The sequence below is a fragment of the Providencia sp. PROV116 genome, from assembly GCF_028482485.1.
Classification (GTDB): Bacteria; Pseudomonadota; Gammaproteobacteria; order Enterobacterales; family Enterobacteriaceae; genus Providencia; species Providencia rettgeri.
Map to the genome: position 1 here is coordinate 115,343 of NZ_JAMPQO010000015.1, position 108,064 is coordinate 223,406.

At 40.3% G+C, this 108,064-nt stretch carries 99 protein-coding genes and 3 pseudogenes; 51 read left to right on the top strand and 51 right to left on the bottom strand.

What is annotated here, in order from left to right; translation table 11 throughout:
• Positions 1 to 30: 30 nt before the first annotated feature.
• The 4 genes from pstS to greB form a co-directional block, all read right to left on the bottom strand.
• A complete protein-coding gene (gene pstS, locus PSE72_RS11500) occupies positions 31 to 1,074 on the bottom strand; it encodes a phosphate ABC transporter substrate-binding protein PstS (RefSeq protein WP_004266120.1) in 1,044 nt (347 codons plus the stop codon).
• A 410-nt stretch (positions 1,075 to 1,484) separates the two neighbouring features.
• Positions 1,485 to 2,816 (bottom strand): two-component system sensor histidine kinase EnvZ, encoded by a 1,332-nt coding sequence (gene envZ / locus PSE72_RS11505; RefSeq protein ID WP_198641929.1) that lies wholly within the window; start codon positions 2,814 to 2,816, stop codon positions 1,485 to 1,487.
• A complete protein-coding gene (gene ompR / locus PSE72_RS11510; RefSeq protein ID WP_004266122.1) occupies positions 2,813 to 3,532 on the bottom strand; it encodes an osmolarity response regulator transcription factor OmpR in 720 nt (239 codons plus the stop codon). Before ompR ends, envZ begins: the two co-directional genes overlap by 4 nt.
• A 116-nt stretch (positions 3,533 to 3,648) precedes the next feature.
• On the bottom strand, positions 3,649 to 4,134 hold the full coding sequence (greB, locus tag PSE72_RS11515) for a transcription elongation factor GreB (RefSeq protein WP_109912392.1): 486 nt from the start codon (positions 4,132 to 4,134) through the stop codon (positions 3,649 to 3,651).
• 168 nt (positions 4,135 to 4,302) lie between these two features.
• Between greB and PSE72_RS11520 the strand changes: the two genes are divergently transcribed.
• The 4 genes from PSE72_RS11520 (at position 4,303) to PSE72_RS11535 (ending at position 9,799) form a co-directional block, all read left to right on the top strand.
• Positions 4,303 to 6,633: a Tex family protein gene (locus tag PSE72_RS11520; protein ID WP_209102359.1), complete on the top strand. Its 2,331-nt coding sequence runs from the start codon at positions 4,303 to 4,305 to the stop codon at positions 6,631 to 6,633.
• A gap of 342 nt (positions 6,634 to 6,975) precedes the next feature.
• Entirely contained in the window at positions 6,976 to 7,206 is a 231-nt protein-coding gene (feoA, locus tag PSE72_RS11525; RefSeq protein ID WP_004266125.1) for a ferrous iron transporter A, read from the top strand.
• Between the two features lie 29 nt (positions 7,207 to 7,235).
• A complete protein-coding gene (gene feoB / locus PSE72_RS11530; RefSeq protein ID WP_272690966.1) occupies positions 7,236 to 9,554 on the top strand; it encodes a Fe(2+) transporter permease subunit FeoB in 2,319 nt (772 codons plus the stop codon).
• An 11-nt stretch (positions 9,555 to 9,565) separates the two neighbouring features.
• Positions 9,566 to 9,799, top strand: a complete 234-nt coding sequence (locus PSE72_RS11535; protein WP_115166378.1) for a FeoC-like transcriptional regulator — start codon at positions 9,566 to 9,568, stop codon at positions 9,797 to 9,799.
• Positions 9,800 to 9,847: 48 nt separating this feature from the next.
• On the opposite strand, the gene bioH is transcribed toward PSE72_RS11535, so the two are convergent.
• A complete protein-coding gene (bioH, locus tag PSE72_RS11540) occupies positions 9,848 to 10,627 on the bottom strand; it encodes a pimeloyl-ACP methyl ester esterase BioH (RefSeq protein WP_004266128.1) in 780 nt (259 codons plus the stop codon).
• A 54-nt stretch (positions 10,628 to 10,681) separates the two neighbouring features.
• Here bioH and PSE72_RS11545 point away from each other — a divergent pair, with 54 nt between their 5' ends.
• The 7 genes from PSE72_RS11545 to PSE72_RS11575 all read left to right on the top strand — a co-directional run bounded on the left by PSE72_RS11545 (position 10,682) and on the right by PSE72_RS11575 (position 17,763).
• Positions 10,682 to 11,365 carry a hypothetical protein gene (locus PSE72_RS11545; RefSeq protein WP_042851463.1) on the top strand — a complete coding sequence of 228 codons (684 nt, stop codon included), beginning with the start codon at positions 10,682 to 10,684 and terminating at the stop codon, positions 11,363 to 11,365.
• A 63-nt stretch (positions 11,366 to 11,428) separates the two neighbouring features.
• Positions 11,429 to 12,007: a Fe-S biogenesis protein NfuA gene (nfuA, locus tag PSE72_RS11550; RefSeq protein WP_004266130.1), complete on the top strand. Its 579-nt coding sequence runs from the start codon at positions 11,429 to 11,431 to the stop codon at positions 12,005 to 12,007.
• 88 nt (positions 12,008 to 12,095) lie between these two features.
• Positions 12,096 to 12,419 (top strand): thiosulfate sulfurtransferase GlpE, encoded by a 324-nt coding sequence (glpE, locus tag PSE72_RS11555; protein ID WP_004266131.1) that lies wholly within the window; start codon positions 12,096 to 12,098, stop codon positions 12,417 to 12,419.
• Positions 12,420 to 12,435: 16 nt separating this feature from the next.
• Positions 12,436 to 13,281, top strand: a complete 846-nt coding sequence (gene glpG, locus PSE72_RS11560; protein ID WP_004266132.1) for a rhomboid family intramembrane serine protease GlpG — start codon at positions 12,436 to 12,438, stop codon at positions 13,279 to 13,281.
• Positions 13,282 to 13,309: 28 nt separating this feature from the next.
• Complete coding sequence (locus tag PSE72_RS11565; RefSeq protein WP_004262881.1) at positions 13,310 to 14,068, top strand: DeoR/GlpR family transcriptional regulator; 759 nt, start codon at positions 13,310 to 13,312, stop codon at positions 14,066 to 14,068.
• Between the two features lie 295 nt (positions 14,069 to 14,363).
• On the top strand, positions 14,364 to 15,854 hold the full coding sequence (glpD, locus tag PSE72_RS11570; RefSeq protein ID WP_198641931.1) for a glycerol-3-phosphate dehydrogenase: 1,491 nt from the start codon (positions 14,364 to 14,366) through the stop codon (positions 15,852 to 15,854).
• 337 nt (positions 15,855 to 16,191) lie between these two features.
• A complete protein-coding gene (locus tag PSE72_RS11575; protein ID WP_117162931.1) occupies positions 16,192 to 17,763 on the top strand; it encodes an ATP-binding cassette domain-containing protein in 1,572 nt (523 codons plus the stop codon).
• 41 nt (positions 17,764 to 17,804) lie between these two features.
• Here the strand turns inward: PSE72_RS11575 and PSE72_RS11580 are convergent, their stop codons facing one another.
• The 3 genes from PSE72_RS11580 to PSE72_RS11590 are packed head-to-tail and all read right to left on the bottom strand — an operon-like array spanning position 17,805 to position 19,252.
• A complete protein-coding gene (locus PSE72_RS11580) occupies positions 17,805 to 18,329 on the bottom strand; it encodes a DUF2569 family protein (protein ID WP_198641933.1) in 525 nt (174 codons plus the stop codon).
• An 11-nt stretch (positions 18,330 to 18,340) separates the two neighbouring features.
• The gene (locus PSE72_RS11585; protein WP_115168235.1) at positions 18,341 to 18,700 is read right to left on the bottom strand and encodes a DUF488 domain-containing protein; all 360 of its coding nucleotides are present in this window, start codon (positions 18,698 to 18,700) and stop codon (positions 18,341 to 18,343) included.
• A gap of 39 nt (positions 18,701 to 18,739) precedes the next feature.
• Entirely contained in the window at positions 18,740 to 19,252 is a 513-nt protein-coding gene (locus PSE72_RS11590; RefSeq protein ID WP_004266137.1) for a DUF2569 domain-containing protein, read from the bottom strand.
• A 151-nt stretch (positions 19,253 to 19,403) separates the two neighbouring features.
• On the opposite strand from PSE72_RS11590, the gene PSE72_RS11595 reads away from it, so the two are divergent.
• Entirely contained in the window at positions 19,404 to 20,303 is a 900-nt protein-coding gene (locus tag PSE72_RS11595; RefSeq protein WP_115166376.1) for a DNA-3-methyladenine glycosylase family protein, read from the top strand.
• Positions 20,304 to 20,360: 57 nt separating this feature from the next.
• Here the strand turns inward: PSE72_RS11595 and poxB are convergent, their stop codons facing one another.
• Entirely contained in the window at positions 20,361 to 22,085 is a 1,725-nt protein-coding gene (gene poxB / locus PSE72_RS11600; RefSeq protein ID WP_115166375.1) for a ubiquinone-dependent pyruvate dehydrogenase, read from the bottom strand.
• A gap of 821 nt (positions 22,086 to 22,906) precedes the next feature.
• Here poxB and proP point away from each other — a divergent pair.
• The 3 genes from proP to PSE72_RS11615 all read left to right on the top strand — a co-directional run bounded on the left by proP (position 22,907) and on the right by PSE72_RS11615 (position 26,412).
• The gene (proP, locus tag PSE72_RS11605; protein ID WP_004262894.1) at positions 22,907 to 24,409 is read left to right on the top strand and encodes a glycine betaine/L-proline transporter ProP; all 1,503 of its coding nucleotides are present in this window, start codon (positions 22,907 to 22,909) and stop codon (positions 24,407 to 24,409) included.
• 169 nt (positions 24,410 to 24,578) lie between these two features.
• A complete protein-coding gene (phrB, locus tag PSE72_RS11610) occupies positions 24,579 to 26,021 on the top strand; it encodes a deoxyribodipyrimidine photo-lyase (protein ID WP_217007858.1) in 1,443 nt (480 codons plus the stop codon).
• A 79-nt stretch (positions 26,022 to 26,100) separates the two neighbouring features.
• Positions 26,101 to 26,412, top strand: a complete 312-nt coding sequence (locus PSE72_RS11615) for a monooxygenase (protein ID WP_115166374.1) — start codon at positions 26,101 to 26,103, stop codon at positions 26,410 to 26,412.
• Between the two features lie 34 nt (positions 26,413 to 26,446).
• Here the strand turns inward: PSE72_RS11615 and PSE72_RS11620 are convergent.
• Positions 26,447 to 27,217: pseudogene (locus PSE72_RS11620) on the bottom strand (class I SAM-dependent methyltransferase); the annotation flags it as partial.
• A gap of 89 nt (positions 27,218 to 27,306) precedes the next feature.
• Entirely contained in the window at positions 27,307 to 29,370 is a 2,064-nt protein-coding gene (paaZ, locus tag PSE72_RS11625) for a phenylacetic acid degradation bifunctional protein PaaZ (protein ID WP_198641936.1), read from the bottom strand.
• Between the two features lie 322 nt (positions 29,371 to 29,692).
• Here paaZ and paaA point away from each other — a divergent pair, with 322 nt between their 5' ends.
• The 13 genes from paaA to paaY all read left to right on the top strand — a co-directional run bounded on the left by paaA (position 29,693) and on the right by paaY (position 41,203).
• Positions 29,693 to 30,631: a 1,2-phenylacetyl-CoA epoxidase subunit PaaA gene (gene paaA / locus PSE72_RS11630; protein WP_115166373.1), complete on the top strand. Its 939-nt coding sequence runs from the start codon at positions 29,693 to 29,695 to the stop codon at positions 30,629 to 30,631.
• Positions 30,632 to 30,662: 31 nt separating this feature from the next.
• Positions 30,663 to 30,950, top strand: coding sequence for a 1,2-phenylacetyl-CoA epoxidase subunit PaaB (paaB, locus tag PSE72_RS11635; protein ID WP_004262911.1), 288 nt, complete (start codon positions 30,663 to 30,665; stop codon positions 30,948 to 30,950).
• A gap of 10 nt (positions 30,951 to 30,960) precedes the next feature.
• Positions 30,961 to 31,719, top strand: coding sequence for a 1,2-phenylacetyl-CoA epoxidase subunit PaaC (gene paaC / locus PSE72_RS11640; RefSeq protein WP_004266145.1), 759 nt, complete (start codon positions 30,961 to 30,963; stop codon positions 31,717 to 31,719).
• Between the two features lie 4 nt (positions 31,720 to 31,723).
• Positions 31,724 to 32,233 carry a 1,2-phenylacetyl-CoA epoxidase subunit PaaD gene (gene paaD, locus PSE72_RS11645; RefSeq protein WP_109912376.1) on the top strand — a complete coding sequence of 170 codons (510 nt, stop codon included), beginning with the start codon at positions 31,724 to 31,726 and terminating at the stop codon, positions 32,231 to 32,233.
• A gap of 10 nt (positions 32,234 to 32,243) precedes the next feature.
• Positions 32,244 to 33,302, top strand: a complete 1,059-nt coding sequence (gene paaE / locus PSE72_RS11650) for a 1,2-phenylacetyl-CoA epoxidase subunit PaaE (RefSeq protein WP_115166372.1) — start codon at positions 32,244 to 32,246, stop codon at positions 33,300 to 33,302.
• An 8-nt stretch (positions 33,303 to 33,310) separates the two neighbouring features.
• Positions 33,311 to 34,084: a 2,3-dehydroadipyl-CoA hydratase PaaF gene (gene paaF, locus PSE72_RS11655; RefSeq protein ID WP_115166371.1), complete on the top strand. Its 774-nt coding sequence runs from the start codon at positions 33,311 to 33,313 to the stop codon at positions 34,082 to 34,084.
• A gap of 2 nt (positions 34,085 to 34,086) precedes the next feature.
• Positions 34,087 to 34,881: a 2-(1,2-epoxy-1,2-dihydrophenyl)acetyl-CoA isomerase PaaG gene (gene paaG, locus PSE72_RS11660; protein WP_115166370.1), complete on the top strand. Its 795-nt coding sequence runs from the start codon at positions 34,087 to 34,089 to the stop codon at positions 34,879 to 34,881.
• 2 nt (positions 34,882 to 34,883) lie between these two features.
• On the top strand, positions 34,884 to 36,434 hold the full coding sequence (locus PSE72_RS11665; protein WP_217007857.1) for a 3-hydroxyacyl-CoA dehydrogenase: 1,551 nt from the start codon (positions 34,884 to 34,886) through the stop codon (positions 36,432 to 36,434).
• A complete protein-coding gene (gene paaI / locus PSE72_RS11670; protein ID WP_004266152.1) occupies positions 36,431 to 36,871 on the top strand; it encodes a hydroxyphenylacetyl-CoA thioesterase PaaI in 441 nt (146 codons plus the stop codon). Before PSE72_RS11665 ends, paaI begins: the two co-directional genes overlap by 4 nt.
• Positions 36,868 to 38,070 carry a 3-oxoadipyl-CoA thiolase gene (gene pcaF, locus PSE72_RS11675; protein ID WP_115166369.1) on the top strand — a complete coding sequence of 401 codons (1,203 nt, stop codon included), beginning with the start codon at positions 36,868 to 36,870 and terminating at the stop codon, positions 38,068 to 38,070. The genes paaI and pcaF overlap by 4 nt, the downstream gene beginning before the upstream one ends.
• A gap of 118 nt (positions 38,071 to 38,188) precedes the next feature.
• Positions 38,189 to 39,499 carry a phenylacetate--CoA ligase PaaK gene (gene paaK / locus PSE72_RS11680; RefSeq protein WP_109912365.1) on the top strand — a complete coding sequence of 437 codons (1,311 nt, stop codon included), beginning with the start codon at positions 38,189 to 38,191 and terminating at the stop codon, positions 39,497 to 39,499.
• A 150-nt stretch (positions 39,500 to 39,649) separates the two neighbouring features.
• Positions 39,650 to 40,588, top strand: coding sequence for a phenylacetic acid degradation operon negative regulatory protein PaaX (gene paaX / locus PSE72_RS11685; protein WP_004266155.1), 939 nt, complete (start codon positions 39,650 to 39,652; stop codon positions 40,586 to 40,588).
• Positions 40,589 to 40,609: 21 nt separating this feature from the next.
• On the top strand, positions 40,610 to 41,203 hold the full coding sequence (gene paaY, locus PSE72_RS11690) for a phenylacetic acid degradation protein PaaY (RefSeq protein ID WP_110731481.1): 594 nt from the start codon (positions 40,610 to 40,612) through the stop codon (positions 41,201 to 41,203).
• A gap of 33 nt (positions 41,204 to 41,236) precedes the next feature.
• Here the strand turns inward: paaY and PSE72_RS11695 are convergent, their stop codons facing one another.
• Positions 41,237 to 42,760, bottom strand: coding sequence for a DHA2 family efflux MFS transporter permease subunit (locus tag PSE72_RS11695; protein ID WP_109912362.1), 1,524 nt, complete (start codon positions 42,758 to 42,760; stop codon positions 41,237 to 41,239).
• A 16-nt stretch (positions 42,761 to 42,776) separates the two neighbouring features.
• A complete protein-coding gene (gene emrA / locus PSE72_RS11700) occupies positions 42,777 to 43,949 on the bottom strand; it encodes a multidrug efflux MFS transporter periplasmic adaptor subunit EmrA (protein ID WP_109912360.1) in 1,173 nt (390 codons plus the stop codon).
• Positions 43,950 to 44,796: 847 nt separating this feature from the next.
• On the opposite strand from emrA, the gene PSE72_RS11705 reads away from it, so the two are divergent.
• A complete protein-coding gene (locus PSE72_RS11705) occupies positions 44,797 to 46,851 on the top strand; it encodes a TonB-dependent receptor domain-containing protein (protein ID WP_004266158.1) in 2,055 nt (684 codons plus the stop codon).
• Between the two features lie 61 nt (positions 46,852 to 46,912).
• Positions 46,913 to 47,770 carry an alpha/beta hydrolase gene (locus PSE72_RS11710; protein ID WP_115166368.1) on the top strand — a complete coding sequence of 286 codons (858 nt, stop codon included), beginning with the start codon at positions 46,913 to 46,915 and terminating at the stop codon, positions 47,768 to 47,770.
• 2 nt (positions 47,771 to 47,772) lie between these two features.
• Here the strand turns inward: PSE72_RS11710 and PSE72_RS11715 are convergent, their stop codons facing one another.
• A complete protein-coding gene (locus tag PSE72_RS11715; RefSeq protein ID WP_115166367.1) occupies positions 47,773 to 48,705 on the bottom strand; it encodes a LysR substrate-binding domain-containing protein in 933 nt (310 codons plus the stop codon).
• A 597-nt stretch (positions 48,706 to 49,302) separates the two neighbouring features.
• Between PSE72_RS11715 and PSE72_RS11720 the strand changes: the two genes are divergently transcribed.
• The 7 genes from PSE72_RS11720 to PSE72_RS11750 all read left to right on the top strand — a co-directional run bounded on the left by PSE72_RS11720 (position 49,303) and on the right by PSE72_RS11750 (position 58,186).
• On the top strand, positions 49,303 to 49,908 hold the full coding sequence (locus PSE72_RS11720; protein WP_115166366.1) for an ankyrin repeat domain-containing protein: 606 nt from the start codon (positions 49,303 to 49,305) through the stop codon (positions 49,906 to 49,908).
• A gap of 35 nt (positions 49,909 to 49,943) precedes the next feature.
• Entirely contained in the window at positions 49,944 to 50,867 is a 924-nt protein-coding gene (locus PSE72_RS11725) for a DUF2877 domain-containing protein (protein ID WP_115166365.1), read from the top strand.
• Complete coding sequence (gene fdrA / locus PSE72_RS11730) at positions 50,857 to 52,407, top strand: acyl-CoA synthetase FdrA (RefSeq protein WP_198641940.1); 1,551 nt, start codon at positions 50,857 to 50,859, stop codon at positions 52,405 to 52,407. The genes PSE72_RS11725 and fdrA overlap by 11 nt, the downstream gene beginning before the upstream one ends.
• Complete coding sequence (locus PSE72_RS11735; protein ID WP_096863517.1) at positions 52,407 to 53,822, top strand: DUF1116 domain-containing protein; 1,416 nt, start codon at positions 52,407 to 52,409, stop codon at positions 53,820 to 53,822. Before fdrA ends, PSE72_RS11735 begins: the two co-directional genes overlap by 1 nt.
• Positions 53,823 to 54,066: 244 nt before the next feature.
• On the top strand, positions 54,067 to 55,629 hold the full coding sequence (locus tag PSE72_RS11740; protein ID WP_004262962.1) for a hypothetical protein: 1,563 nt from the start codon (positions 54,067 to 54,069) through the stop codon (positions 55,627 to 55,629).
• A 76-nt stretch (positions 55,630 to 55,705) separates the two neighbouring features.
• Entirely contained in the window at positions 55,706 to 56,656 is a 951-nt protein-coding gene (locus PSE72_RS11745; RefSeq protein WP_115166363.1) for a carbamate kinase family protein, read from the top strand.
• Positions 56,657 to 56,797: 141 nt separating this feature from the next.
• The gene (locus tag PSE72_RS11750) at positions 56,798 to 58,186 is read left to right on the top strand and encodes an amidohydrolase family protein (protein ID WP_115166362.1); all 1,389 of its coding nucleotides are present in this window, start codon (positions 56,798 to 56,800) and stop codon (positions 58,184 to 58,186) included.
• Positions 58,187 to 58,226: 40 nt separating this feature from the next.
• Here the strand turns inward: PSE72_RS11750 and PSE72_RS11755 are convergent, their stop codons facing one another.
• The 22 genes from PSE72_RS11755 to PSE72_RS11860 form a co-directional block, all read right to left on the bottom strand.
• Positions 58,227 to 59,201: a nucleoside hydrolase gene (locus tag PSE72_RS11755; RefSeq protein ID WP_115166361.1), complete on the bottom strand. Its 975-nt coding sequence runs from the start codon at positions 59,199 to 59,201 to the stop codon at positions 58,227 to 58,229.
• A gap of 24 nt (positions 59,202 to 59,225) precedes the next feature.
• Positions 59,226 to 60,227 (bottom strand): LacI family DNA-binding transcriptional regulator, encoded by a 1,002-nt coding sequence (locus tag PSE72_RS11760; RefSeq protein WP_115166360.1) that lies wholly within the window; start codon positions 60,225 to 60,227, stop codon positions 59,226 to 59,228.
• Positions 60,228 to 60,303: 76 nt separating this feature from the next.
• Positions 60,304 to 61,689, bottom strand: coding sequence for an MFS transporter (locus tag PSE72_RS11765; RefSeq protein WP_217007856.1), 1,386 nt, complete (start codon positions 61,687 to 61,689; stop codon positions 60,304 to 60,306).
• A gap of 243 nt (positions 61,690 to 61,932) precedes the next feature.
• A complete protein-coding gene (locus PSE72_RS11770) occupies positions 61,933 to 62,184 on the bottom strand; it encodes an acyl carrier protein (RefSeq protein WP_198641943.1) in 252 nt (83 codons plus the stop codon).
• 10 nt (positions 62,185 to 62,194) lie between these two features.
• Complete coding sequence (locus tag PSE72_RS11775; RefSeq protein WP_147281925.1) at positions 62,195 to 63,784, bottom strand: hypothetical protein; 1,590 nt, start codon at positions 63,782 to 63,784, stop codon at positions 62,195 to 62,197.
• 44 nt (positions 63,785 to 63,828) lie between these two features.
• A complete protein-coding gene (locus PSE72_RS11780) occupies positions 63,829 to 64,932 on the bottom strand; it encodes an IpaD/SipD/SspD family type III secretion system needle tip protein (RefSeq protein WP_213942383.1) in 1,104 nt (367 codons plus the stop codon).
• A 2-nt stretch (positions 64,933 to 64,934) separates the two neighbouring features.
• Positions 64,935 to 66,095: a hypothetical protein gene (locus tag PSE72_RS11785; protein ID WP_115166354.1), complete on the bottom strand. Its 1,161-nt coding sequence runs from the start codon at positions 66,093 to 66,095 to the stop codon at positions 64,935 to 64,937.
• Between the two features lie 18 nt (positions 66,096 to 66,113).
• On the bottom strand, positions 66,114 to 68,069 hold the full coding sequence (sctE, locus tag PSE72_RS11790) for a type III secretion system translocon subunit SctE (RefSeq protein ID WP_115166353.1): 1,956 nt from the start codon (positions 68,067 to 68,069) through the stop codon (positions 66,114 to 66,116).
• A 12-nt stretch (positions 68,070 to 68,081) separates the two neighbouring features.
• A complete protein-coding gene (gene sicA, locus PSE72_RS11795) occupies positions 68,082 to 68,597 on the bottom strand; it encodes a type III secretion system translocator chaperone SicA (RefSeq protein WP_115166352.1) in 516 nt (171 codons plus the stop codon).
• 115 nt (positions 68,598 to 68,712) lie between these two features.
• On the bottom strand, positions 68,713 to 69,816 hold the full coding sequence (locus tag PSE72_RS11800) for an EscU/YscU/HrcU family type III secretion system export apparatus switch protein (protein WP_115166351.1): 1,104 nt from the start codon (positions 69,814 to 69,816) through the stop codon (positions 68,713 to 68,715).
• A 17-nt stretch (positions 69,817 to 69,833) separates the two neighbouring features.
• Entirely contained in the window at positions 69,834 to 70,628 is a 795-nt protein-coding gene (gene sctT / locus PSE72_RS11805; RefSeq protein WP_272690967.1) for a type III secretion system export apparatus subunit SctT, read from the bottom strand.
• Positions 70,625 to 70,897: a type III secretion system export apparatus subunit SctS gene (sctS, locus tag PSE72_RS11810; RefSeq protein ID WP_004266181.1), complete on the bottom strand. Its 273-nt coding sequence runs from the start codon at positions 70,895 to 70,897 to the stop codon at positions 70,625 to 70,627. Before sctS ends, sctT begins: the two co-directional genes overlap by 4 nt.
• A 13-nt stretch (positions 70,898 to 70,910) precedes the next feature.
• Positions 70,911 to 71,567, bottom strand: a complete 657-nt coding sequence (locus tag PSE72_RS11815; RefSeq protein ID WP_272690970.1) for an EscR/YscR/HrcR family type III secretion system export apparatus protein — start codon at positions 71,565 to 71,567, stop codon at positions 70,911 to 70,913.
• 10 nt (positions 71,568 to 71,577) lie between these two features.
• The gene (locus tag PSE72_RS11820; protein WP_115166350.1) at positions 71,578 to 72,510 is read right to left on the bottom strand and encodes a FliM/FliN family flagellar motor switch protein; all 933 of its coding nucleotides are present in this window, start codon (positions 72,508 to 72,510) and stop codon (positions 71,578 to 71,580) included.
• Between the two features lie 2 nt (positions 72,511 to 72,512).
• On the bottom strand, positions 72,513 to 74,216 hold the full coding sequence (locus tag PSE72_RS11825) for a SpaN/EivJ family type III secretion system needle length determinant (protein WP_272690968.1): 1,704 nt from the start codon (positions 74,214 to 74,216) through the stop codon (positions 72,513 to 72,515).
• On the bottom strand, positions 74,188 to 74,643 hold the full coding sequence (locus PSE72_RS11830) for a hypothetical protein (RefSeq protein WP_115166348.1): 456 nt from the start codon (positions 74,641 to 74,643) through the stop codon (positions 74,188 to 74,190). Before PSE72_RS11830 ends, PSE72_RS11825 begins: the two co-directional genes overlap by 29 nt.
• Positions 74,643 to 75,935, bottom strand: a complete 1,293-nt coding sequence (gene sctN, locus PSE72_RS11835; protein ID WP_115166347.1) for a type III secretion system ATPase SctN — start codon at positions 75,933 to 75,935, stop codon at positions 74,643 to 74,645. Before sctN ends, PSE72_RS11830 begins: the two co-directional genes overlap by 1 nt.
• Positions 75,936 to 75,941: 6 nt before the next feature.
• Positions 75,942 to 76,346 (bottom strand): type III secretion system protein, encoded by a 405-nt coding sequence (locus PSE72_RS11840; protein WP_115166346.1) that lies wholly within the window; start codon positions 76,344 to 76,346, stop codon positions 75,942 to 75,944.
• A gap of 95 nt (positions 76,347 to 76,441) precedes the next feature.
• Positions 76,442 to 78,508 (bottom strand): EscV/YscV/HrcV family type III secretion system export apparatus protein, encoded by a 2,067-nt coding sequence (locus tag PSE72_RS11845; RefSeq protein WP_272673855.1) that lies wholly within the window; start codon positions 78,506 to 78,508, stop codon positions 76,442 to 76,444.
• A 20-nt stretch (positions 78,509 to 78,528) separates the two neighbouring features.
• Positions 78,529 to 79,629 carry a type III secretion system gatekeeper subunit SctW gene (gene sctW, locus PSE72_RS11850; RefSeq protein ID WP_115166344.1) on the bottom strand — a complete coding sequence of 367 codons (1,101 nt, stop codon included), beginning with the start codon at positions 79,627 to 79,629 and terminating at the stop codon, positions 78,529 to 78,531.
• Positions 79,620 to 81,323, bottom strand: coding sequence for a type III secretion system outer membrane ring subunit SctC (sctC, locus tag PSE72_RS11855; RefSeq protein WP_217007854.1), 1,704 nt, complete (start codon positions 81,321 to 81,323; stop codon positions 79,620 to 79,622). Before sctC ends, sctW begins: the two co-directional genes overlap by 10 nt.
• The gene (locus PSE72_RS11860) at positions 81,313 to 82,092 is read right to left on the bottom strand and encodes a helix-turn-helix domain-containing protein (RefSeq protein WP_109912320.1); all 780 of its coding nucleotides are present in this window, start codon (positions 82,090 to 82,092) and stop codon (positions 81,313 to 81,315) included. The genes sctC and PSE72_RS11860 overlap by 11 nt, the downstream gene beginning before the upstream one ends.
• A 228-nt stretch (positions 82,093 to 82,320) precedes the next feature.
• Here PSE72_RS11860 and PSE72_RS11865 point away from each other — a divergent pair, with 228 nt between their 5' ends.
• From PSE72_RS11865 to PSE72_RS11905, 9 genes are all read left to right on the top strand, one after another.
• On the top strand, positions 82,321 to 83,529 hold the full coding sequence (locus PSE72_RS11865) for a PrgH/EprH family type III secretion apparatus protein (protein WP_115166343.1): 1,209 nt from the start codon (positions 82,321 to 82,323) through the stop codon (positions 83,527 to 83,529).
• A 51-nt stretch (positions 83,530 to 83,580) separates the two neighbouring features.
• Entirely contained in the window at positions 83,581 to 83,889 is a 309-nt protein-coding gene (locus tag PSE72_RS11870; RefSeq protein ID WP_004266194.1) for an EscF/YscF/HrpA family type III secretion system needle major subunit, read from the top strand.
• Positions 83,890 to 83,944: 55 nt separating this feature from the next.
• A complete protein-coding gene (gene sctI, locus PSE72_RS11875; protein ID WP_115166342.1) occupies positions 83,945 to 84,241 on the top strand; it encodes a type III secretion system inner rod subunit SctI in 297 nt (98 codons plus the stop codon).
• Positions 84,242 to 84,244: 3 nt separating this feature from the next.
• Positions 84,245 to 84,994, top strand: coding sequence for a type III secretion system inner membrane ring lipoprotein SctJ (sctJ, locus tag PSE72_RS11880; RefSeq protein WP_004266196.1), 750 nt, complete (start codon positions 84,245 to 84,247; stop codon positions 84,992 to 84,994).
• Positions 84,978 to 85,535, top strand: a complete 558-nt coding sequence (locus tag PSE72_RS11885; RefSeq protein WP_198641947.1) for a hypothetical protein — start codon at positions 84,978 to 84,980, stop codon at positions 85,533 to 85,535. Before sctJ ends, PSE72_RS11885 begins: the two co-directional genes overlap by 17 nt.
• Positions 85,507 to 86,169, top strand: a complete 663-nt coding sequence (locus PSE72_RS11890; protein WP_184957488.1) for a hypothetical protein — start codon at positions 85,507 to 85,509, stop codon at positions 86,167 to 86,169. The genes PSE72_RS11885 and PSE72_RS11890 overlap by 29 nt, the downstream gene beginning before the upstream one ends.
• On the top strand, positions 86,147 to 86,605 hold the full coding sequence (locus PSE72_RS11895) for a hypothetical protein (protein ID WP_115166340.1): 459 nt from the start codon (positions 86,147 to 86,149) through the stop codon (positions 86,603 to 86,605). Before PSE72_RS11890 ends, PSE72_RS11895 begins: the two co-directional genes overlap by 23 nt.
• Before the next feature lie 319 nt (positions 86,606 to 86,924).
• Positions 86,925 to 87,344 carry a winged helix-turn-helix domain-containing protein gene (locus PSE72_RS11900; RefSeq protein ID WP_115168233.1) on the top strand — a complete coding sequence of 140 codons (420 nt, stop codon included), beginning with the start codon at positions 86,925 to 86,927 and terminating at the stop codon, positions 87,342 to 87,344.
• Positions 87,345 to 87,475: 131 nt separating this feature from the next.
• Complete coding sequence (locus PSE72_RS11905) at positions 87,476 to 87,826, top strand: YbaY family lipoprotein (protein ID WP_198641948.1); 351 nt, start codon at positions 87,476 to 87,478, stop codon at positions 87,824 to 87,826.
• Between the two features lie 119 nt (positions 87,827 to 87,945).
• Here PSE72_RS11905 and PSE72_RS11910 read toward each other — a convergent pair whose 3' ends face one another.
• On the bottom strand, positions 87,946 to 88,407 hold the full coding sequence (locus tag PSE72_RS11910; RefSeq protein ID WP_115166338.1) for a MarR family winged helix-turn-helix transcriptional regulator: 462 nt from the start codon (positions 88,405 to 88,407) through the stop codon (positions 87,946 to 87,948).
• Positions 88,408 to 88,515: 108 nt separating this feature from the next.
• Between PSE72_RS11910 and PSE72_RS11915 the strand changes: the two genes are divergently transcribed.
• Positions 88,516 to 90,342: an FUSC family protein gene (locus PSE72_RS11915; RefSeq protein ID WP_267689949.1), complete on the top strand. Its 1,827-nt coding sequence runs from the start codon at positions 88,516 to 88,518 to the stop codon at positions 90,340 to 90,342.
• A 36-nt stretch (positions 90,343 to 90,378) separates the two neighbouring features.
• Positions 90,379 to 90,486 (top strand): annotated as a pseudogene (locus PSE72_RS11920) (TetR/AcrR family transcriptional regulator C-terminal domain-containing protein); the annotation flags it as partial.
• Between the two features lie 35 nt (positions 90,487 to 90,521).
• On the opposite strand, the gene norR reads toward PSE72_RS11920, so the two are convergent.
• The gene (gene norR / locus PSE72_RS11925) at positions 90,522 to 92,036 is read right to left on the bottom strand and encodes a nitric oxide reductase transcriptional regulator NorR (RefSeq protein ID WP_198641950.1); all 1,515 of its coding nucleotides are present in this window, start codon (positions 92,034 to 92,036) and stop codon (positions 90,522 to 90,524) included.
• 181 nt (positions 92,037 to 92,217) lie between these two features.
• On the opposite strand from norR, the pseudogene norV reads away from it, so the two are divergent.
• Positions 92,218 to 93,411 (top strand): annotated as a pseudogene (norV, locus tag PSE72_RS11930) (anaerobic nitric oxide reductase flavorubredoxin); the annotation flags it as partial.
• A gap of 62 nt (positions 93,412 to 93,473) precedes the next feature.
• Positions 93,474 to 94,136: an iron-sulfur cluster repair protein YtfE gene (gene ytfE / locus PSE72_RS11935; RefSeq protein WP_115166337.1), complete on the top strand. Its 663-nt coding sequence runs from the start codon at positions 93,474 to 93,476 to the stop codon at positions 94,134 to 94,136.
• Between the two features lie 72 nt (positions 94,137 to 94,208).
• Here ytfE and PSE72_RS11940 read toward each other — a convergent pair whose 3' ends face one another.
• The 4 genes from PSE72_RS11940 to PSE72_RS11955 all read right to left on the bottom strand — a co-directional run bounded on the left by PSE72_RS11940 (position 94,209) and on the right by PSE72_RS11955 (position 98,932).
• Positions 94,209 to 95,579: a class-II fumarase/aspartase family protein gene (locus PSE72_RS11940; protein ID WP_272690969.1), complete on the bottom strand. Its 1,371-nt coding sequence runs from the start codon at positions 95,577 to 95,579 to the stop codon at positions 94,209 to 94,211.
• A 14-nt stretch (positions 95,580 to 95,593) separates the two neighbouring features.
• Positions 95,594 to 97,150, bottom strand: coding sequence for a PTS transporter subunit EIIC (locus PSE72_RS11945; protein ID WP_115166336.1), 1,557 nt, complete (start codon positions 97,148 to 97,150; stop codon positions 95,594 to 95,596).
• Between the two features lie 194 nt (positions 97,151 to 97,344).
• Entirely contained in the window at positions 97,345 to 98,085 is a 741-nt protein-coding gene (locus PSE72_RS11950) for a MurR/RpiR family transcriptional regulator (protein WP_109912305.1), read from the bottom strand.
• A gap of 370 nt (positions 98,086 to 98,455) precedes the next feature.
• Positions 98,456 to 98,932 (bottom strand): cold-shock protein, encoded by a 477-nt coding sequence (locus PSE72_RS11955; protein WP_042851702.1) that lies wholly within the window; start codon positions 98,930 to 98,932, stop codon positions 98,456 to 98,458.
• Between the two features lie 189 nt (positions 98,933 to 99,121).
• On the opposite strand from PSE72_RS11955, the gene PSE72_RS11960 reads away from it, so the two are divergent.
• Positions 99,122 to 99,811, top strand: a complete 690-nt coding sequence (locus tag PSE72_RS11960; protein ID WP_115166335.1) for an RluA family pseudouridine synthase — start codon at positions 99,122 to 99,124, stop codon at positions 99,809 to 99,811.
• A gap of 102 nt (positions 99,812 to 99,913) precedes the next feature.
• Here the strand turns inward: PSE72_RS11960 and PSE72_RS11965 are convergent, their stop codons facing one another.
• The 9 genes from PSE72_RS11965 to PSE72_RS12005 form a co-directional block, all read right to left on the bottom strand.
• Positions 99,914 to 100,453: a DUF2058 domain-containing protein gene (locus tag PSE72_RS11965; RefSeq protein ID WP_115166334.1), complete on the bottom strand. Its 540-nt coding sequence runs from the start codon at positions 100,451 to 100,453 to the stop codon at positions 99,914 to 99,916.
• Positions 100,454 to 100,747: 294 nt separating this feature from the next.
• The gene (locus tag PSE72_RS11970; RefSeq protein WP_004266213.1) at positions 100,748 to 101,749 is read right to left on the bottom strand and encodes a fimbrial protein; all 1,002 of its coding nucleotides are present in this window, start codon (positions 101,747 to 101,749) and stop codon (positions 100,748 to 100,750) included.
• Between the two features lie 13 nt (positions 101,750 to 101,762).
• Positions 101,763 to 102,329 (bottom strand): fimbrial protein, encoded by a 567-nt coding sequence (locus PSE72_RS11975; RefSeq protein ID WP_004266214.1) that lies wholly within the window; start codon positions 102,327 to 102,329, stop codon positions 101,763 to 101,765.
• A gap of 39 nt (positions 102,330 to 102,368) precedes the next feature.
• Positions 102,369 to 102,986: a fimbrial protein gene (locus PSE72_RS11980; RefSeq protein ID WP_115166333.1), complete on the bottom strand. Its 618-nt coding sequence runs from the start codon at positions 102,984 to 102,986 to the stop codon at positions 102,369 to 102,371.
• A gap of 8 nt (positions 102,987 to 102,994) precedes the next feature.
• Positions 102,995 to 103,744: a fimbria/pilus periplasmic chaperone gene (locus tag PSE72_RS11985; RefSeq protein WP_115166332.1), complete on the bottom strand. Its 750-nt coding sequence runs from the start codon at positions 103,742 to 103,744 to the stop codon at positions 102,995 to 102,997.
• A 13-nt stretch (positions 103,745 to 103,757) separates the two neighbouring features.
• Complete coding sequence (locus PSE72_RS11990) at positions 103,758 to 106,289, bottom strand: outer membrane usher protein (protein ID WP_042851471.1); 2,532 nt, start codon at positions 106,287 to 106,289, stop codon at positions 103,758 to 103,760.
• 29 nt (positions 106,290 to 106,318) lie between these two features.
• Entirely contained in the window at positions 106,319 to 106,846 is a 528-nt protein-coding gene (locus PSE72_RS11995) for a fimbrial protein (RefSeq protein ID WP_042851703.1), read from the bottom strand.
• Positions 106,847 to 106,930: 84 nt separating this feature from the next.
• On the bottom strand, positions 106,931 to 107,494 hold the full coding sequence (locus PSE72_RS12000; RefSeq protein WP_004266219.1) for a fimbrial protein: 564 nt from the start codon (positions 107,492 to 107,494) through the stop codon (positions 106,931 to 106,933).
• A gap of 82 nt (positions 107,495 to 107,576) precedes the next feature.
• Positions 107,577 to 107,966: a helix-turn-helix domain-containing protein gene (locus PSE72_RS12005; protein WP_115166331.1), complete on the bottom strand. Its 390-nt coding sequence runs from the start codon at positions 107,964 to 107,966 to the stop codon at positions 107,577 to 107,579.
• Positions 107,967 to 108,064: the final 98 nt, after the last annotated feature.

Sequence of the window (108,064 nt, forward strand, 5' to 3'; positions counted from 1 at the left end):
CCTAAGTGCACTTAGAAAACCTAAGTGCACCTAGAATAATGCTTTACCTTGGCTATCTTTAACTTCTGTTTTCCATGCTGCACGTACTGCGGTCACGACTTCTTGAGGTAAAATTGCGTAATCTAGTGCTTCCGCTTGTTTACCACCTTTATCATAAGCCCAGTTGAAGAAATCAAGAACCGCTTTGCCTTTTTCCGCATTCTCTTGCTGCTTGTGAACTAAGATGAATGTGGTTGAGGTTATCGGCCATGCATTCGCACCATCACGGTTTGTTAAATCTTGAGCAAAAGATTTAGACCAGTCGACTTTCTTCGCGGCTGCGCTGAAGCTTTCACCCGTTGGTGAAACCGCTTCGCCATCAGCGGAGATTAATTTAGTATACGCAAGGTTGTTCTGTTTTGCGTATGCATATTCAACATAACCGATAGAACCTGGTAGACGCTGTACGAAAGCTGCAACGCCATCATTCCCTTTACCACCTACGCTATTTTTCGGCCAGTTAACGGTAGAGCCCGCACCAACGTCTGATTTCCAGCTTGCGCTTACTTTAGCAAGGTAGCTCGTGAATACGAACGTAGTACCCGAACCGTCAGAACGTCTAACGACTGCGATAGCTTGGTCTGGTAAACTCACATTTGGATTCAATTTAGCGATTGCTGGATCATTCCATTTAGTGATTTTACCTAAATAGATATCACCTAATGTGTTGCCATCTAAAGTCAGTTGTCCTGACTCAATACCTTTTACATTTACAGCCAGTACCACACCACCGATAACAGTAGGGAACTGGAACAGGCCATCTTCTTTGAGTTTTTCATCAGTTAATGGGGCGTCAGAAGCTCCGAAATCAACTGTTTTTGCATTAATTTGTTTGACACCACCAGAAGAACCAATCCCCTGATAGTTTACTTTATTACCTGTTTCTTTCTGATAAGAGTCTGCCCACTTCGCATAAACAGGAGCAGGAAAGGTCGCGCCAGCTCCGGTCAGGCTGGTAGCAGCAAAAGAAGACATCGCAGTCAGAGATAAAGTTGCTGCCATTACGCTTGCTAAGGTGGTACGCGTCATTTTCATAATCCCTCCGGGGATGTATAGAAACAATCAAGTATAAAATTGTTGGGTGTATGTCACGGTAGGAAAAATAGGACAATTTAGTTACGACAATATGTCGTTTTTATGACAGTTTTATGACAATTGCTGATTTTTTCATTGGGGAGAAAGCAAAAATGAAGAAAAATATAATTTTAAATCTTAAACTTCAAACAGTTAAAAATTTACAGTTCCAAAACTGACGTCAAAAAGAAAAATGACAGACTGTCATAAAAGCGAAAAATATTTTTATCCTGCAACTATAAAGTCATACTCAAAACAATTTGTGTTGCAGCTAGGCGACCAGAGAGGATAGCTCGGGGAGCATACACAAGTATATAACCCGAGTAGCCGAACGCAGCCAACAACGCTGCGGCGTAAAGTGTGAAGAGTATTTAGTATTCTTTCTCTTTAAGAGGAAGCAACGCCCTAATCGCAAACCCGCCACGCTCACTTTTATGAATCTCGATGCTCCCTTCGTGAGCATCGACAATTCGGCGAATAATCGCCAGGCCTAGGCCTGTTCCTGTATTACTACGCGCTTTCTCACCTTGTACAAATGGCTGGAACAGGCGATGAATGTCTTCTTCTTTGATACCTGCGCCATCGTCTTCAACTTGAAACCAAACAAAATCTTCCGTTTTACCGCTACTGACCTTAATCCAGCCATTACCATAGCGGTATGCATTGACTATCATATTCGTAATAGCGCGTTTGATCGCCAATGGATTACCATTAACAATCATTGAGCCGGGCTCAAGTGCTGTTTCAATTTCACCGATGACATTGCTTTCTGAGTTCACCGCGTCCATTAAAATAGCGTTAAGATCACAGAATTCCATATCCATTTCTTGACCTGTTTTCAGGTAGGACATGAATTGACCGATAATCGCATCACACTCTTCAATATCTTTATTAATTGATTCCGCCAGATAGCTATCTTCTGGGCTCATCATTTCTGTTGCTAAACGAATACGGGTTAAAGGTGTTCTTAGGTCATGGCTTACCCCTGCCATTAAGACAGTTCGATCGTTTTCTAAGGTTTTAATCCCTGCTGCCATGTGATTAAAAGAACGGATGGCGGCCCTAACCTCTGTGGCGCCTTTTTCTTGCATTGGGGGTAAAATTACCCCTTTACCAACTTCACCTGCATGATACTCCAATTCAAGTAACGGCTTGTTTTGATAGCGTATATACAACCATACCCCGGCAAAAATGGTGAGAAAAATCGTTAAGGTATAGCGAAAAACCAGGGAGAACTGATTTTGACCAATTTCAGTCAGAGGAACTCGCACCCAGATATCAGGTGCGAGATAAGACGTTAGCCATAGAATGGGATACTCTCGGCCTAGTTCAAGATGAACACTCGCCTTACCACCAATATATTCGGACATATGTTCGCTTAGAAAATCATACTCTTTTGCCCAGTTCAGCCCTTCTTCCATTGCCGCTGAATGTGCATAAAAGGTAATCCCTAATTCATTGTAGATTTTCTTACGCAACGCGGGAGATACCCGCACTGAGGTTCCATCTTGTAGAACCATTTTCTCTGTCATTAATGTTCTTACTTCGTATGCCAATACCTTATTGAATTGTTGTAAGCTAGGCATCACAACAAAATTCAACACGACCATATAACTGGTTACGAGGCTCGCAAACAGTAAGGCTACAAATAAAAATAACGAGCGAGAAAATGTACTACGCCTTGAGAACCTCAGTCGCTTCATGCTTTACTTCCATCCGGAACAAACACATAGCCCAATCCCCAAACCGTCTGAATATAACGAGGATGTGCTGGGTCTTCTTCAACCATGCGACGCAAACGTGAGATTTGAACATCAATAGAACGTTCCATCGCACTGTATTCACGGCCTCGCGCTAAACTCATTAGCTTATCACGAGACAACGGTTCCCTTGGATAAGAAACCAACACTTTTAACACCGCGAATTCGCCGCTGGTTAATGGCATATTTTCATCACCTTGGAACATTTCTCGTGTTCCAAGATTTAATTTAAATTTACCAAAAGTAATTATCGCATCATCTTGAGATGGCGCACCCGGTAATTCATTAGCTTGACGGCGTAATACCGCACGAATACGAGCTAGCAATTCCCGTGGATTAAAAGGTTTTGGAATATAGTCATCTGCACCGATTTCTAAGCCAACGATACGATCAACTTCTTCACCTTTCGCTGTCACCATAATAATAGGAATTGGGTTATTTTGACTACGTAAGCGACGGCAAATCGATAGACCATCTTCACCCGGTAGCATTAAATCTAAGACGATCAAATGAATAGATTCCCTTGTCAGGATTCGGTCCATCTGTTCAGCGTTTGCGGCACTCCTTACCTGAAAACCCTGCTCAGTGAGATAACGTTCCAGCAGTGCACGTAAACGCATATCATCATCGACGACAAGCACCTTATAACTTTCCTGCATTTTGTAGCCCTCAAGATGTGCATCTTTCAAATTATTTTTTTAATGAATGTAAATAAAACAATATTAATGCTCACTAATTTACCACTAACGTAGGATTTAATGAATCATTTTACTCTTCAGGTAGTTAGTGGGTGGTAGCTTATTTCTAACACAAAATAAGTCACCTGCCCTCCTGGCGTATTTACTGTTATTTCATCATCAACCTGTTTGCCTATCAAGGCTCGTGCTACCGGAGAGTCTATTGAAATCCATTGTTTTGTAGGGTTGAACTCATCAGCACCGACGATACGGAATATTCTGATATTTTCATTTTCATCTTCTAGTTTAACCCATGCGCCAAAAAAGACCCGGCCTTCTTGGCGGGGATCAGGCTCGATAATCCTTAATTGATCCAATCTTTTGGATAAAAAACGGATGCGCCTATCAATCTCACGCAACCTTTTTTTACCATAAATATATTCTGCATTTTCTGAGCGATCCCCTTGAGCAGCGGCCTCTGAAACAGATTGAGTAACCCGAGGGCGTTCTTCCTTCCACAGGTACTTCAACTCTTTATCTAATGCATCCCAACCTTCACGTGTAATTAAAAGACTTTTAGTCATAACCTTCAGATTTTAGCCAGTGGAGCCATAATTATAATATTTTATAGAACATAATCTGAGACTTTCCTACCAATAGGCTCAAATTCAGTCTGGAAATTCTCTTTCTCACCAAGTATAACAGTGCAGTAAATTTTTTAACTGTTCTTTCAGTAGGTATTTAAATTCGACATGAATGAAACTCTAAGCCAAATTATTGCAGCGGAACTGCAAGCCCAGCCGAAACAGGTTTTTTCTGCCATCACACTGTTAGATGAAGGAAATACTGTCCCGTTTATTGCGCGTTACCGTAAAGAAGTTACCGGTGGGTTGGACGATACTCAGCTTCGCCAGCTAGAAAGCCGTTTAGGGTACTTGCGCGAATTAAATGACCGTAAACAGACCATTCTTAAGTCGATAGAAGAGCAAGGTAAATTGACACCTGAGCTTGCCTCCGCTATTGACACTACGCTCAATAAAACCGAACTTGAAGACTTGTATCTTCCGTATAAACCGAAACGTCGCACCCGTGGGCAAATTGCCATTGAAGCAGGACTTGAGCCTTTAGCGGACACCCTGTGGAATGACCCTAACCAGTCACCTGATGAACTCGCAAAAACCTATATCGATGCAGACAAAGGTGTTGCTGATGTCAAAGCTGCTTTAGATGGCGCTCGCTATATCCTTATGGAACGCTTCGCCGAAGATGCGGCTCTTTTAGCGAAAGTTCGCGACTATATTTGGAAAAATGCCCACCTTGTTTCTGTTGTTGCAGAAGGTAAGCAAGAAGAAGGGGTGAAATTTAGCGACTACTTTGAACATCACGAACCTGTTGCTCAGGTTCCTTCTCACCGAGCTCTTGCGATGTTCCGTGGCCGTAACGAAGGAATTTTACAGCTTTCATTAAACTGTGATCCTCAGTTCGATGAACCACCAAAAGAAAGTTACTGCGAAGAAATTATCACCCGCCACTTAGATATTCGTTTAAACAATGCTCCGGCTGACCAATGGCGTAAAGCGGTGATCAGTTGGACATGGCGTGTCAAAGTATTACTGCACTTGGAAACAGAAGTGATGAGCTCACTGCGTGAAAAGGCCGAAGAAGAAGCCATTAACGTATTTGCTCGTAACCTCAGTGATTTACTGATGGCAGCACCTGCAGGAATGCGTGCCACCATGGGCTTAGACCCAGGCCTGCGGACTGGCGTGAAAGTCGCTGTCGTGGATGCGACAGGAAAATTAATTGCGACCGATACGATTTATCCGCATACCGGGCAAGCTGCCAAAGCGGCAACCATCGTCGCAGCACTTTGCCAAAAACACAATGTCGAATTAGTAGCGATAGGTAACGGGACCGCTTCTCGCGAAACGGAACGTTTCTTTGCTGAAGTACAAAAACAGTACCCAGAAGTAACGGCACAGAAAGTGATTGTCAGCGAAGCTGGCGCTTCTGTTTATTCCGCTTCTGAACTTGCAGCGCTGGAATTTCCAAGCTTAGATGTGTCTTTACGTGGTGCTGTATCAATTGCCCGCCGCCTACAAGACCCGCTGGCTGAATTGGTGAAAATTGACCCTAAATCCATTGGGGTTGGCCAATATCAGCATGATGTCAGCCAGACGCAATTAGCGCGTAAGCTCGATGCGGTCGTCGAAGACTGTGTAAACTCCGTTGGTGTTGACTTAAATACCGCTTCTGTTGCCTTACTGACTCGGGTTGCTGGTTTAAGCAAAATGATTGCGCAAAACGTGGTGGACTGGCGCGACCAAAATGGCCAGTTTAGCGATAGAAAACAGTTACTCAAAGTTGCGCGTCTTGGGCCAAAAGCTTTTGAACAATGTGCAGGCTTCTTACGTATCACCAATGGTGAAAACCCATTAGATGCCTCTACTGTTCACCCTGAAGCTTATCCAATTGTCGAAAAAATTCTTGAGTCTGTCCGCCAGCCGCTCAAAGAAATTATGGGTAATTCACAGGTACTTAATGCCTTGAGCCCACGCGACTTCACCACGGAACAATTTGGGGTTCCAACCGTCACTGACATCATTAAAGAGCTGGAAAAACCGGGCCGTGACCCACGTCCTGAGTTTAAAACAGCGACCTTCGCGGAAGGCGTAGAAACCATGAAGGACCTGACTCCTGGCATGATTTTAGAAGGTGCGGTTACCAATGTGACTAACTTCGGTGCCTTTGTAGATATTGGTGTTCACCAAGACGGTTTAGTTCATATTTCTTCACTTTCAAATAGTTATGTCGAAGACCCACACAAAGTGGTAAAAGCCGGTGACATTGTAAAAGTCAAAGTGTTAGATGTGGATATTGCGCGCAAACGTATTGCGTTAACGATGCGTTTAGATGAGCAAGCCGGTGATTCTAACAGTGCACCTCGCCGTGCTGCCCCAGAACAGGACAAAAATACACGTAAGGCTCCTCAATCAAGAGGTAATTCACGCCAAAACAACGCATCTTCTGGTAATAGTGCCATGAGTGATGCCCTTGCTGCTGCATTTGGCAAGAAGCGCTAACTTTTTAATAGGCATCGCAATGTACTTATTGTGATGCCTATATCAAAAAATAATCGCTGTAATTAATTATCCCAACCAATATATTGAACATTATTCCACCCTCTCCCCCCGCGTTTACTCCGCCATTACTTTTGCTAACGAAACACCGCAAACTCAATGCTTCGTTGATCCACATCAAGTCAAACTGACGAAAAAAGAGGCTAAATATAACAAAAGGTGGATGATTATGATTCTCATTGTTAATTAGATTTATTTTTGTTTGGCAGTCTTATTACCTGAGCAATTGTAATCTTTAACAATTGTCATCGATATCATTATGAATTAAATGATTAGGAAGACACTATGGCAATACTTCCTCAATGCAGTTACAAAATACTTGGTTTCTCTCCAGAAATCAGTCCTGCATACCGACAAAAACTACTCTCACTCGGTTTACTTCCGGGTTCTGTCTTTAAAGTGGTGCGCTTGGCGCCTTTTGGTGATCCTGTACAAATAGAAACTCACCGTGTCAGCTTAGTGCTGCGTAAAAAGGATCTTGCCCTACTCAATCTAGATGAAGCGACCACCGTTTAAGTATTTCTTTTTTATTATTGGCAAACACTATGAAACGATTAACTATCGGCTTAATTGGTAACCCCAATGCAGGCAAAACGACCCTATTTAACCAACTTACAGGGTCAAGGCAGCGGGTCGGTAACTGGGCAGGGGTCACTGTTGAACGAAAAGTGGGTCGCTTCCATACCGATGACCATAAAATCGAGCTTGTTGACCTACCCGGCACTTACTCTTTGACCACCATTTCTGAACAAACCTCTCTCGACGAACAAATCGCCTGCTACTTTATTTTAAGTGGTGAGGCCGACATGCTCATTAATGTTGTCGATGCATCCAATTTAGAGCGTAACCTCTATCTGACATTACAATTAGTTGAGTTAGGCGTTCCATGTATTGTTGCCTTGAATATGTTGGATATCGCTCAAAGCCAACATATTGATATTAATATTGCTGAATTAGAAAAACAGCTCGGTTGCCCTGTGATCCCAATGGTTTCAACTCGAGCAACTGGTATCGATAAACTGAAAAAAGCCATTGATACACATCCACAAAATAGCCAACAAGCCCTTGTGGAATATCCACCCCAGTTATTGCAGGCAGTGGATTCGTTATCTAAACAAATTTCAACACAACAATTTAGCCATCAGCAACGCCGCTGGTTAGCATTACAAATTCTCGAAGGAGATATTTATAGCCGCCAACGCGCAGAAATATCTGAAGGGCAATTACTGGCGATACGCCAAACACTGAAAGAAGGCTTAAACGAAGAGCCTGAACTACTCATCGCTGACGCACGTTATCAATCTATTGCCACAATTTGTCATGCCGCGATTAACAATAGCGCCGCTGAACCAAATCGACTAACACAATCACTGGATAGATTTATTCTGAGCCGTTGGCTCGGTGTACCTATTTTCTTATTTGTGATGTACCTGATGTTTGTCTTAGCCATTAACATTGGTGGGGCATTGCAGCCTTTCTTTGAAGGTGCTTCTGAGGCGATATTTATTCATGGTATTCAGTGGGTTGGTGCCTATTTCAGCTTCCCTGATTGGCTCACTATTTTCCTTGCCCAAGGTGTCGGCGGTGGTATTAATACAGTATTACCGTTAGTACCACAAATCGGGATGATGTACCTGTTTCTTTCAATACTGGAAGACTCGGGTTATATGGCACGAGCCGCTTTCGTGATGGACCGCATCATGCAGGCGCTAGGTTTACCAGGTAAATCCTTCGTACCGTTGATTGTCGGCTTTGGCTGTAACGTACCATCAATTATGGGTGCACGCACGCTAGATGCACCACGTGAAAGGCTCATTACGGTACTAATGGCACCGTTTATGTCTTGTGGTGCAAGGCTTGCCATTTTCGCTGTTTTTGCTGCCGCTTTCTTTGGCAAAAATGGGGCTAGTGTGGTCTTTTCTCTCTATATTTTAGGGATTGTTGTCGCCATTTTGACAGGGTTATTACTAAAACATACCCTTATGCGTGGCGAGGCCTCTCCGTTTATTATGGAGCTTCCGGTTTACCATGTACCGCACATCAAAACATTGCTGATTCAAACATGGCAACGCCTAAAAGGCTTTGTGGTACGAGCGGGTAAAGTTATCGTCGTTGCCAGTATCTTTATTGGTGCATTAAATAGTTTCTCTTTCTCTGGTAAGCCTGTTGATAATATTAATGACTCTGCACTCGCTTCTGTCAGTAAAGTCATTACCCCTGCGTTACAGCCGATTGGTGTGCATGCAGATAATTGGCAAGCGACCGTGGGGTTAATTACCGGGGCGATGGCTAAAGAAGTCGTCGTGGGAACTTTAAATACTCTGTATACCGCTGAAGCCATTACTTCTGAGCCATTCGATGCAGAATCATTCAATTTATGGGAAGAACTGGGAGATGCGGTTTCTGAAACTTGGGACAGCTTAAAAGAAACCTTTACCTTAAGTGCGCTATCAAACCCTATCGAAGCCAGTAAAGGTGATGGAGAGATGGAGTCCGGTTCAATGGGCACTATGGCAGCGAAATTTGGTTCAGGCATTGCTGCCTATAGCTACCTAATCTTCGTCTTACTGTATGTGCCTTGCGTCTCGGTGATGGGTGCTATCGCACGTGAAACCAATAAAAGTTGGATGAGTTTCTCCATTCTGTGGGGCTTGAATGTGGCTTATAGCCTCGCGGCTCTGTTTTACCAAGTTGCCACATTCAGCGAGCACCCACAAAGCAGTTTGATTACCATTGCTGCGGTTGTCCTATTCAACCTTGCCTTGTTCATATTCTTACGCCGCATGCGTAGCCGCGTAACCCTGAACATCAAAAGCAAAACTGCAGAGCAATGTTCTGGCTGTTCAAGTGATGCTTGCCACTAAGGAATAAAACGATGACTAGCTTGCTGCAAATAAGAGATTTAATCGCCTTATATGGGCAAGCTGACATCTCGCTACTCAGTGAGCAGCTAAATACACCGGTTCCATTAATTCAAGCGATGGTTGAGAAACTCGTCAGCTTAGAAAAAATTGAACAAGTCGATATCAATGCTTGTTTAACGGGCAGTAGTTGTAAAGGCTGCCCAGAAAGCACTGATTGCGCTCATTTTGTGTATAAAATCAAATAATAGGTACACCACAAAAAAATCAGCCATGAGTTAGGCTGATTTTTTTATTTATTCCTCGATACGACTTTGAAAATCCAACAGGTATTCGCAAAACTCATCAGGATGGGAAATAAAGGGTGCATGGGCACTATTGCGCATAATGACAGATGGGGAATTAGGGTAAAGCTCATCTAAAATGGGCACTATTTTGCGCGGTACCAAGCCATCGAGATAACCATAAATGCGCAAGAAAGGAATGGGTAACTGTTTTAATTCATCGCGCAAATCTTCGGTACGCAATGATTCAAGCCCGGCATTTAACGTTTCAACCGTTGGGATAGGTTGTTCAAGTACCACGGACTTCAAGGTTCTAGCATCATTTCTTGCGCTTTCTGTCCCTAATGTCTGCAATGCTAAAAAACGCTCAACGGTACGATGAAAATCAGCCGAAAGTTGCTGTTCGAAACCTAATAAAACTTCCGGTCGGATCCCCGCCCAACCGTTTTCTTCTGCTTTAAAGCATGGAGAAGAAGCAACGGTAATTAACCCTTTGACTTCATAAGGATGGTCAAGCGCAACACGACTTGCAACTAGCCCACCAAGTGACCAACCGAGCCAAATCGCGTTTTTAGGCGCTTGTTCCCACAAAATATTTGCCATTGATTGAATATTCATAGGAAGGAAACCTTGGCTACGCCCATAACCTGGCAGGTCAACTAAATGAACCCGAAAGTGCGAAGCGATTCGCGGAATAATTGTTTGCCAGACTTGTGCGTTCAGTCCCCATCCGTGCAGCAACACAAGATCTTGTTTACCTTCACCAACGGTCTGCCAATATAACTTTGCCATCGTTACACTCTCTTCATTCATTTATTTGTCAATTCGTTTTAACGGGACGCTACTATGCTAACAATGGAGGGGGGCTGCTGGCTATGTCACCAATCACTAAAATTAACTCATCAGGGTGTTTGTCATTTTTGCCTCAAAGGACTACCTAAAATGCCAACCTGCTGTTTACGCTGCGCTTTACCCTGTGAGCAGCCTACCATGGAGTGCGGACGTTGCCTAAAAAACCCTCCCGCATGGCAGAGAATTATCACAGTAACCCCGTACCAAGGCGCTTTACGCTTGTTAATCCATCGTTTTAAATTTCAAAAACAATCTCAACTTGCTTTTACTCTAGCACGAATTTTTGCGTTATTTTGGCTCACGGGTTACCGCCAACAAAAATGGCAAAAACCGGACTTAATCATCACCATTCCACTGCATCGCCGCCGTCTGTGGTGGAGAGGATTTGACCATATGGCATTAATAGGCGAAAATTTATCCAGATGGTTAAATATCCCCTATTCGCAAAATTCATTATCACGTAGTCGTGCTACACTGGCACAGATTACACTAAAACGTGAGTATCGCCGAAATAACCTAAAGGGAGCATTTACCTTAAACAACTCGGTTTCAAACCTACATGTTGCTGTTCTTGATGATGTTATTACAACAGGTTCCACCATGAATACCGCAGCACAATTGTTGATTTGTGCGGGTGTACATACTGTTGATGCATGGTCACTGTGTCGCACCTTGTAGGAAAGGGGTAAATGGGCGTATTATAACCAACTAAAGCAGTCAACTATTATTGAGCAAATGATTATGATTAATATTACTGAAGCAGCACAGGCTCATTTTGCCAAATTGTTGGAAAATCAAGAGCCAGGAACTCAAATCCGTGTTTTTGTTATCAACCCAGGCACACCAACCGCAGAGTGCGGTGTGTCATACTGCCCTCCGGGTGCCGTTGAAGCAACAGATAAAGAACTAAAGTTCGAGAAATTATCTGCTTATGTTGATGAAATTAGCGCGCCATTCTTAGATGATGCCGAGATTGACTTCGTTACCGACCAACTGGGCTCACAACTGACGTTAAAAGCACCAAACGCCAAAATGCGTAAGGTCTCTGATGACGCACCATTAATTGAACGTGTTGAGTATGTTTTACAGTCACAAATTAACCCTCAACTTGCCAGCCACGGTGGCCGTGTTTCCCTGATGGAAATCACCGATGAAGGCTTTGCAATTCTGCAATTTGGTGGCGGCTGTAACGGTTGTTCAATGGTTGATGTCACTCTTAAAGAAGGTATCGAAAAAGAACTTCTCAAAATGTTTGAAGGTGAGCTAAAAGGCGTTAAAGACCTGACTGAACACCAACGTGGCGAGCACTCTTTCTACTAATCAATACCACGAGTATTTGGCACTTGGTTTTTTACGGGTGCCTCTCATTAACCTTTTATCGGTTGTTACCTACTGTATTTGGTATTTTATGGACCATTTTGAAACACTAACACCAGAGCAAGCTTACCAACATTGGGTGGACGGTACTGCCATATTGGTAGATGTACGAGACCCACAAAGTTTCCGCGCAGGCCATGCTAGTGGGGCCTATCACCTCACCAATGAGTCACTAAGCCAATTTCTAGAACAAACGGATTACGAACAACCAGTTATGGTGATGTGTTACCATGGGCACAGTAGCCAAGGCGCTGCACAATATCTGATCAACATTGGCTTTGAATCTGTATACAGCATCAATGGTGGATTTGAAGCATGGTTAAGGGAATATCCACAAGCCGTTACGGCTCTCTAGATGAGAAAACGCATTCATGATCCACATCACCTCTTTTGCTAATCCTAGAATGGCACAAGCCTTTGTTGACTATATGGCTAGCAAAAATATCCACTTAATAATAAAGCCATCACAGGAACAAGCCGTCTTTGAGCTTTGGCTAGAAGATGAGCAATTTCAATCTCAAACCCAGAAAGAATTAGATATTTTTTTACAAGATCCAAATCACCCCCGCTATCTAGAAGCCAGTTGGCACACGGGAAGCGCAGATACCCAGTTTCAATATCGTAACTACCTGACCTGGGGCTACCTTAAAGAACAATCTGGCCCTTTAACTATCGCTGTTATTTTATTGTCGATTGTTGTATATCTTTGGGTAGAAATGACCGATGCCCGAGAAGTTCTACGCTATTTAGCATGGCCTATTGGCGACCAACAAACGGAACTTTGGCGTTGGTTTAGCCCTGCATTGGTGCACTTTTCGCTATCACATATTGGTTTCAACCTTGCGCTATGGTGGTTTCTGGCTGGGCAAGTTGAGCGAAAGCTGGGAACGGGTAAATTATTCACTATCTTACTAGTCTCTGCACTGTTTAGTAACTGGGGGCAGTCGCTGTTTAGTGAAAACAACTTTGGCGGCTTATCTGGTGTCGTCTATGCCCTTGTCAGCTATGTGTGGTTAACGGGTGAACGTCGGCCTGAAAGTGGCATCAGCGTCCCTCGAGGGTTAATGATATTCTCTATTATCTGGCTTTTTTTCGGTTACTTCGATGTTTTAGGTATGCATATTGCGAATGCCGCACATACTTCAGGGTTAATTATCGGCTTATTGATGGGAGTATGGGATAATAGGCACAGTTTTAAACACCAGAGCTCCAGATAAAACATTTTAATAATTAGAGGCTAACGCTGTGAAACAAACCCAGAGACATGATGCAATAGTTGAGCTTGTGCGTCTTCAGGGATATGTCAGTACTGAAGAACTCGTCGAACACTTTGAGGTAAGCCCTCAAACAATCCGTCGAGACCTCAATGACCTCGCTGAACAAAATAAAATTCAGCGGCACCACGGTGGTGCAGCACTGCCTTCAAGTTCCGTGAATGCGGCTTATAATGACCGTAAAATCATGTGGTCAGATGAAAAAGCGCGTATCGCACAACATGTTGCGAGCCAAATTCCTGACGGTGCAACATTGTTTATAGATATTGGTACCACTCCCGAAGCCGTTGCTCACGCATTGGTTAATCACAAAAACCTACGCGTGGTGACCAATAACCTTAATGTCGCCACATTACTGATGCCAAAAGAAGACTTCCGCCTAATTTTAGCGGGGGGTGAAGTTCGCTCAAGAGATGGCGGTATTGTCGGTGAAGCGACCCTCGATTTTATTTCTCAATTTAGGTTAGATTACGGTATTTTGGGTATCAGTGGTATTGATATGGATGGCTCATTACTTGAGTTCGATTACCATGAAGTTCGTACCAAACGCGCGATTATTGAAAACTCACGCTGTGTCATGCTCGTCACCGACCATTCTAAATTTGGTCGTAACGCGATGGTTAATTTGGGCAATATGAACCTGATTGACTACTTATTTACGGATAAACAGCCACCTGACAGCATTCTCAAAGTCATTGAGCAACATAATGTTCAATTAGAGCTTTGTTAATCAAATAATTATCTTAATGATGGTAGCGCCCGCTGCCATCATACTTCTTAGTATCCTTCCCTATTTTAGTCTCCCCCGCCTTGCCATTGTTTTTTTCTTTTTCGCGCGAAACTCTCTTTTTTTCATTGTAAATAACAATATTTTATTTGTGGGTATTGAAAAAAAATTGTTACCAATATCACGCAGTTGTTATTTTTTTCATTAATAATAGTTGGCATCACTATCTATTTTGACTACAATCAAATGAGCGAAAACGAACATTATTGAAAGTGTTTCGAACATCTCAGGGGGATGCATGGAAACTAAAGACTTGATTGTCATCGGCGGCGGGATCAACGGCGCTGGTATTGCAGCAGATGCTGCAGGTCGTGGATTATCGGTATTACTGCTCGAAGCTCAAGACTTGGCAAGTGCGACTTCATCTGCGAGTTCTAAACTCATTCACGGTGGCTTACGTTATTTAGAGCATTATGAATTTAGATTAGTGAGCGAAGCATTGGCTGAACGTGAAGTGCTATTACGATTAGCACCACATATAGCCTTCCCAATGCGCTTCCGCTTACCTCATCAGCCTCATTTACGTCCAGCTTGGATGATCCGCATTGGCCTATTCTTATATGACCATTTAGGCAAACGTGTCAGCTTACCAAGCAGTAAAGGTCTGAAATTCAACCAACACTCTGTACTCAAACCTGAATTAACGAAAGGTTTTGAATATTCCGATTGTTGGGTTGATGATGCGCGTTTAGTTGTGTTAAACGCTCAAGAAGTGGTACGTAAGAATGGTGAGGTTCGTACTCGCACAAAAGTGACTCGCGCCTACCGTGAAAACGGTTTATGGGTTGTTGAAGCTCAAGACTTACGTACGGGTGAAACTCATACATGGAAAGCGAAAGGGCTGGTTAATGCCACAGGGCCTTGGGTAAAAGAGTTCTTTGATGATGGACTGAAATTAAAATCACCTTATGGTATTCGCCTAATCAAAGGTAGCCACATTGTCGTTCCACGCGCACATGATGAACCACAAGCGTACATCTTACAAAATGAAGATAACCGTATTGTATTTGTTATCCCGTGGATGGATGAGTTTTCTATCATCGGTACGACTGACGTAGAATATAAAGGCGACCCGAAAGACGTCAAAATTGATGAAAACGAAGTTAACTATTTACTGAAAGTGTATAACGACCACTTCAAAAAGCAGTTAACCGTGAGTGATATTGTTTGGGATTATTCAGGTGTTCGCCCTCTGTGCGACGATGAATCAGACTCACCACAAGCCATTACTCGTGATTACACATTGGATATTCACGATGAACAAGGCCAAGCGCCATTGTTGTCTGTATTTGGTGGTAAATTAACGACTTATCGTAAGTTAGCGGAAGCCGCTGTGAATAAATTAGCGACTTACTATCCAAATGCAGGTAGCCCATGGACCAAAAATGGCCAATTACCGGGTGGTGATATCGAAGGTTGTGACCGTGATGGTTATGCACGCGTGTTGCGTCAACATTATCAATGGCTTCCTGAAGGCTTAGCGCTACGTTTTGCCAGAACCTACGGTAGCAACAGTAAATTAATCCTTGAAGGCGCGAATTCACTCAGCGACCTCGGTGAAGCATTCTCTGCGAATGTCTACGAAGCGGAATTACGTTACTTAGTCAAACATGAATGGGTAACAGAGTTGGATGATGCTATTTGGCGTCGCACTAAATTGGGTATGTGGCTGAATGAAGAAGAAAAGCAGCGCATTGCTCAATGGTTGTCAGAGAATACCTCTGCATAATCGTAAAAATCTCGTTGTTATAAAATCTCGTTGTTAATGGAAAAAGCCAGTCGCTATTATTGACTGGTTTTTTCTATTATTAAATCGTTAGCACGACTTTCAGAAAAAACCCAATCACGATAAGTTGCATAAATCAATTTAACCTGTTTATAATGTGTGCGAATTTATCGCTCACCCAACTTCGCAGGTACGCCTCACGATGAACTAAGCACTGCCAGAAAATATTTTCCAATACCCTTTTGGTATTCATTTTTCTGTTCCTGGCAGGCAACCGCTTTCATCGACGCTTCTTGATAAGTCAACGACGTTGTCTGTCCTCATTATTTTGGAGGTGCATATGACGATTGCTTGTCACTTTTCACAGCTCAATATTGAATTTAACCAAACCGCCCTTTTTCCTCCGTTAAGCGGGACGCTGTCATGCCAAAAAAATGCCCTAATTGGTCATAATGGCAAAGGAAAATCTGTCTTGATGCGTATTCTTGCTGACCAATTATCCCCTACGCAAGGGAATGTACATTGGAACCTTCCCTTTATCTATGTCGAGCAATTAACGCGACTAACTGGCGAAACACTCGTCGATGCCTTAGGCATGAATGAACTTTATCACGCATTTTCACGCATTGAGGCAGGGAATGGTTCTTTGGCAGATTTTGAACTAACGGAAGATAAATGGCATTTACCTTCCCAATGGCAAAGTTTATTGGATTCATCAGGACTCGCTATCTCAATGGAAGCCCCCATTGCCCATTTAAGTGGGGGGGAACGTACTCGCCTAGCCCTTTGTCGTGCATTTCTTCATCAAAACCACTTTTTGCTACTTGATGAACCAGATAACCATTTAGATACACAAAGTCGGCAATGGCTCAATCAAAAGCTTACTGAGCATCGAGCTGGTTGTCTCATTATTTCTCACAACAGAACCCTATTAGAAGAAATGGATACCATTTTTGAGTTAACGGAAAAAGGCTTACATGAATATGGGGGAAATTATACGTTATACGATACCCAAAAAAACTTGGAAATCGCTGCAATTGACGCACAAGGTGAACGCTTAGAAAAACGCATTCACCAAGAGAAAAAACAACAGCAAGCCACATTACAAAAAGCCGCTCAACGCAAAAAACAAGGTGAAAAAATTCGCTATGGTGGGTCGCAATCCTTACTGCTGCTTGATATGCAGAAAAATCGTGCGGAGAAAAAGCAATCAAATGTCGCAGAGCGGCACCAACGAGTGATGGATAATCTACAAAACCAGCAACAGGAAAACCAAGAAAGAGCTCGCCATATCAAGCCGCAAAAAATGACGATTAACTATCAAAATGAAGGAAATAAAGTCACAATTTTTGCTTCTGACTTGCGTTTGCTTTACGGTTATTCGTCACCACTCTCATTCACTGTATACAGTGGAGAGCACTGGCATATTCAAGGAGTTAATGGTTGCGGTAAATCAACGCTACTTAAAGTGCTTGCAGGCCTGTTGCCATCATCTTCAGGAGAGTACCGCCTAAGCGGTGAGTTTTGCTATTTAGATCAACACCTCAATTTACTCGATAAAACATTGCCTGTCGCTGAAGCGCTTTATCAATACCAACCTGTATTTACTGTAGAACAGTGGCGCACGCAATTAGGCATGTTGCGGATACGAGGAGATAAGTCATTGTTACCACTACAGCAGCTCAGTGGTGGTGAGCAGCTAAAAGCAACGCTATTGGCACTCACACATAGCCCGAGTCCACCCGCTATTTTATTACTCGACGAGCCCGATAATCATTTAGACTTAGATTCAAAACAACTACTTGAAGCGCTATTGCAGGACTACCAAGGAACACTATTACTGGTTTCCCACGATGACGCGTTTATTGCAAACTGCAATATAACCCACACTCTAAATCTTTCTGATAAATAACCGTATGTTAGGCCACTACTAATATGGAGTGGCCAGATACTTTAATGGATAAACGTATTTTTGACGCGATGTGAAACTAAAAAGTAGGGGATCCATAACACACAATAGAAGCTGCCATTTATGGCTGTAATAATATTTGAGTGATTAATTTCCAATCCAAATATATATGGGAATACAAAACGGGCAACCAATACCATTAAAGTAAATAACACCATAGTGATGATAAATAGCCACTTCGCTTGTTTTTTCCATTTAACTGCGGCGATAAATGTCCAAAGAAACAGTGCAATCAAAACACCATAACCTAGTTGCAAGAGATAGAAACCTGTCGCAAAACCTGGAATATAAAAATCAGAATCCGCTTGAGTTGCCAATGGCCATGCGGTTTGAACTTGTGAAATTTCTTGCAATAACATCATGACTGTTTTGTACAGCATATAAAACAGTCCGATAATTGGTAAAATTAACCAGCCACTAATCCCCTGTAACGGCTTTTTAACCGTTGGTTGAGCCACCGATGATATTATTGCTGGCTCTGTTTGTGTGGTTGATTGCTGAATATCCATTCCGATAACCTTTATTTACTTTTACTTTGCATTTTATCTTCAAGAAATGCTTTGAGTACAATTGCTTGATTATATTCTGTATTTTTAGCACTGTATAACAGTGTTAAATCACCTTGTTTTGCCTGAGAAACCAACGCCTGCCAAGCCGTTGTGTTATTAAGTTCCTGCTGATATCGTTCGATAAACTGTGCAAACTGATCTGTGTTCTGATGAAACCATTTACGCAGTTCATTAGAAGGTGCAACGTCTTTATTCCAAGAGTCGTGTTGTAAATCTGTTTTTTTTATTCCTCTTGGCCACAGTCTATCAATAAGCACACGGTAGCCATCGTTATCGTCAACAGGGTCATAAACTCGTTTGCATTTAATCATCATTTACCTACCCAATAAAAAATCACAAAATTTTATTTGTTAATTTACAAAGGTATTTTTAACTCGCCTTGAAACTAAAAAATACGGTATCCAAATTGCACAAGCAATTAGTGCCCGAAAAATATCTTTGATATCCGAGGATTCAACTTCTAAATCCAATAAAATACTTGCGAGTATGATATCCGTAACCGTCAAAACTAACGAAAAGATCTGGAAAAAAATATAAATTTTAATTGTGAGTTTTTTCTTTGTAAAAAAGACATAACTTAGAAAAAGCAAGGTCGCGTATAAAATAACGTTACCTAAAACCTCAAAGTAGATGAGCTCTTTAAATAATGGAATAAATGAGCTTGATTGTGGGTCTGTTAATTCAATCCAATACTCAATCACTTGAACATTTTGCTCATAAATAGAAAAAGGCAAAATAATCAAAGACAAAACTATCCCTAACATGGGTAAAATAAGCCATCCACCAATGCCTGTTAATTCTTGCCTTGGTTGTGATGATGGTACCGAAGTGCCATGAGATGAACTGTGACCCTCAGTTTTCATTTACACTTCCTTATTAAATGGATAAATAATATCAGTACAAAATAAATAGCTCTGTACAAGATAACATATCTGCTCTGTAAAAAATGAGTAACTAAATGCGCTAATTCACAATAATATTGTGAATAAAGAAAAATCTGACAAGGCCATCATTATGCAAATATTTACCGCACAGCTAACTCTCCCTACCAATTACCTTTATGGTGATTTTTTTGCCTTTCATCTGAGAGATCAACACAATGTCGCGGAAATAGTGGAAAAAAACACATTACACAAGGGCATAATATGGCAACAACATGCAACAAAAATGACATTGGAGCTTCAAAAGCAACACGCAACGATTTCATTAGCAATTGACTCCCCATCTGTCATTATCAATGAACCAGACCTATTAACGCTGGCACAGCATGTACTCGGCTTAAAACAGAATATTGATGAGTTCGAAAAACACTACCTTGAAACTCCAGTACTTGGTCAGCTCATTGGAAAGCAAAGAGGATTAAGGATTTATCAATCTGCCAGCGCATTTGAAGCGTTAGTTTGGGCTATTATAGGCCAACAAATTAGTGTTCATGCGGCTATCGCCATTCGTCGGCGCTTTATTCAAGCTGTGGGAATTCAGCACACTTCAGGTATTTGGTGTTTCCCCGACACTCCACAAATCAAGTTAGTTGATGACGAAACCCTGCGCAAAACAGGCTTTTCAAAAGGTAAGATTGTCGCCCTCAGAGCCCTTTGTGAAGCCATCGAAAATCAACAAATTGATTTATCACAGCAGGTTACTCACTCCAATGCGAATCAAATAACTGAGCAATTATTACAAATCAAAGGTATTGGCCCTTGGACTGTGAGCTATGCTTTACTACGAGGATTCAATTACTTAGATGGCTCATTACATGGGGATGTAGCGGTAAGACGTAATCTGCAAACATTGCTCGCGAAATCAGAACAGCCTACCGCCAAAGAAACGGAAAAATGGTTGGAGCAATTCTCCCCATGGCGCGCACTGGTTGCCGCCCATTTGTGGCGTAGTCAGTCAGCCGCAGGATATTGATAAATAAAAAAGCCCAATCCATCTGAATTGGGCTTTCCCGCTATTCACAATAATGACTTAACGTAGCCAGTTTGTTTTCACTAATTGAACGACTTCATCACCGCGACCACTCATAATCGCTTTTAACATATATAGGCTAAAGCCTTTTGCTTCTTGTGCTGCGATTTCTGGCGGCATAGACAGCTCTTGTTTGGCAGTCAAGACATCAACCACCACTGGCCCATTATGGGCAAAAGCTTCTTTTAATGCACCGTCTAGATCTTCACTTTTTTCAACACGAATGCCTTTGATACCCGCGGCACTCGCAATCGCTGCAAAGTTAGGGTTCTGTAAATCTGTTCCCGCAGTCAAGAAACCTGCCACTTTCATTTCCATGGCCACAAAACCAAGTACGCCATTGTTATGAATGATGATTTTTACTGGCAATTGCATTTGGGAAAGAGAGATAAAATCCCCCATTAGCATACTGAAACCGCCATCACCGCACATTGCAACCACTTGGCGTTTTTTATCAACGGCTTGTGCACCGATAGCCTGTGGCATCGCGTTCGCCATTGATCCATGGTTAAAGGAGCCAATTAAACGGCGCTTACCGTTCATTTTCAAATAACGCGCGGCCCATACTGTCGGGGTTCCCACGTCACAAGTGAAAATCGCGTCATCGGCGGCTAATTCACTAATTTTTGTTGCAAGATACTGTGGATGTATTAATCCTTCATGACCCGGTTTAGCGAGGTCATCTAACCCTTTTCTAGCCTCTGCATAATGTTTTAAAGCGCCATCAAGGTGTTTTGTATCCTGTTTAGCCTCTAAATGTGGCTGTAATGCATCTAATGTTGCTTTGATATCACCAATCAGACCCATATCTATATGGCAATGAGAACCCAAACTACCTGCATTAATATCAACCTGAATAATTTTAGCTTCGCTTGGATAGAAAGGACGGTATGGAAATTGTGTTCCTAACAAAACAACCGTATCTGCGTTCATCATCGCGTGGTAACCCGATGAAAAACCTATCAAGCCTGTCATTCCAACACTGTATGGATTATTCCATTCAATATGTTCTTTACCACGTAACGCATGTACTACCGGTGCTTTTAGTGTTTCTGCTAGCTTAACCACTTCATCGTGAGCGCCTGCGCAGCCATTTCCACAGAATAACGTGATATTCTTAGATTGATTCAGCAATTCGGCGAGTTTTTCGATTTCACTCCGCTGAGGCATAATAAGTGGCGCTTGTGGCTGATACCATGTTTCTTTCGCTGATTCTGGTGCATCTTTTAGCGCAATATCCCCCGGTATTACGACCACTGATACCCCTTTATTCAAAATTGCTTTACGCATAGCGATGCCAAGGACCTGTGGAATTTGCTCTGGGTTAGAGACCATTTCACAGTAATGGCTGCATTCACGGAATAATTCAGTTGGGTGAGTTTCTTGGAAATAATTACTACCAATTTCGCTGGATGGAATATGAGCAGCAATCGCCAATACGGGTACGCGATTACGGTGGCAATCATACAACCCATTAATAAGATGCATATTTCCTGGCCCGCAAGAGCCTGCACATACGGCTAAATTACCGGTTAGCTGAGCTTCTGAACCCGCAGCAAAGGCAGCCACTTCCTCATGACGAGTTCCTAGCCACTCAATAGCGCCTTGATGACGTAAGCTGTCGGTTAAGCCATTTAACGAGTCTCCTGTAACGCCCCAAATACGTTTAACACCTGCATTATCAAGTACTTTTGCAATATAGGATGCAACACTCTGTTTTTTCATAATGGCACTCTTTTAAGTCGGATGTGATACCCTTGATATCTTGCAGTACAAAATATGAAGGGTATTTTTAGATGCATAACAACATTCAAAATAGAATTTTGTCATACTCGCTTATATCAAACCCAATATCGACAATAGATTGATTGTAACTAAGTAAATTCCTCATTCCTACTCATCAAATTAAATATAAAATAGAACAGCATAATCCACCGTTATTATCAAAAGAAGAGGATAGCAACAAGATAAATAAATAGACGAGTTATTAATAGGTTAAGCAAAACAAGAGCATCGTAAAAGGATGGGGTTATCTTCATATATTCTTCATCGCAACAATACCATTATTTCGACCATATTAAATTGCTAACCTTATATATTTATGACAGGCTAAAACTCACCTATCAAAATGTATTAAATTGATTTTAAACAATTTATTTTACACTATCCTTTCCTGAGCCTCTATTTTTTCAATTATTCAGTTCAATCATTATATTACTAACACAAAATCCTACTAAGGCATATGAATTAGTATAAAACACCTATATTTTACATTTGTTCGATATTAATGTAGTATTAGTACTGTATTTTTTAACTCAAGGTGGCTTTTTTGCTGTATTCAAAAGACAAACGCTCTCATTATTCTACCCATTACGTACCTATTTTAGCCTGTTATTTCAGCTCTACATAAAAACACTAAAAACTTATCTATTACGTAAACAACGTCTATTCTAAATAATAAGGTTTTATATTTTACCGATGTATGAAAACCCACATCTTAAATGCTGTTGTTTCGGTTATTGAAATTAAAATAAGAGGATGGTTTCATGAGATTCAAGAAGAAAAAAGAAAAACCGTTAAATATTAGTGATATTACTATTATTGATGACGGTAAACTCAAAAAAGCAATTACCGCGGCTTCGCTGGGTAATGCGATGGAATGGTTTGATTTTGGGGTATACGGTTTCTTAGCCTATGTTCTAGGTCAGGTTTTCTTTCCGGACGCATCACCGAGCGTACAGATGATTGCCGCATTAGCCACTTTCTCCGTGCCTTTCTTAGTTAGGCCATTAGGCGGCGTCGTTTTTGGTATCTTAGGTGACAAATACGGCCGTCAAAAAGTCCTTTCGATGACGATTATCATCATGGCAGTCAGTACCTTCTGTATTGGTTTGATTCCATCTTATGAGAGCATCGGTATCTGGGCCCCCATTCTGTTATTAATTGCTAAGTTAGCTCAAGGTTTCTCGGTAGGTGGTGAATATTCCGGTGCTGCAATCTTTGTTGCTGAATACTCACCAGACCGTAAACGTGGCTTTATGGGAAGTTGGTTAGACTTTGGCTCTATCGCCGGTTTTGTCTTAGGTGCGGGTGTCGTAGTACTAATTTCCAGTATCGTTGGGGAAGCTAACTTCCATGATTGGGGCTGGAGAATTCCGTTCTTCTTAGCGTTACCGTTAGGGATCATTGGGTTATATCTACGTCATTCACTGGAAGAAACTCCTGCGTTCCAACAACATGTTGAATCGTTAGAAAAACAAGATAAAGCCAATATTCAAAATCCACCAAAAATCTCAGTACGTGAAGTGGCGACTAAGTATTGGAAAAGCTTGATGATTTGTGTTGGCTTGGTTATCGCAACCAACGTGACTTACTATATGTTGCTGACCTACATGCCAAGTTACTTATCACACAACCTGAATTACTCTACTGACCATGGTGTGCTAATTATTATTGCAATTATGATTGGTATGTTATTTGTTCAACCGATTATCGGTTTAACCAGTGATAAAATTGGTCGTCGCCCATTTGTCATTACCGGTAGCGTAGGGCTGATTTTATTGGCATACCCTGCGTTTATGTTAATCAACAGTGGTTCTGTTGGCTTAATTTTCCTGGGTTTATTGATTTTAGCGGTGCTGTTGAACTGTTTTACAGGGGTTATGGCTTCCATTTTACCCGCGATTTTCCCAACTCATATTCGTTACAGTGCGTTAGCTATTGCCTTTAATATTTCAGTATTAATTGCCGGTGCGACACCGACTGTTGCAGCATGGTTGGTCGAATCAACTACTGACTTATACATGCCAGCGTATTACTTAATCGTAATTGCTTTAATTGGCTTATATACAGGTATCAGAATGCCAGAAACGGCCAATAAACCATTACGTGGTGCAACACCAGCAGCATCAGATAAAGCCGAGGCAAAAGAAATTCTTAGCGAGCACTTTGACAATATTGAGCAAAAAGTTGAAGATATTGACCAACAAATTGCTGAGCTTGAGAAAAAACGCCAATCCTTAATCAATCAGCATCCTAAATTAGATTAAATATGAAAGGGCCGTTTACCGGCCCTTTCAGGTTGTTGACAAAGCGGGATAAACACGTGGTTTTTCCCGCTTTGTGTTATCAGCCGAAAATCAATAAATTGATTTTCCTAGTTTATTTTCAAAACCTATTGTTTTGATTCCAACAAAACATCAACCAAGGGGGGAGGTAATGGCAGCCAAACACGTTTGTCATCTTATCTGGTTTCGTCATGATCTACGGGTCACCGATAACAAAGCGCTTTCCTCCGCCTGTGCAGACCCAGATGCGAAAGTCATTGCCCTTTTTACTGCAACCCCTAAGCAGTGGCAACAACATGATATGGCTGAGCGACAAATCTCATTCATTCACCAAAACCTTGCTGAACTGCAAAATTCACTCGCTGAGCTTGGTATTCCACTGGTTTGTCAAACTGTGGCTAATTTTGCCGACGCAGCACAATGGGTACTCGATTACGCAAAGACACAGCAAGCGGATGCCTTGTTTTTTAATCGGCAATATGAGTGGAACGAAAAACAACGAGACGAGTGGTTAATCAATCAACCTCATGGGTTGCATATCCATGCTTTCGATGACTATTTATTACTACCACCCGGCTCCGTGACGACTCAAAAAGGGGAGATGTATCAAGTTTATACTCCCTTTCGCCGAGCCTTCCTCACCCAACTTACCGTGACAGATTGCCGTTCACTACGAGCCCCAGAAAAACGAGCTGCCCCTATCAACATTGATAGGGCTTCACCGTTATTTCCACATCAGCCAATTGAAGACTCCCAGCAATTTCCTGCCGGTGAAAAATCGGCTTTAACGCGACTCAGGCAGTTTTGTTCCCTGAAAGTCGGCGATTATCAAAATGATAGAGATATTCCCTCTATTGATGGTACCAGCCAATTATCACCTTATCTCGCGGTGGGGGTGCTATCCCCTCGCCAATGCTTCAACCGATTACAAGCAGAGAACCCCCAAGTGTTAGATCACCCTGATAGTGGGGCGTTCACGTGGTTAAATGAGTTAGTCTGGCGTGAATTTTATTCACATCTTTTAGTCGCATTTCCACGCCTAAGCCGCCACCAACCATTTATTGAATGGACACAACATATTCACTGGAATGATTCTTCGACCGATTTTGCAGCATGGAAAACAGGACAAACGGGTTATCCTATTGTGGACGCGGCTATGCGCCAACTGAATACAACGGGCTGGATGCATAACCGTCTACGAATGATTGTGGCCAGTTTTTTAGTCAAAGACTTACTGATTGATTGGCGCAAAGGTGAAAAATACTTTATGAGCCAACTGCTTGATGGCAGCTTAGCCGCGAACAACGGCGGTTGGCAGTGGTCAGCCTCAACAGGCGTTGATGCCTCTCCTTGGTTTCGTATCTTTAACCCAACCACTCAAGGGAAGAAGTTTGACGCACAAGGGGCTTTTATTCGCCACTGGCTGCCCGAATTGCAGCAAGTGCCCGACAAATATATTCATACACCACATGAATGGGCTGTAACCAGCAACACAGCGCTTAATTACCCAGAACCCATTGTTGACCATAAACAAGCTCGGTTAGCGACTCTAGCTGCATTTGAGGCAGGTAAACGTAATAGTTTGAAGCAATAAGTCGTTTGAAATACGATGAATAGCAAAGTTATTATTTACTTTAAGGGTTACTATAGCGCCTCAATCATAAGGAGCAGATATGAGCGTTATTTTACAAGTTGATTTTCCGTATCAGGGGCCATGGGGTGATGAAATGATATCCGCAATGAATGATTTGGCGGAATCAATTAACCAAGAGCCGGGCTTTATTTGGAAGATTTGGACTGAAAACCCACAAACGCAAATGGCAGGTGGTGTGTATCTGTTTGCTTCAGAAACTGATGCACAAGCTTATCTCACCAAGCACAGTGCACGATTAAAATCCTTTGGTATTCCTGATGTTCGCGGTGCGATTTTTGCAGTAAATAACGCGCTTAGCCAATTAAACCAAGCGCAGTTTTTAGCACAATAATTTTTATCACAACAATTTTTAGCGCAATAAATAGTTATTGGCACTGAAATTCAAACAACATCACATCTGAGGTAAATGAGCCATCGGCTTGTACTGCAAAGTGGCTTTTTACCTCATCACTTAATGTTCCTTGGTAGTGGCGGATAGCCTCGACGAATGGCTGTGGTGTCCGCATTCGTTCAACCCAACTGGTAAATTCCAATGCTAAACGGAAACTTTGCACCCGACGAACAAATAGCCCCGCACTATTAAACATACCAGACCATTCTCCAGCAGAATAATCACGAATGTGTGAGGTATCCCGAAGCACTTCGACCGTTTGTAAGTAAATATCCAATAATGGATGTCCCGGTGATACCACATCAATAAAGATGCCTTTTCCACCCGGTTTGAGCACTCGGCGCACCTCACGTAGCGCTTGTTCCACATCGTGCCAATGGTGTGCTGAGTAACGGCTAATCACTCGGTCAAAACAATGATCACCAAACGGTAGAGACTCCGCAGTACCTTTGCAGGTTGTGATATTATTTAATTCACGTTCTTGTGCATTGTTAGCCACAACATTGAGCATTGAGTCGGACAAATCATAAGCCGTCACTGACTTCACTAACGGTGCTGCATGAAAGCTGACATGCCCTGCACCACAGCCAAGGTCAAGCACGTCTTCATCCTGACAACCTTGTAGCAATTGTTGCAAAACAAGTAGGTCTTCACCTTGTGCATGAACTTGGCTGGTTAAATACGAATTGGCTTGCTGGTCAAATTGTTGATAAACCGCTTGGTGGTGCGTTTTCATCTTTGTTTCCCTACATTCTGTTGCTGGTCACTCATCACAACAGAAAATGATTGAAAAAGCACCTATTAGCTCAATAATTAATTCACTCCGTATAATGATTAATGAAAATCACCAACACGACGCTCCACCAGCGTTAAAATACTGTACAACGCCACAACGGTGTCATCCTGATTAAACACTTGCACGTCCCATTCAACAACGCCATTTGGCTTATCTTCAGCGAGTTTTTGCGTTTTTTTGATCTTTTTCTTGCACGTTAGGCGAACTTGTATGGTGTCACCGATTTTCACAGGTTCAATAAAACGCAAACTTTCCATACCATAATTGGCGATCACGGGCCCAACCCCTGCATCAACAAATAGCCCCGCTGCGGCTGAAACGACAAAATAGCCGTGCGCAATTCGTTCACCAAATAACGACTGTGCCGCACCAATTTTATCAACGTGAACATAAAAATTATCACCGCTGAGACAGGCAAAATTAGCAATATCTGCTTCTGTAACGGTACGCCTTGCGGTCAGTAACGTGTCGCCAATTGCTAAGTCTTCAAAATGTTTGCGGAATGGATGAACCACATCAGCGATGGTATCTGCACCGCGGATCCATTGCTTAGTAATTGCCGTTAGCATAGAAGGGCTACCTTGAATAGCCGTACGCTGCATATAGTGTTTGACTGCTCTCAACCCGCCGAGCTCTTCGCCACCACCTGCTCGGCCTGGACCGCCGTGTACCAGTAACGGAAGCGGTGAACCATGGCCTGTGGACTCCGCGGCTGATGCTTCATTTAAAATCAACATTCTCCCATGTGCCCGCGCACCGGCACGAATGACCGCTTGTGCGACTTGTGCGTCAGCAGTGACTAACGTCCCCGCAAGGCTTCCTCCACCTAAAATCGCTAACTGCACCGCCTGTTCGATATTGTCATAGCTCATTAATGTGGCAACGGGACCAAAAGCTTCAATTTCATGCACCGCTGTAGATTTAAAAGGCTCTGCACAATACAACAACGTTGGCGGATAGAACGCTCCATGTTGGCTATCTCCCCCAATAACTTCCAACTTTTCAAATTGCCCACCACATAGGACATCACAGCCATGATCACATAAATAATTCACTTTCTCTTGTACGTCTTGGCGCTGCTCTAAGTTAATCAATGCCCCCATTCTGACCCCTTCAACCGCAGGGTCACCCACTGTTGTAGCGGATAAGCGTTTCAATAATGCCTGCTTCACATTTTCGAGCTGCTTTTTCGGAACAATAATACGACGGATCGCAGTACATTTTTGGCCCGCTTTCGCGGTCATTTCTCGAGTGACTTCTTTAATAAATAAAGCAAATTCAGGCTGATCTGGCTGGACGTCATCACCTAAAATTGCACAGTTCAACGAGTCCGCTTCCATAGTGAAAGGGACTGATTTAGCCGTAATACGTGGATGCGATTTCAGCTTTTGCCCTGTACTCGCCGACCCCGTAAAAGTCACAACATCTTCAAAATCAAGGTGTTCAAACATATCGCCAACACCACCGCAAACCAGTTGTATTGCGCCATCAGGCACTAAACCGCTATCAACCATTAGCTTCACCATCGCCTGTGTTAACTGTGCTGAGGCGGTTGCGGGTTTGATGATGGCTGGCATGCCAGCAAGCCATGTGGGTGCCAATTTTTCTAACATTCCCCAACAAGGGAAGTTAAATGCATTAATGTGCAGAGCAACGCCACGACGAGACGTTAAAATATGATGGCCAATAAATTGCCCTTGCTTTGATAACGGGATCATTTCATCTTCTGGCCAAATAGTGTCATCCGGTAGCTCACGGTTAGCGAGCCCCGAATAAGAAAACAGTGTGGCAATTCCCCCTTCGATATCCACCCAGCTATCCGCTTTAGTTGCACCAGTTTGTGCCGAAATCGCATATAACTGGGCTTTATGTTCCAGTAGGTATTTTGCGAGTGCCTTGAGCATCTGCCCACGTTGCTGGAATGTCATCGCCGACAATATTTCGCCTCCTACTTGGCGGCCATACTGCAAGCTTTCTGCTAGCGGCAACCCTTCTGTCGTCACTGTATATAAAGTTTCATTCGTTAGCGCATGGTGAATTTTTCGCCCTTCGCCCTCACCTTGTACCCATTTGCCCATAATGTAACTTGTTAAATGCTGCATATTCCTCTCCAGAAATAAAAACACCAATTCAAATTAGATAACAAATATGTATCATAAAAATAAGCATAGAAGCTAATTTAAATTTAACAAATTAAGAACAGTTTTATATAAAATGCCTATTTCCATTAAAACCACACAAAAAACAATAATTTTAATTAATTGTTTTTATTGTAATTTACTTTATTGATTGTGAAGCCACTCGCAAAACAAGGTTAATAAACATTGATCTTTTTGTTAACACTTCCTAGCATTGATGTTAAATAAATATGATTCATTATTTTCATATAAATAAACATTAGCGAATCATTTAATGGAAAAATCAATGAGCGAGCAAAATCAGGCTAACTTCGAAGCCAAAATCGAAGCCGATATTTCCATCGAGCCCAAGGATTGGATGCCCGATGCGTATCGGCAAAACCTTATCCGCCAAATTGGCCAACATGCCCATTCAGAAGTCGTCGGCATGTTACCAGAAGCGAATTGGCTTACACGAGCACCGACATTGCGTCGTAAAGCAATTTTACTGGCCAAAATTCAAGATGAAGCAGGCCATGGTTTATACCTGTATAGCGCAGCCGAAACTCTCGGTTGCTCTCGTCAAGATATCTACCAAAAGTTACTTGATGAAAAAATGAAATATTCCTCCATTTTTAACTACCCGACATTAAGTTGGGCTGATGTAGGCGTGGTTGGATGGCTTGTCGATGGTGCGGCAATTGTGAACCAAGTAGCACTGTGCCGTGCCTCATATGGTCCCTATGCCAGAGCGATGGTGAAAATCTGTAAAGAAGAAAGTTTTCACCAACGCCAGGGTTATGAAGCTGTGATGGCGCTTGCACAAGGCACCGATGAGCAAAAAGCCATGCTGCAAGATGCGATAAACCGCTTTTGGTGGCCCGTTCTCACGATGTTCGGTCCAAATGATTCGGACTCCCCGCACAGCGCTCAAAGCATGGCTTGGAAAATTAAGCGCTTCAGTAATGATGAGCTGCGGCAAAAATTTGTTGATAACACCGTTCCGCAAGTGGAAGCGTTAGGTATGACGATCCCTGACCCTGATCTGGTTTGGGATGAAGAACTTGGTCATTACCGCTTTGGTGAAATCGATTGGGAAGAGTTTTATCAGGTGATTAAAGGCAATGGCATTTGTAATCACGAACGCCTTAGCGCTAAGCGCAAAGGGTGGGAAGACGGCGCATGGGTACGTGAAGGTGCAATGGCACATAGTCGCAAGCAAAAATCCGTTAAAACAGCGGCTTAATCACTGACCATTTTACAAAAAGGAAAACACCATGAGCAATCAAGATTGGCCTTTATATGAAGTTTTTGTCCGTAGTAAGCAAGGGCTTGCGCATCGCCATGTTGGTAGTTTACATGCTGCTGATGACCAAATGGCACTAGAAAATGCCCGCGATGCGTATACAAGGCGCAGTGAAGGCTGCTCAATTTGGGTGGTTAAAGCCGCACATTTAATTGCCTCACAACCTGAAGATAAAAGCACATTTTTCGACCCTGCAGATACCAAGGTCTATCGTCACCCAACCTTCTATACCATCCCTGATGGTATCAAGAATATGTAAGGAGCTTGCCATGAACCAACAACAACAGCTCCACGATTACACATTACGACTTGGCGATACCCCCTTAATTTTAGCGCAGCGCCTGTGCGAATGGTGCGGCCATGCCCCTGAGCTCGAAATTGACCTTGCGTTATCCAATATCGGCTTAGATTTGCTAGGGCAAGCGCGTAACTTTTTAAACTATGCCGCGCAATTAAAAGGGCCTGAATGCGATGAAGACACCCTTGCCTTCTTGCGCGATGAACGAGAGTTCAGCAATTTATTATTGGTTGAACAACCCAACAATGGCTTTGATGACACTTTAGTGCGCCAATTTTTTATGGATGCATATCATGTTCCATTATATGAAGCGCTAATTCATAGCCGTGATGAACAACTGTCTGCCATTGCTGAGAAGTCCCTCAAAGAAGCCGTTTATCACTTGCGTTTTAGTCGTGGCTGGATGGTCCGTTTAGGGGATGGCAGTGAAGAAAGCCATCAACGAATCCAACGTTCAGTCAATGAGTTATGGCGTTTTACTGGCGAACTTTTCCATGCTGATGACGTTGAAATCGCACTTAGCGAATTAGGCATCGCTGTTGACCCACGTTCTTTACAAGCCGCATGGTTAAACACCATTAACGAAACATTCACTGAAGCGACCCTCACTGTGCCAGAGAAAAAAGCGTATCGCTTAGGCGGCAAGCAAGGCAGCCATACTGAGCACTTGGGTTTGTTATTAACGCAATTGCAGTTTGTGCAACGCGCTTACCCGAACTGCCAGTGGTGATGTTATGGAACAGAGACTGCAACATCGCGAGCTTCAATCGCCCCAGGTTCACCAGATCTGGCAGCAGCTCCACCAAATACCCGATCCTGAACTACCCGCACTCTCTATTACTGATCTTGGCATGATCCGCAACGTGTTGCCGGCAGCTCAGGGCTGGAAAGTTATTTTTACACCTACCTATTCAGGTTGCCCAGCAACTGAATTTTTAATCAATGAAATCAAAACTGTTCTCGGTAATGCCGGTTTTCCAAATATCGACATCGAAATTCTGTTAACACCCGCTTGGACAACGGATTGGATGAACCAAGATGCGAAAAGACGCTTGCGTGAATTTGGTATCGCACCTCCGCAAGGTACGTCCTGCGAGCACCCAGAACACAAAGGCGCGGTTCGTTGCCCACGTTGTGACAGCGAGCAGACCGAAAAAATTAGTGAATTTGGTTCCACTGCATGTAAGGCATTGTATCGATGCACTGAATGCTTAGAACCGTTTGATTACTTTAAATGTATTTAGGGGCACCCATATGACTGTATTTCATCGTTTAAGTATTGCTGCCATTGAGCGTGACACCCCTGAAGCTGTCGCCATTACTTTTAACGTACCAGATACATTACGAGAGCAATATCATTACCGCCCAGGGCAACACCTGACATTAAAAGCCTCTATCAATGGCGAAAACCTACGCCGCTGTTATTCCATTTGCAGCTCACCGGATGAAAACACGCTAAAAATTGGGGTGAAAGCGATTTACGAAGGGCGTTTCTCTAATTTCGTTAACCAAGAGTTACGAGTTGGCGATAGCCTTGATGTGATGGTTCCACAGGGGCAATTTGGTTACCAACCCGCAGCAGATACCCATGCACATTACCTTGCCGTCGCTGCTGGCTCTGGGATCACGCCATTGCTCTCCATCATTAAAGCCACATTACAAACTGAGCCAAAAAGCAGTTTTGTACTGATTTATGGTAATCGAAATAGTCGCTCAGTGATGTTTAAAGAGAGCATTTCAGACCTAAAAAATCGTTTTGCAACACGCTTCCAAGTTCTCTACCTGTTCAGCCAAGAACAGCAAGATAGCGAGCTACTCAGCGGTAGAATTAACCAACAACAACTCAGAGCCTTAAATAACACCTTATTGAATTTTAAGCAATTTGACCGAGCATTTATTTGTGGGCCCGACAGCATGATGGATGAGGTTCACGACACTTTAGTCGGTTATGGCATGCCTAAAGAATATGTTCACACCGAGCGTTTCAATACTTCAGGCACTAAATTCAAACCCGTAACCGCCATGACTAGCGAAACACGCCAAGTCAGTATTCACCTCGATGGTAGAACCATGGACATCGCCATGGATAGCCAAGACGACAGTATTTTGGATGCCGCACTGCGCCAAGGCGCGGATTTACCCTACGCCTGTAAAGGCGGCGTTTGCGCAACCTGCAAATGTAAATTGCGTTCTGGTGAAGTGGAAATGGGGGTCAATTACAGCCTTGAGCCCGACCAAATCGCGGCTGGGTACATTCTTAGCTGCCAAGCGTGGCCAAAAGGCGATGGCGTTGTTTTAGACTTTGACGTGTAGGAACTGTAATGGAAAACCATTGGATTTTATCACAACAACATAACCGGGTTTTGACTCTGACGTTAAACCGCCCAGAAGTACGTAATGCCCTGAGCACCGCCTGTTTAGAATTGCTGGTTCAGCACCTCGAGCAAGCGCAAATCAATGATGAGATTGGTGCGATCGTGATCACCGGAAATCCGCGTTTTTTCGCTGCAGGAGCCGATCTTAAAGAACTACAGCAACAAACTGTTGCTAATGCGATCACCGATAAACGCCCCCAAGTTTGGCACAGGTTATCCGCGATATCAAAACCCATTATTAGTGCTGTGAATGGTTATGCACTGGGTGCAGGTTTTGAATTATTACTCGCCAGCGACATCATTATTGCTGGTGAATCAGCTCGTTTCGGTTTACCCGAAATTACTCTGGGTTTAATGCCCGGAGCCGGGGGGACACAGCGTTTAATTCGTGCCGTGGGCAAATCCCTCGCCATGCAAATGGTACTAACAGGTGAACCAATCAGTGCTAAACATGCGTTGCAAGCAGGGTTAATCAGTGAAATTTGTGTGGATGAATTGGTGCTAGAACGCGCCCAAAAGCTGGCAGAGCACATCGCAATGCATGCGCCTTTAGCCGTACAAGCCGCAAAAGCATCACTGGTGCATTCTCAAGAAAACCATCTTACCGAGGGGTTACAACTTGAGCGCCAATATTTTGTGACTTTAGCGGGTACCAACGATCGACGTGAAGGGATCGAGGCATTCTTCGAAAAACGAAAACCTCAATTTACAGGACAATAATCATGAATAATGAAGCAATGATCCTCACTACGTTAGAAAATGGGGTTCTCACCATCACTCTCAACCGCCCTGATAGGCTGAATAGCTTTAATGATGAGATGCATCGCCAACTCAGTGAGGCTATCAAAATAGCGGAACGCGATGAAACCGTACGCTGTTTAGTGATCACCGGTGCAGGCCGTGGATTTTGTGCCGGACAAGATCTAAATGATCGCAATGTGAGCGTGGGCAGTGACGCTCCTGATCTCGGATTCTCCGTTGAAACTTACTATAACCCCTTGATCCGCCGCCTAACCGCATTACCGAAACCGATTATTTGCGCGGTCAATGGTGTGGCCGCAGGTGCAGGCGCCGCCATTGCACTCGCAGGCGATATTGTCATTGCCGCAAAAAATGCCAGTTTTATTCAATCTTTTTGCCGCCTTGGCTTGGTTCCTGACTCAGGAGGAAGCTGGTTTTTACCTCAATTAGCAGGCCATGCACGGGCAATGGGGATGGCATTATTAGGCGATAAAATAAGTGCGGAGCAAGCATTACAGTGGGGAATGATTTGGCAGGTCACTGAAAATGAAGAACTCATTAATACCACTCAACAGCTCGCACAACACCTTGCAACCCAACCGACTTATGGTTTAGGGCTTATCAAAAAGGCCATTTATGCCGCGGCAACCAATACTCTCGATGAGCAACTCAACCTTGAGCGTGACTTACAACGCCTTGGCGGTCGAAGTGAGGATTATCGCGAAGGGGTCAATGCTTTTTTAAATAAACGTGAACCCCTGTTCAAAGGATGCTAACCATGACATTACCTTTGAATCATACTATCAACACCATCGCGGTAATTGGCGCTGGAACCATGGGGATTGGCATTGCACAAGTGGCAGCAACAGCGGGGTTATCCGTCTTACTGTTTGATGTGAACCAAGATGTGTTAAGCCGTAGTTTATCAACGATGACCCAACGTTTACGCAAACGTGTTGAGCAAGGGAAAGCAAAACTAGAGGTCACGGAGGCGATTATCACAAAAATCGCAGTGGTAAAAAGCCTCTCGGCACTGTCGGATGCGCAATTAGTCATTGAAGCTGTTGCTGAAAAGCTGGAAATAAAACAGGCAATTTTTAGTGAATTAGAAGCGATTTGCAGCAAAAATACGCTATTTGCCAGTAATACATCTTCATTATCGATTACTGCTATTGGGCGGCAGCTAACACACCCCGAGCGTCTTGCAGGCCTGCACTTTTTTAACCCTGCCCCCGTGATGAAATTAGTTGAAATCGTTCGAGGGCTAGAAACATCTAACACCGTCATTGAACAGTTAAAAGTCCTGACTTTATCATTTGGAAAAATCCCCGTAATTTGCCGTTCCACCCCCGGTTTTATTGTCAACCGAGTGGCTCGGCCTTTCTACGCCGAAACAATGCGTGCCCTTGAAGAACAAATTGCGTCTCCTGCCACATTAGACAGCGCAATACGTGACGCTGGGGGTTTTGCCATGGGCCCACTACAACTAACTGATTTAATTGGCCATGATGTAAACTATGCGGTGACTGAATCAGTATTTCAGGCCTTCGGTTATGACCCACGCTTTCAAACCTCATTAATGCAATTGGAATTAGTCCAAGCAGGCCATTTAGGCCGTAAATCGAAGCAAGGGTTTTATCATTATGATGATAATAAACCTCAACCTTTACCCTCAATTGCAGAAAAAATTTACCTTGAGCAGCCCCAAAATATAAAAGCGCATGGCAACTGGCAGATATTTCCTGAGTTCGCGCAGCTTTTAACTGAAAATGGGATCTCTCTCGAAGGATTAACACAACATTCTGATCAATCCCCGACACTTATTGTTAATGACGTTATTATTATGTTAACAAATGGTGAATTGACATCGTCACATGCGCAAACACAAAAACAAGCCGTCGTGCATTTTGACTTATCGGTAAATTACCTTACCGCAACAACCATCACGTTAAGCTGTGCATTGCAAAATAATGCGCAACAAAACCAGCAAGCTATCGCGTTTTTTCAATCATTAGGTAAACACGTAATTGTATTACCAGACTACCCAGCGCTGTTAACCATGAGGACAGTCGCGATGCTATGCAATGAAGCGTTAGATATCGTCAATAAAGGAATTGCAACGGCATTAGATACCGATAATGCCATGTGTTTTGGCGTGAATTACCCTAAAGGCCCACTCGCTTGGGGTAGGCAGCTAGGCTGGCAACGTGTGCTGTCAGTACTTGAAAATTTGACTCAGTTTTATGGCGACAGTCGTTATCGGCCAAACCCACTTTTAAGGCAATTAGCCGCAGGTTATCAATCTTTAACTTTCAAGGAGCTACCATGATTTCATTGCCAAACATTACGCTGGCTCAGCAATCAGCTCACATTATGTACCGTGATGATGCATGCGCAAAAGCGATGGGTATGTCCATTGAAAAAGTCGAGGAAGGTTTTGCGCAATTGAAAATGCCGATCACAGCACAGATGCTTAATGGCCATAAAACCTGCCACGGAGGGCAATTATTTAGCCTTGCCGACACCGCGTTTGCCTACGCCTGTAATAGCCAAGGGCATGCTGCCGTTGCTTCCATGTGCTCCATTGATTTTATTCGTCCCGGTTTTGAAGGTGACCTGCTTACCGCGACCGCCACGATGAAACACCAAGGTAAACGTAACGGTTTATATGAAGTCGAGATAACTAACCAAGATGGTAAAACGCTTGCGCTGTTCCACGGTCGTTCTCATCGGTTAGGCCATCGTTTAACAGGAGAACAATCATGATAGATGCGTTTATTTGTGATGGTGTCCGCACTCCAATTGGCCGCTATGGTGGTGCTTTATCATCATTACGCCCTGATGACCTTGCCACTGTTCCATTAAAAGCCTTAATGGAAAGGCACCCGCAACTTGATTGGTCATTAACTGACGACATCATTTTAGGTTGCGCAAACCAAGCGGGAGAAGACAACCGTAATGTAGCACGTATGGCGGGGCTGTTATCTGGGCTCCCTGTTTCTGTTTCTGGTACCACCATTAACCGCCTATGTGGTTCTGGGCTAGACGCCATAGCATTAGCGGCAAGAAGTATCAAAGCTGGTGAGTCTGGGCTCATGATTGCCGGAGGCGTCGAATCCATGAGCCGAGCGCCGTTTGTGATGGGTAAACCAGAATCTGCATTTTCTCGTCAAGCGCAAGTCTTTGATACCACTATTGGCTGGCGGTTTATCAACCCATTGATGGAACAACAGTTTTCCACAGATTCGATGCCAGAAACTGCGGAAAATGTGGCAGAAACTTACCAAATTAGCCGTGAAGACCAAGATGCTTTTGCATTACGCAGCCAACAACGCACCGAAACTGCCAAAGTTAACGGTATTTTTGCGCAAGAAATCATTCCTGTAACGGTTAAACAACGTAAAAATGAATACGTCGTCAGTGAAGACGAGCATCCAAGAGCAGAAACGACATTTGAACAATTACAAAAACTAAAAACCCCATTTCGCGATAACGGGACTGTAACGGCTGGTAATGCTTCCGGTGTTAATGACGGAGCCGCCGCACTGATTATCGCATCCGACACTATCGCCAAACAACAAGGGTTAACACCGCGGGCTCGTATCATCGCTACAGCCACTTGTGGCGTTGAGCCAAGATTGATGGGGATCGGTCCACTCCCTGCCTCGCAAAAAGTATTAAAAATGGCAGGGCTCACCATCGAACAAATGGATGTTATTGAACTAAACGAAGCCTTTGCCGCGCAAGCACTCGCCGTTTTAAGGGAGCTTGGTTTACCTGATGATGCCTCACACGTTAACCCAAACGGAGGGGCAATTTCACTAGGCCATCCACTTGGAATGAGTGGAGCAAGGCTTGTTATTGCCGCTATCAATGAACTACACCGCAGACAAGGTCGTTATGCATTATGCACCATGTGTATCGGGGTTGGCCAAGGGATCGCAATGATTATTGAACGAGTCTGAACAACGTCTTAATACAAATAAAAACAGCCTGAAAACCCGACACCTGCTCAGGCAAATACCAGAAACGTCATGCATTAGCGTGAACTGGTAACCATAATAATTATGAGGACAGGCAATTATGAGCAATATACAAGATAGCATCGACCCAATTGAATTTGCATCGCGAGATGAGATCGAGTCTTTACAGTACTCTCGAATGAAGTGGACACTCACTCACGCCTATGAAAATGTCCCGATGTATCGCAAGAAATTCGATGATGCAGGGGTTCATCCTGACGATTTCAAACAACTCAGCGATATCGAAAAATTTCCTTACACGACCAAACAGGATTTACGTGAAAACTACCCATTTAGCACCTTTGCTGTGCCAATGGACCAAATCATCCGTATTCATGCCTCTTCAGGAACGACTGGGCGCCCAACTGTGGTCGGTTACACCCAGCGAGATATCGATAACTGGGCTGACCTGATTGCGCGTAGTTTACGTTCTGCTGGCACTGTCCGAGGTGATAAAGTCCACGTTGCTTACGGCTATGGTTTATTCACCGGAGGGCTAGGGGCTCACTATGGTGCAGAACGCCTAGGAGCCGCAGTTATTCCTATGTCAGGTGGGCAAACTGAAAAACAAGCACAACTGATCGCTGATTTCAAACCCGATGTGATTATGGTAACGCCCTCTTACTGCTTGAGTATTATTGATGAGCTCGAAAAGATCATGGGCGGAGATGCTAGTAAGTGCTCACTTAGGTTAGGTGTCTTTGGTGCTGAACCTTGGACTGAATCCCTCAGAACAGAAATTGAAACCCGTCTGGGTATCAAAGCATTAGACATTTACGGTTTATCTGAAGTGATGGGGCCTGGCGTTGCTATGGAGTGCGCAGACTCAGGAGAGAGTGGCCCCACTATCTGGGAAGACCATTTTTATCCAGAAATTATTTCCCCCAATACCTTAAAACCATTAGGGGCGGGTGAGCATGGTGAGTTAGTGTTTACTACCCTGACAAAAGAAGCCATGCCTGTTATTCGTTACCGAACACGTGACCTTACCCACCTGATGCAGGGGGTCAATCGTAACATGCGTCGAATTGGTAAAATTACCGGACGTTCCGATGACATGATGATCATTCGTGGCGTGAATGTGTTTCCTTCTCAAATTGAAGAACAAATTATGCAATTTAAGGAGCTTTCCCCTCATTACCAATTAGAAATTGGTCGCCAAGGCAATATGGACAACTTATCTGTTCGTGTTGAGCTCAAACACCCTGAACAGCTCACTTATGATGAACGCTGTAATATCTGCCACCATTTAAAGCATCGAATCAAATCGATGGTAGGTATTAGCACCCGTATTAGTATTGTAAATTGCGGTGATATTCCACGCTCTCAAGGCAAAGCTGAACGGGTAATTGATACTAGAATTGCGATTTAATTCAAATTATTAAGGCATATTGGAATGAACTACTCTGATATGCCTTAATCTCTGAGAAAGTGTTAAAACAGGTAATGGAAGACAACCTTTAAATTTATGTCTACTATTTAGTAAGCCTTCTGATACATAAATTTTATAGATAAAATATAAATGGAAAATAAACTTAACCAATTCATACAACATGCAATAGCAAGCCAACCCATTAGTGGGACGTCTCTAATTAGCTCACTCTATGGTGATGCTTTGCATCATCGTGGTGGTGAAGTGTGGTTAGGAAGCTTGACTAAGCTGTTAGAACCCATGGGCTTTACTGACCGCTTTGTCCGAACTTCCGTTTTTCGCTTACAAAAAGAAGGTTGGCTTGATGTCGAAAAAATTGGTCGTCGCAGCTATTACCGTATTTCTGAGCGCGGGCAAAGTCGCTTTCGCCGTGCAGAAAATAAAATTTATCTAGCCGGGCAGCCTGATTGGGATGGAAAATGGGATTTACTCCTCCTTGAAACGGCGGATAAAGACGAAAAGGTCAGATTAAAAAAGGAACTGAGTTGGCTCGGTTTCGGGCAATTTAATACGTCACTCATGGCAGCACCCAGTTGTGCCCAAAGTGATGTACCGACACTACTCAATGAACTCAATGCCACTGAAAATGCCATCTATTTTCACGCGGATTACCCCTATAGCCGCTCAGAAAAAAATCTCAAAGAACTGGTTTCTCATGCTTGGTCTTTGCAAGATATTTCAGAACATTATCATCAGTTTATTTCCTTATTTAGGCCACTTGCATTACTCCTTAAAGAAAATACTGACACACAGATTTCCCCTGAACACTGCTTTCAGCTACGTTTACTGCTGATCCATTTCTACCGCCGTGTCACGCTTAAAGACCCGTTATTACCAGATGAACTCCTTCCTGCACAATGGGAAGGCCATATTGCACGCCATCTTTGTACCAACATTTATCAACGCATTGATCAAGCGGCAACCCAATATGTTTCTGAACAATGCGAAACCACTGTTGGCGAACTTCCTCAGCCATCCAGCGCTTATTATCGCCGCTTTGGTGGAGTACTCAGAGATATAGCCGCCTAAATACACATTACAGGAGCCTGTATGCCCTTTTATCAAATCGATGGTATTACGCCCGTCGTCAGTCCTGAAAGTTTTGTGCACCCTACTGCTGTGGTGATTGGTGATGTTATTATTGGCAAAAATGTTTACATTGGCCCAAACGCCAGCTTACGTGGAGATTTTGGTCGTTTAATCATTAAAGATGGCGCCAATGTACAAGATAACTGTGTGATGCATGGCTTCCCGCAATTTGACACAATTATCGAAGAAAATGGTCATATAGGCCATGGAGCTATCTTACATGGCTGCCATATCAAGCATAATGTCTTAGTCGGGATGAACAGTGTGATTATGGACGGGGCCGTTATTGGCGAGAACTCTATCGTCGGTGCTTGTGCCTTCATCAAAGCCGAGGCAATTTTCGCCGATAATAGTCTTATCGTGGGTACACCTGCAAAAGTCCTTCGCACCTTATCAGAAAAGGAAATTGCATGGAAAACCAGCGGAACCAAAGATTATCAAGACTTAGTCACGCGCTGCTTAAACACCTTTAAAGAAGTCGAGCCCCTCAAAGAAGTCGAAACGAACCGGCCTGTCTTGAGTTTTGAGAATGTTATTCCTAAATCCCAGCTATAAGCTAGATGGGGCTAAAATACTTAGCCCCATCCATTATTTCGCTTTGCTACCAAATGGCGGTTTAGCAAACCAAACAGTAATAATCAGCGCAATAAATACCCAACCGCATAACCAGAAAATTTCATTTGCAGCAATAATTAATCCTTGGCTCGTAATTTGCTGAGCAATAAAACCAGAAGTCTGTTCGGTACTCAATCCATGGGCTGCCATTTCTTTATACATCCCTAAGGATTCAGGGTTATAATCGGTAATAAATTCCGTTAATTGACTATGGTGAACGGCTTCTCTATCACTCCACAGCGTTGTGGTAATAGAAGTCCCTATTGAACCCGCTAAGGTACGGAAAAAGTTAGCCAAACTCGATGCCGAAGCGAGTTTTTCAGGCGGTAAACCTGAAAGGGTTAATGTGGTCAGTGGCATAAAGAAGCAAGCTACTGCCATTCCTTGCACCAATTGCGGCCAAACAACAGCAGAAAAGCCCATGCTCGGTTCAAAAGTATATGCACGCCAGAAGAAACAAATCGCATAAAATACAAAGCTAAAGGTCACTATCCAGCGGATATCAAGAAAATCGGATAATTTTGCTACTGGAGCCGAAAACAACACAGGCAATAAGCCTATAGGCGCCAATGCGAGCCCAGCCCATGTTGCCGTATAGCCATAAACTTCCTGCAAAAGTTGCGGCAACAAGACAATAGCGCCGAAATAAGCCATATATGCCAAACTGACAGAAATCGTCCCGATGGTAAAATTGCGCGATTTAAATAACGATAATTCGACAATTGGGTTTTTATCTGTGAGTTCCCAAATCACGAGGAATACCAACGCAATAGCTGAAACAACGGCTAAGATGACAATTTCATTAGATGCCAACCATCCCAGTTCCTTACCTTTGTCGAGCAAAACTTGTAAGCAACCCACTCCCACAGAAAGCAGCGCCAAGCCAATCACATTGAATGGCACTTTCACGACCTTGGACTCCATCCCTTTGAAGATAATAGAGCCAACTATAATGACAAAAATTCCCAAAGGCACATTCATAAAGAATATCCAGCCCCAATGGAAATTATCACTAATATAACCACCAAAAATAGGACCGAATACAGGGGCTAAAATAATGGTCATCGACCAAAACGCTAACGCCATGTTTTGCATTTTTGGTGGGTAGCAACGCATGATAAGGCTTTGCGAAAGTGGGATCACCGGCCCTGCGACGGCACCTTGCAATACGCGGTATAAAATTAGCATACCCAGGCTATCGGAAAAGCCACAAAGTAATGAAAATAAGGTGAAAAGCGCCGTTGCCCATAAGAAAACACGAATTTCACCAAAGCGCTTCGCCAAGTAACCTGAAATCGCGATAGAAATTGCATTCGATACGCCAAACGAGGTAATTACCCATGTCCCTTGAGACATAGAAACCCCAAGGTCACCTGCAATCGTCGGGATAGCCACGTTAGCAATCGTGGAATCAAGCACCTGCATGAAGGTCGCAAGGGACAACGCAATGGTTGCCCATACCAGTTTTGCACCCTTAAGTGGTTGAATATCTGCCACAACGGCTCCTTTCAAGCTAGTCTGCGTTATCGCTGATAATAGTGTCGATGATGTGGTCGACATCACTTAAGTTTAAGACCAACACATCACTTTCAAATGCAGGTACTGTACGCTGTACTTCCGCTAAAACAGGGCCATTTTGATCTTTAATATCGATAGTGACATTCATGGATAACCCAATGCGTAACGGGTGTTTTGCCACCTGCTCTGGGTCTAATTCAACACGTACAGGCAAACGCTGTACGACTTTAATCCAGTTCCCTGTCGCGTTTTGGGCAGGCAATAATGAGAAAGCACTACCAGTTCCCATATCAAGCCCAACCACGGTACCGTTATAAACAATATCTGCCCCGTAAAAATCACTGTTAATAGTCACGGGTTGCCCAATACGGACTTTTTCTAATTGGGTTTCTTTGAAGTTCGCATCAACCCAAACAGGCTGAACAGGCACGATCGCCATTAAAGAACTTTGCGGACTGACTTGAGAGCCGACTTGAACATTACGCCGTGAAACATATCCCGTCATTGGGCTTTTAATTTCAGTACGTTGTAAGTTTATCCACGCACTGCGTACGCTATCAGCTGCTTGCTGAATTGCAGGTTGTTTTTTGAGCTCCGTATTACGCAACAATGCGCGGTTGGCATTATATTGTTGAATAGAAATATCCAGAGCCGCCTGCGCAAGTTGCACAGCTTCTTGGGCGTGCTGCAGGTCTTCCTTCGAAATGGTACCACTGCGGCCTAAAGCTACACGACGTTGATAATCTTTTTGCGCTTGCGCAAGTGTCACACGATTTTTTTGAATTTGCGCTTGATACTCATCACCATTGATATACAGTTCTTTGGTTTTGCGTACGGTGGTCGCTAAATCATGTTTGGCTTGTTCAAATGCCAATTGCGCATTCGTTTTATCCAATACAACCAGTACATCCCCCGCCTTTACCAAGTCAGTATTTTCAAAGTTAACTTGAGTGACATTACCTGTTGTTTGCGCAATTATCGGGATCTGTAAGCCAGATACATAAGCATCATCGGTATATTCTTGAAAGCGTAAAACTAAAAACCAATAAACACCGTAGGCGACAAATAATAGAATGATAATTATTGTGGCTATCACTATCCATATTGTTCTACGTTTTTCATTAGTCGTTTTTTGATTATGTGTTTCTGAATGGGTTTCTTGACTCATAATAACTCTCAAGGTCTGAAATCAATATTAATTCTCCCTCTATATTTACGAAGTATATGTAATAAAGCAATAGTTAATAATTTACAATTAAATTAATTCCAACAAAAAAATTAATTCATTGATATAAAACAAATAATTAAAGGGAATCAGAGTTCAACATTAGATTAATGTTTATTATCAAAACAATGAAATTCATTCTTAATTAGATTAACGATAAAAATTAATGAAATAGTTCAAATGATATTTATTATGATAAAAATTCCGTCACTCAATTATTGATATTCTTTTTTTGATTAAATATTTCTATTTATTAGATCATATTTATGATTTCTTAACTTGGAGTTTTCATTTTTTATCGCGGGCTGCCGCTTGCTTTTTAATACCACTGATTGTCTCGATTTTCATTTTTGTCCTCATCAATACAACATTAATAAACTCAATACGGTGCTTAATAGAGTAACGAAGTACGTTGGTAATTGCTGGCCTTTCGGGCAGCTTTTATCTCTTTACCAGTACTTAATATTATTCATTAGGTTAACGAGGTTATCCCCAAGGATACAGGCTAATTTTGAATGTATGTTTCATATAACTCAAATTTCCCTAGTAGATGCTAGCGCTAGAGTAAATTCACGCACAACCAAACACCATAAACCAGAGTTAAACCTTAATTTTTCGTTAAGCTTGACAAAAATCGTAAAAGGGGAAAACACCGTAGGTGAAAATTCTTAGCTGAGATCAAATATTGCTCATAAATTAGCTAGCTCATTATTTATTTTTGATATGTTTTAGTGATAATATTCGCAAACAATATAATTATCATTCTCATTTATATTTACTAGGGATAACTATGACTTCGCAATATCACTACACCCTGATTGCCGCCGGTGTTTGTGCGGCTTTATCTTCATTTAGCGCTACAGCAGCAGACAATAAAACAGATACCATGGTCGTCAGTGCATCAGGCTTCTCGCAACAACTGCGTGATGCTCCTGCTAGCGTGACCGTGATCAGTGCAGACCAATTACAAAATAAACCTGTCCGTGACCTCGCCGACGCCGTTAAAGACGTGGAAGGGGTAAGTGTCGTTGGTGCTGCAAACAAACAAGATATTAATATCCGTGGCTTACCCGGCGAATACACGCTGATATTGGTCGATGGGCGCCGTCAAAACAGCCGTGAATCACGTCCAAATGGGAGCGGTGGCTTTGAAGCAGGCTTTATGCCACCTGTCGAAGCGATTGAACGCATCGAAGTGATCCGTGGACCTATGTCCTCCCTGTATGGTTCCGATGCAATGGGTGGTGTTATCAATATCATCACTAAAAAAGTGACTAATGAATGGCATGGCAGCGTCACCACTGGGGCTATTATCCAAGAAAACAGTGATAGCGGTAACTCGACTGACGGTAACTTCTATCTGTCTGGCCCATTAATTCAAGATAAACTTGGTCTGCAATTATATGGTGGTGGTAACTACCGTCAGGAAGATAAAATCTTAGAAGGTCATCATCAGCGTGATAACCGCAGCTTAACAGCTAAATTAACCTTTACACCACAAGAGAACCAAACCTTCTTACTAGAAGCAGGTCGTAGTACTCAAGAGAAAACATCGACACCAGGTAAATCTGGTGCTGAATATGAAATTCGTGGTGGAGACAAGCAATATAACTCTAAAGAAGAGTGGCATAACGACCGTAACCATGCAGCTCTGACTTATAAAGGTGAGTGGGATTCTTTTAATACTGAGCTAAGTGTTTACCAAGAAAAAACCAAACGTAAAATAAAATCCCAAGACCGTAATCAAACTACAGGCCATTGGGAAGGCGGCTATGAGGCTCGCGTACCAGAAATCACCAATACCGTTGTTGATGGGAAAGTGGTGGCTTTCCTGCCGGACAATATCCTAACCGTTGGTGGGCAATATCAGTACTCTAAATTGAAAGACAGCTCTTTGGTTTCAAAAGGCGTAATGGAAAAAACCAGTATGTCAGTCGATCAATCAGCACTGTTTGTGGAAAATGAGTTTACCGCAACAGATGATCTGATCTTAACGGGTGGCCTACGTTTAGATCACCACGAAACCTATGGTAACCATTGGAACCCAAGGGGTTATGCTGTTTACTACCTAACCGATGAAATCACCATTAAAGGGGGCGTTTCTTCAGCTTTCCGCGCACCTACATTACGTGAAATCAGTAAAGGCTATGGCACCTCTACCCAAGGTGGTAACGGGATTATCTACGGTAATCCAGACCTCAAACCGGAAAAAAGTGTTAGTGAAGAAATCAGTATTGCCTATAACCATGAATCTGGCTTTAATGCGAGCTTAACCTTCTTTAATACCGACTTCAAAAACAAGCTAACTAGCTACTCACTTAATCAAGCCGATCCTAACCACCCTAATCTCACGTTATATACCTACGACAATGTGGGTAAAGCGAACATCAAAGGTGTTGAAGTTGCAACGGGCATTCCTATCGCACAGGATTGGAACCTCAACCTAAATTACACATACACCGATTCAGAACGTAAAAGTGATGATGAGAAATTAGGCAATGGTCTTTCCTTAAAAGGCTATCCATTGGATAAAACACCAAAACATATCGCTAATGCGAAATTGGATTGGAACTTCAATGAAGACCTAACCTTATACACACGTGCGCATTATGAAGGAAAACAGGTGTGGGCAGCACAACGTAATGGCTCAAAAGTACCTCGCTATCGTAGTGGCTATACCACCATGGATGTGGGTGCAACCTACCAATTATTTAAAAACACCAAACTGAACTTTGCAGTGCTAAATATTGGTAATGAAAAAGGACCTAAAATTGATAAAGTTGATGGAAACTGGGATGTTGAAGACGGACGCCGTTATTGGGCGAACGTTAACGTTAGCTTCTAATTAACTCTGAGGGTGTGCCTGTTTCAGGTATACCCTCAAAACCTTTAAATAGACTCAATAAATGAATAAAATCATATTAAGTGGCATATTGCTGTGTATGACCAGTTCCGCATTTTCCCGCCCAAGCCAGACTATCCCGAGTATGGACGAGCAAGTCAGCCAATTTTATGATATCCAACAAACGGATATGACTTACGGCGACCGTGCGCTGCGCATTTACAGTGCTGTGCCCTATAATGTCACCACACAACGCCCTATCCTGTATATGCTTGATGGTAATGGTTTATACCCCAAAGCGGTTAATCGCGCAGTTGAAAAGCTGCCAGCGGATAAACTACCGATTATTATTGGGATTGGTTACCCCATTGACGAAGCCTTTCCAAAAGCATGGCGAACCTACGACTATACTCCCCCTGTTGCGGGTGACGATTTTAAACAAGGGGGCGGTTCCCCTGCGCTATACCAATTTTTAACTGACACTATTCGCCCATGGGTAGAAAAACAGTTTCCTATTGATAAAAGTAAGCAAACCCTATTTGGCCATTCATTTGGTGGATTATTTACCTTGATGGCGTACCAACAACAACCGGATGATTTTCAGTTTTATGTTTCTGCCAGCCCGTCATTATGGTGGGGTAAAGGAAGTATGGTAGATTTAGCGAAACTGACAGCTAAACAAGCGGCTTCCCCCCTATTTGTGACTTTAGGCGGTTTAGAAGAGAGCCCTGATTTATCCAAACTGAGCGCCGAACAAGTGCAAAATTACCAAGCACGCAAAAGTTGGATTAGCACACGCCAAGTTTGCACTGAGATTACAAATCACCAAAGGTACTGTGAATTCGCGTTATTCGACGGCAAAAACCACGGTTCTGTGATCCCCGATGCTATCGATAAAGCCCTTGATGTCGCTAGCCAATAAGACTAATTGATGGGTTTTAGGAGATCGCTGTAGAGCTCTGCTAGAACCCCTTTTTCGCCAAATTCTTTGCGGATCCACTGCGTCACAAGTCCAGTAGCTGAATGTTGTGTGGCTAATAGCATATGGGAATCTTGTCGTGGGTTCTGAATTTGTTTTGTTACCAACAAACCATGTTTAACATGGTCTTTGATCATATAATCGGGTAAAAACCCAATCCCTTCACCTAATATCTGACACTGGCATTTAGTATTAAAATCAGGAACTTGAATTGCTTCTTGCCCATGTAACAACCAACCCACCCGCTTATTAATGGTATGCGCGGTATCTTCCACCATAATATTGGGATAAAGGCGTAGCTGGCTCTCAGCGATGGGCTCTGGCATCAGTGCCAATGGGTGAGTTGCTGCGATAGCAAATTGCCAGTGAATCGCACCAATTTCAGTGTAGTCAATTCCGCCGCCATCCATCAACGTACCCGGAGCGCCAATCGCAATATCTGCATGGTTATTAATAATGGCATCCCAAACCCCATTATACACCTCGGTTGTCACAGTGATGTGGCAGGTAGCAAACTGTTTTTTTAATATTTGTAATAACTTAGCGGTATGATACGGCGTATATAATAACTGATTAATACAAATACGTAGCCGCGCTTCAATCCCCTGCTCAATAGAATAAATACTTTTTTGAATGGAATGGAAATTATTGAGCAAGTCGGTTGCTTTGCGATAAAAATAATACCCTGCTTCTGTGAGTTCAATATTACGGGTATTACGAATAAATAACGCGACATCTAAATAGGTTTCAATACGTTTGATGGTATAACTCACCGCAGAGGTGGTCACGCCTAACTCTTCCGCTGCTTTACTAAAACTCGCAAACTTCGCTGCTGTTGTGTAAGTCAGTAAGTTTTCTTCCGTAAAAATTGAGTTCATACCCACCGCCAAAAATGTTTAAAATTTATACAAATCATGTTTTTATGTGAATAAAATTCAATAACATAAAAATCAGATTATTTTTCGAGCATATTTTTATAGCTTAACAGAATTATTAACAACTGGAATAGATTAAATTTGATATGCATTTTCCCCAAGTAAAAACCCTACCTTTAAAGTCACTATTAATATTCGAAATACCTAATATTATTGAATTAAATAGGCAAACCAAGTATTAACATTCGATACAGACACGAACAATAAAATTACAAATTTAACAAATTAAAAACTTCCAATTTGATGTCTATCACAGAACTGAGTAAATCATGATTTTCGATTTTAATTAACAAAAAAAATCACACAATTTGGACCACAAAATAGCCATAAATCATCAAAAAACGCTAAAAAAGAATGCTCGCACGCACAAAAAAGCCAGATTATTGAATTAAATTCAACAATCAAATGCCTCATTGATGAATTAAATTTAAATGGATTCTTTTTATTAATAACAATTGCTATGCTCTAACCATCATAAATAATCTTTAAATTGTCTTTATCTATGTTGGTGATAGCAATAAACCAACCTAAGGGGAAATGATGACAGCCAGTACTCTCGCTCACGATTTTTTAACCGCAGCTGAACAAGGGCAATTAGAGTTATTAAAAAGTTGCCTTGAAAAAGGTGTGGATATTAATACCACCAACCGTCAAGGTCGCACTGCTATCGTCAATGCTAGCCTGAATAAACATTATGAATGTGTTTCTTTTCTGATTAATGCAGGGGCAGATATTAATAAACAAGACCAAACCTGTTTTAACCCTTTTTTATTAAGCTGTCTTAATAACGACTTAACCTTATTACGCATTGTCTTACCTGCAAAACCCAATTTAGACTTATTAACCCGTTTTGGTGGTGTGGGAATTACACCGGCCAGTGAAAAAGGCCACGTGGAAATTGTTCGCGAACTACTTGAAAAAACCGATATTAATGTCAATCACACCAACTTTGTTGGTTGGACCCCACTATTAGAAGCTATCGTACTCAACGATGGGGGCGAAAAACAGCAGCAAATCGTTAAATTACTATTAGACCACGGTGCGAACCCTCATATGACGGATAAATATGGTAAAAAACCATTAGAGTTAGCACATGAAAAAGGCTACAGCGAGATTGCTGAGTTACTGATTGCAGCAGGAGCATAGCGAAATCATAGACTCTAAATAGGATAAGGAGGCATGTGAACGCATCCATATCTCATCGGCAAAGGTTATACGGGCTAACGGCTGATACACAATTTCTCAATCTGTTGCATCAGCCCTCACCCCAAGGAACGATAGAACAAGTATTTAATAAAGCCATTAACTTTTCTATTGATAATGCACTTTATACATTACTTTGTTCTCAATTAGATAATGCTCCAAATAGTTGCCGATTAATAAATAAAAATTTTTCTCTTTTCAATATTAAAAAAGGAGAGCCCATTAATTTATTAAATAAAGAAATATTGATTGGTGATAATTATTTATTATCATTTTCTTTATGTAAAGAATGGCGGCAACCTGTTATCAACTTTAGCGATAACAAACTGAAAAATTCAAATTATTTATTATATATCGAAAAGCAAATAAATCGTTTGGATTTAATCTTAACTGAAAATAAAAGCTCTCTATTTAAATATCAGGGGGATAACTTTTTTTATCTCTCGATGACGAAGCAATTGGTTCAATTACGCTCTGAATTGATTGAATCAATAATTAAGAAAAATAAAGAAAATATTGTTTATGTGATCCGCCAGTTTGTTGGATTGGGTATCGGGCTAACTCCTTCAGGAGATGATTACTTAGTTGGGTTAATGGCATTTTTATTATTAATCGGTCATCCGGTTGCCATTTTTTACCCTGAATTTTTTAAGGGAATAACCCAAAGCTTAAGCCAGACGACACCAATCAGTGCCATCACATTAGAAAAAGCGTTAAACCGAGAATATCGCGAAAATATGCAGCAATTAATTCAATCATTAGTTGATGCGAAAGAAACCAATATTTATCCACAATTTTTAGAGATTTTAAATATCGGGTCGAGTTCTGGCAGCGACATGCTATTTGGCTTGCGAGATGCCCTGTATATCACCCATTATTTCGGAGAAAACTATGTCGACTAAAGTTGTCATAAAAAAGAATACCTATTTTGATTCCGTATCACTGATGTCTATTTCGACAAAAGCCAATCAACTCGACAATGTCGAACAAGCGTTTGTCGCGATGGCAACAGAGATGAACAAAGGCGTTTTACGTAATTTAGGGTTACTAACACCTGAATTAGAAGAAGCCAAAAATGGCGATTTAATGATTGTCATTAAAGGCCCAAGCGATGATGCCAACGAAGCCACATTAATTGCTATCGAAGAGTTATTTAATAAGAAAAACCAAGGTGGCGGGCAGCATGAAGCTAAATACGCCACTATTAATTCAGCGAAAACACATATCCCAGATGCCAACCTTGCCGTCATTTCAGTGAACGGTCAGTTTGCTGCCCGTGAAGCGCGCATTGCCTTAGAAAATGACCTCAATGTTATGCTGTTTTCTGATAACGTCTCCATTGAAGATGAACTCGCGCTCAAACAGCTGGCTAGCAAAAAAGGCTTGCTGATGATGGGCCCAGACTGCGGAACGGCCATTATCAACGGAACTGCGCTGTGCTTTGGTAACGATGTACGCCGTGGCAGCATTGGTATCATCGGTGCATCCGGTACGGGTAGCCAAGAGCTCAGCGTCCGTATTCACGAATTTGGCGCAGGTGTTTCTCAATTAATTGGTACTGGTGGTCGCGATTTAAGCGAAAAAATTGGCGGTATCATGATGATTGATGCCCTAAAAATGCTCGATGCCGATGATGAAACCCAAGTTATCGCACTGATTTCTAAGCCACCAGCCCCTAGCGTAGCCAAAAAAGTGCTAGAGCAAGCGGAAAAATGCCATAAACCTGTTGTTGTGTGTTTCTTAGGTAGCCAACCACTACCAGAAGACAAACCGGGTTTAACCTTCGCCCAAAGCACCAAAGAAGCGGCTCTGAAAGCCGTTCTATTAACCGGTATTCGCAAAGAAGATTTAGATTTACACCCGCTCAATTTACCGCTAATTGATGAAGTCAGAGCAAAACTGAAGCCTGAGCAGAAATACATTCGAGGCTTATTCTGCGGCGGCACATTATGTGACGAAGCCATGTTTGCCGCGCTGGAAAAATACGATGATGTTTACAGCAATATTCAGCCAAATCCTGACTATCGCTTAAAAGACCTCAATAAAAGTATTGCACACACCTTCCTCGATTTTGGTGATGACGACTTTACCAACGGTAAACCGCACCCAATGATCGACCCAACTAACCGTATTGAACGTTTACTGCAAGAAGCTCGCGACCCTGAAGTGGGCGTCATTATGATGGACTTCGTTTTAGGCTTTGGTTCTCATGAAGACCCTGTGGGCGTGATGATTGACGCGATTAAAGAAGCGAAGAACATCGCCAAACAAGATGGTCGTGAATTAGAAATTTTAGGCTATGTGCTGGGCACTGACCAAGACACCCCATCGATGGATGCGCAAGTCAAAATGCTAACAGATGCCGGAGTCATCTGGGCAAGTAGCAGCACCAATACCGGTTTATTAGGGCGTGAGTTTGTATGGAAAGGGGAGAAAGCATAATGACTTCATTATTTAAGCAGCCATTAAATGTCATCAACGTTGGCATCGAAATGTTCAGTGATGACCTGAAAAAACAACATGTTCCGGTCACGCACTTAAACTGGACACCTCCAGGACAAGGCAACGTTGCGGTTATTCGCGCCCTTGACCAAATTGAAGGTAATGCCGCACTACAAGAAAAAATTGCGGCGGCTAACGCCCAAGCCCTTGAGCGTATTATTCAATCTCAACCTGTGTTAATCGGTTACGACCAAGCGATTAATGTGGTTCCGGGCATGACCAAAAATACTATCCTACACGCAGGCCCACCGGTTGATTGGAAAGATATGTGTGGCGCTATGAAAGGTGCGGTGACGGGAGCGCTGGTTTTTGAAGGCTTAGCGAAAGACTTAGCCGATGCAGAACGTGTTGCGGCCTCGGGGGATATCATTTTCTCCCCTTGCCATGAACACGATTGTGTAGGTTCGATGGCTGGTGTCACTTCAGCATCGATGTTTATGCATATCGTTGAAAATAAAACCTATGGCAACCGTGCATTCACTAACCTCAGTGAGCAAATGGCGAAAATCCTGCGCATGGGTGCCAACGACCAAAGTGTAATAGACCGTTTAAATTGGATGCGTGATGTATTAGGCCCAATGCTGCGCGACGCAATGAAAATCGTTGGTGAAATCGACCTGCGTTTGATGCTTGCTCAAGCACTGCATATGGGCGATGAGTGCCATAACCGCAACAATGCAGGAACAACCTTACTTATCCAAGCGCTTACAACGGGGATCATTCAAACTGATTTCTCTGTCGCCCAGCAAAAAGAAGTATTTGATTTTGTTGCAAGCAGCGATTACTTCTCCGGCCCAACGTGGATGGCGATGTGTAAAGCATCAATGGATGCGGCTCACGGTATCGAATACAGCACGGTTGTCACGACCATGGCGCGTAATGGCTATGAATTTGGTTTACGCATTAGTGGACTACCAGGTCAATGGTTCACAGGGCCTTCTCAGCAAGTTATCGGCCCAATGTTTGCAGGCTACAAACCTGAAGACTCTGGTTTAGATATCGGTGACTCCGCAATCACAGAAACCTACGGTATTGGCGGTTTTGCTATGGCAACAGCGCCAGCTATTGTGGCACTCGTTGGCGGTACGGTAGAAGAAGCGGTCGATTTCTCTCGCCAAATGCGTGAAATCACCTTAGGTGAGAACCCGAACGTGACTATTCCATTACTGGGCTTTATGGGTATCCCTACAGCTATTGATATTACGAAGGTTTCAGCCAGTGGTATTTTACCTGTTATCAACACAGCCATTGCCCATAAAGATGCGGGCATCGGTATGATTGGGGCAGGTATTGTTCACCCGCCGTTTGATTGCTTTGAAAAAGCCATGTTGGCCTACGCACAGAAATATGCTTAGTTTTCAATCATAAAAAAGACGCCCAACTCCGGTTGGGCAATAAAAATAAAACGTGAACCCTGATTAATTTTATTTGAAAAACAGTGCTGTAACTCAAAATGTAGGGGTATACCCTAAATAATTTGAATTGCAGCTAGGCGGCAAGTAAATGAGTCCCTAGGAGCATACACAAGTATGTGACTAGGGTGAATGAACGCAGCCAACAACGCTGCGGTTCAAAGTATGACGGGTATGGGAGTATTTTATGAATATACTAAATATCAAATGGAAACGTGGGGATTTGGCCGCCTACTTCGGCTTAATGACCAATAACCTAACCAACCTACTCACCATGATGGGCCTCTTGATTTTCGTTGTCGGCATCCCATCAGAAATTGTTTACGGCCGTATCGCTCCTGCCTTTGGTTTCGCTGTTTTACTTGCCAGCGTAAGCTATGCTTACTTTGGCCAGCAAATGATAAAGCAAACTGGACGCAATGATGTCACCGCTTTACCATCAGGGCCCAGTGCGCCTTCTATCTTTACGGTGACATTCTTAGTCATCATGCCTGTCTACCAAACAACACAGAATGCTGAATTTGCGATCCAAATTGCGCTAGTTTGGTGTTTTGTTGAGTCGATGATCCTCGTCGGTGGTTCTTTCTTAGGTGAAACCATCCGTAAGATGATCCCACGCACCGTACTGTTATCCTGTTTGTCAGGTTTAGGATTACTGTTACTAGCGATGAACCCGATGCTGCAAGCGTTTGAAGCACCAACGGTTTCATTCATTGTGCTGTTATTAATTTTCATTAACTGGTTTGGTAAAAAACCGATTTTTGCTCGCATCCCAACTGGCTTATTGCTGCTAATTGCCGGTACGGTATTGGCATGGGTTTCTGGCTTGCAAAGTGCGGAAGCAATCAAAGACTCAATGGCGTCATTTGGTTTCAACCCGCCGGGCATACATATTGATAGCTTCTTCCAAGGCCTGCCACACGCTCTGCCTTACTTAGCGTCTGCGGTACCACTTGGCTTAGCAAACTATATCTTCGACCTTGAAAATATTGAAAGTGCGCATGCTGCAGGTGATGAATATAATACTCGTAAGGTTATGTTAGCTAACGGTTTATCGTCTACAGTTGGCTGTTTTATGGGTAACCCATTCCCTGTCACTGTTTATGTCGGCCATGCGGGTTGGAAAGCCATGGGCGCTAGCGTAGGTTATACCCTAGCATCCGGTATCACTATGTTTATCGTCCCATTATTCGGTATCGGTGCCTTTATGTTAGCTATCATTCCAATGACCGCTATCGTGCCAATACTGGTGTTTATCGGGGTCGTCACCGCCAACCAAGTTGTGCGAGAAACGCCAAAAATTGAAGTTCCCGTTATCTTTATCTGTCTATTCCCATGGATTGCTAACTGGGCATTGACGATGGTTAATAGTGTCATGGGCGCGGCGGGCACCTCTGCGAGTGCAATTGGTGTTGAAACCTTGCTACACAAAGGTGTTTATTACCAAGGTCTAGTTCATTTAGGTAACGGTGCGCCGTTAGCCAGTATGTTATGGGGCTGTATTGCTATCTTTGCTATCCTCAACCAACCACTGCGTGGAGCCATTGCTGCTGCAGCGGGAGCAATATTAGTATTCTTCGGAATTATTCACTCCCCAGCGGTCGGAATTGCTACTGGTTCAACCTTGATGTTTGTTTACGCATACCTCATGATGGCAGCTTTATTTGTACTCAAACACTTTTTAGATAGCCGGAAATCGGTGGAAGAACAACAAGCTGAAAAATCTGAGAAACTCAGTAAGTCAGTGTAACTAAGCCAACCTTTTATAGTAGGTGTGCGCTGTACACCTACTATCAGCTAAATCTCTGTCTCAGGAAACATTAACAATGAAAGAACTCGTGGTTGTTGCCATCGGGGGCAACAGTATTATCAAAGATAACAACAGCCAGTCTATCGAAGCTCAAGAAAAAGCCGTTCAAGAAGTCGCACATCATATTAGTGACATGCTTGAAGGTAATTACAACATTGTTTTGACCCATGGAAATGGACCTCAAGTTGGATTAGATTTGCGCCGTGCAGAAATTGCACACGAAACCGAAGGTTTACCTTTAACACCGCTGGCTAACTGTGTGGCAGATACTCAAGGCGGAATTGGCTATTTAGTTCAACAAGCTTTGACTAACGTCTTAGCAAAACGCCATAACCGCCAAGCAATTACAGTAGTGACACAAGTTGAAGTCGATAAAAACGACCCAAACTTTAGCGCGCCAACCAAGCCGATTGGGGCATTTTTTACTGAGCAACAAGCTCAGCAATTACAGCAAGAAAACCCAAACTGGCATTTTGTTGAAGACTCTGGTCGCGGTTACCGCCGTGTGGTGGCCTCCCCCGAACCAAAACGTGTGATTGAATCACAAGCAATCCGCACTTTAACAGAACACAATTATGTGGTGGTTGCCGCAGGTGGCGGCGGTATTCCAGTCATTGATAACGGCAATGGTGGCTACAAAAGTGTTGATGCGGTGATTGATAAAGACCTATCAACAACCTTGTTGGCGAAAGAGCTCAATGCCGATATTTTAATTATCACCACAGGTGTCGAAAAAGTATGCATTCACTTCGGCAAACCTGAACAAAAAGCACTTGGCGAAACCACCACCAGCGACATGCAACGCTACATGGAAGAAGGCCATTTCCCAGCAGGTAGTATGTTACCGAAGATTGAAGCCAGCCTATCGTTTATTGCCAACGGTGGTAAACGAGTGATCATCACCACCCCTGAAAAACTACCAGAAGCTTTACGCGGTGAAACCGGAACCCATATTGTTCAAGGGTAAGTTTCTATAATCTGGATCATGCGAATTTTTTGTTCGTCGCAAACTGCAGTATCCCTCAGATCGTTTGATGACGATCTGGGTGGATAAGTATCGCTTAAAAACAGGAAATTCGGCAGTAAATGGATATCACTAGGAGTTTCTATGAAAGCAGAAAAATCATCCGGCAGAAGAGAGTTCCTTTCCACCAGTGCTAAAGTGGCTGCCGCTTGCACTTTATTTGGTGCGGTATCGGGCTTTGCCTCCGCCCAGAGCCAAGCTAGCCAAACAGCAGGCCAATCCAGTATCACGGATAAACATTATTACCTTGATGACGTGTTACTCGAAACGGGCTTTAATTACCATGATTCGACGGTCGTCGGCACCCAAACCGCCTTACATACCGTAGAAATCCGCGACGGTAAAATTGCAGCCGTTTTACCCAATAAACAACATGCAGATGGCACATTGAATGCCTATAGTGCGCAAGGCAAACTCATGCTACCGGCCTTTCGCGACATGCATATCCACCTCGATAAAACCTTCTATGGTGGGCCATGGCAGGCGCCACAGTCACGTGAAGGTAAAACGATTATGGATATGATCGCGTTAGAGCAAAAATTGCTACCTGAATTACAGCCTTTCACGGAAGAAAGAGCAAATGCATTGATCGCGCTGATCCAATCCCAAGGATCAACGATTGCTCGTAGCCATTGTAATATCGAACCCGTTTCCGGTTTGAAAAATTTAGAAGCCTTACAAAAAGTGCTTGGAGAACACCCACAAGACCTAACTTGCGAAATCGTCGCCTTTCCACAACATGGTTTACTACATTCCAAGTCAGAAGGTTTAATGCGTGAAGCCATGCAAGCAGGCGCTCATTACGTTGGTGGTTTAGACCCAACCAATGTAGATAGCGCGATGGAAAAGTCTCTCGATTCGATGTTCCAAATTGCGTTGGACTACAATAAAGGCGTGGATATTCATCTACATGAAACAAGTCCCGCAGGCGTTGCCGCTATCGATTATATGATTAAAACGGTAGATGAAAACCGCAGTTTGCGCGGTAAAGTGACCATCAGCCACGCCTTTGCATTGGCAACACTCACCCCTGAACAAGCAGAGAAAACAGCGAAACAATTGGCTGAGCAGCAAATCACTATCGCCTCAACCGTCCCGATTGGCACACTGCATATGCCACTGAAAACCCTAAATAAAAATGGGGTATTTGTGATGACCGGAACGGATAGCGTGATTGACCATTGGTCGCCCTTTGGCCTAGGTGACATGCTAGAAAAAGCCAATTTGTACGCGCAGCTCTACACTCGCCCTGATGAGTTATCGCTGTCCCGCTCACTGGCCATCGCAACAGGCAATATTTTACCACTAGATGAAAAAGGCCAACAAGTGTGGCCAGCTAAAGGGGATGACGCCAGCTTTGTGCTACTTGATGCATCTTGTTCTGCTGAGGCAGTCGCACGGATTTCCCCAAGGTTCGCGACTTTTCATAAAGGCCATTTAGCCCACGGAATGATGCCGAAGTCTGCTTCATAGTGATAAAAGAATAGCGCCTATAGGCGCTATTCTTGCCACGTTATTTTTTCAGTTTGAGCGTATTAAAGATTAAATCTAATAAACCTGAGTTATCTACGGATTGCAGTACAGTAATTGGCTTTGTTTTTGGTTCAGGAACTCCGACCCGTAGGCGCAGTGCGTCATAGCAAAAGCTTTTGCCGCGCAGCGCTCCCTGTAGCTCAATACCTACATGCTTTTTATCATAAGTCACCAAACTCTTATCCAATAGCCATGCAACGGTTAACACATCATGTATCCAACACCCTGCTAAATGACGTGTCGCACGTGAATAGTCCATCCACGGTCGCATTGTTGCCACAAGAAAATGGCTCAGTGGTGTATCAATTTGTGCAAGCTTATCGAGATCCTCATGCACCATTTGCGTTTGTACCGTAACATCCATCGGTACTAAAGTCAGGTTTGCCCCACTATTAAGCACCGCATAGGCTGCTTCAGGGTCGATACCAAAATTAGTGTCTTTCAAGTACCCCGGCACGTTAAAAACCGCCCCCATGATCACTATCTCTGCCACGTTTTGAGCCATGTCAGGAAACAGCTGCATTGCTATTGCGATATTAGTTAATGGGCCAATGGCAATAATCGTGATTTGTTTTGGGTTCTGGCAAACTAACTCGCCAATACGTAACGCGGCTTCTGGGATAGACTTCGGTAAACTAGGTATGCGGGGAAGACCGTCCCATAGGTGCGTAAGTTGCGCTCGTTCAGCGCCGTTATCGAGTAGTTCACGCCATGGCGCGCTAGTTTCAACCAAGGCTGACGATGCACCACGATAAACAGGAATATTTTCACCCAGTGAATGAACTAAATGGCTGGCAACGTCAAAGCCAATTTCGCTAGGTGTATTACCCGAAACAGTGGTGATCATTTCCAATTTGATTTCAGGTGCAGCGATAGCCAGCGCAAGTGCTAGGCCATCATCAACATTCGCACCAACGACCCCATTACCGGGGTCGCAATCTATAATCACTCGCATAAATTTCCCTGAAACAATAAATAATCAGCACCCGCATGAGTGCCCGATTTGTAATTCAAATTCCACTTCACAGATGGCTTCTTTTTGCGGCCAATTTTGTAGGATGTGTATCGCTTTTTGCGCTATTTTATCAACAGGCTGGCGAACAGTTGTGAGAGTTGGAACGGTATATTCTGATTGCACTGTACCGTTAAAACACACCAGTGCAATGTCTTCCGGTACGCGTAATTTTAATTCTGCTAAGGCTTTTAAACAGCCAAAAGCTTGCAATTCATTCGTGGCAAAAATAGCTTCAGGGAACCCCTCTTCCCGCATCTGATAGATAGCCTGGTAGCCCCAAACGCGGGTATATTCCCCTGATAAAATCCATTTTTGTTGTATCGTTAAGTCAGCTTCTGTGAGTGCAGCTTTCCAACCATTTAAGCGGTCTTGGGTATTGAGCATTTCATTTGGGCCGCAAATAATGCCAATATTTTGATAGCCATGCTTAATGAGATGACGAGTAATTTTATAGGCTGCGAGCTTCTCATTCACTTGAATGGTACTGATCCCTTCTGTGGCTTCAATCCTATCAAGCATCACACAAGGCGTGCCTGATGACTGAATTAAATCAACATAGGGATGCCGGTCAACACTGGTATAAATGAGGCCTTCAACTTGCCTTAACAACAGGTTATTAATCAGCTCTTTTTCACGAACTCGTGAATCTCCCGCATCACCCAGCAACAAAACATGCCCATATTTAAACGCTTCTCGCTGCAAGGCATGCGCAATAGAGGCTAAAAACGGGTTAGAGATATCGGGGATCACTAGCCCATAGGTTTGAGTGCTACCCGACGCTAGGGCTTTTGCAATACCATTTGGCCGATACCCCGTTTTTTTGATTGCTGCTAACACCTTTTGCCGTGTTGCCTCTGCAACAGGACGAGGGCCATTATTAATTACATAACTGACTACCGCAACCGAGGTTCCGGCTTCGCGGGCAACATCTACCCGCGTCACTTTACGGTCATTCGTATCAGACACTCAGCAGTTCCTTTTTCCAACATGACGTTGCCAAAGAATAGCAGCCACTCTGATTTTTATATACAACCATGCTCACTTATATCGCATCTTCAGGCAGGTTTAAGTCACGACCTCGGGTTTCTGGTGCAAAGAATGTGGTCACCAAACCAATGCCAGCCATTCCAATAAAATAGACGGCAATTGGCCACCACTGACCTGTCCAAGACAACAGTGCAGATGCCACTAATGGAGCTGTACCACCGGATAAAATAGAGCCGAGCTCTTTAGCAAAGGCCATTTTAGTATAGCGATTACGCACGCCAAATAATTCTACGCCCCAAGCCGCTTGTACCCCGAAAATGCCCAGTGATGCTAACCCCATTCCAACCACAATCGTCGGGATAACGATCATCGGTTCGCGAGAGTCTAATAACATAAACGCGGGTACGGCATACAGCATCAATAGGAAACAGAACCAACGATAAACAATACGGCGCCCAAATCTATCGGATAACCACCCTGCAAATGGAATGATGGCAAAACCAAGGATTGAAGCAATTAAAACCGCCGTTGTTGGCACAGATTTATCCACCAACAATATTTTGGTGACATAACCGATGATAAAGCCTTGGGCGAGATAAGATGGGCCGTTTTCGCCGATACGTAACCCGACCATGGTCCAAAACGCACGCGTTTTTTGCCAAAATGAACGGTTATCAACAGGATGAGCCACGGTATCAGATTCCAATGCAAGGCGACGTTCTTCAGCAAGCTGCTCTTTTTGCCTTTCAAAAACAGGTGTTTCTCGCATATGCTGACGAATAAATAACGCCGCCAAGGCGATTAAAATACTGCCAAGGAAGGGAATACGCCATCCCCACGACATCAGGCTTTCTTTGTCCAATTGTAAAACTATCAGCCAAATCATTGAGGCCAGTAATGTTCCACTGTTGGAGCCTAATGCAATGATTGATGAAACTAAACCGCGACGTTTTACGGGGGCGTATTCGCCTAGCATCACAGTTCCACCGGATAGCTCAGCTCCTGCACCTAAGCCTTGGGCAAACCGTAGGATCACCAAACAAACGGGCGCCCAAACACCAATCTGTGCGTGGCTGGGTATCGCACCAATAAGGGTGGTAGATAACCCCATCAATGCAATCGTGATCACCATGACCATTTTTCGGCCATGTTTATCACCTAACCAACCAAAAAATAATGCACCAATTGGACGGGCGATAAACCCAACGGAATAGGCGGCAAAACTGGATAACAGCGCCATAATAGGCGTTGCATCAGGGAAGAAAACGTCACCGAAAATAATACCTGCCGCTAAACCATAGAGAGCAAAATCCGCATATTCCATGGTTGTGCCTAACCAACAAGAGAAAATCGCCCGCCGGAAATCTTTTTTTCCTTCTGGCGTACTTAACCGCTCTTGCGCGGCTTGTTGATTCGCCTCGATATTTAATTGTGTAGCCATAGTTATAAACCCTTGGTGTTGGCGCAAAGCCTATTAATCAAAAAATCTAACTGGCGTTTTTTATTTACGTAAAGGATAGTCTACGCGCGTAGAATTAAGCAAACGAGGGTATGCTATTTTGTGAGCGTTATCACTTGATGACAAAAATATGAATTTTATGTGATGGCAATAATTCGATAGGAAATAAATAAAAAAGCTTAAAAATAAAAGCCACGTTCGAATAAATACCGTGGCTTTATCTGTTTATTTGACACTCAATAGATACTCGACAATATCACTCAACTTATACCATTTCATCCAAACTTCATCGTTAATTGGTTGCCCTGTATACTGTTCGATAGCCGTTATTAACTCTAACATTTCTAAAGAATCAATATGTACATCTGCGATTAATGTCGAATCAAGCGTAAAATCATTTGTAATACCAGAATAGGTTCGAATCTGCTGAATTTGCTCAAATAACCACTGCCAGTGAATTTCTGTCGATGAGTTCATTTTATTCACCTTAAGACTGCTTAGCATAATCTAATTTTTCATTTAAATTACGTGTCATTAACCCTTCTGCAGACAATACAACTTTAGCATTGCCATCAATATAAGATGTTCTATAGTGAGAGGCATTTTTAATGGACAAAAACGAATCTGTCTCTGCCGGTTTGGTTGATTTCTCCTGCACAAGTTCTCTGTTATTAGTCAGTTTCACACCCTCAGGGACTTTTTTATCTATTAAGTAACTGCCGTAATGGCTACCAAACTTAGGTTTAATATCCATTGGTTGGTTACTTTTACTGGCTAATTTAACCGAGGATTTAAACCGCTCTTCAATCGATTTCATGGCGTCTTCTTCCTCAACAGATAAAGGCTCCCCGTTAAGGCTTTCTAGATGAACATTCGATTTAATTATTTCAACCTTTTGGTCATTTTGAGCGTCGCTATTAAGGAAATCGTAATCTGGCGCAGGCTCTGTTTCTCTTGTATTCAATCCCCTTTGTGGTGATGTTACGTTTCTTTGTAATAAAGGTTCATTAATATCAAATGGCTTATCATTTTCATGTGTATTTGATGAAGGGTGCTCTTGTTCTGTACTAACATCAGCTCCTTGATAAGAAACCTGCTCAGCATTCTCACTCAATGGTAAGCTAGCGTAATTATTTATTATAGTTGTTGTATTATAACTATTTGCAACCGTTCTAGACGGGTTCGCTACTAATTGACGAGTTAAACCATCAACCTCATCACTTGGTAATTTATTGTCAGAGCTTTCCTGTTTCACAGATGCCGTTAAATTCATTTTGACTTTTAACGGCATAATGATGCCTATTTTTTTCTCTATGCTACGAAATATATTATTTAATTGCTGATACTTATCGCCATACTGATTAGCAGGAACTTTATTATATTCCATTATTAATTTAGAAATATCACTGTCTAGCTGTTCATTTGCTTCTGTGACTAAAAACTTATCTACTGAGTGGCTTTGAATTTCATTATCAGGGAAATATGCAGTTAATTGGTGTTTAATTGCCGGGGAAACATACTTCTCTTGGTAACGTGTTACCAAGTCATTATTCCCTTTAGTTAATAAAAAATTAGCGAGTTGCGTATCTACCTTTTCCTGTTGACTATTTAAAATATCTTTAACATTTTTATCTTTACTTAAATTTGTTGTACTTATACTCTTAACTAACTCTGTCGCTGCAGAAAGTAATGCTCGTGGTATTTCTTGAGGCTCAAATAACGTCAATACTACCAATGCACTTTCAGGTCTATGGTTTATCTCCTGCTGTAAAGTACAGCCATGCCCCCCAGCATTTAATGCCTTCTCGACCATCTCATAAGTAATATAACGATCAGAAGAACTAAGTAGTTGTGTAATTTCTTCTATTTGTTGTTGATGGTTACTCGCATGTAATTCATTAACATCGCCAGAGATATTAATTTCATTTTTAATATTATTCTTAGGTAATAAACTTTCTGTTCCCGAGGGGATAATTTTATTTAGTTGATTAGAAAACCCACTGCTAATTTTTTGATTATGGTTAATATTATTAATGCTAGTCTTACACGGGCTGTGAATGGATGACATTGACATCATAAGTTATCCTTATAATAAACGATTATTAATTTCTTTTATACATGTTAAATATTAACTAAACCGCTATTATATTGGTTTAGTTCTTGAATTAATTTTATCAATAACTGAGTTAATGTATCAAAGTGACTATTATCTTGGCGAAAAGTCTCTAATAATCGAGAAACAGAACTATTAACTGCATTTTTTTGAGCATCAATTGCCGTTTGCAGGCTTTGCACAGTCTGAGCCATTAATTCCACGCCTGCAGTTTTCCAGCCGTTTGTCGTATCCTCAACATCATAAATCGACTTCATAATTTCCTTGAGTGGCGTAATGTCTGGGTAAATACGAATAACTCTCTGACCGTATTCTCCTCTTATGTCTACACGAAAGCCTTGGCCATCAAGCTTTTTTTTCCAAAAATTAAACGCTGAATCACTATAATCCATTTCATATATTTTTTCAGCACTACTGTCAGATTCAGACCAATTCTTGTAGTAATCTCTATTATCATCATCAGCATCTGTCGTCAGAGGTTTACCTTTTTTTAGCTCATTTAGTCTTACTTCTTTATGATCTGTATATTTGTTAAAAAGTTCATCGAGTCTATCTAATAACTTGACGCGCTGAAATTTTATTTTCCCATCATCCCCTGCTTTAATATATTCGGATATTTTACCGAGAGCGGTATTAACATCCTGCATATATTTTGTGGATGATTTTATTATGTTTCCAAAATCTTTTTGATAGCCACTATTAATATTTTTTATTATTTTTTCAACCTGACCAATATGGCTTCGTCCATCTTCAATCGACCGCGACCGTGATGAATACGCTGCCGCACCATCGGGTAATGTCGCGAACTCGTCAGATAACTTTATTAATACTCTAGAGGTGTTGTCCCCTGATATTTTCAATTCTCGGATTAAAGCATTTGCCTGTTCAGAAATATCGTTTAGCTGCTCAAAAACAATATTAGTTCGTTCTATAGGCTTGGCTATTTCATCACATAATTGCTCATAATAACTGACGACTTGTTGATAGATATCCAAATTAGGATCAATCGCAACACCTTCCCCGATAGGGGAAGGATTATTATCAATTAAACCGACATTATTTACGCGCGAAAGCTGAATATTTGCCAACAGGTTCAATGATGTTGTACTCATTATTACCCTCGTATTGCAGATTGGGATGTACGTGTTTTAGAATCACAAATATCCCTTAAAGCTTCATTCATTTTCTTCAACAATTCCGTACTTTCACTCATTGTTTTCTCTGCATTTTCAGAGACTTTACGTGCTGCTGATGACGTTTCCTGTTCTATCATCGCGCTAGCACTTTCCGCTTTAGCTCCAGCTTGTGATGCCGATCCTGCCATATTTCCTGCACTATCGGATAAACGAGCCCCTTGCTCTGCTACACCACGTTTCACACTCTCTTTAGTGACAATATTGTTATGATCATTAAGCTGATTTTGGCCATGAGCTTTCGTGCTATCTGCTGCATTTTGCATATTTTTCGCAACTAACGTTTTCTGCCCTGCTGTTGCTTGGTCAACCATCTCAATAGTACTACCGTCCTTACCTTTAAGTACGGTACTTCCGTTATTTTTTCCAGTTAGTTCAGTAACTTGACCATTGAGCTTATTACCCGAATTAGTATTATTCACACCCGCTTTTAAGTTAGCGTTTATCGATTTATTTTGCGTATGTAACGATTTCGCTTGGAATGCAGCACCTAAGCCACTGATACCTAAGGAGACGCCAAAATTAATCATGGCGCTCTCCATCATCTTTTTTCCTTCTTTAATGGTGGATGCGGCGGCTGCCTCCACCATTTTGCCACTTAAGATGTTAAATGCGGCATTCAATTGGCGGTCTGAGATTTTAATTTCGGATGCAACTTTGCGGATAAGTTTTGATATTTCAACAATAATATCACTGCTGATAATACCAATATATTCACTCATCTTCGTGGAGCTAATGCTTCCAATCGCTTTTTGTTCTGCATTTTCAAAAATATGATGTGACTCATTAGCAAGTTTAGGAGGACATGCACTTAACAGTATTGCCGCCTTTTCTATTTCGTCTGAATCAAGTTCTGATAGGGCGCCCATTAATTGTTCTGGCATTATTTCCCCATTCGATGGTGACTTTAATACCGGCTTATCTGAAAATTCTGCGAATGTTAATTGTGGCAAACTTGCTAAATTAATTTCTTGTCGAGCCGCTGGATGAGTTGAAACAAATATCTCTTTTTTATTTCCTAGTTCTTCAGCACTAAAAATAGCTTTATTGGCTATTACGGGTTGTGTCGTAATGGCTGTCATTTAAAATTACTCCTTAGTTTACGCAAAGCGTGCGGTATTCATCATATCGACTTTACTTTGGCTCGATTTTTGAAGACCATTAAGCATTGATACGAACATTTCATCAAACTGCTCATAGTTTTTCGACATAGCTTGAATTAATTGGTTAAGTAACTCGGTAATCGCTTCGATAGCAGCGTTATTTAGCATCATACCGGCGAGCATCTCTTTCATTTTTTCTCCCATTGATGCTGCATACACATTTAATCCCCCTGTTGTTGCTGCACTTGCAACTGTAAGCCCTGCATTCATACCTCTTGCAGAAACTTCTAATTTGGCCATAGCGACACTTGGGTTTTTGGTGTTTTTTGCCGTTTCACCAACTTGCTTAATGGCTTTAGTGCCATCAGCTACCGAATCACTTGCTTTTGTCGTTTTGGTTGCAACGTTACCCAATGCATTCATTAAGCTTTTTGGCATTGATTTGACGGTGTTTTTCAGTATGCTTCCAGCATTTTTCAGCAAGAGTTGGGCCGCACTTTTAACGGTATTAGCAATATTTTTAACCATTGACCCCATAGAAAGTAACGAGAAAGCTAAGAATGCTATCGCAGCAACAATCATTCCCACAATGCTACCAATCTGCTTCGCTTTATCTTCATCGACACCAAAGCTGATCAACACATCCGTTACTGCTGAAGAAATTTCATTGGCAAGCATCTGCATTAAGCTCCCGTGCCCTGTTTCTTCCAATACAATATCTGCAACCGCCATCGAAATACCAATAGCGGCTATTGCGAGTGTTAACGGTGCTGCCGTTCCAAAAGAAGCGACGGTGGCAATCACTGAAACAGCTAAAAGTACATAACTAAAAACTTTACTGGCACAAGATGCCGCTTTATTGGCTTCAGCCGCTTTACGCTCAGATTCCGCAGCCTCTTTTGCTTTTTTATCCGAATTTTTCCGAGAAGCTTCATTGATTTCCATCATCACTGCTTCTTGCTCTTTCATATTACGAATAGAGTCTTCATTCATGACTTTTTTAAGCTGAGCCGTCAGCATTGTTAAAAGCGATAATGTGTTCTCCCATTTATCACCATCAACCTCAACAGGCCTAGGGGCTGTTTTGATAAATGCATCCAGTTTTTTGCTAGCATCGCCAGAAATTTTTATAAGATCATATTCTTTATTTATTAGAGCGTTATAATTATTTTGAAGTTTATCGACATTTTCAGTTAGTGTTTTAACCTTAGCCTTCAATAAACCTGTTGTACCTTCTAAACCATCTCGTTTATTTTTTAACTCATCGAGCTTGTTGGAAAGTACTTCCACTTGCTTTTTAATATTAACTTCTTCGTTATAAATTTCTTCCGTAATAGGCTTATCAAACGTATTTATTTGCTCTAGTCGTTGTTCACACTCACTTAATTTTTCCTGTGTATTCGTAATTTCTTTTATGTTACGTTCTACAGGAGATTGATGTTCCTTTAGTGAATCTAGGGCATTTGCCAATTTAGTTTTACCTAAATCTAATTGGTCTTTAGCTTCGCCCCGTTGATTTTCAATATTGGCTGCTTCTTCTGTAGAATTTGCAAAAGAATCAAGTAACTCCTGCCCTTGCTTTCGTAAAGCGGTTGACTCAAGGTTTAAAAGCTGTAACCGATTATTTAATTCACCAATATTGCCTTCATGTAACAACCGACGTATTGTCGCAAATGTTTCAACCAATAAAGCCGTTGCATTAAGTGTTTGGCCTTGTGGAGATGACTGAATACTTAACCTAGCCTTTGCCATCACAGGTTTACCCAAGCGAGGTGAGCCTTCTATCTGAATTCGTTTTGTTTGTTCACCCAACACTAACTCTCTACTCACATCCTCTAAATCTAAAACTGATTTTGTAATATCTTCACTCAGCTTTAATGGGTTATTACCTTGTAAAAAGGTATGAATATTCTTTATTCGCTCACTATTGCCAAGATTTGTAATATCAACCATACGATAACCTCGTTATATATTAGAGTCTGTTAAATCAGGACTTATTTTAGAGTCCTTCTTTAATGCACTTAAATAGATTTGCGATTTGTTTTGCAAGTCCACATCAGAACTACTTTCTAAAACACTTTCAAAACAGTGAATCGCTGCACTACTTTTTTTCATCATTAAATTACATTGCCCTGCATGAAAAAGTGGGCGGTAATCATTTTTAGCCAATACAAATGCTAAGGCATATAATTCTGTTGCTTTCGCATATCGCTTCGTTAATTGATAGACGGCAGCAAGGCCCATGACATAATCTGTATTATAGAAATCATAAATACTTAAAAATCGAAAAAAAGTTTCTGCTTCTTTTAATTTACCTTGTTGATAGAATTCGTATGCATAAGAATAAATGCCATCCATCGTACTCTGTGGAATACCGTGTATATCTTTATAAGTGGCACCATCCATTAATGCAGTAGTAATATTGTCAAGTAATTCTTCCATATCCATTTGTTGAAAATTGTTTGTTTCCGCATTATTCATATATTTACCTTATTGTTGATATGCAATGCATAACACATACTTTATGTTTGCATCATAATTAACCGGCTTGGTTTTTTCTTTAAAAAAACGATTCAAGTAACAAATAAATCATTAATTAATGATTGTTATTTTTTTGTGAATGTGATTCATTCTCCCCTATTTTTTCCAATGCGCTATCAATATCAACTCCCATTTTTACTAATTCGATACGGAATAACCAAGATATTATTTGCATAACATCCTCTAATCCTCTTTCATCGATAAAACTGTCATTTTTATATGAACGCCATATTTGCCTTGCTAGGACTATGTCTCTAATAACAGGAATACCTTGTTGTTCCGCGTATTTAACAATTGCTTTTGCTTGCGAACCTTTACTTTTAGAGAATAAAAAGGGTAATGGTGCAATATCCGAGTCATAATAAATAAGTAATGCAATATGCGTTGGGTTTGCCATTACGAATGTTGAATTACGAACGTTTGACTTAACCTCTTCCGACAGTAATTCCTGATGCATCCCACGGCGTGCACTTTTGATATGAGGGTCCCCCTCATTATCTTTATATTCCTTTTTGACCTCTTGCTTTTCCATTTTTAAGTTTTTAATATACAAAAAGAATTCAGCTATTGCGTCAACCAATATAATTATTAGAGCGACAGCAAGAAAAACAACAATAAATGTTATACACAGACTAACCCATTGACTAATCATTCCATTTATCATCGTTCTGTAGAGCATAAAAATATCTTTGCGCCAAACAATAAAAAAGACTAATGTTGATACAATAAAGACAATTAAATACAAGACAGCCTTAATTAATTCCTTCAATGAATTCAATGAAAATATTTTTTTAAACCCTGCAATTGGATTTAATTTTGCAAAGTCGAGTTTAATAGCTTCGCTAGCTAATCTAAAACGACTTTGTAATAAAGAAATTATCGCACCAGATAAAAAACAAGCAAATAACACCGGTAAAACAACGCTTAAAAAGATAGTGAAAAATTGCCAAAGTAATGCATCAATTTTCATCTCCGTTGGATGTAAAAATATTTTACGCATTAACCCACCGAGCTCATATAAACTAGAGAGCCCTTCTATCACAAATGCACTAACTACTAGCACAATTGCAGCAACACTATCTTTACTTTTAAAACTTTGTCCTTTCTTTGCTGAGTCTTTGATTTTTTTATCGGTAGGCTTCTCTGTTTTTTCAGCCATATTTATACTCGTAGCAATTAAGAGGAAATAAATACATCTCGTAGTGGTGAAGTTGAAATCATATTCACTAATATGTCAGGAACTTCATTATGGAAATAAAGCAGAAATACACAAAATGCGATGATTGATTTTATTGCCAAAGATAACGAAAATGCATTTAATTGCGGGCAAAAACGGGAATATAACCCTAGAGCGACCTCTGTAATAAATAATGTCACTAATATTGGAGCTGTCAAAACAACACCATTAACAACCATTTTATTTAACCACTCCCCTAAGGGGAGGCTATTAAATGAAGTAAATCCATGAGCAAAGGGTAATAATTGATAACTTTGTGCAAATATATTAGCGAGTTGATACATGCCTCCCTGAGCTAAAAACACCATACAAGTAATATGACTCAATAAAACTGCCAGCTCTGATGCTTCTGAACCACTCGCCGGGTCGACAATACTGCTAATCGTTTCACCACGCTGTGCATCGATTAACTCACCAATAACATTAGCTATCATAAAAGGTAAAGCTAATATCAATGCTAATACGAGCCCAATCGAAATTTCATAAATAAAGACATCAACGAAGTTAATTTCATCCCATTGTATGGCATGAGAAGAAAAAAAAGGCCATAAACCTAACGCAATATACGCCACCACACAGTTTTTAATAATTCCACCATTGAGCAGTTTATTACTTAAAAAAGGAAGTAAAAACATCACTGGTGCAATTCTCAGCCAAGCTAACGCTATTTTTATCAACCCCTCTTGAAAGACAAAATAGAGTGAGGACATCAGCGATAGCATTTCCTGGTTCATCCGAATAGCCCAATAGCAGGGATCGCTGCACTTAAAGTTTCTAATGCAAAATTCATCACTTTATCGGCTAACCAACCTGAGATCATAAAGAGCGAACCAAAAACCGCTAATAGTTTTATGCCAAAAGGTAATGTTTGTTCTTGAAGCTGCGTGACGGTTTGCAGTAACCCTACCAATAACCCCACAGTAGTAGCTACTATCACGGGTATTGCTGATAATAAAACGATTAATAGCATCGTTTTATTACTTAAATAAACGATTTGATCCATAGTATTATTCGCTTTAATACTGTGCTAATTCAATGTATTGCATTACCAATCCTTTAGAAATCAGCGACCACCCATCGATTGCAACAAATAGAATTAATTTAACTGGGATCGAAATTGTCACTGGGCTCATCATCATCATACCCAGCGCCAATAAAATGCTGGAAATAACCAAATCAACCACAACAAACGGCAAGTAAATATAAAAACCAATTTCAAAAGCCGATTTAATTTCGCTTAATGCATATGCGGGTAACAAAGAAAATAATGTAGCTTCACCCTCATCAGCCGCCACTTCCTCTTCGCTTCGGCCTTGTTGTATTGATTCAAAGAAAGTGACTAACTGCGGGTCTGAATATTTTTTCAAATAAGCTCTGTATCCCCCTAGTCCATTCTCAACAAAATTATCGATTGATTGAGCATTACTAAAATCAACCGGCTCTTGCCGCATATGATTATTCACATCCTGTAATACTGGCATCATCACGAAAATAGAAAGTAGCAACGCGATACCATTTAATACCATAGTAGAAGGAACTTGTTGAACCCCCATCGCATTACGTACCATAATTAATACAATCGAGATTTTTAAATAACAAGTGCCCGCAGCAATAATAAATGGCAATAATGTTGAAAAGGCGATAATTACTAATAATGGAATTCCTTCTGGTATTGTTGGCATATTAAACTCTTTTATCACCTAAACTCACAATATGTGTGATTTCTAACCCTAGCTCATCACTATTGCCAATATAAATAAGTTCCCCTTCTGCTATAAGTTGTTTGTTGGCATAAACTTTAACTTCACGTTCTTTATTTTCACCAATAGAATAAATATAACCAGGCTCCATCTTTGAAAGCTCATCAACAGTAATATCGGTATGTCCTAAAACAAAGGTTAATTTAATATTCATATCTTTTACATTAAAGGGACGTACAGCTTCTTGCACTTCATCTTCTTCAGGAAGTACAAATTCACTTTCATCTTCTGGCGCCACTAATTCTTCAATCATAAATAGTCCTTCTTCTTGCTTTTGATATCGTGCTAATGTCTGTCCTGTAACAGACATATTTAACTGTAATTGTTGGATACTCAGCACATCTCGTAATTCTATGGTTTGCAAAAGTTTGGCGCTAATATAGCTATATCCCAATATCCAATCAGCTTGCAATTTTAAATGGCCAACTATTTGATTCGTTTGTTGTTTTTTTTCTAAGCCTTCAATTGGCTCTGCTAATAATACTTCCCCAAGGTTAGTCTCCTTGACGATTAACCAAGGCTGGTAGTTAATACGCATATCATCAACTATCTCGACAGATTCACAACGGAAATCCTGAGAGAAAAATGTAATTCCGATATATTCAGAGGAAAATAATTCGCATAACTGATTGGTTGATAATAAATTCCATGCATAATGAACGAGTTTAGGCCAACGATAATGACACCAACTTTCAACTGCAACTAATGCGTTTATTTTCTGTGTTTCACTCACAAGCGATAATTTGAAATAACGAATACTGCGGTTAGCTTGCTTTATTTGTGCATTAACTAGGTAACATTGCTGCCAAATTTTAAGTTGTTTTTCTTGAGAACTGAGCCGTCGAATCTTCAACATAATTAATCTTCTTCTTGCTGTTGGTCATGCTGCTGTCTGTTTCGCTGCTGCTGGCGTTCATCTTCACGTCGGATCTGCACGCTGCTTTCATGGTTCAATAAATGTTTATTTTCATTCAATGCCAACTGGACGTCTCGGCTCGCTGTCGAAGCAATGAACTCCCCTTTAGATGCCAATTCAAATGTCACTGAGGGGCTACTTTGCCACTGATTAAAGGTATAAGTGAGACTACGCCCCATCGATTTTGGCTGTTTGTCTTCACCTAAAAGTGGATTATTTTCCATGAGTTCTGGCGCTTTATGCACCTCTTGCTTCTGTTGCACAACCTGTAGTGGTACAGACGGTCGCATCGCCTCATTTAATGTTGTTGCCATGATATTGGTAGAAGGATCTATTTCTTCTACAGATGAAATTTGTGAAGATGTCGCCGCCGCTTGCGCTTCATTAGAGAAATGGTGTGTAGGTTTTTCAGATAATGAAATCTGCTTATTATTATCTAAAGCGGTTATCCTCTGTGATGCTGCCGGCAGCATAAAGGGCTCCTTTTCAGCAATAACGAACTCAAACTGTGCGTCAACATGATGAGCGCTATTATCTTTAATACCTTGCTTAATACCCTGTTGATCATCCACCTGATGGGATACTAACTGCTGCCCCAGAAGGGAAGAATTATTTTTTAATGCCCCATTTTTCAATCGGTTATTTGTTCGTGGGGACATATTTAATGAAGTGGTATCAAATGAACTAATTGGTCGATGATGAATTGGCTTTAATAGCTCTTGACCAATTTCCTGTGGATTTACGGGTTTAATTACAGTTTTTGCTGCATGTTCAATATGTGGTTGTTCAGTTTTTATCTGTGGTTTTAACTGTTTTAATGTCGGCCTTAAAGTATTCTTAGACGCTAACTCCGCCAACGAACTTTCTACATTGAGCTGAGTCTTTTCACTTAATTGAAATTTATTTTTTTCGTATTGAACTGAATTATCGCTAACTTTTCCCTTTGCTCGCTGCGGGATATTCTGTAATGGAAAACCAACCATCATAGTGTTATATAATGGAGTCTCATCTTCGTCAGTAATATTCTGTTCAGCTGAAATGTTCGACGTCATCGGCAAGTTATTATCAACGGTAGGTGTGCTAGTAATGAAATTAGTATCAAAGTTATTATCAGCTACTAGGTTATAAGAAATTTCAACTTGGTCCTCAGTAAGTGAATTACTCTGTAATTTAATATTCTCATTGTTATCTACGATTAATGCACCTACATTTTCGGCTTGGTCCATAGTCGTCAAATGAGCCAATGGGTTAATATCTAAATTATTGTTCTCCGTAAATAGATAGTGATTTATTAACGGCTCGGTCTCTTTAATATTTAATTCTTTGTCATGATCTGCCGTTTGGATGCCTTCACCAATATATGCGCTTTCTTTCCAGGTAATCAGTTCTTTCGCTAAGTCGCTCAATTGCGATATTTGTTGCATAGAAGAAAGGGCTACCGGTAGAAAAATAGATATATCCTTTTGTTGATTTTGACTTTTATGATTGAACAAATTCATCATATTTTTGTCACTCACTAGCTTCGCCATTTTTTTTGTTATATTTTGATGGCTAAATTCCGTGGTATTATATGTTAATGGCATTGCTTTTCCCTCGATAACTACATGAGGTACTTTGTCATTTGAACTCGCTTTTGTTACTGACATGTACGAATAACTCCTCAATTTCATTTTGTTGCTGAAGCTCTGATTTTAACCTTCTTGCTATACGTTGCTGCTTGAGATAATTTCGGAATTTCTCGCACTTATTGCGTAAAATAAATGCTTGTTTAGCAATTTCAGACTGCAGTATTTTATTTTTTGATATTTCAACGGCTAAGGTTTCTATTTGAAATTCAAATTGAGCAATTTCGGATAGAACCACAGCCTTCAATCGCTGCCGTTCCCAAAAAGCGATTCGGCTTAATTCTTCTGATTTTTCATAAGATGTGGTCTGTGTCGCCAGAACTAAAATACGCTGGCGAATATCCATACATTGTTGTTGCTGTTGCTTTATTATTGAATTTAATTGCGATTGTTCTTGTAATGTCCGGTCAAAACGTCGCTCAGTTAAAGCCAATAAATTAGAAATCATTACGACGCCAATTCATTGAGAATGTTTAACATATTGTCGAAATTCATTGGCTCATCCATGGCTTGTTTTAAGAAACCTTCAATTTGCTCTTTTTTATCTAAAGCGCGGTCATTTTCATGACTTTCTCCACGTTGATATTCACCTAACTCAAGGTAAAGCTGAATTTGCTCAAGCCTTGAGATCATGTCACGCAAATCAATTGCACATCGGCGATGTTCCGGTGTCGTCACTTTTTGGAATACGCGGCTAATACTGTGTAAGATATCAATCGCAGGATAATGTCCACGTCCGGCCAATTTGTGACTCAAGTAAATATGACCGTCCAGAATTGAGCGAATTTCATCACCAATCGGGTCAGCTTCTTCTTCACTTTCTAATAACACCGTATAAAAAGCGGTAATCGAGCCATGTTTTAGTTGCCCTGGGCGTTCCAACAACATAGGAAGCTGTTCAAAAACAGAAGCAGGATAACCACGCCTAGCAGGTAGTTCTCCGGTAGCCAAAGCCACGTCTCGCAACGCTCGTGCATATCGAGTCATAGAATCAACGTACAGCAATACATTACGACCACAGTCACGAAAATATTCAGCAATCGTAGTCGCAAGTAACGCGGCATTACATCGCTCAATTGGTGGGCTATCTGAAGTCGCATAAATTAAAATGGTCTGTGCTGCATGAGGTGAATCTTTTAATTCTTCAATAAATTCAATAACCTCCCGACCTCGCTCACCAATTAAAGCAACGACATGAATATCCGCATGAGCATGGTTGATGATCATGTTCATTAATGAGGTTTTACCGCTACCTGCAGCGGCGAAAATACCAATTCGCTGACCTAAGCCACATGTCAGTAAGCTATCAATGGCACGCACCCCTGTTACCATCGGTTCAGCAACAGGCCGCCTTTGTGTAACACTCACTGGAGGGCTATCAATGCGCAGTAATTTCGTATTGAGTAACAATGGCTCAGAAAGATTTTCACCCAACGCACCAACTTGTTCACCTGCCGCATTAAAAATTTTACCTGCTAAATGTTCACCCACTTCAAATACAAACGGATAACCGCTCGGGCGAATAACCACTTCTCGTGTTAAACCTTGAGCACGGCCGATTAAACTCAGTACCGTGAGCCCTTCTTTAAAACCAACAACCTGCGCTTTGGCAATAACGTTTGGCTGCGCAAGAGAATGCTCAATAAAACAAATCTCACCAATAAATACGCCTTGTAGTGGGGCTTCAATTAGGCACCCATGAATGCGCGCAGGATGCGCGCAGAGATCAAATAACTTCATAATAGATTAAGAAATTAGGCTGTTAAGTTCATTTGCACGCTCAAAGAATTCTTCAAAACTATCTGCAAATAATTGAATATTATTTAAAGCTGATTCTTTTAAAACGGCAGAAAGAACATAAGCATCATCCACAATATTCAATGCCGGTTGGCCTGGAAAAAAATTATTTGGCGGGTATTCTAATAATGATTTTAATAAGGAGGCACTAACCGCATCTAAATGGCTATAGTTACAATTATCTAAACTACACCAAATGATAATATCGTCTGTAGATAGGTCAATATTAATTTCAGCAAAACCATGCATTTCAAATTGAATATTAGAATGACAATCTAATTGAGAGTTAACTAGATCACTACGTCCCATAGAATTTAAATATTCATTTAACATTTCGATAAATCTATATTTCATTGGTATTCCTTATATTTTAGGGTATTTTAATTATTCAATACTGATAATTATATTGAATTCGGTTGCTTTATTTGTTAATAAAGCCGATTTTTTGATTATATGGTTTTGACCACATTGACTTTGACCATTTCAGAAACTTCATTAAAAGAAAGTACTTCTAACTCAGGAAAACGGCCTTCTAAGATTTTTTTGACAAAACGACGAATATCAACAGGCACTAAAATGTTCACATCCCTAATTGATAAATAACTATTTTCTAAAGCAAACTCTGCTGCCTGTATCAACTCATTAGTTTTTTCTGGCTCAAGATGTAAGTATACTCCACCGGAAGCCTGCCTAATCCCTTGACGTATAGTGTCTTCTAGCTCTGAGTTAATCATGAGAACATTCAAACGCCCATCTACAGAAAAACGAGATGAAATGTAACGTGCCATTGCACTTCTTACGTGCTCGACTAACATTAAGCTATCTTTTTCTTTTGGCACCCACTGCACTAAGGTTTCTATAATCAATTTCATATTACGAACTGATATTTTTTCCATTAATAAGCGTTGAAAAACTTCGGTTACTTTTTGTACTGTGGCATGGCGATAGCACTCTTTCAGTAATTCTGGGTATTTTCTTTCAAGGTCATCAAGTAAGTTTTTCGTTTCTTGAATACCGAAAAATTCATTAATAAATCTCAACAACAAACTACTTATACAATCAATGGCTTCTGTCACATCGTCTCGAGCCATTAGACCCAGCTGCTCAATGTTGGGTAGGTCCTTTTGTTCAAACCAAGTACTCACCGAACCATATTCATCCGTAAACTTAGTCAATGACATACCAAGGTATTCAGGTTCGTCATTGATAGTCAGTAAACGATACCCATGGAAATAGATATTATATTCTCCTGCTTTAATTTCATTAATGAGTATCACCATTTTATTTTCAGGTATAATAGGTGAATAGTTAACGGCAATATCAGGAATCCTATACCCATAACGAATAAAAATATCCTTTTTCATTCTGGATAAAAATTTATTATCTTCTAAATGTTTTTTATATTTTTGATTAACAGAAATGATAATCGGTAATGTTTCCGGAATATATTCATCTTCAATATCACTATTTTCTCTTTGAGTTTCACCTTCCGTCACATCTGAATTAATAATTTCAGCTTCACTATTCACTGTTTTTTGCTTATTTTTTTGTTTTTTAAAATACCTGAAAGTAAATAACCCAATAAGAACCCCGGATAATAGTAAAAATATCATAGTTGGAAAACCAGGCAAAAAACCCATAGAGAGTACAATAAATGCCGTAATTAATATCGTAAAGTCATTTGCAAATAACTCTGAAACAATATTTTCACCTAAGTTCTTATCATTACCACCTACTCGAGTCACAATAAAACCAGCACTGATAGAAATGAGTAGTGCAGGGATTTGAGCGACTAAACCATCACCGATAGTTAATAAGGAAAAAGTATTTAGTGCGGTTGAAACATCCATGCCCTGCTGAGCTGTACCAACAGATATCCCTCCAATTAAGTTAACAAAAATGATGATAATGCCCGCGATCGCATCCCCTTTAATGAATTTCATCGCACCATCGAAAGAACCAAATAACTGGCTCTCTTTTTCAAGGTCGCCACGCTTCTCTTTAACTGTCGCCTCATCAATCACACCAGCCCGTAAATCCGCATCAATACTCATTTGTTTACCTGGCATTGCATCGAGAGAGAAACGGGCTGCCACTTCAGCAATACGTTCAGAACCTTTCGTAATAACAATGAACTGTACAATGGTGACAATGGCAAATACCACCATTCCAACCACTAAATTGTCTTGAATAACAAATTCACCAAAAGTAGCAATAATATCCCCAGCATCTGCTTCTAGTAAAATTAAGCGGCTGGTACTAATTGATAAAGCTAATCGAAATAATGTACTTATTAATAAAATAGAAGGAAATGATTGAAAGTTTAATACCCGAGTTATATAAAAAGAGCTCATAAAAATGAGTACAGATATCATAATGTTTAAGCCAATTAATAAATCGACTAATATAGTTGGCAATGGAATGATCAACATCGCAATAACCATTACCATGATAACTAATACCATCAATTCTGGACGATTACGGATTTGTAATAAAAATCCGGTGATACTTTTCATGGGATAATTTTCCTATCGCACTATGGCTTTCGGTGTAATATTCTCTCTTGCACCATAATTTGGTCCATGAGTTCTTTTAATTTTTCAATAAGTTGGTCTCTTGCTTCCGTTGACTGAAAGACAGTGATAGGAATAACTGCAAAAGCCAGTAATAATAGTTGTAAAAACCTGCCACACATATCCGAAGTCATGACTTTCAGTTTTTCAGAAATAAAATCGATAACCACTGTTTCAAAATCAACCTGACTACGAATGCCACGGGTAAATAATTGACTGAGCTCTTTTTCAATTTTTGATTTGTTTGATTTTTCATTGAGCCGAAAAAAACCAGATTGAAAGAATTGCTGGCAGAATACATAATCTAAAGATTGCAGTTCTCGTAACCGACCAACACGATTAAAAAAACTTCCAAACTCACTAATATTTAAGTCACCTAATGGCAACGCTTGCAAATCACAAGCTAGTGCTCGCCCAAGATAACGCATCATATTTTCACGCTCTTGAATTTCCATTTCCTCAACCCATTGTTCATATAAATAAACGACAGGCCCGTCATAAGTGATAAACTCACGGTACACCGAACGTAAATTCCCAGCACTAAAATGTAATTTTTCAGCAAATGCTTTTGCGATTAATGCAACGTTAATTCCTGCTTGTGTATGACGCTTAGTATCTTCTGCTTGCAATAATTGTTCTAAAGCTTCAATACTTTCAATTTGTTCTTTTTTTAATTTTTTACGATTAATTAATGCAGCAAGTACCATTAGTAAATCACTAGGGTCAGTAAAAAACTGCAATAAAAATGCCCGTAATTGCTTTGGTGTCATCAGTTGCTTATTAAGCAGGCCTTCTATATGCAATACTTTGTCATCTGCATCTTTATCCAAAATGCGTTCGGCAAATTGCATCCATTCTTCTTCGCTGCCCTTCTTAGAACTTCCTCGGCGTACATGGCTTGCCGCTAACATCGACATCGATGCATATTCACTAGAGCTATCAATGACACCAGCACCACGTGCTACTTCATCGGAGTCATCACTACTGCTACTCACAGGTGCACGACTTTTGTTTTGAGTATTAACTGAAAAACGGTTATTAAAACTCAGTGGTGTTATTGCCATGACTCACTCATGTATTGTTGAAGAAATTGGACCGTACCGTGCAACTGGCTATCATGGGTGGTGATCCGCGTCTTTTCAGAAAATTGTCGCCCATCCCATCCTTCATTTTCATCCAATAAACGCGGCTGGATTAAAAATAAACGAACCATCTTCTGTTGATTAGTCGATGAATGACTAAATAACCCTCCCACATAAGGAAGATCGCCTAAAAAAGGAATTTTGCTTTCATTTTCAACATATTGCTCACGTGTATAGCCACCGATAAGCAAACTACTGTCTTTTGCAATACGCGCAACTGTGTTAATACTGGTTCTGTTAACGGCAGGTAACCCTTCTACACTGGAGGTTTTCCCTGTGCTATCGCGGTTTTCAGCACCATCTTCAATATTGACTTCCATTTCTACGTTATTACCCACGGAAATACGCGGCATTACACTCACCATGGTCCCATATGTGACCTGCTCAAGAGTCGCAATACGCTCCCCTTGTAATTTGGCGTAAAAACTGGTGTTGTTATCAAATAAAGCAGGAATGTTTTCTTGGGTTAATAACACGGGGCGAGAAACAATGTGCCCGTTACCCGTTTTATTTAATGCATCAATCTGCAATAAAAATTGTTGGCTGTTTGATAGCGTGCTTCGGTTAAATGAGACCGAGCCAGTACCTGTACTAAAAGTACCAATTTCCCAGTTCACGCCAAGATTATCGAGTTCTGAGCGAGTAATATCTATAATCCACAAAGATAACTCTACCTGCCGGCGGCGCATATCTAATGTATTAACTAACTGGCGAACATAACGAATTTGCTCTTGGCTACCTTTAACTATCAAGCTATTGCTATCAGGGTGTGCTACCAAAGAAAAAGCGCTGTTAGACGGTTTTTTTGTTACCATCATCGGCTTACTCCCAGAAGATGGTGGATCACCAATTGGTGTATCCATTAATTCGTCTATCGAATCTCCTGTTGGATTAATTGGTGTTGGTGGTGGTTGAATATGTAATATTTCATCTGGTGAAGCTCCCTGTTTAAACAAAGAATTAATGACTGTTAATAAACCAGGGATCGTAATATTTTGCCCTCGTAATGAATAACTTCTATCCGTTACCGATGCGTGTTTTAATGGAATAATAGCCACTTCACCGCTAGATAACTCCTCTTTCCTAATCTGTTCTGCAAGATATAAAGATGCGGCTTTAATTAGTTCAATATACAGTGGCGGACCCGAAACAAATAATAACCGTTCACCTTCTTGTGAACGTACAGGAAACCGCGAGTCATAAATTCCATTTCGTTGAATATAATTAAGCAACTGGTTACTACTGACATTATTTGTTGGAATAATTGCGCTACGCATTTCACTATTATCATAAATATAAATACTCGCACCATCGTCATACCACACTAATGCAATTCGCCGAGTTAGTGCTTTAAACATTTCATCTGCATTAGCTAAATTAAAATTACCAGTCACTTTTTTTTGAGCTGCTAATTTGCTGAGAATAATTGGCTTATTTAAACGTTCAGCAACGGCATCGAATACCTTACCTACTGCAATATTATTTGCGACAAAGGTATCGTGGTTTTTTGATTGTGTAACTGGTTCTGCCACAATAATTTCAGCTTGGGCCGAATAGAAACTCATACTCAGTAAAAACAGTGTTAAACCTAACACTCGATTTTTTTTACTGCTCATATAATGTTGCTCCAATATGCCTAATTTCTGATGGTGTTAGGCCTAACTCTTTTTTAATATCATTAGTAAAATGAGATGCTGAACAATAACCCGCTTCAAGCCCTACATCTAATATTGAATCATCACTTTCAATTAGCTGTAGAATTGCATTAGCCATACGAACACTCATAATTTTCCGCTTTGCCGTTTTATTAAAGTTTTCTCGATAAAGCTGTCTAAAATAAGAAGCTGATATACCATAACGTGCACATAACTGATTAATATTGGCGTTTTTATTCTCTTGAGCTGAAGAGAGAATAAATCGCATCATTCCATAAGCTTCGTACCGCCTGAGTATTTCACACCAGCTATCAAATACAGGATGATTTCTAATAATTAAATCAATCACTACATTTTTGATTGATACCATTAATGAAAAGTCTTCAATTAATTCGATATATTCATTATTGTTATTTTCATCAGCTTCCAGCTTTTTCTTTTTCGCAAGGAATGCTTGCCCCATTGCGGTATCAATAACTGCTAAAATTTCGACTAATTCTGATAAATCCATTGAGTATAACTTCCAATTTGACTTATCTAGTGCATTCCATTCATTTTCTTGACAAATAAATATAGCCTGACGTTCTATCAAAATATTTAAATTTGAATATATAGATTTATAAATAAAAGGCGTCGTGACTCTTTTCGGTATAGCTAAGACCAATTTGTCTTGTAATGAAAAATCACAGCCTCTACTTTCTAATAATGTTGCAATATCTTTATTTGACATTATATATAGGCCTTATCCACGTAATGTTGTGTACACAGAGTGAGCGATAATAAAAAAAGCCTCAAGGGAATACTCAGGAATCACTCATACTTTCTATTACAAGCTAAAGGTGTGAATGAATAAGATCAATTCAACTGACAATAAAAACATTTCTTGATTTACTTGCCACCAATAACGAGAACCAGCCAATCCATAATAAAATGAATTTAATTCCATGAGATTATCTTTATGAGTGATACAAATAGCCGCACATGTATAGTAAAAATTGCTAGCGGCCCAATGACCGGCCAAGAATTAATGGTTAATGCAGATAACAATCTGATTATCATTGATAACGGCTTAGATTATAAAACTGACATCAATGATGATGGTTTCACAACCTACTCAATTCCAAGCGATGGCACTGCCTGCGAATTTTCAATTATTACTGCAAGTCAACATTCTGAAAGTGGGCTAGCTCTCCGGTTAAATGATAATGGATTAAGTACAGAAATACCTATCGTTCTTCAGCAGCTACTTTTAGCGGATATTTTTCCTATTGTGATCAAAATGCAGGATACCGAGTGGCAAAACCCTCAAATACCTGAAACCTTACAGACTTCAGAGGCTGAAAATTCATTACCTATCGTTAAAACTAAAGTAAAAAAACCAGCTAAGCAAAAATCAAGCCTTTTTAATAAACAAACTATGTTGGTCTTTTTCTTGACTCTATTTTCAATATTTGTTGTTTACACTATATTTCAATATATTCCAGCACAAAGCACCGAGAAAAAAGTAAAAGCATTAGAACAAATACTTCAAGGTAGTCAGTATCCCATTATCGTAACCCAAGGTACTAGTAATGAAAGCCTTATCCTAGTAAAAACACAGCGAGATTCTGATTGGAGCATGCAACGCCTGGTTAAAGCTAAATACAATGAAAAATTCTCAATTAAAATAGTAAATAAGCTTGAACAAGAAATTGAAAATAAACTTATTGAAATAGTACCAGACACATTAAAGGTAGAGCTTACCAATCCATGCAACCCAATAATCGTGACTATAGATAACAATAATTTAATTAATAAAGAAAAAAATATTGATAAGTTACTTTCTAGCTATTTTAGTTGCTATATAAAAAGTGAAATAAAAAAAATCAGCTTTGGTGAATTATTACAAAAAGCAGAGTTGGGATTAACAGAAAGTAATGTTCAATGGCGTAAAATAACTAAAGAAAATAAAGTTATCTTTATCATAAAAGACAGTTTAAATGACAATCAAACTGCTTCTTTAATTAACTTCACAAATTCATTTTATAAGCAATGGGGAGATAATCATATTCAATTCTCAATCTCCCTTGCCAATAATGAGCTTGTAGGCAAATCATTTGTCACCAATGCTAACGGCTATATTTTATTAGGCAATAACCATTGGTTTTTTAATTCAATCAGTTTTTAACTTAACAAATCATTATTTAATATAACTTCAAAAATAAAGAGGAAGCAAAAAATGGCAGATATGATCCCAGGTTTAAATCCCGAAGGAAAATGGGAGACATCCGATCTAGAAATTTCAGGAACTGGCAAAAATAATATGGGTATGATCTATCGTACATCGGCCAGTATTAGTAGCAAAGCGAAACAATTCGGAGATGAGTTAAATACAATTCTTGCTGATAAAACATTAGAAGTCGATAACCCACTAGTGCTGGCGAAAATCACCGCCATGAGTGGTAATTATAATATGGCACGTCAATTACAAAGTAACTTTATGAAATCAATTAAAGATACTGACCAAGCTCTTATTCGTAACGTTTAATATTCAATAGAGCGTCATTGACGATGGTGCTCTACCTTCACTTAGGAAATACATTATGTCGCCTATTACTTCAAATTTATCGATGATAAATTCCACAGAGATGGCCTCTGAGATACCATCATCAATCCCCATTGCCGATAAAGTCAAAGAGCTTTTTGCAGAATACAGCGCATCGACGAACCAAGAAAGAACTGCATTAATGAATAGTGTCAATACCATTGACCCAAGTAACCCAGTTCAATTACTGCAATTTCAAAATCGTGTCGGTAAATACAGCCTTGCTATGAATATGATTAGCACACTAACACATAAAAGTGTTTCTGCGATTGATACTGTTTTAAAAGCTCAATAAGCCATGAATATTTTAAAAAAATTTATCTTAATTAGTTTTATTGGCTTATTAATGGGGTGTGATAACCAATTATTACTCAGTCATTTAAGCCAAAGACAAAGTAACGAAGTATTAGCCATACTCCAAGAGCATGGTGTTGAGGCTACGCGTAAACAAGATAATAAAAACGGAGATTCCATTCGTGTTCAACCAAGTGACTTTGTTATTGCGGTAGATTTACTACGCCAATATAACCTGCCCTCAAAAGAACCAGTGGAAATTATCCAAGCATTTCCTGGTGACTCTTTAGTGGCCTCACCACAGGCAGAACGTACTCGCTTGCTTTCTTTAATTGAACAACGCCTTGAGCAATCGCTACTTACCATCCCTGATATTATTAACGCACGTGTGCATGTTAGTTATCCATTAAATGGCAATAATCCTACTAAACAAATGCAAAATGTTTCCAGCTTGGTGACCTATTCTGGGAGTGAAGACCCCCAAATGATGATGCATAAGATTAAACTGTTTCTAACGAACAGTTTTGCTGAGGCAAATTACGATAATGTCTCAGTCGTGGTCGTCAATCGCCCGCCGTTGCAATATCAAGTTAAGCCTGAGCCTGAACATACATTTAACCCAGTCATAATCGGCTCAATTATTGCTGCAATGATCATTCTTTTGACTATTTTACTGTTACTGTGGCGCCAGCTAAGTAACAAAAAATCAGCAACTAATCTGATAGGGAAACCTGTTGATGACAGTGCTGAATAACCTACTCATTACACAAGGAAATATTTTCCTCGCTCCAGGATGTTATTTCCATAGTGAATTTAATGGGGTTGGATATAAAGACTTTCCTCCTATACTGCAACGTAAACATAACCAGCAATTGATTCAGCAATACTCATTGCCTTTACCTAACGAGAAAACGCCCTTGTTACCCAAAGTATTATCTGAACATTGGGCTTTATTACCAGAGGTAGCGTTAGGTTTAGGGATTTTGTTACACGCTGAACCGCTTCCTTGGTGGGTTGAACTTTCCAAATATCGAGTCTTACATACACGCTTGAGCCGCCCACTTTGGCAATCAGAAAATCAACCTACAACTTCACCACAGGTATTAACTGCCCTTGGGGCACAACAATTATTGATGTGTTTAGCCCCCTTTGGCACCGTTTACACCCTTCGAGCTAAGTATATGTTTAGTCTTGAAACTCAGCAACTTATACCGTCATCAGTAAAAACGATGCTACCTTGGAATACTATTGAAGAGACATGCCGTTATGTCAGAGAAAATACCCCAGAATGTTAAACAGACAATGTCTGAAAAAGTCTTGATCAAATATCAAGCATTAAGTGCCGATAGATACCACAAAACTATGACTCAACAAGCTCAAAAAAAGGCAAGTGAGTATTACCAACAAGCGAAACAACAGCAAGAAACTATCTATCAAAGTGCTTATCAGCAAGGTTATTACGACGGCATTAAACAGCTATTAACTGACTTTATTCACGTATTAGAAACCAGTGAAATTCAGTACCAAGAAAATACCAGTCAAAGCAAAGAACAGCTGATGAAAATATTGAATGACATTTTTGGTAATAATGAGCTACAAGAGATGGTTGCTGTTTATTTTGAAAAGCAATATGCAAAAGTGACAAATACCACATTACATCTACCAGCAAAAATGCAAACTCGTATTGCCCAAAGCGGCTCTGATATGAAATTTTCAACCGCTGCTGATAATACAATCGCCTTAGAGATTGATAATAAAATTACCTATTTTTCCCCTATTACCGCCTCTAAAAATATTTTTCCTCATGTATTTTCTGTTCCAACACAATGCCAAATTTTAAAAATACATAAAAAGACCTATCAAAACTTAATAACCACAATAAATTCAATACAGGAAGAACACAAAGATGCTGGTCAATTTACAAGCTAAGGCTATCAGTCCTCAACATAGCGGATCTCAAATTCACACTGAAAACATTCAAAATAAAATGACTTCATTATGGCAGAAGAAAAATATGGATAGTAAAAAAATAGATTTTTCCCCTAAAGAAAAAAATAAAATTAACAAGTTTATTGATGAACTTAAATCAAAAGAAGATAGAAAAGTATTTTTTTCTCACGTATTTAAGACAATGATTACATTGGGTAGAGATGAAAAACAAAACTTTATTACCGGTGTTAGTCAAATATTACAATCATCAACTGACCCTGAGCTAGTTTCATTAAATAAAAAATTTAATCGCTCGCTCAGCCATTATATGGCTATCAGTTTGATGAGTGCTCCTCTTAGCAACCAACTTCGTCATAATATGACTAACATTAATTTAGAGGGTAACGATAATGAGGAAGACGAACTACTAATCTAACATTAAATTTCTCTACCCCTCTTATCATTTACTTATTCCCCATCGACTAATATTTATAGGTTTGGTATGTTTTTTTAATATGCTAAGCCTATTTATTTGACAAAAATAAATAAATATAAAAAATATAAATAAAAATTGATATATACAACCTATGAATATAGTTTAAATTCTCCCCATCAAACCACATGAACTCAATATCAAAAAACGATTTTATTTTCTAAATATTCTGACTAGCCTCGTTTTTTTATATTGGAATACATTTCATCAACAGTTAGTATAGGTATAGATTATGACCGATTTATCAACAATAGATAATTTTATGGATAACATTGACTATAGTGAAAAAGAATCAATGATTCTCTTGTCTGGGCATGTAGTATATGACCCACTCAAGCGAACACTTTCGCGTGAAAAAAAAGTCGTTAACCTTTCAGAAAATGAATCATGCCTTCTTAAATTATTACTAGTAAAAACAAATAGTAAAAGAGAAGTTATGTACGAGATTTGGGAAAAAAGAGGCACTATCGTGACTGAAAGTAGCTATTACAAGCTAGTCAGGCAATTGCGACAATCCTTTAAAAAAATTGATCTAGATGAAAATTTAATTATGACTTTACCTCGCATTGGTATTTTATACACAGGGGAAAAATCAGAAATGCCGATGCTTTCTAAATACGATGCCAAGAAAAGTATTTACACCTATATGCGATATTTTTTTCAGAAGATTTTTATTCGTTAATCACTATAATTAGATTTCGCCAAAGAGAACATTTAATGTTAAATATTAACCCCAACTTTTCAAAAAAACACATTTTTTCAATATTCATATTTTTTATAACTTTCATGCTATCCGCTTGTAGTAATAATTTAATGAGTTATTTTACTCAAACTCCCACTTATCATATCAATGGTAATATTTATTCACATTCTTACGATATTCCTGAAAATGCCACAATCACACTGTCGTTGACGTCAATACTACAGAATGAAAACAATGCAAAGTCTAATCTTGATTACAGTTTCAAATCACAAAGTGCAGGACGTAGTATCGCATTTACAGTCGCTCTTCCTGAAGAATTTCAATCCAAACGATATACCTTAGGAATGAGTGCCAGAGTTGAAAAAGATGGTGAATTAATCATGATGAGTAATACGCTGAGCCCAGTACCTGAGAATTTATCTGAAATAGTATTACTTCCTGTGGCCGCTATTCAACAGTAACAGCACTCGTTTCACCAAAACCAATTAAAAATATTCTATCCCCTCTTAATGGGGAATTATATTTACTGGCACTCAAACCAGCTCGAAATCCTTAACGTTGCCAAGTTGGTTATTAAGCTTCACTCATTGGGTTCTTCTAATAAACGCGGAAAATCTGCCACCGAGCTTTCAATGGCTCGTTTTGCCAAGCTTTCTAGTGCGCTAAATAGCTGTTCAGCCTCTTGTTCTGGCAAGTCCGCTGCTAAATAATCATTCCACTTATTTAGTTTGTAATTTAACTCATTCACAATCGTTTTGCCGCGTGATGTCAACGAAACATGATAAACCCGTTTATCAACTAAACTATTCGTTTTAGCAACCCACCCCTTAGCTAAAAATTTGCTCACTCCTCGAGTCGTCACGGATTTATCCACAACCATGGCTTTTGTAATCTGCTCTAGGGTTGATTCATCATACTGATCAATATGCAAAATCATCAAACACTCAATGGCATTGATACCGTAAGGCTCCCCCATCCACTTCATATAATGATGGGCAGCTCGGCTTATCACCCCAAACACTCTGGCTTGTTCTGTACGCATAATGCCTCTTTAGTTGATTTTATCAACTAATTAGTTAATAATTACTGTAAATTTAGTTGATATTATCAACTAATAAACCATTTAACACGCCAAATTTACTCATACTCAATGCTACAAAACATCACTTTTTTGCACCGTTTAGGGTTTAATCCTATACGCTTTCGTTTTGCGGTAATTACGGCTTGTGCCTCAATTGCTGCTCTATTTATTGCTCAATATTTGCAGCTTGTTCACCCACAGTGGGCAGCCATGACCGTCTGGGCCTCTGCACAACCTTGGCGCGAAAACTTACTGGAAAAAAGTTGGTGGCGTTTCGCGGGAACAGTCATTGGCGTGCTAGTTGGCGTAATATTAATTCAACTACACATTATCAACCCGCTATTATTTATCGTAGGGCTGGCATTATGGTTAGGAGCATGTAGCGGTATTGGTCAACTGCAAAAAGGCTTTGTGGCCTATGGTACCTTTTTAGCGGGTTATTCAGCAGTCATGGTCAGCATGCTAAGTGTCCACATGACAGATAACCTGTTTATGGTCGCTTGGGATCGGCTATGGACTATCCTTGTTGGCGTTCTTTCCGCAGTAGTTTTCAATTTTTTATTTACACCAAAACGTGAACAAGAACCCGTTATTACACTAAAAAACCAGGTTGATACACTATTTTATCAAATTTTGCATCGCACACTTGAGAAAAAAAAACCAATAAAGTTACAGGAAATTGACCAACTCTGGCAAGTGATGACAAGTTATGAGGAAATTCTAGAAACAAATCGCATCGGCTGGCATTACCACCGTAAACAAGTTGCTAAAGCACGTCAAAAACTTATGTTTCAAAGCCAAATATTATTACACCTAGATAAATATCAATCCATTGCACCCTTTTATTTTCCTGCACAAGAGCCAACGAATACGCAATGGAAACATATTTTATCATTGTGCCCTAATGGGGTACTTAAAACGCTATTAGTCCCGCTTTACTATGCTACTTTTGGTACGTCAATCAAGCGGATAAATAAAATCGACAAATTAAAACTGCATCAAAATAAAATCTCAGCATGGCAGGCTTTTACTCGTTCTTTTATTGCGATAGCCGTAGTGGGTTTATTATGGCTATGGACACAGTGGCAAGCTTTGGCTTATCTCACACTCGGTATGTCGGTGATGTTGGCACTATTCGCTTCCCTTGATTACCCCGCTAGGTTTATGAGAAATATTTTTACAGGACAATTGTTTGGTGCCATTGCCGCATTAATCTGCACATGGTACTTGTGGCCTTTTGCCTCTTCATCATGGCAGATGACCCTTTTCATTATTCCAGTGATTATTAGCGGTGTTGTCATTTTTTCTCATAATCGCCTGATTTTAATTGCTTTTGATTACATTATGGTCTCTTTAATTTTGCTGCAACCAAGCTATCCTTTTACGCTTTCACTCACTCAAAGCATCGGTAATGCCATTGCGATTGTTTCCGGCCCATTAGTTGCAATGGCCGCTTTCGCATGGATTTATCCCACCAGCCCTAAAAAACGTTACCAGCAATTAATTTATCTTTCAGAACAGCAATTTAAACAGGGAATTACAGCTCTAATCCAAAGCCATAAACCATCTACAACTCAGTTTATCCACCGCTTATTTAGTGGATTATTACTAGCAAAAAAAGCAAATTTCTCGCCCTCACCTATATTCGATTTTTTTATCACTCGGCAAAGCATTTGGCTGTACCTACTTATTTTACAAAAGCAATTTGCACATCATGCATCAAAGAAAAGAGCCCTTATTGCACTTGAAAAACGTATTCAACAAAACCGGTTTGATTTGAAGAAAATCTCCACACTATTTCGGCATTTACAACGTAACGAAAGTGATAATGAAGAGCTTGAGCAACTCGAGAAATATGTGAAACTCTATATGAAAAAGGAATATTGCCAAAAATAAGGCAAGAAATAATCTGAATTTAACCAATTATCTAAAGATAAATATCCCTATACATGGAAAGCCAAAGAAATGTTGTTTGCTAATAACTACGATTTGAAATTTGCTGACGGGCTACAGCTTATTATTAATGGATTAGAAAATTAAGATTCTAAGGGCAGCATTACGATGCCCTTAATACTTTATTTCAGGCCTAGTCGTTTAGCTAGTCGATGTAAGTTAGCAATATCTAAAGATAATTCTCTAGCACATGCAGACCAATTATGATGGTTTTGTTCCAGTACTTGTGTAATGACTTTACGCTGAAAGTCATCTGTTGCTTCACGTAAGTTTTTAGTTAATGGTATTACTTTCTTTGAGGTTTCCGTAAACTCATACTCATTGTTATCAAAGATAAAATATTGAGGCTGTAAGATAATATCGCCAGTGTCAATTGAGGCACGAGCAAGAACAACAGCACGATGAATCGCATGTTCCAATTCACGTACATTGCCAGGCCATGAATAGTTGAGTAAATACCTTTGTAATGAAGAACTCAGTACCACACTAGATAAACCAAAACGCTGACGATATTGCTCACAAAAATATCCGGCTAATAAAATAATATCTTCACCACGTTCTTTTAATGGGGGAACAAGTAGAGGAAATACGCTTAAACGATGGAATAAATCTGCCCTAAACCGCCCCTCTAATACTTCTTCGCGTAGATCACGATTAGTTGCCGCTAATACACGGACATTAACGCGTAAACTGCGGTCATCACCAACACGTTGAATATCACCATATTGCAATACTCGCAGTAATTTTGCCTGTAATGCTAATGACAACTCTCCAATTTCATCTAAAAACAAAGTGCCATTATCCGCCATTTCAAATTTACCACTACGGTGACTAATTGCTCCCGTAAAAGCCCCTTTAACATGGCCGAATAATTCACTTTCTGCCACGCTCTCAGGTAATGCCGCACAGTTTAAATAAATAAGAGGATACTCTGCTCGAAGGGATTTTTCATGAATGGATTTAACAACTAATTCTTTTCCTGTTCCCGTTTCTCCGCTAACCAGAACATTTAATTCTGACGTAGCAACAATATCGATTTCCTTTTTTAATTGTTGCATACGAAGAGATAAACCGATGATTTCGGTTTCTCCTGAAGGTTTAAATCGTATAGGTTTACCCGACAATATATTTTGGTTTTCAAGCTGTTCAATAAGTAATGCATTATTTAATGCCCCAGCAGCTAATGCAGCAATTAACCTAAGTGACTCATTGCTAAATGCATCGAATTGATCAGGTTCCATGCCATCTAATGTTAATGCACCAATAAGATTCTGCCCCGCATATAAAGGTAAGCCGACACAAGCATGGACTTTTAGATGCTGATGATGAGGAATTAACCCATCGTATGGATCAGGGAGCTGGCTATCCGCAGGAAAACGTACTACATCGCCAGCTCTTGCAATTGCTTCAAGCCGAGGGTGTCCCGTCAAAAAGAATCGGCGACCTAAAACATCAGCCATTAATCCATCAATTGCTAAGGGAATAAATTGACCTGGTTCATAGCGCAATAACGCACAAGCATCGCACCCTAATGATTGCCTTAATGTAGTAATCAAACGCTGAAACCGATCTGCATGTTCCATACCATCTTGTAACTCTATTGCGATCTTTGCTAATGCTTCAACAGAAAAACCCATGATCTACTCCCCATAGTCAATTTGACAACAAGTATAGTCATAATGACGATTATTGATACAGTCATTATGACTATAAATTAAAAATATTTATTTAAATTTATCTAAAAATCAATTAGTTAAATATTGGCATGAATATTGATTATATCTTCCTATACTTTAAAAAATACAGGATAAAATTAATATGGCGATTCATGTAAAAAATAATATTCATTGGGTGGGTCAACGTGATTGGGAAGTACGTGATTTTCATGGAACCGAATATAAAACATTAAAGGGAAGTAGTTATAATAGCTATTTAATCCGCGAAGAAAAAAATGTACTTATTGATACTGTCGATCATAAGTTTAGTCGTGAATTTGTTGAAAACTTACGCTCACAAATTGATTTAAATGATATTGACTATATCGTGATTAACCACGCAGAAGAAGATCATGCTGGTGCATTAACTGAATTAATGCGCTTTATTCCTAATACCCCTATCTATTGCACCGCTAATGCTATTGATTCAATAAATGGTCACCACCACCATCCTGAGTGGAATTTTAAAATCGTTAAAACAGGCGATACGCTCAATATAGGTAACAATAAGCAATTGATTTTCATTGAAACTCCAATGTTACATTGGCCTGATAGTATGATGACTTATTTTACTGAAGATGCAGTGCTTTTTAGTAATGATGCTTTCGGGCAGCACTATTGTGATGAGCGATTATTTAATGATGAGGTCGACCAAAATGAATTATTTGAGCAATGCCAACGCTACTATGCCAATATTCTTACACCATTTAGCCGCTTAGTAACGCCAAAAATAAATGAAATTTTAGGCTTTAACCTACCTGTCGATATGATAGCCACGTCACACGGGGTAGTATGGCGTAATAACCCAAATCAAATCATTGAATTATATTTGAAGTGGGCAGCCGATTACCAAGAAGATCGCATCACTATTTTCTACGATACCATGTCAAATAATACCCGTTTAATGGCGGATGCAATCGCTCAAGGCATCAATGAAGCCGACCCTAACGTCGCCGTTAAAATATTTAACGTTGCACGCAGTGATAAAAACGACATTATTACTCATGTTTTCCGCTCCAAGGCGGCGTTGGTCGGTACCTCAACCATGAATAATGTCATGATGCCCAAAATAGCAGGTATGCTTGAAGAAATTACTGGCTTACGTTTTTTAAATAAAAAAGCCGCTGCTTTTGGGAGTTTTGGCTGGAATGGTGGCGCTGTTGATCGTGTTCAAACACGTTTGATGGATGCCGGTTTTGATACCGCATTATCTTTAAAAGCAAAATGGAAACCAGACACAAAAACATTAGATGACTGCCGTGAGTATGGACGTAATATTGCTCGCCAATGGGCATTACCTGCATAAATTAACTAACAAAGTAGCATCAGAATTTTATGATTTTTTAGAGGATACCTCATATGCAATTTAGAGATAAAACACTTGGACAGCTCGCATTATCTATTCCTAGAGCCTCTTCTTTATTCCGCCAATATAATATGGATTACTGTTGTGGTGGAAAACAGACTCTCAGTCGTAGTGCAGAAAAATTAAAGTTAGATATTGACCTATTAGAAAGCCAATTAGCTGAATTAGCCACAGAAACGTTAGAAAAAGACTGGCGTAAAGCTCCGCTCGGTGAAATTATCGATTTTATCATTGTTCGCTATCATGATAGGCACAGAGAGCAATTACCTGAACTTATCTTACAGGCGCAAAAAGTTGAACGCGTTCATGTAAATAAGCCAAGTGTGCCAAAAGGTTTATCAAAATACTTAGAAGCATTACTGGAAGAATTAACTAGCCATATGATGAAAGAGGAACGCGTTTTATTCCCTATGATAAAAAATGGAATGGGCAAAAACGCGGCAGGCCCAATTAGTGTGATGGAGCAAGAACATGATGATGCTGGTGATATCTTAGAGGCCATTAAAGGCATTACCGATAATGTTACACCGCCACCAGAAGCCTGTACTACCTGGCGTGTGTTGTATAATGGTATCAATGAACTGATTGATGACTTAATGAATCATATTAACCTAGAAAATAATTTATTATTCCCAAGAGCACTCGCTGGCGAATAAACAAATAAAGGCCTATTTATATAATAGATAGGCCTTTATTTTAAATATTTTTATATAATATACTAAAAATACCTATTGATATTGTTGCTTAATTTCTTGGGCAATTGCTAATCCACGTTTTGCTTCTTTTTCAGCAATTTCGACAGATAACCCAATATAAGACCTCGGGTCGAGCATGGCTTTAATTTCTTCATTACTGAACGCTGCTGATATCACACTGTTTTTGGTTAAATTAGTGTAGAAATCCTCCCCATCCGCTGCCGTTTTAATAGCTTCTTCATACAGAAGGGAATGAGCTTTATCTTTACCTAATTTTTCCGCCATCTTCATCATGACATATTCAGTATTATCAAGACCTTTATTTCTCAATACATTATGAAGCATTCTCTCTTCATGTGGCACAATCGTCCTCGAAAGCTCCTCTGTTCTTAATAAAATTTCTGTGGTTAATTCCAAAGCTTCTTCGATTAACCCATCAAATAACATATAAGAACTACTATCTCCTTCATAAGGCCTTACCGCGGAATACATACCAACACTTGGTAAGGAATATAATTTCTGCGAGTTAGCGATAATTCCCTTTGCCAGTTTCGGGTTTATTTTATGTGGCATAGTACTACTGCCTACTGTTCCTTTGGTAAACCCTTCAGAAACTTCTGCAATTTCTTCTAACGTTGTGCTATAGACCTCTTCGCCGATTTTATGGCAAATATTCGCCATTAGCGCTAAATTTGCCACATATTCAAGTTTATGGGTGCTCAAATTTCTGGATGGTACTTCCATGGCTTCCATCCCCACCAGTTCAGCGACACGTTTTTGTACCGCCATTCCAACCTCAGGCATCGAGTTAAAAGCGCCAACTGCACCGCCCATCATAATAGTGAACACGCGCTTTTCACACTCTTTCATTCGCTGATAACAGTCAATAAAGTCACTGATCCACACTGAAACCTTATAGCCATAGGTTATCGGAATTGCATGACGCCCATGGGTTCTTCCCGGCATCACCATATGTTTGGTTTTTTCAGCCAGATTCGACAAGTTTTCGATGATTTCACCCAATAACAACATAAATTTATGGTGTACGGTTTTCATCATATACAGCTGTGAACTTTGCTGAATATTTTGTGTGGTAATACCATAATGGATATATTTACCGCTTTCCTCAGAGCAAGCATTCACTAAAACCTTTAAGAAAGGTACGAAACCATGGCCTATTTTTTGGTAAATACGGCTCATTTCTTCAAAATCGATATTTTCGATTACGGCCTTTTCTTTAATTTCATTTGCCGCTGATTGAGGAATAAATCCCAGTTCAGCTTGAGCTTGGGCCAACATGGATTCAAACATTAACCAAGTAGAATATTTTGCTTCATCAGACAATAAGTCTTTAATTCCACGGTCATCAATAGTTTTACTTTTAGAATCGTATAATGCTCTCATTTCGTATCCTTTCTTTATTTCTTCATTGCTTCATCAACAGCATTGCGAACGAACTCAACCTTTGGTCCATATACGACATGGACGTGGTTTGCCGATGGAAAGAAGAATGCGGTACATCCTGATTCCAACATTAAATCTTTATCAATTTGGTTAACTTCTCCAACATCAATACGCATACGAGTAATACAGTTATCTACGTTACGAATATTTTGTTTTCCACCTAATGCTTGGATTAAAATTTCTGCAATTTCGCCGTAGCGTTTTTCTTTAATTAAAGTATTTTTCAGATTACTAGATTCTTCACGACCAGGAGTTTTAATATCAAATTTAATAATTGCCCAGTAGAAAATAAAGTAAGTGACGACGGCTAAACAGCTACCGATAATAACAAGGAAAATCCAGTTAGTGTGTTCGTACAGCAGACCAAAGATAGTAAAATCAAAGACGGTTCCACGAATATAACCGATACCAACCTCAGCCAATGAAAGTAACACCGCACCAATACCGACAATAATGGCATAAGTTAAATACAGTAATGGCGCAATGAATACGAAGGTAAATTCGAGTGGCTCTGTGACGTTACCAAGCATTGCCGTTAATACCATGGTGACAAGCATGGATTTCACTTCTGCGCGGTTTTCTTTCTTCGATGTTTTATATATAGCAAGAGCAATCGCAGGGAAGAGGAACAATGTAACCAACATTTGTTGCTGCGCCATAAAGCGAGTCAAACTTGGCATCATCGCCCAATATTCGCTATCCGGGCCTTGGTTAAATAGTACTTCAGTTAATGCAGGGACAACGCCAACAAAGGTTTGGCCATCAATAATATAAGTACCACCCGCTTCAGTGAATCTAAACAAAACGTTCCATACATGGTGTAAACCAAATGGAATAAATAAGCGTTCACCTCCTGCCGTAAAAAATGGCCCCACTGGACTTAAAAATACCGCAGAGAGTTTCATCAAACCTTGAACTAATACTTCCCAAATAAACGGTAATAACGCCCCCACTCCAATCATTAAACCTATCATAATAATAGAAACGGATTTTTTACCGGAAAAGAAAGCGAATGCGGTCGGTAACTCAAGGTTATAAAACTTATCGGTGGCCCAAGCGGCAATCAAACCAGTAATAATCCCTCCGGCAGCACTGATATTTAAAGTTTGTATACCAAGAACTTTAATTTGTCCCACTTGGCCCATCATTGCAGGGTCAGCAAGTTTACCAGTAAGGACTAACCAAATATTCATAGTGATGATCAGCGATAAGTAACCGACTACCGAGGCAAAGACGGCAATTCCCTTATCTCGATGGCTCATCCCATAGGCCACACCCATTGCAAAGAGCAAGGGAATATTATCAAAAATAACACCTGCGATTGAACGAATACTGACAAGTAATGCATTAACCGTTTCATTTCCAAGAAAAGGAAAACGTGCAATCATATAAGTCTGCACTAATGCACCACTGATACCCAATATCATACCAATAGGGGCTAATACACCTATCGGAAGGAGTAATGTTCTCCCAAAGCGTTGAATAGATTCACCAAACTTTTTTCTGGCCATACTGTTTCCTTATGACTTCTATTATTAGAATTAAAGGCATACTAGCTTGGGGGGGTTATAAAAGAAATGATGTCACGGTTTTAAAAATTATCTTAGGTCATAATTAATGACCTAGGTCATTTTAATACAAAACTCATTGCCAAAAATAAAAATGAAAGACAGGTGAAAATTTTTTAGGAAGTAAAAAAGGAAGTTTAAAGTAGGTTTTCTAATTCATTGATAAGTAAATCAACTAAAATAAAAAAGCCAATTCTGGATTTGGTATCATCCCTTTTAGTATCAAAATTATCGGCAAAACAAAACAGAGTATTATCAGTATAAGTGGTTAATTCATTGGTATTAAAAGCGGTCATGCTAATAATATTCGCCCCTTTTAATTGCACAATTTTTGCTGTTTCAATAATTTTTTTTGTTCCACCAGATAGCGAGATAAAAATGACAGTGTCATCTTTGCTAACTAATCGAGTGAAAGAGTCAGATAAATTGTAGTCATTAATGAAAAAACAGTGTAGTCCTAACGCAAATAGCAAATGCTCAAGGTAATAACCAACCGCTTTGCTTGTTCCTCTTGCAACAATAAAAATATTTCTCGATTTATGTAGTATTTTAGCACAATCACTAATTTGCTCTTCATTAATTAACGTAAAGCTTTTATTAATATTTTTTTCGAGTTGTTTTTTATAAGATGACGGGATAATTTTTTCAGTCTTATTTTTTGTTAAAATATAATTATTAATCTGAAATTTAAGCTCTTTAAACCCACTAAACCCTAATTTTTGCGATAAATTAATGATAACTGTTTTAGAAACAAAGGTTTTAGCAACCAGCTCATTAATATTTAAGTAAGGGATATCCGTAATGTTATCAGTCAGGTATTTTAAAACTTTTTTTTCGCTAATGGTTAAATTATCGTAATTTTTTAAGAAATCCAACATATCCCCCCCTTAATCAGCCTAATTAACCCAGAAGTCATTCTTTTTATGATAATAAAGTCAATATAGGCAACCAATCGATTGATTATACGTTAAATGAGCAACCGATGTTGAATTTAAGAAGTGATTTTTGTGAAATGCGACAGTAATCGAGGAAAAATTGGTATCACAATAGGTTGTTTCCTTTGTGATACCTTTTATACAAATAATTCAGCTACTTCATCAGCACCATTACAAACACGGTACATTGAGTGTTCTCACTAGGGAGCTCGTCGTCAATCTGATGCTTTCTAGTACTGAATAGTAGAAGAAAGAATAACATGATAAACAAGCAAATAGCGCTTCCCTTGAGCGCTATTTGCCTTACAAAAAATCACTTAAATTTGAGTTGCTTCACAGCTTCATCAATATCAATTTCATCTTCCGAAAATGTTAAAGCAGTACCATGTAATGTGCTAATTTCTAATTTTTTCAAGGAGCGCATTTGGTCCGGTTTATCTGATTTAGGTTTAATGCTGTTCATCAATGCACCAATAGATAACACAGTATTTTCTTTATCAATACGTGTATCAGCAGGCACGTCCACCGAATAAACGCGATAAGACTTAATGGATGTAATCTTAATCCGCTCACCTGCGATATAAATATATTTACTTTCAGGTATGACTTTGACCGCAAATGCAGATAACCCTTTATTATTTGTCGTCGGTTCGAAAGTGACTACAGCATTTTTTTTAATCAACTCAGGGTTGGCAACTTTAACCACATGAAAATAACGGTTATCGCCATTCTCATCTTTGATAAATCCAAAACCTTTATCTTCGAACCATGTTGTGATCGTTCCATTCATCGCCATTACCGCCTAATTAATCTTTTATTGATTCAGTTTTTACAACGCGCAGTATAGAGCACAATGCGTGTGCAGACTACGGCTTTACTTTTAGTCTGAGTGATAAATTTACGTGATGCAAGTAGCAAGCATTCGCCTGCATACTAAAAATTGGTTATTATCAACCGCTATTCTTTGTTGGAAAGGCTAATGACTGAAATCATCGACACCTTTATTGCGCCGCCCTGCCACGGTAAGATAGAAATTATCTACCAGGATGAACATCTTTCTCTTATTAATAAGCCGAGTGGCCTACTAAGCCTTTCTGGAAAAAACCCACAAAACTTAGATTCAGTGCATTACCGATTAGTACAAATCTTCCCTGAATGTACTCTTGTTCACCGACTCGATTTTGGCACTTCAGGATTAATGGTGATTGCACGTAATAAAGCAGTGAATGCCGCTCTGAGCCAACAATTTAGCCAGCGAACGGTAATTAAAGTATATCAAGCTCTACTTTGTGGTCACTTAACTGATGATGAGGGTATCATTGATGCTGCAATAGCAAGAGACCCAGCACTGTTTCCTCGCATGTCTCTTTGCGAAATTAATGGCAAACCTGCCCGCTCCCACTATCACGTGATTGAACGTCTGTATCACCCACTAGATAATGGCACATTGCTTCCAGTAACCCGAGTCCAATTAATTCCAGAAACGGGTCGAACGCATCAGCTTCGTATCCATTGCCAACAATTAGGCCACCCTATATTAGGCTGTGACCTATATGGGGGCCAAATACCAGAGCATGCATCTCGGCTCATGTTGCACGCTAGCGAACTGCATTTTGTTCATCCCATTAGCCAAGAAAGCGTTAATACTCGCTGTGCGAGCCCGTTTTAACGCCCAAGTAACCACTGTCTCATTTTATGACTGGTAAAATAAATTGCTCTGCCCTGTAAGTGCACATCGCTAGCCGTACTTCAATTTAAGTTATGACGAATATTACCACATCAGGTCGTCAGGGATCTTAAAGTCCGCGTACGGGTCATCTTCATCTTGTTCTTCTTGGCTGAGCGCATTATTGAGTACGATACTATCCGCATCCCTTTGGGTTATTTTATCCGCTACACTTGCAGGGATAATCACATACTCATTGTTATCACTATTCTCAATCGCTAAACGGGCAATCGCCAGACGACCGCTGATCAATTGTGTTTGTGTTATTTTATCTACAACAACTTGCTTGATCACATTGTTATCGGTGAAATTAAAACTAATATCTCCCTTTGAAATATCAACTTTATTCATCTCAATAAGTTGTTTAACTTGCGCTTTAAACTCTTTGGATTGCACCATTTGCTTATGCTGTTCGCTTAATTGCTTATCACGTTCAAGCTGTGCTTTTTTATTCTCTTCTACGGCTTCCCTTGCTTCACGCGCTTGAATGCGTGATTTTTTAGCCGTTCTTTGCACTTTAGCCATCTTCTTACTGGTGACTAATCCTGCTTTTAGCATTTGCTCTTGTAAGGTGAGTTTTGCCATCTTCGCCTCTAAATCTATCAGATAATTATGTGATTATACCTTTAGCCGCTGAGACCTGATAGGCTTTGAGCTTCATTGATAGAGAAATTATGTGATGTTATTTAAGAAAATATGCTAACGAGGATAATTCAAAATTCGGCGTGTTTAACTTATTTTGTCTAATCTAAAATGTGTTTATAAAAAACCATCAATATATTGTGATTTTTTATAGGCACGATTTACTCAGTAACCATAGAGAGCTGATGAGAAAAAATAGAGGCTTTCATCCACATAAAAACCTCTCTATTTCAATAACTACGGAGTGGACATAATAATGGTAGCTGCTGAACTAAACTGGCCTTCTATCAATTCATTTGGCGATAAATTAGGTTTTTTAACTAGCGTAAACATTAGTGTGTCTCTACCATGCCCATTTTCTATTTTTGAATCGAAATGCCCATTCATAGGGGAAACTCTTTGCCCTTGATGATAAATCTCAACACCTAATCCCGGCATAATAGGACCTTGACTACCAATATCTCCAGTTCTAACAAGTAAAGCGTCAGATGAAAAAGTCGAAGTTTCTCCGCTAATAATCATCTTTATTGGCGCTGTCAGATTATTATCTTCACAACTATAAGTGATTTCTGCGTTACGTTGAAAACGGCTTGCACTTCCCACTGTTGAAATACCCGATGCATTTACTGTTTCAAAATCAACAATGATGATTTGGTTATCATTGATATCACACGTACCCGTTCCAACAACTACATCATTACCTGCATAGAAATTCCATTTAAAATAAGCATGGTCAATATGCTGATTACTATTTACAAATGTCGCATATTTATGGAGATCTAACGTCATCAGCAAATCGCCTTTTCTTACCAAAACTGATGGCGTTGGTTTAACATTTACCTGTAAATATAATTTAATTTGTAAAGGTTCACTTGCTGTGGTTAAACGAAATACTTGAATTTCTTTACCGCTAAATGGTGCTAAATAGTAAGCACCACGCACGACCACTCCCGCTTTTAATTCTGGGTTATTCTTAAATGTGGGACCAAGGTCAGCACCAGTCACATTTAAATAATCAACATAAGCACTAGGGGCTTCATTACGGCAGGTCATAAAATCACTCACATCCGCAAATTCATTTATACGATTAGGTACAGCAAAAATATCATTATCTAGAGGAACATCATAAATACTTTGTGTTCCCCCACCAACTTCTTGTCCTCCATTAGTTTTACACTGGAAAGCAAAAATAGTCGGGGAAAATAATAAGGTTGCGAGAAGTAATATTAACATCTTCATTGTTACTGATACCTTAATCATAAATTAAACTAAAAATAGCGGTTGCAGTAAAATGGCCAAACGCAATACTTTTATTTTTTATTGCATCAGGTTCCCCTTGCACATTCGCATTAAAACTTAAAATATTCGTGCCATTCTCTAAATTGTATGCAGGCGTCGTACTATTAATAGGAATTTTTTTACCACTAAATTCTAAGATTTCAATTCCGATACCCGAAGCCATGCTGCCAGAATCTAATGCAAGAAGGCCTGGTAAATGGGTATTTTCGCTTCCTGTAAACTTAACGGTCACCGTTCTAAAGATACTATTATCACAGTCATCTAAATGAATATTAAAATTTTCAAGTGGTGTTTTTTGGTTAATATAGAGGTATTTATTAACAATAGTACCAAAGTCCACAATGATATTTTCATCACCAGGTCTTACTGTACAAGCTTCTGCGACAAGTTGTCCTCGTATCTTAATTTCACCGATTTGACCATTTTTTGCCTGACTCGGTAACGGAAAAAATAACAAACTTAATAGCATCGAGAGTATTATTTTTTTAAATTTATAAAAATTGAAATTTAAGTTATTCATATAAATACCTTCAATGCTATATCAGAAAATCTATTAAGATTATTCATACGTTATTTGAAAAGAAATAACACTTCGATAAGCTCCAGCCTGTAATTTCTCTGCGATTCTTACGGGAGCTACATAATAAGTTAAAATATTTTGCCCCAGAGAAATAAGCTCAGGTTCACTGTACTCACCAAAAGCAATTTCTTTTCCTTTAGGATTAGTTATCTGTAATCCAAGCCCATTCACACCTTCAACTCTCGCTATGTTCGGCCTAAAAGGGACAACTGGCGTGATAAACCTAATTTTCATACCTGGCTGAGAAAGACTCCATGTAACATTACCGGATTTATTGTTTCTCAAAACCGTTGGGGTTTCGATACAATCCAATAACTCGATGTTTATCGGCGTCTTGTGGCCTTGGGCGCCAATTGTTTTTAATGATGCAGTTTCAATATTTCCTAAATCAACGGATTGAAATGCAGAATCCATCGATAAATGGCATGCACTCTCCGTTAATGAGCCATAAACGAAAATTTTGCCATTTGCACCTTCAACATCCCAATTTCCTGTTGTGTTATAAAAGGCATTATTTGATGCCGCATATATCACAGCTGAATGAAATATGAGAGATAATCCAAAGAGTAAGGAAAAGCTTTTTTGATTAATCATCATTTTCCTCTCTATTTATTTTCAGGAACAACCTGACATGTATTTGCTTGACATTTAAATTGAAGTTTTGGCCGGCCACCATAGTCATTTATATAGGTCAATACCGGATTTGCCCCCACAGTAGAACTTGGAACTCCTAATTTTTCTTCACTAAATGGTGCAACCATAACTGCCTTAAAATTCTGATTTACTGGTGAATTTTTTCGCTCAGCCGCACCAATAATCGTGATATAAAAGGGAGTTGGGTTTTTAATGATATATTGGTCACCTTGCTTAATAAGCTGTGTTTTTTCTTGCCAAGGGTTATTCAGCATTTCTGTTTCGCTTAGCATGATACTTTTAGGACGATAAAATAATTTAATTTTGCTCTGTAACGCTAATTGCAAAACATTCGGTTTATCACTTTTTGGCGGGATCTCCCTTAAATTAAAGTAATAAACACTTTCTCTATCCTGAGGTAACTGACTAATTTCAGGAAGCGCCTCAATACGGACTTGGCTTGATTTTTCGGGTTCAACTCGCTGTACCGGCGGTAATACAGCAAACGGTGAAGTGATTTTTACCCCTTGAATATTTTCAATCCACCCTTGAGCCAAATAAGGTAGCTGGTTATTTTTATTAGTAATAGTAATTGAAACGCTTTTTTGATCGCCATTAAAAATAACTCGGGTTCTATCTAAAGCAATTGCCGAGAATGCGCTTCCGCTAACTAAACTGCTTAATAAAATAGTACTGATATATAAATTAGTTAATTTTTTCATAGCAATCACTCATTTACAGATTATTATCTGCTTCATTACGTTTATTTGATAATGGTTTACAAGGAATAAATAATCCTTGGTTAATTGTTTCTAAATTTTCAGGAAAATTAATTTCACATTGTGCTTCACCACCCCAATGAATAATCATGACTTCATTTGGGTTGATACCACTAACATAGGCATATCCATTATCAGTGACTATTCCCGTTTCTTTTCCTTTCAAATTCGTGATCTGAGCGCCAAATGGCGGTGCAGAACCGTCAGACATACGCATTGAAAGCATCATCTTTTCACCAGACAACACATTAAATTTGCGATAGCCAATCGCGCCTTCTGTTAATGTCGCTTGAACAATAGAATCCGTTACCTCGGCATTATTCGGTAATGCATTTAAATCGACTTTAACTTTACTGCGGTAGTAGCTATTTAAATCAGGGACAACCACTTTACCAAATGCATTTGATGCAATAGGTATCCCTCGGTCTGATACGGGAATTTTAGCCACACCATCAGTGTCAATGAGCAAACGAGTTCCGCCAATATTTGAGACTCGATGAGCATCCGCACCATTTAAAGTCATGGTAAATCCGCCTTGTGCCCCTACCCCAAATGATGTGTAATTATTATGAATATAGCTGGCATTCGCAGTTAACTTAGTATTATCACCATAATGGGTAATATAGGTGCTTGCGGTTCCACCTTTGTTGGTCGAACCTGCACTGACTTGATAATTGGTTCTATCTGACAATTTGTCATAATAGGTTGCTCGATTAACAGTATCATCCCGTGTTGCTTGTAATGAATAACCAATATTTGCACCATTTCCCCAAGGCATTGAAGCTGAGATATACAGGCCATCATCATTTGTTTCGTTATATTTATTACGATAGGCGGATAACGAAATATTAATATTCTTCAGGCTTCCCCAATCTAAGGTTTTTGTCACCATTAAATTGTAGCGATTACTTTCTGGCTTATCCCAATAGGTTTGGTGCGAGTAGTTTAAATAAGCTGTAATTCTCGATTCTCTAAAGTTTTTATTTAAAGAAATCACATACATTTCTTTATTACTACCTTGACGCTCACCTGAATCTTTAGCCGTTAAAAAATCGGTTACAGTCATAAAACTGCGTTCTGAGAATCGGTAACCTGCGAACTGAACTTGGCTATCATAGTCATCAAAACGTTTTGAATAGTTTATTCGATAAGAATTACCTGTGAGTTTTTTATCATTAGGAATATTTGCAATAGAATGCGTAATATCGAAAGATAAGGCACCAAATGCCAATAAGTCACGACCGACACCCACGTTGAATGCATTATAGTCTTGGCTATTTAATGAACCAGCAAGCAATGACCAACCATTAGTGACACCCCACGACATTTCACCACTCGCAAATGTATCTCCATTGACATGATGATCCATATCCGTTGGACGACCCATCGCTAGTTTATATCGAATACTACCTGGTCGAGTTAAATAAGGGATATTGGCTGTTTCAACCTGATATTCTTGAACCGAACCATCCTGCTCTTCGATTCGAACATCCAGTTTTCCCGTCGTCGCATCACTTAAATTTTGAATACGGAAAGGACCCGCGGCGACTTGTTCTTGATAAATAATTCGCCCTTGTTGGCTAACAATCACCGTCGCATTTGTCGTCGCAACACCTGTTATTTCAGGTGCATACCCACGTAAATTAGGTGGTAACATTAAGATATCAGAGCGTAAGCCAACACCTGTAAATCGAAAACTATCGAATAAATCGGTGTTAAAATAGTCCTCACCCAAGGTCAATTTCGCTTTAATACTGGTTAACGCTTTATAGGCGTATAGTCGGCTCCATTGAAAGTCATGCTCATTTTTACTATTCGAGCCAGTTTCTCGTTGAGCACGCCCCTGCCAATCTCCCCTAAAGCGCCATGCACCAAGGTTCACACCTGCGACACCATTTGCTGTCACATTATAGTTGCTATTGTTATCATGAGGCTTATTCGCTCTTGCGTTTATATTGTAGTCTAAAATAGCCCCTGAAATTCCTTCATCCCACAAAGAAGGCGGATCCCAGTTAGCTGTTCTATATTCAAGGTAGGCTTGAGGTATACTCAGATACAACGTAGAGTCAGATAAATCCCCTCGAGCTTGAAAGCCAGGCAAACTGCGTAAATCAAGACACTCATTATTATGCCACCACGTAATTTGCTTCAACGAACTAGCTGTTAATCCTAGCTGCTGGACTTGTTCTGGTGTGATACAAACGAGGCTATCTTCAGGGTCGTTTTCTGGTGCATAGAATGAAAACCGTTGCTCAGGTAAAGTTTCTTTATTTACTTGTACTTTGAGGGGATAAATACCAGGCATAATATAGCCTGCACGTGAGAATTGCTTAATATCAATGTTTTTTTTGTCTTCTAAATCAAATAATGCCGTATTAAATTGTATGGTATCGGCAGCATATAACTGAGCGGATAATGATCCAAATGTAATCATTATCGTTGTCGTTATTATATTTATTTTGTGTTGTTTAAAAAACATAAAAAACATCCCTAAAACACCAATATAATTTCTTAGAATTAATAATAATCGACCTTGAACCTTAATAAGGTTTGGTAATTACCCGCTTTAACAGGATGATAATTGGTGACTAATTGCATTTGATATTTCAGGATCATTGTCCCTGGCGTAATTCCTAATGCGGGTAATGGCTTTCCTGGTGTAATGGAATATCCCGATATATCATGCAATGCCAATTGCACTCCTTTTGCTTCACCCGAGAGTGTGAAAAAATCACCTTCTGATGGACCATCAAAAGTGACTTCGAGTGAATTCCATTCGTTATTATCTTTCGAATATTTTTCCCAACGACAATCAATGAGCTTAATATTGAATTCTTTTATGGGGCCTTTCCCAACTTCACGAATATAGCTTGTTGGAAGCACCCCCATATTAATGGTCTGATCCCTAGACCCAATATCTATTGCGCAGGCAGTATCGACTATTTCGCCATTCATCGTGACTTTTCCCCATCCATGAGATGATGCAGCCATTTGTGGCGAAAGAAATAATGTTAGAAGAAATAGAGAAGATACTTTTCTTCGCAAATAGATAAATCCTTTCACTTTAACCTCTGACTTAATTTGGTGATTAGTAGAGGAACACAAAGGTATTCCTCTTAAACTAATCAATTAGTTATAAGTTAAGGTAAAGTTAGTTACGCCTTCGAATTTACCTAATGGAATTTTATCAACCGCAACGTTTGCACCTTGTACATAAGCGCTATAACGCAATGTATTATCACCCGCTTGTAATTGGTGTTCTTGAGCTGTTGCAACTCCCATATTTAACGCTGCACCATTAGTATCCGTTAATTGAATACCCACGTTGCCAGCAATAGTTGGGTCTGTTGCATCTAAGCCTGTTACACCGAGTAATTTAGAGTTGAAAGCAGCGCTAGCACCAGAGAATGTGATACTCACTTTATCGTTGTACACTTTATCATCTGCATCTTTCGGGAATACACAGTCTTCCAATTCAATATTGAATTGCTTCGCGCTAGAAGTACCACCATTCGCTAAAACAGAGTTAGCGATTTGGCCTAACCATACTGTTTGGTCAATAGAATCTGAACTAATTGAGCAAGGTGCATCAATGATTTCACCTTTAAATGTGACTTTACCATGCCCTTGATCAGCAAGTGCTGGAGATGCAATAGCGGCAGAAACTAGCGCGGCTAAAAATACTTTTTTCATTTGAACCTCATTTATATATAACAACGTGATGATTACCCAACATGATGTAGGGCATAGTTAGAATTTATTATTTTTAAAATAACTATTTGCTGTATAAAGAATTTAAAATAATTTCTGTTTGTCGATTAAAAATATAATGGTAGTTATCCTTTTCATCGGATAAGCATTCACTATTATGAATAAATGAATTAGCACTAGGATTTTTTTCATTTATTTTCAATGATACACTTTCAAAAAATGCACTCGGGCTAATTTCTAGATAAAATAAAATTGAAAATAGCATTCCACAATTAATGCTACATATTCCTCTTTCATAACGAGATATTTGTTGTTGTGATATCTTTAATTTTTTAGCTAGATCACTACCACTAAGCCCTTTCTCTTTTCTAAGATGCGATAATTCCATGCCAATTTGTTCAGTTAGTATTTTCTGAAAGCTATCTATACTGGTCTTTAATCTATTACTTTTCATATCTCACCAATTAAAGCCTTGTGTAATGTGGCAAAACAATCAGAACCGCTTATAAAGTGAACAATTTATTTTTTGAAATGCAAAAAAACGCAACAAAA

Bases quoted from the DNA above. Each gene is read 5' to 3' on its own strand.
- PSE72_RS11830 (WP_115166348.1), bottom strand. From the start codon at position 74,643: ATGATTTCTAATTTATTGGCTTTAACTGAGCGACGTTTTGACCGGACA.
- PSE72_RS11585 (WP_115168235.1), bottom strand. From the start codon at position 18,700: ATGATTAAATGCAAACGAGTTTATGACCCTGTTGACGATAACGATGGC.
- PSE72_RS12005 (WP_115166331.1), bottom strand. From the start codon at position 107,966: ATGAAAAGTAATAGATTAAAGACCAGTATAGATAGCTTTCAGAAAATA.
- PSE72_RS11755 (WP_115166361.1), bottom strand. From the start codon at position 59,201: ATGCGAGTGATTATAGATTGCGACCCCGGTAATGGGGTCGTTGGTGCG.
- PSE72_RS11740 (WP_004262962.1), top strand. From the start codon at position 54,067: ATGAATATACTAAATATCAAATGGAAACGTGGGGATTTGGCCGCCTAC.
- paaI (WP_004266152.1), top strand. From the start codon at position 36,431: ATGATTTCATTGCCAAACATTACGCTGGCTCAGCAATCAGCTCACATT.
- PSE72_RS11915 (WP_267689949.1), top strand. From the start codon at position 88,516: ATGCTACAAAACATCACTTTTTTGCACCGTTTAGGGTTTAATCCTATA.
- PSE72_RS12000 (WP_004266219.1), bottom strand. From the start codon at position 107,494: ATGAAAAAAGTATTTTTAGCCGCGCTAGTTTCTGCCGCTATTGCATCT.
- PSE72_RS11800 (WP_115166351.1), bottom strand. From the start codon at position 69,816: ATGGCTGAAAAAACAGAGAAGCCTACCGATAAAAAAATCAAAGACTCA.
- sctW (WP_115166344.1), bottom strand. From the start codon at position 79,629: ATGGCAATAACACCACTGAGTTTTAATAACCGTTTTTCAGTTAATACT.
- glpG (WP_004266132.1), top strand. From the start codon at position 12,436: ATGATCCACATCACCTCTTTTGCTAATCCTAGAATGGCACAAGCCTTT.
- poxB (WP_115166375.1), bottom strand. From the start codon at position 22,085: ATGAAAAAACAGAGTGTTGCATCCTATATTGCAAAAGTACTTGATAAT.
- paaB (WP_004262911.1), top strand. From the start codon at position 30,663: ATGAGCAATCAAGATTGGCCTTTATATGAAGTTTTTGTCCGTAGTAAG.
- feoB (WP_272690966.1), top strand. From the start codon at position 7,236: ATGAAACGATTAACTATCGGCTTAATTGGTAACCCCAATGCAGGCAAA.
- PSE72_RS11615 (WP_115166374.1), top strand. From the start codon at position 26,101: ATGAGCGTTATTTTACAAGTTGATTTTCCGTATCAGGGGCCATGGGGT.
- ompR (WP_004266122.1), bottom strand. From the start codon at position 3,532: ATGCAGGAAAGTTATAAGGTGCTTGTCGTCGATGATGATATGCGTTTA.
- PSE72_RS11965 (WP_115166334.1), bottom strand. From the start codon at position 100,453: ATGGCAAAACTCACCTTACAAGAGCAAATGCTAAAAGCAGGATTAGTC.
- fdrA (WP_198641940.1), top strand. From the start codon at position 50,857: ATGTCGACTAAAGTTGTCATAAAAAAGAATACCTATTTTGATTCCGTA.
- PSE72_RS11865 (WP_115166343.1), top strand. From the start codon at position 82,321: ATGAGTGATACAAATAGCCGCACATGTATAGTAAAAATTGCTAGCGGC.
- sctS (WP_004266181.1), bottom strand. From the start codon at position 70,897: ATGGATCAAATCGTTTATTTAAGTAATAAAACGATGCTATTAATCGTT.
- PSE72_RS11985 (WP_115166332.1), bottom strand. From the start codon at position 103,744: ATGAAAAAATTAACTAATTTATATATCAGTACTATTTTATTAAGCAGT.
- sctT (WP_272690967.1), bottom strand. From the start codon at position 70,628: ATGAACCAGGAAATGCTATCGCTGATGTCCTCACTCTATTTTGTCTTT.
- PSE72_RS11900 (WP_115168233.1), top strand. From the start codon at position 86,925: ATGGATAACATTGACTATAGTGAAAAAGAATCAATGATTCTCTTGTCT.
- proP (WP_004262894.1), top strand. From the start codon at position 22,907: ATGAGATTCAAGAAGAAAAAAGAAAAACCGTTAAATATTAGTGATATT.
- pstS (WP_004266120.1), bottom strand. From the start codon at position 1,074: ATGAAAATGACGCGTACCACCTTAGCAAGCGTAATGGCAGCAACTTTA.
- PSE72_RS11765 (WP_217007856.1), bottom strand. From the start codon at position 61,689: ATGGCTACACAATTAAATATCGAGGCGAATCAACAAGCCGCGCAAGAG.
- PSE72_RS11780 (WP_213942383.1), bottom strand. From the start codon at position 64,932: ATGAGTACAACATCATTGAACCTGTTGGCAAATATTCAGCTTTCGCGC.
- PSE72_RS11905 (WP_198641948.1), top strand. From the start codon at position 87,476: ATGAGTTATTTTACTCAAACTCCCACTTATCATATCAATGGTAATATT.
- emrA (WP_109912360.1), bottom strand. From the start codon at position 43,949: ATGAGTCAAGAAACCCATTCAGAAACACATAATCAAAAAACGACTAAT.
- PSE72_RS11820 (WP_115166350.1), bottom strand. From the start codon at position 72,510: ATGTTGAAGATTCGACGGCTCAGTTCTCAAGAAAAACAACTTAAAATT.
- PSE72_RS11590 (WP_004266137.1), bottom strand. From the start codon at position 19,252: ATGAAAACTGAGGGTCACAGTTCATCTCATGGCACTTCGGTACCATCA.
- PSE72_RS11890 (WP_184957488.1), top strand. From the start codon at position 85,507: ATGTCAGAGAAAATACCCCAGAATGTTAAACAGACAATGTCTGAAAAA.
- PSE72_RS11785 (WP_115166354.1), bottom strand. From the start codon at position 66,095: ATGACAGCCATTACGACACAACCCGTAATAGCCAATAAAGCTATTTTT.
- paaD (WP_109912376.1), top strand. From the start codon at position 31,724: ATGGAACAGAGACTGCAACATCGCGAGCTTCAATCGCCCCAGGTTCAC.
- glpD (WP_198641931.1), top strand. From the start codon at position 14,364: ATGGAAACTAAAGACTTGATTGTCATCGGCGGCGGGATCAACGGCGCT.
- PSE72_RS11970 (WP_004266213.1), bottom strand. From the start codon at position 101,749: ATGAAGATGTTAATATTACTTCTCGCAACCTTATTATTTTCCCCGACT.
- PSE72_RS11665 (WP_217007857.1), top strand. From the start codon at position 34,884: ATGACATTACCTTTGAATCATACTATCAACACCATCGCGGTAATTGGC.
- nfuA (WP_004266130.1), top strand. From the start codon at position 11,429: ATGATTAATATTACTGAAGCAGCACAGGCTCATTTTGCCAAATTGTTG.
- PSE72_RS11770 (WP_198641943.1), bottom strand. From the start codon at position 62,184: ATGAACTCATCGACAGAAATTCACTGGCAGTGGTTATTTGAGCAAATT.
- PSE72_RS11745 (WP_115166363.1), top strand. From the start codon at position 55,706: ATGAAAGAACTCGTGGTTGTTGCCATCGGGGGCAACAGTATTATCAAA.
- PSE72_RS11575 (WP_117162931.1), top strand. From the start codon at position 16,192: ATGACGATTGCTTGTCACTTTTCACAGCTCAATATTGAATTTAACCAA.
- sctC (WP_217007854.1), bottom strand. From the start codon at position 81,323: ATGAGCAGTAAAAAAAATCGAGTGTTAGGTTTAACACTGTTTTTACTG.
- feoA (WP_004266125.1), top strand. From the start codon at position 6,976: ATGGCAATACTTCCTCAATGCAGTTACAAAATACTTGGTTTCTCTCCA.
- PSE72_RS11960 (WP_115166335.1), top strand. From the start codon at position 99,122: ATGACTGAAATCATCGACACCTTTATTGCGCCGCCCTGCCACGGTAAG.
- PSE72_RS11895 (WP_115166340.1), top strand. From the start codon at position 86,147: ATGCTGGTCAATTTACAAGCTAAGGCTATCAGTCCTCAACATAGCGGA.
- ytfE (WP_115166337.1), top strand. From the start codon at position 93,474: ATGCAATTTAGAGATAAAACACTTGGACAGCTCGCATTATCTATTCCT.
- PSE72_RS11580 (WP_198641933.1), bottom strand. From the start codon at position 18,329: ATGGATATTCAGCAATCAACCACACAAACAGAGCCAGCAATAATATCA.
- PSE72_RS11870 (WP_004266194.1), top strand. From the start codon at position 83,581: ATGGCAGATATGATCCCAGGTTTAAATCCCGAAGGAAAATGGGAGACA.
- envZ (WP_198641929.1), bottom strand. From the start codon at position 2,816: ATGAAGCGACTGAGGTTCTCAAGGCGTAGTACATTTTCTCGCTCGTTA.
- PSE72_RS11545 (WP_042851463.1), top strand. From the start codon at position 10,682: ATGCTAACAATGGAGGGGGGCTGCTGGCTATGTCACCAATCACTAAAA.
- PSE72_RS11940 (WP_272690969.1), bottom strand. From the start codon at position 95,579: ATGAGAGCATTATACGATTCTAAAAGTAAAACTATTGATGACCGTGGA.
- PSE72_RS11705 (WP_004266158.1), top strand. From the start codon at position 44,797: ATGACTTCGCAATATCACTACACCCTGATTGCCGCCGGTGTTTGTGCG.
- bioH (WP_004266128.1), bottom strand. From the start codon at position 10,627: ATGGCAAAGTTATATTGGCAGACCGTTGGTGAAGGTAAACAAGATCTT.
- PSE72_RS11825 (WP_272690968.1), bottom strand. From the start codon at position 74,216: ATGTCAGTAACAAAAGCGAGTTCAAATGACAAAGTACCTCATGTAGTT.
- PSE72_RS11715 (WP_115166367.1), bottom strand. From the start codon at position 48,705: ATGAACTCAATTTTTACGGAAGAAAACTTACTGACTTACACAACAGCA.
- PSE72_RS11520 (WP_209102359.1), top strand. From the start codon at position 4,303: ATGAATGAAACTCTAAGCCAAATTATTGCAGCGGAACTGCAAGCCCAG.
- sctI (WP_115166342.1), top strand. From the start codon at position 83,945: ATGTCGCCTATTACTTCAAATTTATCGATGATAAATTCCACAGAGATG.
- greB (WP_109912392.1), bottom strand. From the start codon at position 4,134: ATGACTAAAAGTCTTTTAATTACACGTGAAGGTTGGGATGCATTAGAT.
- sctE (WP_115166353.1), bottom strand. From the start codon at position 68,069: ATGGTTGATATTACAAATCTTGGCAATAGTGAGCGAATAAAGAATATT.
- paaE (WP_115166372.1), top strand. From the start codon at position 32,244: ATGACTGTATTTCATCGTTTAAGTATTGCTGCCATTGAGCGTGACACC.
- glpE (WP_004266131.1), top strand. From the start codon at position 12,096: ATGGACCATTTTGAAACACTAACACCAGAGCAAGCTTACCAACATTGG.
- PSE72_RS11990 (WP_042851471.1), bottom strand. From the start codon at position 106,289: ATGTTTTTTATGTTTTTTAAACAACACAAAATAAATATAATAACGACA.
- PSE72_RS11950 (WP_109912305.1), bottom strand. From the start codon at position 98,085: ATGTTGGATTTCTTAAAAAATTACGATAATTTAACCATTAGCGAAAAA.
- PSE72_RS11595 (WP_115166376.1), top strand. From the start codon at position 19,404: ATGCAAATATTTACCGCACAGCTAACTCTCCCTACCAATTACCTTTAT.
- sctN (WP_115166347.1), bottom strand. From the start codon at position 75,935: ATGAAGTTATTTGATCTCTGCGCGCATCCTGCGCGCATTCATGGGTGC.
- pcaF (WP_115166369.1), top strand. From the start codon at position 36,868: ATGATAGATGCGTTTATTTGTGATGGTGTCCGCACTCCAATTGGCCGC.
- PSE72_RS11735 (WP_096863517.1), top strand. From the start codon at position 52,407: ATGACTTCATTATTTAAGCAGCCATTAAATGTCATCAACGTTGGCATC.
- paaZ (WP_198641936.1), bottom strand. From the start codon at position 29,370: ATGCAGCATTTAACAAGTTACATTATGGGCAAATGGGTACAAGGTGAG.
- PSE72_RS11860 (WP_109912320.1), bottom strand. From the start codon at position 82,092: ATGTCAAATAAAGATATTGCAACATTATTAGAAAGTAGAGGCTGTGAT.
- PSE72_RS11975 (WP_004266214.1), bottom strand. From the start codon at position 102,329: ATGAATAACTTAAATTTCAATTTTTATAAATTTAAAAAAATAATACTC.
- PSE72_RS11775 (WP_147281925.1), bottom strand. From the start codon at position 63,784: ATGATGTCAATGTCATCCATTCACAGCCCGTGTAAGACTAGCATTAAT.
- paaX (WP_004266155.1), top strand. From the start codon at position 39,650: ATGGAAAATAAACTTAACCAATTCATACAACATGCAATAGCAAGCCAA.
- PSE72_RS11845 (WP_272673855.1), bottom strand. From the start codon at position 78,508: ATGAAAAGTATCACCGGATTTTTATTACAAATCCGTAATCGTCCAGAA.
- PSE72_RS11980 (WP_115166333.1), bottom strand. From the start codon at position 102,986: ATGATGATTAATCAAAAAAGCTTTTCCTTACTCTTTGGATTATCTCTC.
- phrB (WP_217007858.1), top strand. From the start codon at position 24,579: ATGGCAGCCAAACACGTTTGTCATCTTATCTGGTTTCGTCATGATCTA.
- PSE72_RS11840 (WP_115166346.1), bottom strand. From the start codon at position 76,346: ATGAAATATAGATTTATCGAAATGTTAAATGAATATTTAAATTCTATG.
- paaK (WP_109912365.1), top strand. From the start codon at position 38,189: ATGAGCAATATACAAGATAGCATCGACCCAATTGAATTTGCATCGCGA.
- PSE72_RS11710 (WP_115166368.1), top strand. From the start codon at position 46,913: ATGAATAAAATCATATTAAGTGGCATATTGCTGTGTATGACCAGTTCC.
- PSE72_RS11910 (WP_115166338.1), bottom strand. From the start codon at position 88,407: ATGCGTACAGAACAAGCCAGAGTGTTTGGGGTGATAAGCCGAGCTGCC.
- PSE72_RS11535 (WP_115166378.1), top strand. From the start codon at position 9,566: ATGACTAGCTTGCTGCAAATAAGAGATTTAATCGCCTTATATGGGCAA.
- paaG (WP_115166370.1), top strand. From the start codon at position 34,087: ATGAATAATGAAGCAATGATCCTCACTACGTTAGAAAATGGGGTTCTC.
- paaC (WP_004266145.1), top strand. From the start codon at position 30,961: ATGAACCAACAACAACAGCTCCACGATTACACATTACGACTTGGCGAT.
- PSE72_RS11945 (WP_115166336.1), bottom strand. From the start codon at position 97,150: ATGGCCAGAAAAAAGTTTGGTGAATCTATTCAACGCTTTGGGAGAACA.
- sctJ (WP_004266196.1), top strand. From the start codon at position 84,245: ATGAATATTTTAAAAAAATTTATCTTAATTAGTTTTATTGGCTTATTA.
- paaY (WP_110731481.1), top strand. From the start codon at position 40,610: ATGCCCTTTTATCAAATCGATGGTATTACGCCCGTCGTCAGTCCTGAA.
- PSE72_RS11720 (WP_115166366.1), top strand. From the start codon at position 49,303: ATGACAGCCAGTACTCTCGCTCACGATTTTTTAACCGCAGCTGAACAA.
- PSE72_RS11750 (WP_115166362.1), top strand. From the start codon at position 56,798: ATGAAAGCAGAAAAATCATCCGGCAGAAGAGAGTTCCTTTCCACCAGT.
- paaF (WP_115166371.1), top strand. From the start codon at position 33,311: ATGGAAAACCATTGGATTTTATCACAACAACATAACCGGGTTTTGACT.
- paaA (WP_115166373.1), top strand. From the start codon at position 29,693: ATGAGCGAGCAAAATCAGGCTAACTTCGAAGCCAAAATCGAAGCCGAT.
- PSE72_RS11955 (WP_042851702.1), bottom strand. From the start codon at position 98,932: ATGAATGGAACGATCACAACATGGTTCGAAGATAAAGGTTTTGGATTT.
- norR (WP_198641950.1), bottom strand. From the start codon at position 92,036: ATGGGTTTTTCTGTTGAAGCATTAGCAAAGATCGCAATAGAGTTACAA.
- sicA (WP_115166352.1), bottom strand. From the start codon at position 68,597: ATGAATAATGCGGAAACAAACAATTTTCAACAAATGGATATGGAAGAA.
- PSE72_RS11885 (WP_198641947.1), top strand. From the start codon at position 84,978: ATGACAGTGCTGAATAACCTACTCATTACACAAGGAAATATTTTCCTC.